Genomic DNA, 95,473 nt, shown 5'->3' with positions numbered 1-95,473 from the left:
GAACACAGTAGTTAAGCTCTCCAGCGCCCATGGTAGTTGGGGCTCACGCCCCTGCAAGAGTAGGACGCTGCCAGGCACTTATAAAATCCAGTTATAAAGTTTTTAAAACTTTATAACTGGATTTTTTTATATACCACAAGAACAAGGAAAATAACGTCTTTTACTAGCACTTTTAACATAAATCATATATTGTTATATTAACTGATTAAATATAGGTGGTGGCATATGAAATCATTATATGAACAAATATACGAATCAATAAAGCAGGATATAGTATCTGCAAAATATAAAGTTGGTGATCAGGTCCCGTCTGAAAAGGAGTTATCGGAATATTTTAATGTAAGCACAATCACAACTAAAAAGGCATTGGAAAAGTTAACAAATGAGGGCTATGTTTACCGTAAACGAGGAAAAGGAACATTCGTATCAAAAAATACGCTTGATATGGGTAATGTGAAAAATAATGTGAAAATGAAAAAACCTTTGTTTGGTTTGGTTCTCACTACTTTTGATGATAGCTTTGGAAATAAGCTAATTGCAAGCATTGAGGAAGCATCCCATGATAATTGTTGTATAATTTTAAGGCGTTCTTTAAGTATTCCAAATAGGGAAGACAAGGTCATCAAAGAATTACTAGAATACGGCATTGACGGACTTATCATATCTCCTGCAAAAGCCGAACATTACAGCCTTGAAATACTTAAAATGGTTGTTAATCAATTTCCGTTAGTTTTAATTGATAGATCCTTTAAAGGATTAGCCACAACCTCAGTTTCCACAGATAATAAACAAGCAGCTAAAAAGGGGATAAATCATTTATTAGATTTAGGGCATGAAAATATAGGGATTTTAATACCGAAGGATAATGGTACCACAACCATAGAAGATCGTATTAAAGGTATTGTGGAAGCCATTGCAGATAGAAAAATGATTGTAAATCATGATTTATGGTGTTCAGAGATAAAAAGTCCATACCCCACCCATGAGGATACGAAAAAGGATATAGAAGTGATCAAGAATCATATTAAAAACAACCCAGAAATTACAGCATTATTCGCACTGGAATATAATATTGCTGTATTAGCAAAACAAGCAGTGGAACAGTTGGGCTTAAAGATACCAGAGGATATATCGATTCTCTGTTTTGATAGTCCACCTAGGAATGCTTTAGAGTGGAATTTCACACATTTACAACAAAACGAAGAAGAGATTGGTCAACTAGCGTTAAGTAATTTGTTAGAAATGTATAATGGAAACTTCTCCATAGATGATATTCGTGTATCAGCACATTTGGTAGAAGGAAATACAACAGTAAAAAACAATGTGACTAGTGGTCATTTGAATGTTTAATAAAGGAAAAACTCATGCTGTTTTGTGGACACATTCCATCGAAACAGCTTTTTTATTAGCGTTTATATATTATATTATTATATTAATTGTCGAATAAAATATATTGACATATAATATATTATCAATTATATTAAATGCAAGCGCATACATATGATGTTGTGGAAAGAAGGCATGTTTATTCATTTAAAAGGGAAGGGAAGTGGGAGTAATGAATAATGCCGGGATTAGTACGACAAATCTAACTAAAAAAAAGAAGAAAAGTATATGGCGAAGAATATGGCAGCATCGTTTATATTATCTGTTCATGCTTCCAGGCATAATTTGGTTTATTATTTTTTCGTATATCCCTATGTACGGTTTAACGGTAGCCTTTAAAGATTTTAATTTTATAGGCGGAATTACAGGCAGTCCTTGGGCTGGGTTGAAATATTTTAAGGAATTTTTTAATTTTTATCAATCATGGGAAATTATTCGCAATACATTAACAATTAGTGTTATGAAGTTAGTGATAGGTTTCCCAATGCCAATTATCCTTGCGTTGTTATTAAATGAAGTAAAATTAATGAAATTTAAAAAGACTGTACAGACTATCTCCTATTTACCTCACTTTATATCTTGGGTCGTTGTCGTGACTATTTTACAACGAATGCTTACTCCATATGGTGGCCCAATAAATGAAATGATAGCTTCTTTAGGTTTCGACAAAATTCAATTCCTAGGCAATCTTGAATATTTTTATCAAGTCGTTATACTCTCGGACATTTGGAAAACAGTAGGTTTTGGAGCCATTATCTATTTAGCTGCAATTTCAGGAGTGGATCAACAATTATATGAATCAGCTAAAATGGATGGTGCTAATAGATTTAGACAAATGTGGCATATTACGATCCCTTCGATACGTCCAGTAATGGTCATTATGTTCTTGCTAGCATGTGGAAGTATCATGACCGTAGGATATGAACAATTATTACTATTAAATACTCCATCAACTGCTTCCATCGGAACGGTGTTAGATGTATATGTAATCCAATCAGGCTTAGAGCAAGGGAGGTTAAGTTATGCCACAGCAGTAGGTTTATTTCAAGGGATCATCGGTGTCATTCTAATTATAGTAGCCAATAGCATTAGCAAGAAAGTAAATGAAACATCATTATGGTAAAGGAGGTTCATATCGTAATGAAAAAAAAGTGGTCGATTTTTTCGGTATTTAATTATTTGTTTCTCGCCATCTTCGCTTTTACAACCTTATATCCGTTTATTTATATCCTTGCTTATTCTTTAAGTGACGGCGTTGAAGCAATGAATTACCCTATTTATTTTCTGCCGAGAGGATTCACATTTGAAAATTATATACAGATATTTAAAGATAGTACATTTTTAAATGCATATGTCATTACAATACTTCGGACCGTAATTGGTACGATCTTGCATGTCGTTTTATCAGCACTATTTGCCTATGCTTTAACAAGGAAGAATCTGCCTGGGAAAACCTTTTTCACCTTTTTTATTTTTATACCTTCTATATTTAGTGGTGGAATGATACCAAACTTTATACTTTATCGGGAATTAGGATTGATTAATAATTTTTGGGTCTTTGTTTTTCCCTTTTTGTTTAGTTTCTTCCATATCATTATTATGCGAACCTTTTTTCAACAGCTTCCGAGCTCCTTAGAAGAATCAGCACAAATAGATGGAGCTAGTAACTTTAGGGTATTTGTGAGCATTATTCTGCCGTTGTCTATGCCGGTGCTTGCTACTATTGCCTTGTTTCAAGGAGTTTTTCATTGGAATGATTGGTTTACAGGAACCTACTTTGTGACGGAAGAATCATTAAGACCCGTGCAAACACTTCTAAATGAATTATTAACGGAATCTGAGGCGTTAGCAAATGCAGCCCAAAGAGCTTCACAAACAGGCACAACCGTATCAACTGGGATGATTTCGGTAACACCTGAATCATTACGGATGGCGACATTGATCGTTGCCACATTACCTATTATTTGTGTGTATCCATTTTTACAAAAGTATTTTGTTAAAGGCGTTATGGTTGGTTCTATCAAGGGGTAATATTTGTTTGATTAAATAGAATTTTGGAGGGATTTCCATGAACCGAGCAATGATCAGATCGTTTATAGCTTTCCTTGTTTTTATCCTATTCACCTTGTTAGTAGCTTGTAGTGAAGAGAGTAGTAGTTCAGAAGATGGGGATACAGTGACATTAAAGGTTTTGCATAATTGGAATGGCTCAGGGGCAAATGCTCCAGAAGATCCAATGAATCCTGTTGCAGAAAAGATATTAGAAGAAACAGGAGTGAAGCTAGACTTTGAGTACACAAATGGTAGTGAAGTGGATAAGTTAACACAGGTCTTGGCAACTGGAGAGTTCCCGGATGTCTATATTGGTCCGGCATGGGGAAAGGAAGCGGAAATGTTACTAGAAGCGGCAAATGATGGACTTTTGCATGATTTAACACCATATATAGAAAAGTACCCAAACTTAGCGGAAGTTGTAAAAGAGGAAAATATGTCCACCTCTTTATATAACGATATTATTAGTCAGCAGGAAGGCGGTCAATTTATGCTTCACTCTATGTATCCTGCTACAGAAGCAGATATAGAGGATTGGCTGTATGGGCTGTATGTTCATAAAGACATTGCAAAGGAGGTTGGAATAGATCCAGGCTCTGTAAAAACACCAGAGGATTTATATAACTTTTTGAAAGCGGTAAAAGAGGGCGAGTTTCAAGCAAGTGGTAATCTTGTTTTCCCATTAGGTGCATATGACAATGGATGGCCATTGGATATTACCTCTGAAATGTTTGTACCTGTAGCAGGAGCTGGCAGTTGGTTTATCGATGAGGAGGGAAATGCAAGGTATAACTTTATGACGGAGGAATATGAAGAATGGATTCTGTATATGAGAAGGTTAATGAGTGAAGGATTACTTGATCCGGAAGTCTACTCACATACTGGAACCATTGCAAGAGAAAAGGTTTCTCAAGGGAGATATGCCGTCATACCAAACCAATTCCCGGGTCTTTGGAATGACACGAAGCAGGGAGGTATAGAAGAAAAATATGTGCCATTGGGACCACTAGAAGACTTTAGTGGAGATCGTTATCGGACAGAGTTTAATGTTCAAGGTAGTCAGTTAATCGCTATTTTTGCCGATGCATCTGAGGAAAAATTGGATGCTTTCGTTAAGTTATTTGATTATTTATCAAGTGATGAAGGTTTTCTTCTAACTAAGTTCGGCATTGAAGGGGTACATTACGATTTAGTGGATGGAAAAGTAGTTGCTAAGGAAGAGATGGTAGAGAAAATTAATGATGGAACATTTAAGAATGAAGGAATTAATCATTATATCGCATTCTCAGGATTAGATCGGGAGGACTCACTTGGTGGTGGACCATTTGGTCATCAATTTGATAAGCAGTATGAGGTAAAGCAAGAATTTATCAAAATTAGAAGGAAAGATGGTATACAGCCAATTACAGGAATTGATCCATATTCCGTATTACAGAACCACCCGAATTTTGAGCAGATAGAACCAGTAACGGTTGTAATGGGTGATGTGGTTCAACAGGCAATTCATGCAGGCTCTGATGAGGAGGCACTCAATATTATTAATGAAACTCGTGACGCATTAATAGAGGCTGGAATTGAAGAAGTGGCAGATGAAATCACCAAGCAAGCACAAAGTGGAACAGAATTTATGCGTTATCGAACTTCAAACTAAGTTTCTTATGAACTAGAGGTCCCCTTGTTGATAACTGAGGGGGCTTCCACCTAACAAACGATAATACGAGAATGGATGTGACATAATGACATTTACACTTAGACCTCCTGCTGTGCCTCTAGTAACTGTAGATCCTTATTTTAATGTATGGAGTAGTAATGATCATCTTTTCGATGATCACACACATCATTGGACATTTCAGCAAGGCGGAACTGCTGGTATCCATGGAATGATGGGAATGATCCGTATTGATGGAAAAGCATGGCGATTTATGGGGAAGCTTCCTCAAACTGAACATGGAGAAGAGCAAGACTATTTACAGCAAGTTGCTCTAACCGTCGATCCATTAAATACGATCTATACTTTTGAAGGTGCAGGGATAACACTTCAAGTAGAATTTATGACCCCGCTTTTACTAGATAATCTAGATATTCTATCGCGACCTGCGTCTTATATAACATTTGACGTCTGGTCGAATGATGGTAATCTACATGATGTTCAAATTTACTTTGATGTGACAGGAGAATGGTGTGTCCATGAACCCACCCAACAAGTGAACTGGTCACGAGTAAATCTAGGAGGACGTTTCGAAAGTATGAAAATGGGTTCCTTGGATCAGCCTATTTTAGGACGCAAAGGTGATGATACACGCATTGACTGGGGTTATCTTCATTTAGTAGTTTCTGACACTTACTATGGAGAAACAGTCATTCATTCGATGGATATCCGAAGAACATGGATGGAGCAAGGGTCACTACCTAAAAAGGATGATACACAAATGCCACGCAGTGTAGAGGGAGATTGCCCAGTAATGGCAGCCGTACTGGATTTTGGAATGGTGACATCAGAAAAGAAATCGGACTTCTTAGTTCTGGCATATGATGATATCGTTTCCATCGAATACTTCCATCAACAGCTTCCTGGATATTGGAAGAGAGATGGTCTAACGATGGGTCAAATGTTGCTATTGGCCATAAGGGAGTATCCAACTATCAAAAAAGCTTGTGCTAGATTTAACAAAAAATTAAAGGAAAAGGCAACGAAGCTTGGAGGCGATAAATATCGAGATATGGTGTCTCTAGCATACCGTCAGGCAATTGCTGCCCATAAGCTAGTTCTTGATGAAAAAGGTGATTTGTTATTTTTATCTAAGGAAAACAACAGTAACGGCTGTATAGGAACAGTCGATATCAGTTACCCATCCGCCCCATTATTTTTACTTTATAACCCAGCATTAGTCAAGGGGATGATGCGCCCGATTTTCTGTTATGCACGATCAGATGAATGGCCGTTTGATTTTGCTCCACATGATGTCGGGACATATCCGATTGCTAATGGTCAGGTATATGGGGAGAATGCCGTTGAGAACCAAATGCCGATTGAAGAATGTGGCAACATCCTCATTATGATGACAGCAGTTTGTCTAGCGGAAGGAAAAACGCAATTTGCGGAAGAAAATTGGGATTTACTAACACAATGGGCAAAATACCTCCGAAGAAACGGACTGGACCCAGGACATCAGCTTTGTACAGATGACTTTGCAGGCCATTTGGCCCATAATGCGAATCTTTCTATTAAAGCAATTATAGGGGTAGGTAGTTATGGAATTCTGTGTGGATTGCTAGGAAAGGCGGAAGAAAAGGAGGATTACCTACATCATGCACAGCTGATGGCAAGGGAATGGGAAGAGATGGCAGATGATAACGATCATTTTAAATTGACATTTGATCAGTCTGGAACTTGGAGCCTCAAATATAACCTCATTTGGGATAATCTGTTCTCTCTGAATTTATTCTCCGATGAAGTAAAGCAAAAAGAAGTAAATTATTATCTCGCAAGGAAGAATCGCTATGGAACCCCTTTGGATAGTCGCCAAACGTATACGAAAGCCGATTGGTTAGTTTGGGCAGCGGCATTAGCTGAACGGGAAGAGGATAGACTTTCCCTAATAGAACCGCTTTGGCACTTTTTAAATGAGACCGAGGATCGTGTTCCATTTACAGATTGGTATGATACAAAAACAGCGAAACGACTAAATTTTAAGAACCGCTCTGTTGTCGGAGGATTATTTATCTTACTGCTCACAAGGGATTGGATTAAAAATTAACGTTTTTTCGGGAGGAGAAGCATGAAAATAGATGATAGATGGGAAGAAAGAACAGGTTTTCAGGAAAGAGTAGCATATCACCCCTCCATAGATTTGCGAACCGATTTTGTGATGGTTTATGGCATCGATGATTCAATGCCGGAAAGAATCAAAGAATGGCAGGAATGTGGGTATGTAGTTCATCTCATGACAGGGGTGGCATGGGGAGAATATCAAGATTATTTATATGGTCAAGTGGATGGCAGGAATCATTGGGACGAAGCTCAGAAAAATCGATATGGTGAAACTATCAGTCATGGTAAAGATGTTCCATATATGGTGCCAACCATTGCCTTTACTAACTATTTAACGAGTCGTATCAAGAAGGCTGTAGATGCTGGGGTAGAAGCCATTCATCTCGAAGAACCAGAGTTTTGGGTGGAAGGAGGTTACTCCGAAGCTTTTAAGCGAGAGTGGCGGATTTTCTACAAGGAGGAATGGACACCACCACATGAATCTGTAGATGGGCAGTACCGTGCTTCCAAGTTAAAGGCATTTTTGTATAAGAGATGTTTAGATCGTCTATGTACAGAGCTTAAGGAATATGCACAAGTAAAATATCAGAGAACTTTACGGTTTTATGTCCCTACACATAGTCTAATTAACTATACACAATGGCGGATCGTCAGCCCACAGTCCCAATTGCTTAGTCTGCCAACAGTTGATGGCTATATCGCACAAGTATGGACAGGGACTTCTCGTACGCCTAATGTCTATGGTGGGATCGCAAAAGAAAGGACATTTGAAACGGCTTACTTAGAATATGGAGTTATGCAAGAATTGGCGCGAGGAACGGAAAGAAGAATGTGGTTTCTACATGATCCAATCGAGGATAATCCGAATTATGATTGGGAGGACTATAAGAATAATTATGTCAAAACATTAGTGGCATCCCTTTTTCATCCAGATGTGTTTCGGTATGAAATATCGCCTTGGCCCAACCGAATCTTCAACCGGTCGTATCCTAAGAAGGATGGAAAAGGAAAAGAGCCCATTCCACCTAGCTATGCAACGAGTTTGCTTATTATTATGAATGTACTCCGTGACTTAAACCAAGATGAAATAAAGTGGGAGAATGGTTTGGATCCGGTTGGTCTAATGCTCTCTGATACCGCCATGTTTCAAAGAAACCATCCTGAGATTTCAGGAGAAGATACTTCACAAAAATATGATGGAACAGAACGAGAGATGCTGAAGGGAAATAAAGCTAAAGAGCTACTTTATTGGTCAGAGTTTTACGGATTAGCTTTACCGTTGCTGAAATCCGGGATTCCAGTAAGACCGATCCAGTTAGACAATATCCGGCGATTCACGTCCTATTTAAACCATTACAAAACTTTAATCCTAAGCTATGAATTTATGAAGCCGGAAGCGCCAGATATTCACCTTGGCATAAGTCAATGGGTGCAAAACGGAGGCAATTTGATTTACGTAGGTGATGGGAGTGATGCTTTTCACCAAGTAAGAGAATGGTGGAACACACAAGAGGCTGATTATAATAACCCTGCAGAGCATCTTCTTGAGTCATTAGGAGTGGAATGGAGAGAAGGCATTCAACATGTTGGGAAAGGGCTCGTGACTATACTGCCAAATCATCCGAATGAATTTGCTCAGAATGAACAGAACGCAAAGCTTCTAAAGGATACTGTGAAAAAAGCGACAGAGAAAAGTGCACAAGATTCATTTCGGTGGGATGAAAAGAATTATTTGTTATTGAGAAGAGGCCCTTATGTCATCAGTTCTGTCATGGAGGAATCGGTTCATATGGAGCCACTTCGTTTAAGCGGCCTATATGTTGATTTATTGGATCCTAATTTATCGATAAAAGAAGAGGTTACGATCCTGCCGGGTAATCAATCACTTCTCTATGATTTAAATAGTCAGACAAACGAAACAGATATTCAAGTCATTGCCTCTTCATCCAGAATGGAAAGTGTTGAAAAGGCTCATAACGAATATTCGATTCTAATGAAAGGTCCATTACATGTACCAGGAGTGTGTAGGATAAGATATCCAGTCAAACCAGTAAAAATCCTAATTGTTGATGAACAGAATAAGGAAAAATCAATAAATTTTGAATGGGATCAAAGAAGTAATACCTTCTTCTTTTACTATAAAAATAATCCAGAGGGTACCAAAATCAAGATATTGCATTATGCTGTCGATATTTCATCAAGTTAATGATATCCATTCAAAATTAAAATGATAAAGCACAATTGCGGAGGGTCAGGAATGCCATACGAGAAGATAAACAATGAAAAACTACATCAAATGAAAGCATTTATTGAGGGGAAAATATATCAAAGCTTGTCCTCTCTAAAAGTAGAAGCTTGGGTGACGAAAGAACCAACGACGTTTAAGGAGCGAAAGACAGGAACGCATCTTACGTTGTCTGCTGGCGACAAATGGGGAGAGCTTTGGGATTGCGCTTGGTTTCACTTTTCTGGGAAAGTTCCGAGTCAAGCAAGAGGAGAGAAGCTTGTTCTTCTGATTGATGTCAATGGTGAATTGTGTCTAGTTGATCGTAATGGATCACCGATGCAAGGGCTAACCAATGTAAATTCCGAATTTGAATTATCTCTTGGTAAGCCCGGAAAAAGAGTGGTCGAAATTGCAGAGAAAGCTTCCGGTACAGAAGAGATTGATCTTTGGGCAGATGCAGGTTGCAATGATTTGTTCGGTCATTTCAGGTCTGGAACATTGAAAATAGCAGATATTGCAATATGTAAGGAAGAAATACGCCAGCTTTATTATGACGTAGAGGTGCTATTAGAGCTAGCTGAGCAATTAGAAGAAGACTCGGCGAGAAGAGCTAGAATCTACCAAGCACTGTATGATATTTCCTTATTACTTGTCGATTGGACAGATGAAAATGTAAGGAAGGCTAGAGAACTACTTGCCATACCACTCCAAAAACAAAATGGCGATGTGGACCTGACGATTAGTGCTGTTGGTCATGCTCATATTGACCTTGCGTGGCTCTGGCCAATAAGGGAAACGATTCGAAAAGGGGCACGGACATTCTCCACAGTACTTCGTAACATGGAAAAATATCCGGATTATATTTTCGGAGCTAGTCAGCCACAATTATACCAATGGATGAAAGAATACTACCCTGCTCTGTATGAACAAATAAAACAACGAATTGCGGAAGGGCGTTGGGAAGTCCAAGGCGGAATGTGGGTAGAACCTGATTCCAATATTCCTAGTGGAGAATCATTAATTCGCCAAATCCTTTACGGGAAAAGGTTTTATTTAGAGGAATTTGGCAAGGAAGTTAGGACTCTCTGGGTACCTGACATTTTTGGTTATTCTGCTAGTTTGCCACAACTTTTGAAGCAATCAGAAATTGATTATGTCATGACTCAAAAGCTGTCTTGGAGCGAATATAACGATCATCCACATCACACATTTTACTGGCAGGGGATTGATGGCAGTAAAGTACTGACCCATTTACCGCCAGAAGATACGTATAATGGTCCTGCTGCACCGAGATCGATTAAAAAGATAGAAAGAGAGTATTATGATAAGAACATTTCAGAACACAGTCTAATGTTATTTGGCATAGGAGATGGTGGTGGTGGACCTGGAGAAGAGCATCTGGAACGTCTTAAACGGGAAAGAAATCTCCTTGGTCTTTCTCCAGTAGTACAAGAGCCATCGATCAATTTTTTTAGAAAATTAGAGTCCTCTTCCAGTAAATATAAAACATGGTCTGGCGAGCTTTATTTAGAAAAGCATCAAGGTACCTTGACCTCCCAAGCACGTAATAAAAAATATAACCGGAAGATCGAGAAAGCGCTCCGTGAGTTAGAGTTTGTCGCAAGTCTCACGATGATGAAGGGAATCAAGCAATATCCTTCTGAGGAATTAGATTCGATATGGAAGGAGGTTATGCTATACCAATTTCATGATATATTACCTGGGTCCTCTATCAGCCGTGTATATGATGAATCACTCGAGCGTTATCAAAAGATAAATGAAAAAGTAGAGAGATTAATAGAGGAACACTACCAGGCTTTGTATCAACACCTTCATCTATCCGGAATAACCTTTTTTAATTCACTACCTTGGGCAAGGCGAGAGTGGGTGGAGGTCCACGGGAAGTGGAGAGAAATCACGATACCTCCAATGGGCTATCTCGAAATAAAGGATCAACCATCACAAGCTCTTACTGGACACACAGAATTGAAGGTTGAAAAGACAAGGATGGAGAATGAACTTCTCGTTGTCTCCTTTAATCGTGATGGAACGATACGCTCGATTTTTGATAAAGAAAATAACCGAGAAACGATAGCGAAGCACCGTCCAGCTAATCAACTGGCTATTTATCATGATCATGGAGATGCATGGGATTTCCCATCTGATTATAAATCTGTTCCAAAAATGAAACCGATTCTCGAGGATATTCATTGCGAAATTAATGGTCCCATTGCGGTAATGACCCATTTTTACACGTTTGGAAACTCAACAATTCAGCAATCTGTGAAGATGAAGTTAGGAAGCAGACAAGTTGACTTTCAGACAAAAGTAGACTGGAAGGAATCGAACAAAATGCTTCGGACCTCCTTTCCACTTCAAGTAAGAAGTGACCGTGTCCATTGTGAAATTCAATTTGGTTATATCAATCGCTCTACCCATCAAAATACACAGTGGGATTTTGCAAAGGATGAAATATGTGCACATCAATGGATTGATATTTCTGAGCCGGATTATGGTGTTGCCCTTTTAAATGATTGCAAATATGGTCATCGTGCCGAGGAAGATGAGCTTGACCTGAATTTATTACGAAGCCCCGACAGTCCAGATCCTAATGCAGATCGGGCAGATCACGAATTTGTCTATAGTTTTTACCCACATAAGGGTGAGTTTGTCTCGGGAGAAGTGTATAAAAAAGGCTATGAATTGAATATACCAGTGCGAAAAGTGGAGAAAACAGATGCGGCTACTGTAAAAAAGGACAGCTCCGCTTCATTTATTCAATTACAGGGTGGAAGTGTGATGATTGAGACGATCAAAAAAGCAGAACTGGATAATGAGATGATTATCCGCCTATATGAAATATCTGGTAATCATACAACGGCCAAATTAGACCTAAGCTTTGTTGTTGAGAAAATAGTAGAAACGAATTTGTTAGAAAATCCAAAACAATCAATATCTCTCGATAGTCCTATCTCCTTCACACCGTTTGAAATTAAAACACTAAAAATGAAAGTAAAGAGCTCAAGTTAATGTCATTATTGTGAACTTAAGGGAGGTGATTTCTCTCTGTAAATTATTTATTCGGATGTAGGTAGGTAAATGGTCTTTTGAACTGATTGGACAAAGGAGGAAAATCAATGATTCGCAAATTAGTGTTGATATGTTTCACCTTGTTTTTAATCCTATCCAGTATTAATAGTATCCAAGCAACAGAAACACAAGCAGAATCCATGAAAAATGGTAAAATCACATGGCCAAAAAGTCAGGCTTTACCTACTTTTGCGAAGGCAAAGCATCTAGATGTGTTGGATTTAAGAGAAAATACAGGCGATGAGAAGCTACTATTTACGACACTGCAAGGAAATGTGAATCGGGAAAAACCAAGGATATACATGATAGAAAATGACTATGAGGAAGGAAATTTCACATGGTTAAATGATTGGAACATCCCTTACAGCATTAGGGAGAACCCTTGGGAGCTATTGTTAAAGTATAAAGATGAACTATCTGGGATGATAGTCTATGACCCGGAAGTAAAAGACTCTATCAATGTTGCTACAACAATGGCTGGTTTGGAGCAAGGGGTAGTAGCAAGCCCTGAATTGGCAGAGAAACTGACGAAACCACCATATAATCTTAAGATAATAGAAGATTTACGTGGACAATTCGATGACGGGTTAGATGCGTATAAATGGCAATATGAAAATCTATGGCCAAGAACAACTAAACGAATGTTAGTTGGATTAAATCCTCATAGAAGTGTCGAATTGCCTGAAGATAATTGGGATGATTTCCAAGTGATTGTGGAAGAAGAGGAAGAAATTAGAGATAGCTCTAACCGAGATATCTATGACTTAGACCTCTCAGAATTTCTCGAAGGAGAATCTGTTTACCTTCGTTTTCAAGATGCTTTTACAAAGGATGGTTGGGGGCCGGCGGTCCATCAAGTAACCGTAAAAGCAGATGGACAGGTTATTGCACAGTTTATACCTGGACAAGCAGAGGAAGCGCCCTACCTATATGATGGTTATCATTCCAGTGCGGATGAGCGTTATGGCGGCCACCGCTGGGCAGATAATGGTAATTACTTTATCTATCGATTTACACCACCTGCGAATACCGAAGAATTGGTTGTTTCAGTAGATATGTGGAATCAATTTAAGGTCTCTGCATCGAATGTCCAACCAGTTGCAGCGGGTGAAACAGAACCATACGGATATTTAAGAGATTATGCAGTGGCAAATCGTGCAATGGTATTTTGGCTTGAATCAAATGTAGCAGAGGAAAAGGAATTATTTGAGCAAATCATGTCTGATGTCGAACCAAATACACCATACTTAGGGTGGTTCAGTAATGATGTTGCAGGGGAATTCAGTTCAACAGAGCTAGCTTCTGAACACAGTGTGTATGTGCTAGCCGCCGATTGGTTTAACAATATGACGGTCTTCTCTGGTGTTAAAGGGAAAATTAAAAAGCAAAAACCAATAGCTGCTCCAGAATTGGACAACAAGATTTATCTTACCTTCACATTCGGTGAAGGTGACAACCTTCAATATAATCAACATAAGCTAAGACAATTATGGGATGACAAAGCAAGAGGAAGTGTGCCAATTAATTGGACAACAAGTCCACTTCTTTATGATGTTGCACCATCCATATTAGGCTATTACCAGCAAACTGCTACAGATAACGACCTTTTAATTGCTGGTCCATCGGGGGCAGGTTATATCTATCCTACACCGTGGCCGGATGATACATTTGATTTATTCGCTAGACAAACAAAAAGGTACATGAAACGTACGGGAATGGATATTATTTATGCATTAAATCGTGTAGATGAACAAAATGTACCTTTAACAGAATCCAAAGTACAGGATTACTTGGACTATGTAGACCCACAAGGAATGTTCTTAAGCTGGGAGAGCAATACAGGAACATCTATCTTAAATAATGAGCTACCACAGTCGATTTTACGTGGTGTCAGCAGTGTCAGTGAAGCAAAAGAGGCGATAGCAGATGCCTCTCGTGATTGGGACGGAGATTCACCACTATTTATTTCATTGGGGATGTTATCGTGGTCTCTTACACCATCAGACGTTGTAGAAATTGCAGAATCACTGAGCTCAGAATATGAAATTGTCCGTGGAGACCAATACTTTGAATTAATCCGTGAAGCCAATGGATTACCAAAAAAATAATATTTTTTCCAATGATGACCCTGGAGGAATCTATTTTCTCTGGGGTTTTTTATTTCCTAATGCAAAACGGTTGGTGGATGGACAAAAAATTGAGATACTTATAGCATACATATACAAAGGAGGAGCATGGGAAAAAGGTTTCACAATGGGAAGTAAACATTTAAAAAGAGGTGAAAAATTGTGAATCAAATTAAGAAATTATCGCATGATCATTATCCGGAAATATTTAAATTATCCCAATTTGCCTTTCAATACACCTTAAATGAGGTAGAACTAGAAGAAAAGGAAAAAGAAGCGGAGCGTCATGAAATTTGGGGATGGCTAGAAGAAGAGCAATTATGCGCAAAGGTCCATATGATTCCACTCCAGGTAAATATTAATGGAAATAAGGTGAAGATGGGTGGCATCGCTTCTGTTGCGTCATGGCCAGAATATAGACGTGGTGGGATGATTAAAAAACTTTTGCTTACAGTTTTGCAGTCCATGAAGGAGAATGGTTATATTATTTCCTATTTACACCCATTTTCTGTTCCTTTTTACCGAAGATATGGGTATGAGCTTACCTTTCCGTACAAAAGGTATCAGATTCCAATCGAGACCCTTAAGAAAAAGTGGAGCCCGAATGGTTATGCAAGAAGAAGTAAAAATTATCAGGAGTTAGACAAGATTTATTCCACCTATATAAATAGATACAATGGTGGACTTATCCGAGACGAAAAATGGTGGCAGCAACGCGTTATCAAAAAAGACACGATCATCACGATTTGCTATAATGACCAGAATGAACCAGAAGGTTATCTCCTATACCATGTGAAGGATCGTATATTATATGTAGAAGATATGGCATATGTTAACTCAAATGGTTTAAAATTAATTCTTCAATTACTTTCTAATCATGATTCAATGGTAACGTCAGTAGAGATGAAGGTGCCAGCGGATGACTCCTTGCCTTTATTAGTAGATGAACCAAGATATGAGCAAAAGCTCGTGCCATATTTTATGAGTAGAATTGTGGATGTGTCTGCCTTTTTAAGGCAATATCGCTTCCGGATGACGGATCGATTTCATCCTATCGCTATCGAAGTAGAAGATGAATTTTTACCAGAGAATACAGGTACCTATTACTTAACCAAGGAAAATAGTGATATCGTCGTCAGTAGAGATAAACCCGACGGGAAATGTCAACATATTTATTGTTCCGTTCAGCAATTAACTTCTATCCTATTAAGTTATCAAAACGCAACAAATTTAGCTGGCCTCCAACTGATTCAAGGAGATGTGACGGCAATTCAAACATTAGATGCGATCATTCCTAATAAACAGACATATTTTCCAGACTTTTTTTAAAATCATCCATTGGGTGATTTTTTTCTATAGATAAACTTTAATAACATGAAATATTTTGATTAGAAATAGGGTATAAATGAATTATCAACTAAAATTACCGCACTTAGGAGTGAGATATTTGCTTGAAGATATCTTTGATGCACAATTCATAGAGTCGATCTCAAAATTAGCTATTGCTTTATTACTATCCGGATTAATAGGATTCGAACGAGAGCTAAATAAACATTCAGCAGGATTTCGTACACATATATTAGTTGGCATTAGCTCTTGTCTTATGATGCTATTATCGATAAATGGCTTTGATTATTTTATCGAAAATTATGATAACATCCGTTTCGATCCTGCGAGAATCCCGTCCTATGTTATCAGTGGGATTGGTTTTCTCGGGGCTGGAACAATTATTGTCAATGGTGGAACGATTCGAGGCCTAACCACAGCAGCATCTATATGGGCAGTTGCCGGATTAGGGTTAATTATCGGTATAGGCATGTATAAAGAGGCCATTGTCACGACGGTGATCATTCTTGTTAGCCTAGTTGTTTTGAATAAGTGGGAAAAACAGATTCATAGAAAAAGACATCAAATTTCATTTGAAATAAAAGTAGCAAAAGACAAAAATACGGCTAAAATTCTTGAAAAAATACAATCATTTCCAATTGAAGTCAAGCAGTTTGACATTACAAATGATGAAGAAGGAAACAGACGGATTAAAATGTATATTGATGTTACCCATCAGAAAAACCGCGATAACCTTCATGAATGGCTACTAGAGCAAGATGATGTCAAGAAAATAAAAATGAAGTTTCAATAAAAGAAGCATACCCACGGATGTAAGTCTTGCTTTTAGCATAAAATTCCAAAAACATGTTTCTAATAGTGGAAAAAAGGCAATAATAATTAGGAACATTATAGTTGCATCCGTCCTCACATGCAGTATAATAATAATATAGTCAAATATAGTCAAAGTCAGATAGGAGGAGGGAAAATGCGCAATATTTCAGATATTATTGAAGAATATTTGAAGGAAGTATTGCAAAGCAATCAAACGAAAATCATTGAGATTAAACGTAGCGAGATTGCGGATCGTTTTGAATGTGTACCCTCTCAAATTAATTATGTGATCAATACAAGATTCACTTTAGAAAAAGGGTATCTAGTCGAGAGTAAGCGTGGCGGTGGAGGTTATATTAGAATTAGTAAAATTACCAATGACGATAAAGCAAAGTTAATCGATGAAATTATTGAGATGATTTTACCGAAAATCTCCCAGCAGAAGGCCGCCAATATATTGGAGCGATTACTGGAGGAGGAGCTTATTACGACAAGAGAAGCGAAGTTAATGGTTGCTGCATTGAATCGTAATATCTTATCCTTCCAGCTACCCTTGAGAGATGAGTTGCGAGCTAGAATTATGGCAGCAATGCTACAATCCTTAAAATATGAATCTTAGGAGGTGTTCTTATGGAATGTCAAGAATGTCAACAGAATCCTGCAACACTTCACTTTGCTCAGGTGATTAATGGAGAGAAAAAGGAAATTCACGTCTGTCATCAGTGTGCGAAGGAAAAAGGCTATATACCTCCTGAAGACGAATCCTATTCCTTACACAATCTGTTATCAGGGCTTTTTCAATTTGATTCAGATGCCTTCCATACATCATCTCCACATCATTCAATGGAGCAAGATCTCCAATGTGAAAAATGTGGTATGACCTATCAAGAGTTCACACGAATTGGAAAATTTGGATGTGCCACTTGTTATGAGACGTTTTCTAGTCATTTAAATCCAATATTTCGTAGAGTTCATAGTGGAAATACAACCCATGACGGAAAGGTTCCGAAACGTGTAGGTGCGGATATTTATGAAAGGAAGCAGCTAAGAAACTTAAAATGGAAACTCCAACAACTAATTGCTGATGAGGCATTTGAGGAAGCTGCGAACATTCGTGATCAAATAAGACAGCTAGAAAAAAACCTAAACCAAAAAGGGGAGGGTGATGCTTAATGGGGCTTGAACAATTTATCAATGAAGCCATTAGTCCATGGTTAAAGGAAGATGGACCAGATAGTGATATTGTGATGAGCAGTCGCATTCGACTAGCTCGAAACTTTGAACAGTCACCATTTCCTTTAATTGCAAATGAAGAGCATCTTGAAGGTATCTTATATTTTTTAGAAAAAGAATTCAATCATCGTAGTTTTACACAATATGAACAGCTTGAATTTGTTAGAATGGCGGATTTAAAATCAATTGAAAAACAGGTATTGGTTGAAAAACATCTAATAAGTCCACATCTCGCTGAGAAATCCCAATATGGTGCCGCATTAATCTCCAAAAATGAGCAGGTTTCCATCATGGTCAATGAAGAGGATCATATTCGGATGCAATTATACTTTCCAGGCTTCCAATTAAAAAGGGCCTTAGAAGAAGCCTTTCACATCGATGATTGGTTAGAGCAAAAGATAGATTACGCCTTTGATGAAGAAAGAGGCTATTTAACAAGCTGTCCAACCAATGTGGGAACAGGATTACGAGCTTCTGTGATGATGCATCTCCCTGCATTAGCTATGACAAGGAAAATTTCCCGGATGATCCCGGCTATTAATCAGCTAGGTTTAGTAGTGCGAGGGATCTATGGTGAAGGCAGTGAAGCATTGGGGAATATCTTTCAAATTTCTAACCAAGTCACCTTAGGGAGATCAGAGCAGGATATCATCGAAGACCTAACAAGTGTTGTTCAAAAATTAATCGAACAGGAACGGCAAGCAAGAACAATATTAAAGCAACAGTCTGAGCTAGAGCTTGAAGATCGTGTGTTTCGCTCTTATGGCATCCTAGAACATAGTCGAATTATCGAATCCAAAGAAACGGCCAAATGTCTTTCGGATGTTCGGTTAGGGATTGACCTAGGATATATTAAGCATATTTCCAAATCTATTTTGAATGAATTAATGGTACTAACGCAACCGGCATTCCTACAGCAATATGCTAGAAGAATGCTTACACCTCATGAACGTGATGTTTTTCGGGCATCATTAATTCGTGAAAGGTTCACGTTAGAGCAAAGGGAGGAATTTTAATATGATGTTTGGACGTTTTACAGAAAGGGCTCAAAAAGTATTAGCCTTATCCCAAGAAGAAGCCGTTCGATTAGGACATAATAATATTGGTACAGAGCATATTCTGCTAGGACTAGTTAGTGAAGGGGATGGTATCGCTGCTAAAGCCTTACATGCCATCGGTCTCGGTGCAGAAAAAATTAGAGAAGAAGTGGAAGCACTAATTGGAAAGGGCAATCAAGTTTCCCAAACGATCCACTATACACCAAGAGCGAAAAAGGTCATTGAATTGTCGATGGATGAGGCAAGGAAGCTCGGCCATTCCTATGTAGGAACAGAACATATTCTCCTTGGATTAATTCGTGAAGGAGAAGGGGTCGCAGCACGTGTTTTAAATAACTTAGGAGTAAGTCTTAATAAAGCGCGCCAGCAGGTTCTACAATTACTCGGTAATAATGAAAATAGTGGCGCTTCGAATGGGAGAGGTAGTCAAAATAATAATGCAGCGACACCTACCTTAGATTCGCTTGCACGCGATTTAACAGCGATCGCGAAGGAAGGAAACATTGACCCTGTCATCGGGCGTAGTAAAGAAATTGAACGCGTCATCCAAGTATTAAGTAGACGAACCAAAAACAACCCTGTCTTAATCGGAGAACCAGGTGTTGGGAAAACGGCCGTAGCGGAAGGATTGGCACAGCAAATTGTACAAAATGAAGTACCTGAAATACTCCGTGATAAACGCGTCATGACATTGGACATGGGAACAGTGGTTGCAGGAACAAAATATCGTGGGGAGTTTGAAGATCGCTTAAAAAAGGTAATGGAGGAAATTCGCCAAGCGAACAATGTTATCTTATTTATTGATGAGCTGCACACATTAATTGGAGCAGGTGGCGCGGAAGGAGCAATTGATGCATCGAACATTTTAAAGCCATCCCTTGCTCGTGGAGAGCTTCAATGTATTGGAGCTACAACACTAGATGAGTATCGTAAATATATAGAAAAAGATGCGGCGCTAGAGAGAAGATTTCAACCGATTCAAGTGGATGAGCCGACGGTAGAAGAATCGATTCAAATTTTAGAAGGATTAAGAGATCGTTATGAGGCACATCATCGAGTAACGATCACGGATGAAGCAATGGAAGCAGCAGCTAAGCTATCCGATCGCTATATTACAGACCGATTTTTACCAGATAAGGCAATTGACTTAATTGATGAGGCGGCATCTAAGGTGCGTCTGCGTTCCTATACAACTCCTCCTAATTTAAAGGAATTAGAGCAAAAGCTGGAGGAAGTGAAGAAAGAAAAGGATGCTGCCGTGCAAAGTCAAGAATTCGAAAAGGCTGCTTCCTTACGTGATAGTGAACAGCGTCTTCGAAAGGATTTAGAAGAAACAGAATCCAAATGGAAGGAAAAGCAAGGGCAAGAGAACTCAGAGGTTACGGTGGAGGATATTGCGAGTGTCGTATCCATTTGGACAGGAGTTCCAGTATCGGCCCTAACGAAGGATGAAAGCGAACGTCTCCTAAACATGGAAGACATTCTGCATAGTCGTTTAATCGGTCAGGAAGAAGCGGTAAAGGCCGTCTCAAAAGCCATTCGCCGTGCTCGTGCTGGATTAAAAGACCCGAAGCGCCCAATTGGATCCTTTATCTTCCTTGGGCCAACAGGTGTAGGGAAGACAGAATTAGCCAGAGCTTTAGCTGAATCGATGTTCGGTGATGAGGATGCCATGATTCGTATTGATATGTCAGAATACATGGAAAAACATGCAACCTCACGTTTAGTAGGTTCACCTCCTGGTTATGTAGGTTATGAGGAAGGTGGCCAATTAACTGAAAAAGTGAGAAGGAAGCCATATTCGGTTGTTCTGTTAGATGAGGTGGAAAAAGCCCATCCAGAGGTTTTCAATATTCTCTTACAAGTATTAGAAGATGGCCGTCTGACAGACTCTAAAGGTCGGACTGTAGACTTCCGCAATACGGTCTTAATTATGACGTCGAATGTAGGGGCAAATGAGCTAAAGCGAAACAAATATGTTGGCTTCAGCCTAGGCGATGAAGAACAAAGCTATAAAGACATGCGTTCAAAAGTAACGGAAGAATTGAAAAAGGCTTTCCGTCCAGAGTTCTTAAACCGTATTGATGAAACGATTGTGTTCCACTCATTAGAGAAAAAGCATATGAAGCACATTGTGGAGCTCATGGTCAAGGAACTCCAAAAACGCTTGATCGACCAAGAGATTGACTTTTCATTGTCTGATAAAGCAGTCGAGAAAATTGCAAAGGAAGGCTTTGATCCGGAATACGGGGCAAGACCTTTACGTCGATCTATTCAAAAGAACGTAGAGGATTTATTGTCAGAAGAATTGTTGAAGGAAAAAATTCATAAAGGCCAAAAAGTCAAAATTGATCTTGATGATAAGGGCGAATTTGCGATTGTATCTTAATTATTGAAAATCGGAAGGCGATCCTTCCGATTTTCTCTTCTCTTTTTTTCTATTTTTAAGTACCCTAAATGTGAATACCTCGATTTTCTACTATTCCACACTTTTTACATATAACTTTAACTAAATTGATAGATCTTTGTAACTTATAGCACATGACTTTCGTTTATAATAAATAGGAGGGATTATCTTGGCTAAAAGAAAATCAAAATTTGTTTGCCAATCTTGTGGATATGAATCACCTAAATGGATGGGGAAATGTCCAGGCTGTCATGAATGGAATACATTAGTGGAAGAAGTAGTGGCAAGCTCCACCAAAAGAGGAAATTGGACTTCTAGTGCTGCAACCATCCATAAACCAGAAAAGATTAGCCAGATACAATCTCAAGAAGAACCAAGAATCAAAACACAAATGCAAGAATTAAATCGTGTATTAGGTGGCGGTGTTGTTCCAGGATCGCTTGTCTTAATTGGAGGGGATCCAGGTATCGGTAAGTCTACTTTATTACTGCAAGTATCTAGTCAGCTAGCAGAGAGTAATGTAGATGTGTTGTATATATCTGGTGAAGAATCTATCAAACAGACAAAGCTAAGGGCCGATCGTTTAAACATTAACTCCGATCAACTATATGTATTAGCAGAAACTAATTTAGTCGATATTGTCAATCAAATTGATGCCATTAACCCAGGCTTTGTTGTCATTGATTCGATCCAAACCGTTTATAAAGAGGAAGTGACAAGTGCACCTGGAAGTGTCTCCCAAGTAAGAGAATGTACAAGTGAGCTAATGCGCATTGCGAAGCAAAAGCATATCCCTATTTTTATTGTAGGACATGTAACGAAGGAAGGTTCCATTGCAGGACCAAGATTGCTGGAGCATATGGTAGATGCTGTATTGTATTTTGAAGGGGAACGACATCATACCTTTAGAATATTACGTGGGGTCAAGAACCGATTTGGTAGTACGAATGAAATGGGCATTTTTGAGATGAAGGAATTAGGTCTAGTAGAGGTCTTGAACCCTTCTGAAGTATTTCTAGAGGAAAGATCGCAAGGTGTAGCAGGCTCAGCCATTGTCGCCTCCATGGAAGGAACAAGGCCAGTGCTCGTCGAGATTCAATCATTGATTTCCCCTACTAGCTTTGGGAACCCTAGACGAATGGCAACAGGAATTGATCATAATCGTGTACCGTTATTGATGGCTGTTCTAGAGAAAAGAGTGGGACTAATGCTACAAAATCAAGATGCTTATGTAAAGGTAGCAGGCGGTGTGAAGCTAGATGAGCCGGCCATAGATTTAGCAGTTGCCATCAGCATTGCCTCAAGCTTTAGAGACCAGCCACCACAAGCAGATGATGTCTTAATCGGCGAAGTAGGCCTAACAGGTGAAATTCGCCGTGTATCCAGAATAGATCAAAGAGTACAAGAGGCGGCAAAGCTTGGATTCAAACGAGCGATCATTCCAGCGAAGAATATGGATGGTTGGACTCCTCCTTCATCGATCGAGGTTATTGGTGTGGAATCAGTCCAACATGCAATCAGAGAAACCTTGGGACAATCCTAATGACGCACGTTTAAAAATTTTTTAATAGGAGAGAATACTATATAGGAGGTGAATGTGGTGCTAAAAAGATTCGTGCAAATATTTTTTATTATTGCAGGTGGTACCGCGGGATATTTATATATTCCAAAATTATTGGAAGTAATGGGGTTTGCAGATAGCGCTTGGCTACAGTCAGATTTTGCCCCATATCTAGGGCTAGTATTAGGAGCAATTATTTTATTTCTTATTTCATTGTGGTGTGCAGATTATATAGTAAACTTCTTTAATTGGATTGAGGAAACCTTATTAAAAGCTCCGGTAGCAGATTTGTTATTTGGTAGTTTAGGTATTATCGTTGGTTTAATTATAGCTTATTTCTTAAATGCACCAATCCAAGCGATTGAAATCAGAGTAGTGTCACAGGTTATTCCCATCTTTTTAAGTATTCTTCTAGCATACTTAGGTTTTCAAGTTGGTTTTAAAAGAAGAGATGAATTTCTTAATCTACTGACAATCCCAAAAAAAGAAAAGAAAAAAGCCCCTCAAACAGAGGATGTAGGAAGCGAAATGCCGAAACCAAAAATCCTAGATACAAGTGTTATTATTGACGGAAGAATTGCAGATATTTGTCAAACTAGCTTTTTAGAAGGAACCATTATTATTCCGCAATTTGTGCTAGAGGAGTTACAGCATATTGCTGATTCATCTGATGCCTTGAAGCGTAACCGTGGGCGAAGAGGTCTGGATGTTTTAAATCGAATACAGAAGGAATTACCAATCAATGTTGAAATATATGAAGGTGATTTTGAAGAGATTCAAGAGGTTGATAGTAAGCTAGTCAAATTGGCAAAAGTCATGAATGGGATTGTGGTGACAAATGATTTTAACCTAAATAAAGTTTGTGAATTTCAAAAAGTACCCGTACTAAATATCAATGATTTAGCAAATGCGGTGAAGCCAATCGTCTTACCTGGAGAAGAATTAATGGTACAAGTCATTAAAGATGGTAAGGAACAGAACCAAGGTGTTGCTTATCTAGATGACGGTACGATGATTGTGGTAGAAGAAGGAAAAAGCTATATTGGCAAAACGATTGAAGTTGTCATCACTAGTGTTCTTCAAACATCAGCAGGGCGCATGATTTTCGCAAAACCAAAATTGCTTGAAAAAGCTCTATAAAAAAGGTATAACATATAAGGAATAGAAGAAAAGTGATAACATCTATGTTATCACTTTTCTTTGCTCGTCCTAATATTTCGATTAGCTATGACAATGTAAGCATTGTTGGAAGAATATGAGGTGCCAATATGGTAAAATATAATGTCATCGTGCTGGCTGCTGGCCAGGGCAAGCGAATGAAGGCAGGGAAGAATAAGCAATTTATCCATTTGCTTGATCAACCATTAATCATACATACAGTGCAAAACTTTATTCATGATGATTGGTGTAAGGCTGTTTATCTCGTCGTTAATCCACATGAGCGGACAGAAATGGAAGCCTTATTTAAGCCATTTCCATGGTTTCATCGACTACAATTCGTTTCAGGAGGCAGTGAGCGTCAGGATAGTGGGTTTAAGGGGCTTAAAGCAGTGCAAGTAGATAATCCAGATGAAATTGTGATGGTACATGATGGGGCAAGGCCGTTTATAGAACAAGAACACCTGCACTTATTAGCGGAGACAGCACAAAAACAGCAAGCAGCCCTTCTAGCGGTCCAAGTGACAGATACAATTAAGCAAAAAACGGCAACTGGTGTCCATTCATTGGATCGATCTACATTATGGGCTGCTCAAACACCACAAGCTTTTCATTATCAAGTAATCACAAAAGCACACAAGTTAGCTCAAGAGCATGGTTTTTTGGGAACAGATGATGCCTCATTAGTGGAAGAATACCTGCCAGACCAACCTGTTCAGATTGTAGAAGGAAGTTATCAAAACGTGAAGCTGACTACCCCTGAAGATATTTTTCGTGCGGAATGGATTTTACAAAAGAGAGGAGATTTGTAGATGTTTCGAATTGGACAAGGCTTTGACGTACACAAATTTGCGCAAAACCGTCCTTGTATAATTGGTGGGATTCACATACCTTATGAACAGGGCTTACTCGGGCACTCGGATGCAGACGTGTTACTCCATACCATTACCGATGCTTGCTTAGGAGCCATTGCTGAAGGAGACATTGGAAGGCATTTCCCTGATACAGACCCTGCCTATAAGGATGCAGATTCTGAAAAATTGTTAGAGCATGTATGGGAGCTCGTGTCGAAAAAAGGCTATATATTAGGTAATATAGATTGTACGATTATTGCGCAGGCACCTAAGATGGCGCCATATATTGACGAAATACGTCAAAATATTGCAAGATTGCTAAAGGCAGACATCGAACAAGTAAATGTCAAAGCAACCACTACAGAGCAATTAGGCTTTACTGGGAGAAAAGAAGGGATAGCTGCTCAGGCTGTTGTTCTTTTAGTACAGAAAGGCTAGAGAGATCATAAGCTCAAAACATAACATTTTCATTAAGATAATGATAAAATTAGGAAAGCATTTTATAAAAGTTACGTGAAAATTGGAAAGGAGTTTACTCATGACAAAAAAAGTAAGAGTTCGTTATGCGCCTAGCCCGACAGGACATCTCCATATCGGTAATGCGAGAACGGCTTTATTTAATTATTTATATGCCAAACACCTAGGTGGATCCTTTATTATTCGAACAGAGGACACCGATGCGAAAAGAAATGTAGAGGGTGGCGAGGAAAGCCAGCTTAATTATTTGAAATGGTTAGGAATCAAGTGGGATGAAGGTGCTGATATTGGCGGTGAATATGGTCCGTATCGCCAAATGGAAAGACTAGATATTTATCAAAAATATGTCGATGAGCTTTTAGAAAGAGGCCTTGCCTACAAGTGCTATATGACAGAGGAAGAATTAGAGCAAGAGCGTGAGGAACAACGAGCTAATGGTCAGGTTCCTAAATATTCTGGAGCACATCGTGATTTAACCGAAGAACAAATCGAACAATTTGAAGCGGAAGGAAGACAGCCTAGTATTCGCTTCCGTGTACCAGATCAAAAGACATATACATTCCAAGATATTGTACGTGAAAAGATTACTTTTGAATCCAGTGATTTTGGAGATTGGGTAATGGTGAAGAAGAATGGTATTCCAACCTATAACTTTGCTGTGGCGATTGATGATCACTTAATGGAGATCAGTCATGTTCTACGTGGAGAAGAGCATATTTCCAACACACCTAAGCAAATGATGATTTTTGATGCTTTTGGCTGGGAGCCTCCACAATATGGACATATGACCTTGATTTTAAACGAAAATCGTAAAAAGCTAAGTAAGCGTGATGAGCACATTTTACAATTCATTGAGCAATATAAGAATCTAGGCTATCTACCAGAAGCGTTATTTAATTTTATCGCATTGCTAGGTTGGTCTCCTGTTGGTGAAGAGGAAATCTTCACACAAGAGCAGTTTATCGAGATTTTCGATCCAGAGAGACTGTCCACCTCACCAGCAATCTTTGATCCAGCGAAATTAAAATGGATGAATAACCAATACATTAAACAAGCTTCATTGGAAGAGGTTGTCGAGCTTAGTCTTCCTCATTTAATAGCTGCAGGTAGACTTTCAGAAAATATGGATGAAGTAACCAAGCAATGGGCGATTGATGTCATTCGGTTGTATCATGACCAGTTATCCTATGGTGCGGAAATTGTTGAACTAACGGAGCTATTCTTCAAAGAGGATATCCAATATGATGAGGATGCGATGAATGTACTAAAAGAAGAACAAGTACCAGAGGTTATTACTGGCTTCCTTTCCCAATTTGAACAAATCGAACAGTTATCACCTGATAATATTAAGGCAGCAATAAAAGCGACCCAAAAAGAAACGAAACAAAAAGGGAAAAAGCTATTTATGCCTATTCGTGTAGCAACAACTGGACAAGTTCATGGACCAGAATTGCCAAATGCTATTCACTTATTAGGTCCTGAGATTGTTAAGGCAAGATTAAATAATGTGCTTTCCCTAATTAAATAAGTGACATTTTCCTAAGAACTATATATAATAAAACAAATGATATATTAGATCGTAGATGAGGAAAAGTAAACAATAGAAGCTTCTACAGAGAATACCACCAATTGGCTGCGAGTGGTTGAAGTAATCATTGTTGAAATGCACCTCAGGAGTTTCTTCTTGAAAGATAGTAGGGGAGAACGGGGATGCACGCCGTTATCTGTGCTAAGAGTGGAGGAATTTATTTAACCTAAAATTCCTAAACAGAGTGGAACCGCGCGGTAAGCGTCTCTGTGTTGTATAAACACAGGGGCGCTTTTTTATTGTGGAAGGGATCACGTGAGATTCAACCAATAGAGAGATGCTGTTACTAAATTTCCTTTAAGCTATTCAATCTGTTTTCATTAGAGAAGCTTTGAGAGAATGGTTCAAAATAGGAAGTTGCCTTAAGGGAGGGATAATCATTGGGATTGTTTAAATTGTTAAAGCAAGATATCGAAGTGGTATTTGACCAAGACCCTGCGGCAAGAACTTATATGGAGGTTTGCCTTACCTATTCAGGACTGCATGCTATTTGGTCACATCGGATTGCTCATGGCCTTTACCGAAAGAAGTTTTTCTTTATCGCAAGAGTCATTTCACAAATAAGTCGTTTTTTTACGGGGGTGGAAATCCATCCAGGGGCTAAGATCGGCAAACGCTTCTTCATCGATCATGGTATGGGGGTAGTGATTGGAGAGACCTGTGAAATAGGCGATAATGTTACGATTTACCAAGGTGTGACATTAGGCGGAACTGGGAAAGAGAAAGGGAAACGACATCCTACGATAAAGGATAATGCGCTTATAGCAACCGGAGCAAAAGTGTTAGGCTCAATTACGATTGGTGAAAACTCCAAAATCGGTGCGGGGTCTGTTGTGCTAAAGGATGTACCAGACCATTCTACCGTTGTCGGTATACCAGGACGTGTTGTTGTCCAAAATGGAGAAAAGCTAAGAAAAGATTTAGATCATCATAAGTTGCCTGATCCCATAAGTGAAGTATTAAAAGAGATGCGCGAAGAAATTAGTGCATTAAGAACAGAGTTAGAAATGATTAAAGGAGCGAAACGTGATGACGATTAAAATATATAACACACTGACTCGAAAAAAAGAAGCCTTTCATCCGATAGAGCCGGGAAAAGTGAAAATGTATGTATGTGGTCCAACTGTTTACAATTACATTCATATTGGAAACGCACGCCCTGCCATCGTATTTGATACGGTTAGAAGATACCTGGAATACAAAGACTATGATGTCGAGTATGTGCTCAATTTTACCGATGTGGATGATAAGTTGATTAAAGCAGCCAAAGAGTTAGGAGAAGAGGTTCCAACTATTGCGAATCGATTTATTGAAGCATATAAGGAAGATGTAGGGGCACTTGGGGTGAAGGAGGCAGATCATCATCCACGTGTAACCGAGACAATGGATGATATTATTGCTTTTATCCAAACATTAATCGATAAGGGGCATGCTTATTCTGTGGACGGAGATGTTTATTTTAAGACGAGATCCTTTCAGCATTATGGAAAGCTGTCCCATCAATCGATAGATGAGCTTAGATCTGGTGCCCGTATACAAATAGGAGAGAAAAAGGAAGATCCGCTTGATTTTGCGTTATGGAAGCAGGCAAAGGATGGAGAAATATCTTGGCAATCCCCATGGGGGGAAGGAAGACCAGGCTGGCACATTGAATGCTCGGCAATGGCGAAGCGATATTTAGGAGAGACCATTGATATCCATGCGGGTGGACAGGATCTTACTTTCCCACATCATGAGAATGAAATAGCGCAATCAGAGGCGGCGACAGGCAAGTCCTTCGCTAATTATTGGATGCATAATGGTTATATTAATATTGATAATGAAAAGATGTCTAAATCGTTAGGTAACTTCGTATTAGCCCATGATCTAATCGAACGTCATGACCCGAAAGTGCTTCGCTTTTTTATGTTAAGTGTCCATTACCGTAATCCGATTAACTTTAGTGATGCATTATTAGAAAGTGCTAAGAATAGCTTTGATCGAATTGAAAATGTGTTGGTAAATTTAAAGCACCGTAAAACATCTAGTTTAGATTTAGTGGCTGATAATCAAGTATGGTTGGATAAAATCACGAACATGCAGCACTCCTTTGAAATGGAAATGGAGGATGATTTCAACACAGCTAACGCCATTGCTGTCATCTTCGATTTAGTCAAAGAGGCGAACACGTATCTACAAGAAAGTCAAACACATACAGAGGTTATAGAAGCTTTTGAAAATACTTTAAATAGCTGGTTAAAGATCTTAGGCATTCAACGTGAGGAAGAAGCGTTACTTGATGAAGAAATCGAGCAATTAATTGAGCAACGGATAGAAGCGAGAAAAAATAAGGATTTTGCGCTCGCTGATAAGATTCGTGATGATTTAAAGGAACGTAATATTATTCTTGAGGATACACCACAAGGAACGCGCTGGAAACGAGGATTATAATGGAAAATGCAAAACAATTAAAAAGTCTAGCACTAGCCTATATGGGGGATGCCGTCTATGAAACCCAAATACGTCAATATTTATTGGAGAAGGGCAATGTAAGAGTGCATGAATTACACCAATTAGCGGTTCAATATGTGAAGGCATATGCTCAAGCAAAGGTTGTTCAAAGTTGGCTGGACGCTGGAGTACTAACGGAAGGCGAAGAAGCGATTGTTCGTAGGGGGCGGAATGCTAAGTCAGGTTCTGTTCCCAAGAATACAAGTGTCCAAGCCTACCGCCATAGTACGGCCTTTGAGGCACTACTAGGCTATTTATATTTAGACGGACAAACAGAACGGTTAGATGAGCTTATTCAACAGGCTATCACTATCATCGAGAAAGGAGAGGAATAGGATGGGGCAAGAATGGATGGTTGGCAAAAATACCGTGATGGAAATATTAGAATCAGGAAGATCGATTGAAAAAATATACTTATTAGAGAATTTGAATCCATCTCTAGCAAAGAAAATTCAAGCAATGGCAAAAAAAGCGAATGCTACAGTGCAACGGGTACCAAAAAAGAAATTAGATCAGCTTGTAGAGAATAGTAATCATCAAGGAATTGCTGCCCTTGTGTCTGCCTATGAGTATGCAAGTCTTGAACAATTATTTGCGATTGGAGAAGAAAGAAACGAGAATCCTTTTTTTATCTTATTAGATGAAATAGAGGATCCTCACAATCTTGGCTCCATTCTCCGAACAGCTGATGCAACAGGAGCCCATGGTGTTATCATACCAAAGCGTAGAGCGGTAGGCTTAACCGCTACAGTTGCGAAGACTTCTGTGGGAGCAATTGAGCATATCCCTGTGGTCCGAGTGACAAATATCGTGCAGACAATCGAAGAATTAAAAGCAAGAAATGTGTGGGTCGTTGGCACAGAGGCGGAAGCAACAGAGGATTATCGTCAATTGGATGGGAGCTTACCATTAGCCCTTGTCATCGGAAATGAAGGGAAGGGAATGAGTAGGCTCGTGAAGAAAAACTGTGACTGGACAGTTAGCCTCCCAATGAAAGGGCGTGTTTCCTCGCTGAATGCTTCGGTTGCAGCAAGTATTCTCATGTATGAAATTTATCGAAAAAGGTATTCAATTGGTGAATCGTAATGGACATTTTATTAGTCGATGGCTACAACATGATTGGTGCGTGGCAGGGGCTAAAGGCTTTACGAGAGGAGGATCTCGATAAGGCTAGATTGTTATTGATCGATAAAATGGCAGAATATCAAGCCTACAGAAGGAGAAGAGTCATTGTTGTATTTGATGCTTATGAGGTTAGAGGACTCGAAAACCGTCATGAACAATATAAGGTGGAGGTTATTTTTACGAAGGAAAATGAAACAGCTGATCAATGTATTGAACGGTTGATTAAGGAACTGAAAAATGTAAAAACAAAAGTATTTGTCGCAACCTCTGATTATACGGAGCAACGAATGATTTTTGCTCAAGGGGCATTTCGTATGTCGGCAAGAGAGCTAGAAATAGAGATTCAAAACATTCAAAAAGAAATCAAACAAGATATTAAAATACATCAACAAAAGAAAATAAGGAGTAAAATTCCTCTTAATGACCATGTCCTACAAGTTTTTGAAAGGTGGCGACGTGGTAATAAATAGAAAAACACTGGTTGACGGTTATAAAGCGCTTCCTGTATAATATTGCTATTATATTAGTCTGCTTTAACTATATTGGCATTAGCTAGGAGGAGTCCTGATTATAACCATGCGCAGAGAGAATAACGAGCTAAATTTTCAACTGTTGGACGATAATGAGTTAATTTTGCTAATTCAGGGTGGAAATACATATGCACTAGATTTTCTGATCCAAAAATATAAATCATTTGTTCGTGCTAAAGCTAAATCTTATTTTCTTGTTGGAGCAGATCATGAGGATATTACACAAGAAGGTATGATTGGGTTATTTAAGGCTATTCGGGACTTTCAACAGGATAAGCAATCTTCCTTTAGGGCGTTTGCTGAGCTTTGCATTACGAGACAGATTATTACAGCAGTGAAGACAGCAACAAGACAGAAGCATATGCCGTTAAATTCGTATATATCATTGGACAAGCCTATCTATGACGAGGAATCAGATCGCACCTTGTTAGATGTTCTTGAAGCAACGATTGCTTTAGACCCACAAGAACTAATTATTAGTCGAGAGAAGCATGGTGATATGGAGGGAAAACTAGCAGAGCTGTTAAGTAGATTAGAACGAGATGTCCTATTGTTATATTTAGAGGGCAAAACCTATCAGGAAATTTCAGCGGAATTAAATCGACATGCGAAATCAATTGATAATGCACTTCAGCGTGTAAAGAGGAAATTAGAAAAATACCTCGAAGAAAGCGATATTTATATCTCCTAATCTAAAAACCTGGGGATTATTTAGTAGGTCGTTGACAGGCTTATTCAACCATGCTACATTAAAAAGGGTGAAAAACATGGGAAAAAAGGTCGTCCTTGCATGCGAGGTTTGTCATAATAGAAATTATAGTACGGAGAAAAACACAACAGATTCGGTTCGATTAGAAGTGAAAAAGTTTTGTAAGCAGTGCAATAGACATACCATTCATAAGGAAACGAAATAGTTTTACTGGCATTGAAGACAGTTTGGAGGTACACATAGTGAATCCTGTAACTTTTTTGAAGAACGTATCCAGAGAAATGAAAAAAGTGTCCTGGCCGAGAGGGCGCGAATTAACCCGTTATACGATTACCGTAATTGTTACCGTCGCTTTTGTTACAATCTTTTTTGCATTAATAGATCTTGGAATTACGCAACTTTTAAATCTTTTATTTGAATAAATAGAATTTATATATGTTATACTATTTATAAATATGTCTAAAATATTTAAAGAGAACCCGCGTGACGGGTTTTTTAAATGGAATCAAATAACAAAATCACTAGAATTCGGCCGTAGAAGACAAGTTAATAAATAAGGGAGGGATGGGCGAAAAACGCCCTCTAGAAATGGAAAAAAGATGGTATGTCGTGCATACTTATTCTGGATATGAGAATAAAGTAAAAACGAATTTAGAAAAAAGACTAGAGTCCATGGGGATGGAAGACAAGATTTTCAGAGTGTTAGTTCCCGAAGATGAAGAAACAGAAATCAAGAATGGTAAGAAGAAAGTGGCAAAGAAAAAGGTATTCCCTGGCTATGTATTAGCTGAAATGGTGATGACAGACGATTCGTGGTATGTGGTCCGAAACACGCCAGGTGTAACGGGATTTGTTGGCTCGGCCGGTTCTGGATCTAAACCAACCCCATTATTAGAAGAAGAAGTGGAAACAATTCTGAAGCGAATGGGTTATCAAGAGCCTGTAACGGAAATAGACTTTGAGTTAAAAGAAACGGTAGAAGTAGTGGATGGTCCGTTCAATAATTTCTCCGGAACGATTGAAAAAATAGATTTAGATAAACAAAAGGTTCGAGTACATGTCAACATGTTCGGAAGGGAAACACCAGTAGAATTAGATTTCTCACAAGTGAAAAAAATGTCATAAGGAATTAGAATTTAAATTAATTGGTAGAGGTACTTGCATTTTAAGCTAATTAATGCTAAAATTCTTATGTTCTTTATGCCTCGAGTAGAAGGTTATTTAACATATGTATTAGAGTGGGAGGGTGAAACCCTATTACCACATCACGGACTTAAGGAGGTGTGTCTCGTGGCTAAAAAAGTAGAGAAAGTTGTTAAACTTCAAATTCCAGCAGGAAAAGCGAACCCAGCACCACCAGTTGGACCTGCATTAGGTCAAGCGGGTGTTAATATCATGGGATTTTGTAAAGAGTTTAATGCTCGTACACAGGATCAAGCTGGTTTGATCATTCCAGTAGAAATTTCGGTTTTTGAAGACCGTTCATTTACATTTATTACAAAAACTCCACCAGCAGCAGTATTGCTTAAAAAAGCAGCAGGTATTGAAACTGCTTCAGGGGAGCCAAATCGCAATAAAGTTGCAACACTTAAACGCGACAAAGTGAAGGAAATCGCTGAACTGAAAATGCCTGATTTAAATGCTGCTGATGTTGAAGCTGCAATGCGTATGGTCGAAGGTACTGCACGTAGTATGGGTATCGTAATCGAGGACTAATCTCACAGCGTTGTACAAAGGCTAATGGGTTGCGGTAGTAGAGGAATACCTCATGTCGCAACCTTTGTTATGTTTTAGCTTTTGATAGAAGTGGGAGGTATAACCGTTAAAACCACAAAGGAGGAAAATATAATGGCTAAAAAAACAAAGAAACAACAAGAAGCTTTAAAGCTTGTTGATAACACAAAAGCATATGAAGTAAAAGAAGCTTTAGAATTAGTAAAAAAGACAGCAACTGCGAAGTTTGATGAAACAGTGGAAGTAGCATTTCGTTTAGGGGTTGATCCGAAAAAAGCGGATCAACAAATCCGTGGAGCAATGGTATTACCACATGGTACTGGTAAAAGCCAAACTGTTTTAGTTTTTGCTAAAGGGGATAAAGCGAAGGAAGCGGAAGCTGCTGGAGCAGATTATGTAGGAGAACAAGACCTAATTAATAAAATTAACCAAGGTTGGTTTGATTTTGATGTAGTCGTTGCAACTCCTGACATGATGGCAGAGGTAGGTAAGCTAGGTCGTGTATTAGGACCAAAAGGCTTAATGCCAAACCCTAAGACAGGTACAGTAACCTTCGAAGTAGAAAAAGCTGTCCAAGAAATTAAAGCAGGTAAAGTAGAGTACCGCGTAGATAAACAATCAAATATCCACGTGCCAATTGGAAAGGTTTCTTTCGACTTAGATAAGCTCGTAGAGAACTTCCAAGCATTAGCTGAAACAATTGTTAAAGCTAAGCCTCAAGCTGCAAAAGGTACTTACCTACGAAACGTTGCTGTATCATCTACAATGGGCCCTGGTATCAAAGTAGATTCATCAGCATTTGCGAAATAATTTATTCTTGACTTTTAGAATTGTACACTGTATAATTCACAAAGGTTAAGTTAATCAAAATATATACATTATACCGTAGACAGTAGGTGCGTTATGCTTAATTTCCTACCGAGGTGTGTCTGGATAAATGTAAAGAGCTTGTGTGTTTTCATATGCTCTTTCAATAAATGACAGTCATAAAACCTCCATGTCTACATGGGGGTTTTTACTTTGGTAAAAGATATTTATCTTTTATAAGTGCGGTATAATGATCGCAAAACAGGAGGTGGAATCATGTCAAAAGTATTGGAGCAGAAAAAACAGGTGGTTGCTGAAATTGCTGACAAGTTTAAAGAAAGCCAATCAACTATTTTGGTAGACTACCGTGGATTAAATGTAGCAGAAGTAACAGAATTACGTTCACAATTACGTGAAGCTGGTGTAGAATTCAAGGTTTACAAAAACACAATGACCCGTCGTGCAGTAGAAGAGGCAGAGTTAAATGAATTAACAGATGTCCTTGCGGGACCAACTGCTATTGCTTTTAGCAAAGAGGATGTTGTAGCTCCTGCAAAAGTATTGAGTAACTTTGCAAAAGAGCATGAAGCACTTGAAATTAAAGGTGGCGTTGTAGAAGGATCTGTCGCTTCCCTTGAGCAAATCAAGGAGCTTGCGGACCTTCCAAACTACGAAGGTATGCTTTCTATGCTACTCAGCGTTCTACAAGCGCCAGTACGCAACTTCGCTTATGCAACAAAAGCTGTTGCGGAGCAAAAAGAAGAGCAAGGCGCTTAAGTTTTTGGTATATAAAAAACATTCGGATATGTTCATAAATAATAAAAAATTAGGAGGAATTAAACATGTCTAAAGAGCAAATTATTGAAGCAATCAAAGAAATGTCTGTTCTTGAGTTAAATGATTTAGTAAAAGCAATTGAAGAAGAATTTGGTGTAACTGCAGCAGCTCCTGTTGCTGTAGCAGGTGCAGCTGGTGGAGAAGCAGCTGAAGAAAAATCAGAATTTGATGTAGTTCTTGAAAATGCTGGAGCTTCTAAAATCAAAGTGGTTAAAGCTGTTCGTGAAATCACTGGTCTTGGACTTAAAGATGCAAAAGACTTAGTTGATAACGCTCCTGGAGCAATCAAAGAAGGCGTAGCAAAAGAAGAAGCAGAAGAAATGAAAGCTAAGCTTGAAGAAGCAGGCGCAACTGTAGAATTAAAATAATAGAGGAACACCGCAAAAGCTCGCTATATAATGGCGAGCTTTTGTGTTAGGATATGCTTAGAATATGTGCTGGATTTTTGATCGAATCCTTTTTTGCATGGAAAGGAGTTATGCCATGACTAATCAATATTTTTCTCAGAACCCTGATGTGGAGAGTGATCGGAGGACGTGGACTTTTCCAATAAGGGGGTATTCTCTTACCTTTACAACAGATAACGGTGTTTTTTCGAAAAATGAGGTCGATTTTGGCTCTAGACTTTTAATCGATACCTTTACCCTTCCTGCTGTTGATGGAGATATATTAGATTTAGGCTGTGGGTATGGTCCGGTCGGTATCGCACTCGCGAAGGATTTCCCTGATCGAAATATCATTGGGGTTGATATTAATCAAAGGGCTCTCGAACTGGCAAACGAAAATGCACGGCAAAATGATGTGAAAAATGTAAGCTTTCTAGAAAGTGATATATTTAGTGAAATAAAAGAAAAGAAATTTGCTGCGATCTTGACGAATCCGCCTATCCGCGCAGGTAAACAAGTGGTGCATCAAATGCTAGAAGATTCAAAGGAAGCATTGCTGTATGGTGGGGAATTATCTGTCGTTATTCAGAAAAAACAGGGGGCTCCATCTGCTCAGAAGAAACTAGAAGAACTTTTTTCGGAGGTTGAAGTTGTCGCAAAGAAAAAAGGATATTTTATATTTCGTGCTAAATAAGTTGACTCTGCCATCCACTTGTGTTAATATTGAAAAATGCCAATAGGACGAAACCCTTGTCAAGTATAAATTTTAATGTATATTTTTAAAAATGTTGGAAAAACTATCTAACATGCGCTGTTTTAGCATACTTGTAATCTTATTCGTAACTATAATGGCATTTTATTAGCTAATAGAGTTCTCTACTCAATCTTATTAGATTCCTTATTATTTTTCCACAGAAACATTTAGCAAATGAATAACATCTGCTCACTAGCAGGTGTCTATATATAACTTGTGAGCAAATTACCACAGGTTTGTTCGGTGTGTATGCCCGAACGGAAATGCAACACTTACTAAATTATACGATCTATAGAGAAATGTCAAATAACCTATAGTTAGTAAAGTATAAATGGTAAGTGTGGTTTCGTTTATACTATAGGTTGGTTATTTAAGCTCTTGGGACTATAGTATAAGTGAAACATAGACTTTCGTTTTCGTGTCACGAAAATGCTGAGTCAAGTTTTTCTAATGGCCATTTTAACATGGTGACTATCTTTTATTAATGATCGAGGGGTGAATCAGTTGACAGGTCAACTAGTTCAATACGGACGACACCGCCAACGTAGAAGTTATGCGCGTATTAGTGAGGTATTAGAGTTACCAAATTTAATCGAGATTCAAACAGCGTCCTATCAATGGTTCTTGGATGAAGGGTTAAAGGAAATGTTCCAGGACATTTCTCCAATTGAGGATTTTGCGGGCAACCTTTCCTTAGAGTTTGTGGATTATAGCCTCGGAGAACCGAAATATCCTGTTGATGAATCGAAGGAAAGAGATGTGACATATAACGCACCTCTTCGAGTGAAAGTTCGTTTATTAAATAACGAAACAGGTGAAGTGAAGGAACAAGAAGTGTTTATGGGTGATTTCCCACTGATGACAGATACAGGTACATTTGTGATTAATGGGGCAGAACGCGTTATCGTATCTCAACTGGTTCGTTCACCAAGTGTATATTACAATGCCAAAGTCGATAAAAACGGAAAGCGTGGCTATGCTGCTACTGTTATCCCGAACAGAGGGGCTTGGTTAGAATTTGAAACAGATGCTAAGGATGTCGTACATGTTCGAATTGATCGAACAAGAAAATTACCAATCACGGTACTCTTAAGAGCATTAGGTTTTGGAGATGATCAAGAGATTATCGATTTACTAGGAGAAAATGAATACTTAAGAAATACATTAGAAAAAGACAATACTGAAACAAGTGAAAAAGCGCTACTAGAAATTTATGAGCGTTTAAGACCAGGGGAGCCACCTACTGTCGACAATGCCAAAAGTCTCCTTGTTTCTAGATTCTTTGATCCAAAAAGATATGATCTAGCACATGTTGGTAGATATAAAATAAATAAGAAGCTTCACATTAAAAATCGTTTGTTCAATCAAATATTAGCAGAGCCGATTGTGGATACAGAAACTGGTGAGGTTATTGCTAATAAGGGTGATCAATTAGATAGACGCTTATTAGATAAGATATTACCAATCTTAGATTCTGATGATAACCGCTTTGGTGAGAAGGTTCTAGAACCACACGAAGGAGTCCTAGAAGACCCAATTCATGTACAATCTATTAAGATTGTCGATCCAACAGATCCTGAAGGTGAGAGAACACTAACCGTTATCGGTAATAACAATGTAGATAGCAATATTAAAAATATTACACCAGGTGATATTTTGTCTGCTATCAGTTATTTCTTCAACATTTTACATGAAGTAGGCGATACGGATGATATTGACCACTTAGGTAACCGTCGTCTAAGATCTGTAGGGGAATTATTGCAAAACCAATTTAGAATTGGTTTATCTAGAATGGAGCGTGTGGTACGTGAGAGAATGTCTATTCAGGACACCTCTTCTATTACTCCACAGCAATTAATTAATATTCGCCCAGTGATAGCCTCCATTAAGGAGTTCTTTGGTAGTTCACAGCTTTCACAATTTATGGACCAAACGAACCCATTAGCTGAATTAACACACAAGCGTCGTTTATCTGCATTAGGCCCTGGTGGTTTAACAAGAGAACGTGCCGGCTTTGAAGTGCGTGACGTTCACTATTCACACTATGGTCGTATGTGTCCAATTGAGACTCCTGAGGGACCGAACATTGGACTAATCAACTCCTTGTCTTCTTATGCAAAGGTGAACAAATTTGGTTTCATTGAAACACCATACCGTCGTGTTGATCCAGAAACCGGAAAAGTAACCGATCAAATGGACTATTTGACTGCAGATGAAGAAGATAATTATGTAGTTGCACAAGCTAATGCTGAGCTTGATGATGAAGGAAGATTCGTGGATGATGAAGTAATTGCTCGTTTCCGCGGGGAGAACACGATCGTCAAGCGTGAAAAGATCGATTACATGGACGTATCGCCGAAACAAGTAGTTTCAGCTGCGACAGCATGTATTCCGTTCTTAGAAAATGATGACTCTAACCGTGCGTTAATGGGTGCGAACATGCAGCGTCAAGCAGTACCTCTAATGCAACCAAAAGCTCCGATCGTTGGAACAGGTATGGAATATGTATCAGGTAAAGACTCTGGAGCTGCTGTGATTTGTAGGCATGAAGGTATTGTAGAAAGAGTAGAAGCAAAAGAAATTCTCATACGCCGCATTTCTGAAATAGATGGTAAAGAAGTAGAAGGTGACTTAGACCGTTATCGTCTACAAAAATTCATTCGTTCTAACCAAGGAACATGCTATAACCAACGACCAATTGTTCAAAAAGGTGATCGTATTACTAAAGGAGAAATTCTAGCGGACGGACCTTCTATGGAAGATGGTGAACTTGCATTAGGGCAAAATGTTTTAGTTGGGTTTATGACATGGGAAGGTTATAACTATGAAGATGCGATCATCATGAGCGAACGACTTGTAAAAGACGATGTGTATACTTCTATTCATATCGAAGAGTACGAGTCAGAAGCGCGTGATACGAAGTTAGGACCTGAAGAAATCACACGTGATATTCCAAATGTTGGGGAAGATGCCTTACGTGACCTTGACGAAAGAGGAATTATACGTGTAGGTGCAGAAGTAGAAGATGGTGATTTGCTTGTCGGTAAGGTAACACCTAAAGGGGTGACAGAATTATCTGCTGAGGAGCGTTTATTACATGCTATCTTTGGTGAAAAGGCGCGTGAAGTAAGAGATACATCATTAAGAGTTCCACACGGTGCAGGGGGAATTGTACTAGATGTAAAAATCTTTAATCGTGCGGATGGTGATGAATTACCACCAGGTGTAAACCAATTAGTTCGTGTTTATATCGTTCAAAAACGGAAAATCCATGAAGGGGATAAAATGGCTGGTCGTCACGGGAACAAAGGGGTTATCTCTAAAATCCTTCCAGAAGAAGATATGCCATTCCTTCCAGACGGAACACCGATTGACATCATGTTAAACCCATTAGGGGTACCGTCACGTATGAACATCGGGCAAGTACTCGAGCTTCATCTCGGTATGGCCGCTAGACAGCTAGGCATTCATGTTGCTTCACCAGTATTTGATGGGGCTCGTGAAGAAGATGTATGGGAAACGATTGAAGAAGCCGGACTCTCAAGAGATGCCAAAACGATTCTTTATGATGGCCGCACAGGAGAGCCTTTTGATAATCGTGTTTCTGTTGGTGTTATGTACATGATCAAGCTAGCACACATGGTTGACGATAAGCTACATGCGCGTTCAACAGGTCCATACTCCCTTGTTACACAGCAACCACTAGGTGGTAAAGCACAATTCGGTGGACAACGTTTTGGTGAGATGGAGGTATGGGCATTAGAAGCATATGGTGCTGCATATACCTTACAAGAAATTCTAACTGTCAAATCTGATGATACCGTTGGTCGTGTGAAAACATACGAATCAATTGTAAAAGGGGAAAATGTCCCTGAGCCAGGAATTCCTGAGTCATTTAAAGTATTAATTAAGGAATTACAAAGCTTAGGAATGGATGTCAAAATGCTTTCAGGTGATGAACAAGAAATCGAGTTAAAGGACGAGGATGAGGACGATACTCATTCTGCTGACAACTTTAACCTAGAAATAGAAGAAACAACTAGCTGATGAAATCAACGTGTTCCTAACCATTCTATGCAATGGTTAGGAACCTATCTGTCTTAACAAAAACCGAAAGATAAAAAAAGGGAGGTTGACCCCTTGTTAGATGTAAATAACTTTGAATACATGAAAATAGGCTTAGCTTCACCGAACAAAATTAGATCCTGGTCCTATGGTGAAGTCAAAAAGCCAGAAACCATTAATTATCGGACATTAAAACCGGAAAAAGATGGTTTGTTCTGTGAACGAATCTTCGGACCACAAAAGGACTGGGAATGTCATTGTGGAAAATATAAACGAGTTCGTTATAAAGGTGTTGTTTGTGATCGTTGTGGTGTGGAAGTAACGAAAGCAAAAGTACGTCGTGAACGAATGGGTCATATTGAATTGGCAGCACCAGTTTCTCATATCTGGTATTTCAAAGGCATTCCAAGTCGCATGGGGCTAGTATTAGATATGTCTCCTCGTGCTTTAGAGGAAGTGATCTATTTCGCAGCCTATATCGTTATTGATGCAGGCGATACAGCGTTAGAGAAAAAACAATTACTCTCTGAAAAAGAATATCGTGCTTATCGAGATAAATACGGTAATTCTTTTAAGGCGGAGATGGGTGCTGAAGCGATTAAGAAAATTCTACAAGATATCGACCTGGAAAAAGAAGTCGATCTCTTAAGAGAAGAATTAAAATCAGCACAAGGTCAAAGAAGAACACGTGCGATTAAACGCTTGGAAGTACTAGAAGCATTCCGTAATTCTGGTAATGATCCGAGCTGGATGATCATGGATGTATTACCAATCATCCCACCAGAATTAAGACCAATGGTACAGTTAGATGGTGGACGTTTTGCTACTTCAGACTTAAACGATTTATATCGTCGTGTTATTAACCGTAACAATCGTCTGAAAAGGTTGCTTGATTTAGGAGCACCAAGCATTATTGTTCAAAACGAAAAACGCATGCTACAAGAGGCCGTAGATGCTCTTATTGACAATGGTCGTCGTGGACGTCCGGTTACTGGACCTGGTAATAGACCATTAAAATCATTGTCTCACATGTTAAAAGGTAAGCAAGGTCGTTTTCGTCAAAACCTTCTTGGTAAACGTGTAGACTATTCTGGACGTTCGGTTATCGTAGTTGGACCACATTTAAAAATGTACCAATGTGGTTTGCCGAAGGAAATGGCGGTTGAGCTATTCAAGCCTTTTATTATGAAAGAGCTAGTTGAAAGAGGTTTGGCACATAATATTAAATCAGCTAAACGAAAAATTGAAAGATTACATGCAGAGGTTTGGGATGTATTAGAAGATGTCATTAAAGAACATCCAGTTCTCCTTAACCGTGCACCTACCTTGCACAGATTAGGTATTCAAGCATTTGAACCAACTCTAGTAGAAGGGCGCGCTATTCGTCTTCATCCATTGGTTTGTACAGCGTATAACGCCGATTTTGATGGTGACCAAATGGCTGTCCATGTACCTTTATCAGCAGAAGCACAAGCAGAAGCGCGTATTCTCATGCTTGCTGCTCAAAACATTCTAAACCCTAAGGATGGAAAACCGGTTGTAACCCCTTCTCAGGATATGGTATTAGGGAACTATTACTTAACAATGGAACGGGAAAATGCCGTTGGTGAAGGGATGGTCTTCAAGGATATCAATGAAGCATTAATCGCCTATCAAAATGGCTATGTTCATTTACACACACGAATTGCCGTACAACCAACATCCTTAAACAAAGAAGCTTTTACAGATGAGCAGAACCAAAAGTTAATGATTACAACAGTAGGGAAACTAATTTTCAATAATATGTTACCTGAATCATTCCCTTATATGAATGAACCAACTCAGAAGAACTTAGAAGAGGCAACTCCTGATAAGTACTTTGTTGAAAAAGGTGTAAACATTAAAGAGGAAATTGCTAATCGAGAGATTATTCCTCCATTCAAGAAAGGGATTTTAGGAGATATTATTGCGGAAGTATTTAAGAAGTTTAAAATTAGTGAAACCTCTAAAATGTTAGATAGAATGAAGGATTTAGGATTCGCTTATTCTACAAAAGCAGGTATTACGGTAGGGGTAGCCGATATCGTCGTATTAGCGGAAAAAGAAGAAATTCTAAAAGCTGCTCAAGCTAAAGTGGATAAAGTTTTACAACAATTCCGAAGAGGTTTAATTACAGATGAAGAGCGCTATGATCGTGTTATTTCTATCTGGTCTCAAGCAAAAGATGATATTCAGGATAAATTAATGAAATCCTTGAATCCTCGTAACCCGATCTTTATGATGAGTGATTCAGGAGCCCGTGGTAACGCATCTAACTTTACTCAATTAGCAGGTATGCGTGGTCTAATGGCCAACCCAGCAGGTCGAATTATTGAATTACCGATCAAGTCAAGCTTCCGTGAAGGTTTAACCGTACTAGAGTACTTTATTTCTACTCACGGTGCACGTAAAGGTCTTGCCGATACTGCCTTGAAGACAGCTGACTCTGGTTATTTAACAAGACGTCTAGTCGATGTAGCACAAGATGTTATTATCCGTGAAGAAGATTGTGGTACTGACAGAGGCCTAACAGTAACTGCTATAACAGAAGGTACTGAAATGATTGAGCCACTAATTGATCGCTTAATTGGAAGAACAGTATTCCAAAATGTTTATCATCCTGAAACAAAAGACTTAATTATTTCAAAAAATGAAGTGATTACAGAAGATATTGCCAAAGAGATTGTAGAATCAGGTATTGAGGAAGTAATGATCCGTACGGTATTCACATGTAATACGAAGCATGGTACTTGTAAGAAATGCTATGGTCGCAACCTAGCAACTGGTGAAGAGGTTGAAGTGGGAGAGGCAGTAGGTATTATTGCTGCTCAATCAATCGGTGAACCAGGTACACAGTTAACGATGCGTACCTTCCACACTGGTGGTGTTGCAGGAAGCGATATTACACAAGGTTTACCTCGTATTCAAGAGATCTTTGAAGCAAGAAATCCGAAGGGGCAAGCGGTCATTTCTGAAATCTTCGGAATTGTGAAAGATGTGACAGAGGTCAAAGACAAACAAGAGATCGTTGTCCAAGGTGCGATCGAAACGAAAACCTACACTGCGCCATATGGAGCTCGTTTAAAAGTATCCATAGGAGATGAAGTGGAAGCAGGCCAGGCTTTAACAGAAGGTTCTATCGATCCGAAAGAATTGCTTAAGATTCAAGGTATTGATGGAGTCCAATCATACTTGCTAAAAGAAGTACAAAAAGTATATCGTATGCAAGGGGTAGAAATCGGTGATAAACACGTAGAGGTTATGGTGCGACAAATGCTACGTAAAGTCCGTGTGGCAGATTCTGGAGATACAGATGTACTACCAGGCTCTCTACTTGAGGTTCACCAATTTAAAGATGCAAATAAACAATCCCTATTCAGTGGTGGTCGACCTGCAGTTGGAAGACCTGTCTTGTTAGGTATTACAAAAGCATCTCTAGAGACAGACTCCTTCTTATCCGCGGCTTCCTTCCAAGAGACAACGAGGGTGTTAACAGATGCCGCTATTAAAGGAAAACGAGATGAATTACTCGGTCTCAAAGAAAATGTTATCATTGGTAAGCTAGTTCCAGCAGGTACAGGTATGCAGAAGTACCGTCGTATCAAGGAAAAACTAGCAGAAGATCCAAGTCTTGCAGAAGAAGTAGCAACAGGTGAGATTACTTCTTAAGCAGTCTAACGAATGTGTTCGACATCTACCTAGTTCAGGTAGATGTCGAACATCAATCTTTCCATTTTTACTTGATAAACAACAAGGGATAAAAACGGAAGTAAGGAAAAATTACTAAATTTGCTCAATTTAAAGTTGACATTGAATTTAGGTGATGATAGTATATTTAAGGTGCTTCCGTTATCCTTGTTACTTTGGAGGATATAATAGATGTCTTATGATAAAGTGGCAAAGGTGAATATTGAGAAAATTATCGGAACAAAACAAGTAATAAAAGCCATTAAAAATGGTGAAGCAAAAGAAGTGATCATTGCTAGTGACGCAGATCAACATATTACTAGCAAAGTGTCACATGTCGCGAAAGATTACAATGTTCCCATAGCATATGTTGATTCTATGAAAAAATTAGGCAAAACATGTGGAATTGATGTAGGGGCAGCAACCGTGGCAATTAAGCAATAAAGTTTTGGCAAACCGTATAAGTTTGTGAAGGCTTTGTTTTTTGCTTTAAAATGAACCACCTGGATGTGTGGTATTACATTATGAAGAAGAGAGGAGGAACTAAACATGCCAACTATTAATCAATTGGTACGTAAAGGACGCGTTTCTAAATCTAAAAAATCTGATTCACCAGCACTTAACAGAGGCTACAATAGCCGTAAAAAACTGGCGACAAATCAAAACTCCCCACAAAAACGTGGAGTTTGTACTCGTGTTGGTACACTAACACCGAAAAAACCAAACTCTGCATTACGTAAATATGCTCGTGTTCGTTTGTCTAACCAAATCGAGGTAACTGCTTATATCCCTGGAATTGGTCATAACCTACAAGAACACAGTGTTGTGTTAATTCGTGGTGGACGTGTAAAAGACTTACCGGGTGTTCGTTACCACATCGTTCGTGGTGCACTTGATACTTCAGGTGTAGAAGGCCGTATGCAAGGTCGTTCTAAATATGGTGCGAAAAAACCTAAAAAATAAAAAGTTTAAAAGCTTGAAATAACAAAGGAAAGGAGGGGGAGATATGCCACGTAAAGGACCAGTACCAAAGCGTGATGTCTTACCAGATCCGTTATATAATTCAAAACTTGTAACACGTTTAATTAACCAAATTATGGTTGATGGAAAAAGAGGTAAAGCGCAAAAAATTCTTTATCGTGCTTTTGAATTAGTTCAAGAGCGTAGTGGTCAAAACGCTATGGAAGTTTTTGAACAAGCGATGAAAAATGTTATGCCAGTACTTGAAGTGCGTGCTCGTCGTGTTGGTGGATCTAACTACCAAGTACCAGTTGAGGTTAGACCTGAACGTCGTCAAGCGTTAGGTTTACGTTACATTGTAAACTATTCACGTCTTCGTGGAGAAAAGACAATGGAAGAACGTTTAGCTAATGAAATCCTTGATGCATCTAACAATACTGGAGCATCAGTTAAGAAGAGAGAAGATATGCACAAAATGGCTGAAGCAAACAAAGCTTTTGCACACTATCGTTGGTAATACGACGAAAATTTTTAATATAGCCTGCTCCAAAGACGCAGAAGCTACTATCCAAGTAATTAGATTAACTATATTCGAGATAGGAAGGAGAAAGATTCATGCCTAGAGAGTTCTCCTTGGAGAATACACGTAATATCGGTATTATGGCTCACATTGATGCTGGTAAAACAACAACTACAGAGCGTATTTTATTCTATACTGGTCGTATCCATAAGATTGGAGAAACACACGAAGGTGCTTCTCAAATGGACTGGATGGAGCAAGAACAAGAACGTGGAATCACGATTACTTCTGCAGCAACTACTGCTCAGTGGAAGGGTCATCGTATTAACATCATCGATACACCTGGACACGTAGACTTCACAGTAGAAGTAGAACGTTCCCTTCGTGTACTTGATGGTGCAGTAACTGTACTTGACGCCCAATCTGGTGTAGAACCACAAACAGAAACAGTATGGCGCCAAGCAACAACTTATGGCGTTCCTCGTATTGTTTTCGTAAACAAAATGGATAAAGTCGGTGCAGATTTCCTTTATTCAACAGGCACTTTAAAAGATCGCCTAGGAGCGAATGCTCATCCAGTACAGCTTCCAATTGGTGCTGAAGATCAATTTGAGGGTATTATTGATTTAATCACAATGGAAGCCTATTACTACGAGGATGATTTAGGAACGCGTACGGAAGCGAGAGAAATACCTGCTGAATTGCAAGATCAAGCAGAGGAATATCGTACAAACTTAATCGAAGCAGTTGCTGAATTAGATGAAGATCTAATGGAACGTTACTTAGAAGGTGAAGAAATTTCTAATGATGAATTAAAAGCTGCTGTTCGTAAAGCTACATTAAGTGTAGAATTCTATCCTGTATTCTGTGGATCTGCCTTCAAGAACAAAGGGGTACAATTAGTGATTGATGGGGTAGTTGATTACTTACCATCTCCATTAGATATCCCACCAATTGAAGGACATGTACCAGAGACAGAAGAGGAAGTTGTGCGTAAAGCGGACGATAAAGAGCCTTTCTCTGCCTTAGCATTTAAGGTTGCAACAGACCCATTTGTTGGGAAGTTAACCTTCTTCCGTGTATATTCAGGAACACTTAAATCAGGTTCTTATGTAAAGAACTCAACGAAGGATAAGCGTGAGCGTGTAGGTCGTATCTTACAGATGCATGCTAACTCTCGTGAAGAAATTTCTGAGGTATATGCTGGAGATATCGCTGGAGCCGTTGGATTGAAGGATACTAGTACTGGGGATACTCTATGTGAGGAGAAAAGCCTCGTTATTCTAGAATCAATGGAATTCCCTGAGCCAGTAATTTCCGTAGCTATTGAACCTAAGTCAAAAGCGGACCAAGACAAAATGTCCGTAGCACTAGGTAAACTAGCAGAAGAGGATCCTACCTTCAAAACGGAAACAAATACAGAAACGGGTCAAACGATCATTTCAGGTATGGGTGAGCTTCACCTTGATATTATCGTTGACCGTATGAAGCGTGAGTTCAAAGTAGAAGCAAACGTAGGTGCACCTCAGGTTTCTTACCGTGAAACATTCCGTTCAGCTGCAGAAGTCGAAGGGAAATTCGTTCGCCAATCTGGTGGTCGTGGTCAATATGGTCACGTTTGGATCAAGTTTGAGCCGAATGAAGAAGGTGCTGGCTTTGAATTTGTGAATAACATCGTTGGTGGTGTTGTACCACGTGAATACATTCCATCCGTTGAGGCTGGTGTGAAAGAAGCAATGGAAAACGGTGTGTTAGCTGGTTATCCATTAATCGATGTAAAAGCTACGTTATATGATGGAAGCTATCACGATGTCGATTCCAACGAAACAGCATTTAGAGTAGCAGCATCTATGGCACTTAAAGCTGCTAAAAACAAATGTAACCCTGTATTACTTGAACCAATGATGAGAGTAGAGGTAGTTATCCCTGAAGAGTATATGGGAGATATCATGGGTGATGTCACTTCTCGTCGTGGTAGAGTAGAAGGAATGGAAGCACGCGGACCTGCACAGGTTGTCAAAGCATTTGTGCCATTAGCAGAAATGTTTGGATATGCAACAGCTCTCCGTTCTAATACACAAGGTCGCGGTGTATATACTATGCACTTTGATCACTATGAAGAAGTACCGAAAAGCGTTTCAGAAGAAATTATTAAGAAAAACGCAGGTCAATAATTGATTTTTTTCACAATCTAAAGTATAACTTGTATTATAGGCTTAGCTTGGTGAGTGAACTCGCCTACTAAGCTGCGATACATGTAAATAAATTAAAAAACTTTTTACTTAATTAAAGGAGGAAATAGACATGGCAAAAGAAAAATTTGACCGTTCCAAAGACCACGTTAATATTGGTACTATTGGACACGTTGACCATGGTAAAACAACTTTAACTGCAGCAATTACAAATGTTCTTTTCAACAAATATGGTAGTGGTGAAGCTCGTGCGTATGATCAAATCGATGGTGCGCCAGAAGAAAAAGAGCGTGGAATCACTATTTCTACATCTCACGTAGAATACGAAACTGACAACCGTCACTATGCACACGTTGACTGCCCAGGTCACGCTGACTATGTTAAAAACATGATCACTGGTGCTGCACAAATGGACGGTGCGATCCTTGTAGTATCTGCTGCAGATGGTCCAATGCCACAAACTCGTGAGCACATCCTACTTTCTCGTAACGTAGGTGTACCAGCTATCGTTGTATTCTTAAACAAATGTGACATGGTAGATGACGAAGAACTTCTTGAATTAGTAGAAATGGAAGTTCGTGATCTATTAAGCGAATATGACTTCCCTGGTGATGATGTTCCAGTAATCAAAGGTTCTGCACTTCAAGCACTTGAAGGAGAAGAACAATATGTTAACGCAATTCTTGAATTAATGGATGCTGTTGATGAGTATATCCCACGTCCAGAACGTGATACTGATAAACCATTCATGATGCCAGTTGAGGATGTATTCTCTATCACTGGTCGTGGTACTGTTGCAACAGGACGTGTTGAGCGTGGTGTTGTAAAAGTTGGTGACGAAGTAGAAATCATCGGTCTTGCTGAAGAAGCTTCTAAAACAACTGTAACTGGTGTAGAAATGTTCCGTAAGCTTCTTGATTATGCAGAAGCTGGTGACAACATTGGTGCACTTCTTCGTGGGGTTGCGCGTGAAGATATTAACCGTGGTCAAGTATTAGCTAAGCCAGGTTCAATTACTCCACACACTAACTTCAAAGCAGAAGTTTATGTATTATCAAAAGACGAAGGTGGACGTCACACTCCATTCTTCTCAAATTATCGTCCACAATTCTATTTCCGTACTACTGATGTAACTGGCGTTGTTGGTTTACCAGAAGGCGTAGAAATGGTAATGCCTGGTGATAACACAGAAATGACTGTAGAATTGATTTCCCCAATCGCGATTGAAGATGGAACTCGCTTCTCTATCCGTGAAGGTGGACGTACAGTAGGTTCTGGTGTCGTAACTGAGATCATTAAATAATTGATGTAAGATAGAGGAAAACAGGTAGTGAGCACACTACCTGTTTTCTGTTTTGTTACACATAAATCAGGCTAGGAGAAGATGAAAAGTACAAGCAATACCACATTCAGAAAGCTATAATAGAAGTTTTCAAAAATAATTGATAAAATCGCAAAAAAATCCTTAAAAATGTTGCAATCACGTTGATTCTTCTATATAATATACAATGTTGGTCACAAAACAGGCGATGATGCGGAAGGTTGTTGGCACACCCGGCCCCTTTGCCATGGCGGGTGTCGAAGAAATTTTCGCGGAGAATGTCTATTTTAAAATGGGCGAAAAGGAGGGAAAATAATGGCAAAAGAAAAAATTAGAATTCGTTTAAAGGCGTATGATCACCGCATTTTAGATCAATCTGCAGATAAAATTGTAGATACGGCTAAAAGATCAGGTGCAGGGGTTTCTGGACCGATTCCATTACCGACTGAAAAATCGGTATACACGATTCTTCGTGCGGTACACAAATACAAAGATTCTCGTGAGCAATTTGAAATGCGTACACATAAACGTCTAATTGATATTGTTAGTCCAACACCAAAAACGGTTGATGCATTAATGCGTCTTGATTTACCGTCAGGTGTAGATATTGAAATTAAACTATAATATAAATTCATTTTAGGAGGTGTTACGGATGACGAAAGGAATCTTAGGTCGCAAAGTCGGCATGACTCAGCTTTTCTCAGAAGAAGGAGAATTAATTCCAGTAACAGTAATCGAAGCTGAACCAAACGTTGTGCTGCAAAAGCGTACAGAGGAAAATGATGGCTATGAAGCAATCCAAATCGGTTTTGCTGATCAAAAGAATAATCGTACAAACAAACCAGAAAAAGGACACGCGGAAAAAGCTAACACGAATCCTAAGCGCTTCATTCGTGAAGTCCGTGGCGTTAATCTTGACGAGTATGAACTAGGTCAAGAAATTAGCGTAGAAGTATTTGAAGCAGGAGATAAAATTGATGTAACAGGTACTTCTAAAGGTAAAGGATTCCAAGGTGCGATCAAGCGCCATAATCAACAACGTGGACCTATGTCTCATGGTTCTCACTATCATAGATCACCAGGTTCAATGGGTGCTGCTGCAGACCCAGCGCGTGTGTTTAAAGGTAAAAAATTACCAGGACAAACAGGTGGAGAGCAAATCACTATCCAAAACCTAGAGGTTGTAAAGGTTGATACAGATCGCAATCTTCTATTAATTAAAGGTAATGTCCCAGGTGCAAAAAAATCATTCGTTAAAATTACGAGTGCGTTAAAGGCTAACTAATCATAATTATCGAAGGGAGGATATGTCATGCCTAAAGTAGCACTATTTAATCAAAGTGGATCTCAAGTTGGTGATGTAGAAATCAATGATGCTGTATTTGGTATTGAGCCAAATAAACATGTACTTCATGATGCAGTACTTATGCAACGTGCATCACTTCGTCAAGGTACACATGCTGTAAAAAATCGCTCTGAAGTACGTGGTGGTGGTCGTAAACCATGGCGTCAAAAAGGAACAGGACGTGCGCGTCAAGGTTCTATTCGCTCCCCTCAATGGGTAGGCGGTGGAACAGTTTTCGGTCCTACTCCTAGAAGCTATAGCTATAAATTGCCGAAGAAGGTTCGTAGATTAGCGCTTAAGTCTGCTCTTTCTACAAAGGTACAAGAAGATAGCTTAGTTGTATTAGATGGAATTACGATTGAAGCTCCAAAAACAAAAGAAGTAGTAGCAATGCTTTCTTCCTTAAATGTTGATGCAAAAGCTTTAATTGTCACGGCAGAAAAAGATGCCGTATTAGCGAAATCAGCTAATAACCTACCAAATGTAAAAGTAGTAACTGTAAGTGAAGTAAATGTCCTAGACTTGCTTACGCATGACAAGCTGATCTTAACGAAAGAGGCAGCTGAAAAAGCAGGGGAGGTGCTTGCATAATGAAGGATTCTCGTGATATTATTAAGCGCCCTATCATTACTGAACACTCTGCAGATTTAATGGCAGAAAAGAAATATACTTTCGAAGTTACGAAAGAAGCAAACAAGACTCAAATCAAAGATGCAGTAGAAGATATCTTCGGTGTGAAAGTAGTCAATGTGAATACATTAAATCGTAAAGGTAAATTCAAGCGAATGGGACGATATGGTGGTTACCGTCCAAACCGCAAGAGAGCGATTGTTCAATTATCTGAAGATAGTAAAGAACTAGATTTCTTTGAATCTCTATAATTAAATCAAAAAGGAGGGAAAAAAGATGGCGATTAAAAAGTATAAACCAACCTCAAATGGTCGTAGAGGAATGTCAGTACTTGACTTTGCGGAAATCACTACAGATACTCCAGAGAAGTCTTTACTAGCACCTTTAAGCAAACGAGGTGGACGTAATAATCAAGGTAAGTTAACGGTTCGTCATCAAGGTGGAGGCCACAAGCGTAAATATCGTATTATCGATTTTAAACGTGACAAAGATGGAATACCAGGACGCGTTGCTACAATCGAGTACGATCCGAATCGTACGGCTAACATCGCATTAATCCATTATGCAGATGGAGAAAAACGTTATATTTTAGCACCAAAAGGACTTCAAGTAGGTCAAGAGGTTGTTTCTGGACCAGAAGCAGATATTAAATTAGGTAATGCCTTACCATTAATTAATATTCCTGTTGGTACAGTCGTACACAATATTGAATTAAAGCCAGGACGCGGTGGTCAGCTAGTAAGATCTGCTGGTTCACAAGCCCAAATCCTTGGTCGTGAAGGAAAATATGTATTAGTACGCTTGTCATCAGGTGAAGTTCGTCTAGTATTAGCAACTTGTCGTGCAACAGTAGGTCAAGTAGGTAATATTGAGCATGAACTAATCAATGTTGGTAAAGCTGGACGTTCACGCTGGAAAGGCGTTCGTCCTACAGTTCGCGGTTCTGTTATGAACCCTAACGATCACCCACACGGTGGTGGTGAAGGTCGTGCACCAATTGGTCGTAAATCACCTATGTCACCTTGGGGTAAACCAACACTTGGATACAAAACACGCAAACGCAACAAATCATCGGATAAATTTATTGTTCGTAAACGTAAAAAATAACGGGATTGAATGGCGGGAATTAATGCCCGTCTGCCAATCGCGAAGGGAGGCTTATTCATGGGTCGTAGCTTAAAAAAAGGACCTTTCGCAGATGATCACTTATTGAAAAAGATTGACAAATTAAACGAAGATGACAAAAAACAAGTAGTAAAGACATGGTCACGTCGTTCTACTATCTTCCCTAGCTTTGTCGGTCATACTATCGCGGTATATGATGGTCGCAAACACGTGCCTGTATATGTAACAGAAGACATGGTTGGACACAAATTAGGCGAGTTCGCTCCAACACGTACGTATAGAGGGCATGCTGGAGATGACAAGAAAACAAAACGTTAATTGAGAGGAGGTACTCCTAATGCAAGCAAAAGCTGTTGCAAAATCCATTCGTATTGCTCCTCGTAAAGTCCGCTTAGTGATTGATTTAATCCGCGGTAAAGAAGTAGGAGAAGCAATTGCGATTTTAAAGCATACACAACGCGGTGCATCACCAGTTGTTGAGAAATTAATCAACTCTGCTGTAGCAAATGCAGAGCATAACTATGAAATGAATCCAGAAGATTTATATGTATCTGAGGCGTTTGTAAACGAAGGTGTTACATTGAAACGTTTCCGCCCACGTGCACAAGGTCGTGCTACACAAATTAACAAACGCACAAGCCATATTACTGTGGTTCTATCTGAGAAAAAGGAGGGATAATCTGTGGGTCAAAAAGTAAATCCAACAGGTCTGCGTGTCGGTATCATTCGTGATTGGGAATCAAAATGGTATGCAGGGAAAGATTATGCAGATCTTTTACATGAAGATATTAGAATTCGTGAATATATTGAAGAGCGTTTGAAGGATGGAGCTGTATCAAAGGTCGAAATTGAAAGAGCAGCAAATCGCGTTAATATTTCAATTTCTACAGCTAAGCCTGGTATGGTAATTGGTAAAGGTGGTTCTGAAGTAGAAGCACTACGTAAAGCATTAAATGGCTTAACAGGTAAAAGAGTACACATTAATATCGTAGAAGTGAAAAAAGCAGACTTAGATGCGAAGCTTGTTGCTGAAAACATCGCTCGCCAATTAGAAAATCGTGTATCATTCCGTCGTGCACAAAAGCAAACTATTCAACGTGCAATGCGTGCAGGAGCAAAAGGGATCCGTACACAAGTTTCTGGTCGTTTAGGTGGAGCTGACATGGCAAGAGCAGAGCATTACAGTGAAGGAACTGTTCCACTTCATACTTTGCGTGCAGATATCGATTACGGAACTGCAGAAGCAGACACTACTTACGGTAAACTTGGTGTTAAAGTATGGATTTATCGTGGAGAAGTCCTTCCAACAAAAAACAATAAGTAAGGAAGGGGGCAACGCATTATGTTAATGCCAAAACGTGTAAAACATCGTAAACAACATCGTGGTAAGATGAGAGGTAAAGCGAAAGGCGGTACAGCTGTATCATTCGGTGAATACGGTCTTCAAGCAGTAGAATCCTCTTGGATTACTAGTCGTCAAATAGAAGCTGCTCGTATAGCGATGACTCGTTATATGAAGCGTGGTGGTAAAGTATGGATCAAAATTTTCCCAGATAAACCTTATACAGCTAAGCCTCTAGAGGTTCGTATGGGTTCTGGTAAAGGTGCGCCTGAAGGATGGGTTGCAGTAGTGAAACCAGGGAAGGTAATGTTCGAGATTGCAGGTGTATCGGAAGAAGTTGCTCGTGAAGCACTTCGTCTTGCTTCTCATAAGTTACCGGTTAAAACGAAATTCGTAAAACGAGAAGAAATTGGTGGTGAAATCAATGAAGGCTAATGAAATTAGAGAACTAACCACTGCCGAAATTGAACAAAAGATCAAATCTTTAAAAGAAGAGCTTTTCAACTTGCGATTCCAATTAGCAACAGGACAATTGGAAAACACTGCACGTCTTCGTGAAGTGCGCAAATCTATCGCACGTATGAAAACAGTAGTTCGCGAAAGAGAATTAAGCGTAAATTAACGGATAATTAAAGGAGGTTAGCCTCAGATGAGTGAGCATAATAATCGTAAGGTATACACAGGCCGTGTCGTATCTGACAAAATGGATAAAACCATTACGGTATTAGTAGAGACATATAAGTTTCACAAGCTATACGGCAAGCGTGTAAAATACTCTAAAAAATTCAAAGCTCATGACGAAAACAATCAAGCCAAAATTGGTGACATTGTACGAATCATGGAAACTCGTCCACTATCAGCTACCAAGCGTTTTCGTTTAGTAGAAGTTGTGGAAGAAGCTGTTATTATTTAATCTTAAAGTTCGCTCGGAAACGTTCCGAAGGGAGGGTAAACGAAGATGATTCAACAAGAATCTCGTTTAAAAGTAGCAGATAACTCTGGTGCGCGTGAAGTACTAACTATTAAAGTGTTAGGTGGATCAGGTCGTAAGACAGCAAACATTGGTGATGTGATTGTATGTTCGGTCAAACAAGCAACACCAGGTGGCGTTGTCAAAAAAGGTGAAGTAGTAAAAGCTGTAATCGTTCGTTCTAAAAGTGGTGTGAGACGTAAAGATGGTTCCTACATCCGTTTTGACGAAAATGCAGCAGTAATCATTCGTGATGACCAAAGTCCAAGGGGTACTCGTATTTTTGGGCCAGTAGCACGTGAACTACGTGATGCTAAGTTTATGAAAATCGTATCTCTAGCTCCAGAAGTAATATAAGGCACGTACGGAAAAAATCGTGTAGGGAGGTGCGCGTATATGCATGTAAAAAAAGGTGATAAAGTACAAGTTATTTCAGGCAAAGACAAAGGAAAGCAAGGTACCGTATTAACAGCATTTCCTAAAAAAGATCGTGTACTTGTTGAAGGTGTCAACATCGTGAAGAAACACGCTAAACCTTCACAGGATAATCCACAAGGTGGTATTTTGAATCAGGAGGCACCGATCCATGTGTCTAATGTAATGCCGGTGGATCCGAAATCTGGCGAACCAACACGCGTTGGGTATGAAGTTCGTGATGGAAAGAAAGTTCGTATCGCTAAAAAATCTGGTGAAGCTTTAGATAAATAGTATTAGCGATGAAAGGAGGTTTACTTGATGAACACATTAAAGGAAAAATACAGTAATGAAATTGTATCTTCATTAGTTGAGAAGTTTAATTATAAATCAGTAATGGAAGTACCTAAAGTTGAAAAAATTGTGATTAACATGGGTGTCGGTGATGCGGTACAAAACTCTAAAGCACTTGATTCTGCTGTAGAAGAGCTTGCTCAAATCTCTGGTCAAAAACCAGTAATCACAAGAGCGAAAAAATCAATTGCAGGTTTCCGTTTACGTGAAGGAATGCCGATTGGTGCAAAAGTAACTTTACGTGGTGAGCGTATGTTTGACTTCCTTCAAAAACTAATTGACGTATCCTTACCACGTGTACGTGACTTCCGTGGTATTTCTAAAAAGGCATTTGATGGTCGTGGAAATTACACATTAGGTGTTAAGGAACAATTGATTTTCCCTGAGATTAACTATGATAAAGTAAGCAAAGTTAGAGGGATGGATATTGTTATTGTTACAACAGCGAATTCTGACGAAGAAGCTGCTGAACTCTTAACTCAACTTGGCATGCCTTTCCAAAAATAAGTGCTAAAGCTAATATAAGGAGGGAAAAGAGTGGCTAAGAAATCGATGATCGCTAAACAAAAACGTCCAGCAAAATTTAAAGTGCAAGAATATACACGTTGTGAGCGATGTGGTCGTCCACATTCTGTAATTCGCAAATTTAAACTTTGCCGTATTTGTTTCCGTGAACTTGCATATAAAGGTCAAATTCCTGGTGTTAAAAAAGCAAGCTGGTAATCCCCGATAATTGGGAAGGAGGTAATGATAAATGGTTATGACAGATCCAATTGCAGATATGCTTACACGCATTCGTAATGCTAACATGGTTCGCCATGAGAAATTAGAATTTCCTGCATCAAATCTTAAAAAGGAAATTGCAGATATATTAAAACGTGAAGGTTTCATTCGCGATTATGAGTATGTAGAGGACAACAAGCAAGGTGTTCTACGTATTTTCTTGAAGTATGGTGCGAACGATGAGCGTGTAATTACTGGTTTGAAGCGTATTAGTAAACCAGGGCTTCGCGTTTACGCAAAAGCTGATGAGCTACCTAAAGTACTTAACGGTTTAGGTATCGCAATCGTGTCTACTTCTAAAGGTGTACTATCTGATAAAGAAGCACGTTCGCAAGCTATCGGTGGAGAAGTGCTTGCATACATTTGGTAAGATATTTTCTAAAGACAGGAGGTGCAGAGCATGTCTCGTATAGGTTTTAAACAAATTGAAATTCCACAAGGTGTGGAAATTAAAATTGACGGTGGTCATGTTACGGTTAAAGGACCTAAAGGTGAATTAAGTCGTAATTTTAATACAGATATGAAACTAAAAATCGAAGATAACATTCTAACAGTGGAGCGCCCGAGTGACAGCAAAGTTCATAAGGCACTTCATGGAACAACTCGTAGTTTAATTGCTAACATGGTTGAGGGAGTCCACAAAGGCTTCGAAAAAGCATTAGAGATTCAAGGTGTTGGTTACCGTGCACAAAAGCAAGGTAAGAAGCTAATCGTTAATGCTGGTTACTCTCATCCGGTGGAAATTGAACCAGATGCTGGAATTGAAATTGATGTTCCTTCTAATACACAAGTGGTAGTTAAAGGAATTGACAAAGAAGCTGTAGGAGCAATTGCTGCGAATATTCGTGCGATTCGTCCACCTGAGCCTTACAAAGGTAAAGGAATTCGCTACGCAGGTGAATATGTACGTCGTAAAGAAGGTAAAACTGCTAAGTAATTGCGCTTAAGTAAGATTGTTAGGTAGACAGAAAGGAGTGACCTAAGTGATCACAAAGCCTGATAAAAATGATGTTCGTAAAAAAAGACATTTACGTATCCGCAAAAACCTATTTGGTACTGCAGAGCGTCCGCGTCTAAATGTGTTTCGTTCAAACAAACACATCTACGCACAACTAATCGATGATGTAAACAATGTAACAGTAGCAAGTGCATCAACTGTTGATAAAGAATTAAGTCTAGAAGCTACAGGTAATGTAGAAGCAGCGCAAAAGGTTGGAGAGCTTCTTGCAAAGCGTGCCCTAGACAATGGATATAAAAATGTAGTATTTGATCGTGGTGGTTATTTATATCATGGTCGAGTTAAATCTCTAGCAGATGCTGCTCGTGAAGCAGGTCTTGAATTTTAATAAAAAAGGAGGGACATATGTTGCGTACTAACATCGACCCAAATAAATTAGATTTAGAAGAACGCGTTGTAACAATTAATCGTGTAGCGAAAGTTGTAAAAGGTGGTCGCCGTTTTCGCTTTGCTGCATTAGTAGTAGTCGGAGATAAAAATGGTCATGTAGGATTTGGTACAGGTAAGGCACAAGAGGTACCAGATGCGATTAAGAAGGCAATTGATGATGCCAAGAAAAACTTAATCAATGTACCGATCGTTGGTACAACAATTCCACACGAAAATGTCGGACAATTTGGTGCTGGAAGTATTTTAATGAAACCAGCTGCAGAAGGTACTGGAGTTATTGCTGGTGGACCAGTGCGTGCCGTATTAGAATTAGCTGGAATCGGAGATATCCTTTCTAAATCATTAGGATCAAACACTCCAATTAATATGGTTCGTGCAACAATTAATGGACTTAGCGAATTGAAACGTGCTGAGGAAGTAGCTAAACTTCGTGATAAGTCAGTAGAAGAATTGTTAGGATAAGGAGGGAAACTAAATGTCTAATAAATTAGAAATTACCCTCAAACGCAGTGTCATCGGTAGATCTGAAGTACAAAAAGCTACTGTTCAAACACTAGGTCTTAGAAAGATTCATCAATCAGTAGTCCGTGAAGATACTCCTGTCGTGCGAGGCATGATTAATAAAGTATCACATTTAGTAGAAGTTAAGGAAGTTTAATAAATTTCACTGTAAAGAGGAGGTGCTCGCATGAAACTTCATGAATTAAAACCATCACAAGCGAAAAAGAAACGTAATCGTGTAGGACGTGGTATGTCTTCTGGTAATGGTAAAACATCCGGTCGTGGTCATAAAGGACAAAAAGCACGTTCTGGCGGTGGAGTACGTTTAGGATTTGAAGGTGGGCAAATGCCACTATTTCAACGTTTGCCTAAACGTGGTTTTACCAATATTAACCGAAAAGAGTTTGCGATCGTTAATATCGAAACATTAAATAACTTTGATGAAGGTACTGAAGTAACACCTGAGCTTTTACTTGAGTCAGGTACTATTAGTAAAGTGAAATCTGGAGTTAAAATTCTTGGTAATGGAAATCTAGAAAAGAAACTAACAGTAAAAGCTCATAAGTTTTCTGCTTCCGCGAAAGAAGCGATTGAAGCAGCGGGCGGTCAAACTGAGGTGATTTAATGTTCCGTACAATCTCCAATTTTGTGCGTGTGGCTGATATCAGACAAAAGATTATATTCACACTTCTTATGTTAGTTGTATTTCGAATTGGTACGTTTATTCCCGTACCATTTACTGATCGAAGTGCAATTGACTTTATGAATGAACAAAATGTGTTCGGGTTAATCAATACCTTTGGTGGTGGGGCATTACAAAACTTCTCCATTTTTGCAATGGGTATCATGCCTTACATTACAGCTTCCATCATCATGCAACTACTTCAAATGGATGTAGTACAAAAGTTCTCTGAGTGGAAAAAGCAAGGAGAAATGGGACGTAAAAAAGCAGCACAGGTCACACGTTATGCTACAATTGTGCTTGCTTTTATCCAGGCATGTGCAATGGCCTTTGGCTTTAACCAAATGTCTGGAGGATTACTCATTAGTGATCCTAATATCGGAAAGTTTATTGTAATCGCCCTTGTGTTAACAAGTGGTACTGCATTTCTAATGTGGTTAGGAGAGCAAATAACAGCTCATGGTGTTGGTAATGGTATTTCGATCTTGATTTTTGCAGGTATCGTTGCTGCCATACCAAACGGTGTCAACCAAATCTATGCAAAATACTTTGGTTCTGACGCTGGAGATGATCTATTTATTAGTATCGTGATTGTAGCATTGATTGTTTTATTAGTCATTGCTATTGTTGTTGGAGTAATCTTTATTCAACAGGCGTTGCGTAAGATTCCAGTTCAATATGCTAAACGATTAGTCAACCGTTCGCCAGTAGGTGGGCATTCTACCCATTTACCGCTAAAAGTAAATGCAGCAGGGGTTATTCCAGTAATCTTTGCGATTGCCTTTATTATTGCGCCAAGAACGATTGCTGATTTCTTTCAAGACAATCAAATAGCAAACACCATCTCAGAAATCTTTGATTACACGAAACCAACTGGTATGATAATTTATGTCGCTTTAATTATTGCCTTCACTTATTTCTATACATTTGTTCAGGTCAATCCAGAGCAAATGGCAGATAACTTGAAGAAGCAAGGAGGCTATATTCCAGGTATTCGACCAGGTAAAAATACCGAAACTTATTTAACTCGTGTGATGTATCGATTAACGTTTGTTGGATCTATTTTCCTAGCTGCCGTTTCTGTATTACCACTGATTATAGGCGGTATAGCTGAATTACCACAAGCAGTTCAAATTGGTGGTACTAGTCTACTAATTGTTGTCGGTGTAGCATTACAAACGATGAAACAATTAGAAGGACAATTAGTAAAACGTAATTACAAGGGTTTTATTAAGTAAGTATGTTGTACTGGAATAGATAGAGAGCGAGGGGAAATTCGTTGAATCTTATCTTAATGGGATTGCCTGGTGCTGGTAAAGGGACACAGGCAGAAAAAATCGTAGAAAAGTATCCAATCCCTCATATTTCAACTGGAGATATGTTCAGATTAGCCATCAAGGAAGGAACAGAGCTTGGACAAAAAGCGAAAAGCTATATGGATGAAGGTGCTCTTGTTCCAGACGAAGTAACGATAGGTATAGTAGAGGAAAGATTAAGTAAGGATGATTGTCAAAAAGGATTTTTACTTGATGGTTTCCCACGAACCTTAGCACAAGCTGAGGCACTAGATGAGTTACTTGCTAAAATGAATAAATCCATTGATTATGTGTTACATGTTGATGTGGACACAGATGAATTAGTGGAACGTTTAACTGGACGTCGTATCTGTCCTTCTTGTGGAGCTACCTACCATATTAAGTTCAATCCTCCTAAGCAGGAAGGAATCTGTGACAAAGATGGAGAAAAGCTCATTCAGCGCAAGGATGACCAACCAGATACAGTTAAAAATAGATTAGAAGTCAATCTTGAGCAAACACAACCAATGTTAGACTTTTATTCAGACAAAGGAAGTCTAGTCAAAATAGATGGCTCACAACAAATTGATCAAGTTTTTCATGATATTGACGAAAAATTAAAGAATCTTATGTGATTTTTTCTTTAAATTGTTGGTATAATGATAAAGTGTACAATTTGCAAATGAGTTAACTAATAACCTAAAGTGTTGGTGATGATGGTTGAGTGAAACGGAGAGGTATCCGGAATTAGGTCAAGTTGTTCAAATCCTACAGGGACGCGAAGCAGGTCAGTTTGCAATTGTAATTAAAAAAATAGACAGTCGTTTTGTGTTGTTAGCTGATGGAGATAAACGTAAATATGACCGACCGAAGAAGAAGAATTTAAGTCATATAACGTGTACTGAATTTATATCTCCGGAGGTAAGAAGAAGCCTTCTCGAAACAGGGCGCGTAACGAATGGGAAACTACGTTATGCTATTAATAAATTTGCTAATGAAATATTGGCAGATTTGAAGAAGGGAGATCAACTCGATGGCGAAAGACGATGCAATTGAAGTCGAGGGTACTGTTATTGATACATTACCTAATGCAATGTTTAAAGTGGAATTAGAGAATGGTCATACCGTTTTAGCTCATGTTTCTGGTAAAATTAGAATGCACTTCATTCGTATATTGCCAGGAGATAAAGTAACGGTTGAACTTTCTCCATATGATTTGACAAGAGGTCGTATTACGTACCGTTATAAATAAAATGCTCCGATACAAGAGGAGGTATGAAAGATGAAGGTAAGACCATCTGTAAAACCGATTTGTGAAAAATGTAAGGTTATTCGCCGTAAAGGAAAAGTAATGGTAATTTGCGAAAACCCTAAGCATAAACAAAAACAAGGATAAAGAATAAGGAGGTGCACGTTATCTATGGCACGTATTGCTGGTGTAGATGTTCCGCGTGATAAACGCGTGGTTATTGCATTAACGTATATTTACGGAGTTGGTAAATCAACTGCAAAGAAAGTATTAGAGGATACTGGAATCGATGAGAACACTCGTGTTCGTGATCTAACAGAAGAAGAGTTAGGTCAAATTCGTCAAAAAATTGATAGCTATAACGTAGAAGGTGATCTTCGTCGTGAAGTTTCCTTAAACATTAAGCGTCTAATTGAAATTGGTTCATATCGTGGTGTACGTCATCGCCGTGGTTTACCTGTGAGAGGTCAAAAAACAAAAAACAACTCACGTACTAGAAAAGGCCCTAGAAAAACAATGGCTAATAAAAAGAAATAATATAAAGGAGGTATGTTAATCTATGGCACGTAAAACTAATACACGTAAACGCCGTGTGAAAAAGAATATTGATACAGGTATAGCTCATATTCGCTCTACTTTTAACAACACAATTGTAACGATTACTGATGTCGCAGGTAATGCCGTTAGTTGGAGTAGTGCTGGTGCGCTTGGATTCAAAGGTTCTCGTAAATCAACTCCTTTTGCTGCTCAAATGGCTGCAGAAGCAGCAGCTAAAGCAGCCCAGGATCATGGTTTAAAGTCCTTAGAGGTTACGGTAAAAGGACCTGGTGCTGGTCGTGAAGCAGCCATTCGCTCACTTCAGGCAGCTGGTTTAGAAGTAACTGCCATTCGTGATGTAACACCAGTTCCTCACAATGGTTGTCGCCCGCCAAAACGTCGTCGAGTATAATAACAGTATATTATTTGTTAATCTGTCTATAATGGTTTATGATAGCTGAATAGAGTATTCACAATTTTTTCTATTGACACCATTACAAAAGGCAGACATAGTATCACAATTGCAGAGTGCAGAAACGGGAACTGCCTACCTGGGGAATTTCGGTTAGACATGTGTCTAACCGGGGTTTCGACGTTTTAAAGGAGGGTTAATGAATGATCGAAATTGAAAAGCCAAAGATTGAAACAGTAGAAATCAGTGATGATGCTACTTATGGAAAGTTTGTTGTAGAACCACTCGAACGTGGATATGGTACTACACTCGGTAACTCCTTGCGTCGTATCCTATTATCTTCACTTCCTGGCGCTGCTGTGACATCTGTGCAGATAGATGGTGCACTTCATGAATTTTCAACGATAGAAGGTGTAGTTGAAGATGTAACTACCATCATTTTGAATCTTAAGAAGCTTGCCCTTAAGATTTATTCTGATGAAGAGAAAACGCTAGAGGTAGATGTACAGGGAGAAGGAAAAGTTACGGCTGCAGACATTATTTTTGATAGTGATGTCGAAATATTGAATCCTGATCTTCATATCGCTACATTAGGTGAAAATGGTCACTTGAAAATGCGTATTTCGGCAAAGAGTGGTAGAGGATATCGACCAGCAGATTCCAATAATCACGAAGATCGTCCTATTGGTGTAATTCCAGTTGATTCTATTTTCACACCAGTTTCAAAGGTAACCTATCAAGTAGAAAATACCCGTATCGGTCAAGACTCTAATTTTGATAAGCTTACTTTTGATGTGTTAACAGATGGAAGTATTCGTCCGGAAGAGGCGGTATCATTAGGAGCAAAAATCTTCACGGAGCATATTAATATTTTCGTTGGATTAACAGATGAAGCGAAAAATGCTGAAATTATGATCGAAAAAGAAGAAGACCAGAAAGAAAAAGTGCTAGAAATGACAATTGAAGAACTAGATTTATCTGTTCGTTCTTATAACTGTTTAAAAAGAGCTGGCATTAATACAGTTCAAGAACTAGCTCACAAATCAGAAGAAGATATGATGAAGGTTCGTAACCTTGGACGCAAATCTTTGGAAGAAGTGAAGCATAAATTAGAAGATTTAGGACTTGGTTTACGAAACGAAGATTAATATATACATCGTTAAGAGAAATAAGAGCGAAGGAGGGAATTCTCATGGCTAGAAAGTTAGGACGTACTACTGATCAACGTAAAGCATTGCTTCGTGGTTTAGCAACAGACCTTATTATCCATGAACGTCTGGAAACAACAGAAGCAAAGGCGAAGGAATTACGTTCTGTAGTAGATAAAATGATCACACTTGGAAAACGTGGTGACTTACACGCGCGTCGTCAAGCTGAGTCATTCTTATACAAAGCAGAAGCAAATGAAAATGAAGATGCTTTACAGAAGCTATTTAACGATATCGCAACACGCTATGAAGATCGTCAAGGTGGATATACTCGCGTATTGAAATTAGGACCTCGTCGTGGTGATGGAGCGGCAATGGCGATTATTGAGCTTGTTTAATTAATTATATAGCTTGGCAGGAAGGGGCAGGAGTCAATCTCTTTAAGAGGTGTATCCAAGCCCTTTTTTTGTACGTTAGAAAAGTATAAAATCGACGTAGCTGAAATTTTTAGGTGCCAAGTATAAGTAAAATTAGGCATTCGCCAGAGGACGAACGAATGCGAGTTTTTCTAATATGTTAGAAAAGCTAAGGATCTATGAATGGAGGATTTTTCTCAACTAGAAAGTTTCCAAACAACCAATTTACTATATTTACCAAATTACTCCGGTGTAACGCAACCATGTTACAATAGATAGTGTATTTCCTGGGAAATATCAATAAGGAGAATATATAATGACAAAAATCGAGTTTCGGAATGTTTATTTTCGTTATCATGAGGATCAGAACTGGATAATCGAAGCCCTTAATTTTACGATAGAACCTGGTGAGAATGTGGCCATTATTGGACATAACGGTTCAGGGAAATCTACTATCGCAAAACTAATGATGGGATTAGTTTACCCTCAAAAAGGGGCAATATTTGTCGACGGACAAAGAGTTACGGAGGATCATATTTGGGAGATTCGACAAAAAATAGGAATGGTATTTCAAAATCCTGAAACTCAATTTGTTGGCACTACTGTTAGAGATGATGTGGCATTCGGGTTGGAAAACAGAGGAGTACCTAGGGTTGAGATGGTCGACCGCATTAAAAAGAGCTTAATCGATGTAGGGATGGATGATTATACATTACATGAGCCACATCATTTATCAGGAGGACAGAAGCAACGGGTTGCGATAGCTGGTGTTATGGCAACAGAACCTGATATTGTGATTCTAGATGAGGCGACTTCTATGCTTGATCCGATAGGTAGACAAGAGATAGCAAAGGTAATTAGTAGGATTATAAAGCAGCGACGAATGACGACAGTATCGATCACGCATGACGTTAAGGAGGTCATGCAAGCAGATCGAGTGATCATACTAAAGGGAGGTGAATTATACCAATGTTTAACACCAAGGCAATTGTTGGCAGGAGAGTATGATTGGGATTACCTTGGATTAACGAAACCATTTGTACTATCCGTTAAAGAGGAATTTGAGAAATATGGATACCAATTCGAGCATACACCACTAAATCATGAGGAGTTAATCGATGCCTTATGGACATACTATTCAAAAACGTAAATTATACCTACCAAGCAAACACACCTTTTGCATTCAAGGCACTAAAAAATATTAGTTTTACTATCCCCTCTGGAAAATATATGGCGATCATTGGACATACAGGCTCAGGGAAATCTACTTTGCTTCAACATATTAATGGACTGCTATTGCCGACAGAGGGAACAGTTAAAGTTGGTGACTATTTACTGGAAAAGGGAAGAAAATCAGATCTAAAGGGCTTGAGACAAAAAGTAGGGATTGTCTTTCAGTATCCTGAGCATCAATTATTCGAAGAAACGGTAGAAAAGGACATTTCCTTTGGACCAAAAAATTTTGGTGTAGCTGAAACCGAAATAAAGGCTAGAGTACGAAAAGCTATTACAGACGTAGGGTTAACGGAAGAGATTCTTGCTAAATCCCCCTTTGAGCTTAGTGGCGGTCAAATGCGAAGAGTTGCGATTGCAGGTGTGCTCGCAGTAGAGCCCGAAATCCTTGTTCTAGATGAACCGACTGCTGGACTTGACCCTAAAGGGCAAAAGGAAATTATGGAATTATTTTATCATTTACATAAACAAAAAAATAGAACGACTATCCTAGTGACACATCATATGGATGATGCCTTTACTTATGCGGATCAAATCCTTATATTAAAAGAAGGCGCCAAATTGATGGAAGGGACACCAGATCAAATTTTTCAAAAACGTGATCTTCTGACAAGCGTCCAATTAGGTTTACCGGAAATATTAGCATTTGTAGAAACCGCTAATAAAAAATTCCCCTTTCCGATTGAATATAATGGACAATCACTTGACTTACTAGTAGAGGAAATAGAAAAGAAGTTAAAGAGGGCAAAACAATGAAATCGTTTATGGTTATTGGACAATATGTACCTAGTAGATCTCCTTTACACCTGTTAGACCCTCGCTTTAAGTTATTATTTATCTTTGGATTTGTTTTTATCGTTTTTTTAGCGAATAATGCTGCTAGTTATGCCTTATTAACCATTTATTCTTTCAGTTTTATCATCTTATCAAGACTCCATATCAGGTATGTACTAAAGGGAATTGCCCCAATATGGTTTTTTATTCTATTCTCCTTACTTTTTCATCTCTTTTTTACGAAAGAGGGAGAGTTGCTCTACCAGCTTGGTTTTATTTCCATTTATGATGGAGGATTGATAAAGGGAGTTACAATCTCCTTACGCTTTCTACTGCTCATTATGGTAACTTCTTTATTAACACTTACAACAACTCCAATGGAAATAACGGATGGTATAGAAGCATTGCTAAAGCCTCTTAAAAAATGGAAAGTACCTGTTCATGAGCTCGCTCTCATGATCTCGATCTCGTTACGGTTTATCCCGACATTAATGGACGAATTAGAGAAAATCTCAAAAGCACAAGCATCCAGAGGGGTAGATTTTAAGACAGGCTCATGGAAAAGTAGAATATATGCAGTTATCCCTTTACTTGTTCCGTTATTTATCAGTGCGTTTAAACGTGCGGAGAATTTAGCGATTGCAATGGAAGCAAGAGGTTACCGTGGGGATGTTGGAAGGACGAAACTAAGAAAATTACAAATGACAAAGCTAGACTACATGGCAATCTTCGTAGTTCTAGCTTTAGCGGGACTTTTCTTTTGGATAAGAGAATGACAGAGGTGGCAAATAGATGAGACTAAAAGCAATAATTAGCTATGATGGCACATACTTTTCTGGGTTTCAGATTCAGCCTAAAGGACGGACGGTTCAAGGAGTGTTGGAATCAAAGCTAGCAAAGATGCATAAAGGAAAGCCTATTCGAATCGTCGCTTCAGGGAGAACGGATCAAGGTGTCCATGCGGTCGGCCAGGTGATTCATTTTGACTCCCCCTTACAAATACCAGAAGGAAACTGGAAAAAAGCTTTAAATACGATGCTTCCAGATGATATTCTTGTAAAAGAAGTACAACAGGTATCTCCTGACTTTCATGCGCGTTTTGATGTAGAAACAAAAGAATATCGCTATTTTATATTGCAGGATGAAGAGATGAATTTATTTCAACGCCATTATGAGTATTTTGTAAGAGAAGCACTCGACCTTGAAGCGATGCAGCAGGCATGTCAATACTTAATGGGTACACATGATTTTACGTCTTTTTGTGCTGCGAATACGAATGTCAAGGGAGAGAAGGTACGTACGATTACAAATGCTAGCTTTGAGAAAACTGGGAACCGTCTGGTGTTTCGCATTAGAGGAAATGGGTTTTTATACAACATGGTACGTATCCTTGTTGGTACGCTTTTGGAGATCGGGAAAGGCAAGCGAACAGTGGAGGATTTAAGCACTATTTTAGAAGCTAAGGATCGTTCAAAAGCAGGTAAAACAGCCCCACCACACGGGTTGTATTTATGGGAAGTAAATTACGGAAATCGATAAAGATATGGTGACAGACAATTTCGAAAAACACCCTTGACCTTAACGCAACGTAAAGGTTTAAAATGAATATTGTCAGGAGGGTTGGTGATGGAATATACCGTAAGCCAATTAGCAAAATTGTCTGGTGTTAGCGGCCGCACACTACGATATTATGACCAAATTGGTTTGTTAAAGCCTGCTAGAATAAATGATTCAGGCTATCGAATTTATAGAGCAAGAGAAGTCGATATCCTGCAACAAATATTGATCTTCCGGGAATTAGATATCAGCCTGGAAGAAATAGATGCCATTCTCCATCAGCCAGGCTTTGACGAAACAGAAGCTTTAAAACATCACTACAGAAATTTGCAGGAAAAACGCAACCGTCTTGACAATATTATCGCAACCGTTGAAAAAATGATTGCGTCAAGAGAGGGTGGAGACCAAATGTCAGATCAAGAGAAATTTGCTGCGTTTAAAGAAAAAATGATCGAAGAAAATGAGCAAAAATATGGACAAGAAATTAGAGAAAAATATGGCGACAGAACGGTAAATGAAAGTAATGCCAAACTCAGAGAAATGTCTCAGGAAGACTACCGAGCTCTTAAGCAAGTAGAAGAGGAAGTGTTTGCATTACTCAAGCAGGCATATGAAACAGGTGACCCTGAGTCTGATTTAGCACAAGCATTAGTGTTAAAGCATAAAGAATGGTTAATGTATTCATGGTCATCGTATTCAAAGGAAGCGCATGCCGGCCTTGCTGAAATGTATGTGGCAGATCAACGATTTACAGCTTATTATGACAAGTATGTAGAAGGTGGAACGGCCTTTTTACGGGATGCGATCGTAAGTTATGTGAATAATTCGTAGGCTAACTGGAATTAGTAGAGATTTCGATTTCTGCTAATTCCATTATTTATGTAAGAAATGTAATTTTTTCTAATGGTATTCGGTTCTGGCTATTGACTTTGCGTTCAATTTGTTATATTATGATCTATGGCATTTTATTTTCTATACCACGAATAGCCCCGGAAAGTTACTCGTGTTAGAATATAAATCGGAATGAAATTAGAATTTAGATAATGGATTCACAGATATAGGAGGTTAACCAATCATGCGCACAACTTTCATGGCAAATGAAGCGAATATTGAACGCAAATGGTTTGTTGTAGACGCTGAAGGTCAAACGCTAGGTCGTTTAGCAAGTGAAGTTGCTTCTATCCTTCGCGGTAAGCATAAGCCAACATATACACCGCATGTTGATACTGGTGATCATGTAATTATTATCAATGCGGAAAAAATCGAACTTTCAGGTAAAAAACTTAGTGACAAGCTATATCGTCGTCATACGAACCACCCAGGTGGATTAAAAGAGCGTACTGCAGGCGTAATGCGTGAAAAATATCCTGAGCAAATGTTAGAAATAACAGTAAAAGGAATGTTACCTAAAGGAAGCCTAGGACGTAAAATGGGTAAAAAATTGCACGTATATAGAGGCGCTGAACATAAACATGAAGCACAAAAACCAGAAGTTTACGAACTTCGCGGATAATTAAAAGGAGGTAACTCATAGTGGCACAAGTACAATACTACGGTACCGGACGCCGTAAAAGTTCAACTGCACGTGTACGTTTAGTTCCAGGTACTGGACGTATCGTTGTAAACAGTCGTGATGCGGAAGATTACTTCCCATACGAAACACTTCGTACAATTATTAAACAACCTTTAGCAGCAACTGAAACTGAAGGAAGCTATGATGTATTAGTAAACGTTAATGGTGGAGGTTTCACTGGTCAAGCTGGTGCAATCCGTCATGGTGTTTCTCGTGCATTATTAGAAGCAGATCCAGAATACCGCTCTACATTGAAGCGTGCTGGATTCTTAACTCGTGACGCTCGTGCGAAAGAACGTAAGAAATACGGTCTTAAAGGCGCTCGTCGTGCACCACAGTTCTCAAAACGTTAAAAAACCTTATATACCAAGGGTTTGCCCTCTTTGCACTTATGGAGCAGAGAGGGCTTTTTCGTGTCCATATTTGGAATTGAATACCCTTTGAAAACTCCAAGCTAATTTCTGAAACAGCTCGGCAGTTTTCTCCTTCGTTTCCTCAGTCACATGGCTGTTCTATCGCTTTCTTCCACTTTTTATGGTAGTAGTTGTAATAACTCATTTTGGCGTTTCAAAGAGATATCCGAAAGATTTGCAAAAAAAGTTCCCCAAACCCGTTTATTTTCGTAATAGGGCTCTTCCCTTCTACAAAAAAATACATAATTTTAACATTTTCCCTACATTCATTTAACATACAGTCCCTAAAGTGAATTAGTGTGGTTAAGTGATTTAAAAATCTGCAGCAAAAAAGGAGAAATGAAAAGGTATGAAATTCATGAAAAAAGTCTCGATAATACTACTACTTGCAGTTCTAACTATGGCATCTTTTGAACTTCCTGTTCAGGTCGCTAGTCAATATTCTGAAAAGGAGCATTCAAAACCTGCAAAGCCACAAGGGACTACTGAAGAAATAAATACAGATCCTCCTGAAGTTGAGCAACCTTTACCGGCAGTAGATAATGGTGGAAATGCTAACGATCCTATCTTAAAGAATATAGCTAGAACTAATCCTTTTATCAATATTTTAGATGGTTTTGATCAAATATGGTCTCTGAATCAACCAGATTGGAGAGACGGAACTGCGTTAACTATACCAGGTGCAAATGGTGAGATTGCAAAATATGGTGACGGACCTACCGTTTATTTTGATGGATATAAAAATGATAAGACAAAGGTAATAGCAGATAAGAAGACATATGCTAACGAAGAAATCAGAAATCCGAGGACTTGGGAAGCTAATATAAAATATGTAGAAGAGGTTACTAAAAATAGAACGAATGAAGAGGCGTTAGCGGCCTACTATGATGATCAAAGAGATAAGGTATATAGTATGATGGAAGCTTATGGACCTTTAGCGAATGCCTACGTAGAGATTGTTAACCCGATCACAAGTGTTGTCAGATCATCAGAGGACATGGATAAAGTATTGGAAGAATCGACTGTTGAAGACCAAGCCCAAGGGATGGGACAATGGGAGGGATCTGCACTAGAAGATGCGATGGATTTAGTTCATTTAATTAGATTTAGCAATCCTTCTTCGTCTAATCCTTCTAAATACTTTTTTTCTTCTCCAAGACCTTACAGAATGAATTCAAATGGAGAAGTGAAAGAAGTTGTTGATGAGAACGGTTTACCTGTTTGGGACACAATCGGCAGTGGTGAGAGTACAATAGAAGAATTACCTTCAGGTGGTAAAAAAGAAACAGGAGAAAGACATTACCAGCAATATGAAACGAATGTGGAAGTAATTCCTGCATTAGAATATGTAAAGAGAAAAGCAGAAGACGGGAGAGGTAAAGACGGAGCCTTTCCAAGCGGGCATACAAGTGCATCTTATTTGTCAACATTCGGATTTGCATATGCAACACCAGAAAGATATGCTGAATTTCTAACAAGAGCAGCCCAAATGGGAGAAAATAGAATAGTGACCGGCATGCACTCTCCGCTTGATGTTATAGGAGCAAGAATACAAGCTACAGCAATGACTGCCTACGCATACAATCTTTCAGAAAACCAAGAGGTATTGGATAAGGCTTATCAAAATGCAGGAGAAGTATTCGGTGAATTAGCTGCATCAAAAGAAATGAGCTTGTACGAATATGCACATACAGTAACAGAGGATTATACGTTTGAAAGTGCGTACGATGAAGAAAAGTGGGAGGATCACGAAGCAAATAAAGCATTCTATCGGGAAAAACTTACATACGGATTACCTCAAACAGGCACAAAAGGTTTAGACCCTGTAGTACCTAAAGGGGCTGAAGTTTTATTGGAAACTCGTCAGCCCTATTTGACCGATAAACAACGTAGAGAAGTATTGTATACCACAGAAATTGAATCAGGCTACCCTGTAATAGACGAATCAAATGGTTGGGGCAGACTTGATTTGGTAACAGCATCTGATGGATATGGTGCGTTTTTAAGCAATGTAACAGTGAATATGGATGCTTCAAAAGGAAGGTTTAATGCCCATGATTGGTGGAGAAATGATATAACTGGCAGTGGTATGCTTACCAAGCAAGGGACAGGAACACTTACATTGACAGGAAATAATAGTTATTCAGGAGGCACATTGCTAGAAGGAGGAACGTTAGAAGCTACTTCTGAGACTGCTTTTGGTGAAGGCGATCTTTATGTGGAAGATGGTACAGTGTTAGTTAATGTAGATGAACCTTTGAATGTAAATGGTAACTTCACAATGGAAGCTGGAAACCTTGATATTGCAATGGATAATGACAAAACGCAACTAAATGTAGATGGACTGTTATACCTTGATGGTGGGGATCTGAATTTGGATCTTTCTAATTATGAAATAGACAAGGCAGCAAATATTACTTTAATGACCGCCGACAAGGTGGAAGGTAAATTCGATAATGTAACTGCAGATGATTACGAGGTAACTGTCACTTATAACCATAATAGTGTCGTTGCACATATCAAAGCAATCGATACTTCTGATCCAGTTTTACCAGATCCTGAAGACTCCGAAGATTCTGAAGATCCAAAAGACCCTGTCGATCCAGAAAATCCTGAGGATCCAAAAGACCCTGTCGATCCAGAAAATCCTGAGGATTCAAAAGACCCGGAGAAACAAACCAGTGTTACCTTAACACCTAACGTTACCAATGGCGAAGCAACGATCGTAACAGACTCGCTCTATCAGCTAGCTGATCAAGGTGAACTAAGGATAGATTTACGAGGTCATAATGATTCTGTTAACCTAGCATTTAATTCTGACCAAATAAAATGGCTGAAGGAGCATCGTATAACGATCATCATTCAGTTAAAAAATGTAAGCTTGCAACTAGCTGCCTCCAATTTCACTAATGGATCCGATGCAGCAACCATCCAGTTAGAGCGTTTAGCTGACATTGATCAAGCATTGAGTGTGGTCTATGACTTTGAAATCAAACAAGGCGAAAAACAATTGGATACCTTCGACGAAAAAGTGACACTGACTTTTTCTGTTGATAGCGACAAAGTAAAGGATAAAGATCAGGTGCAACTGTTCTATTGGAATCCAGAACTCGAAGAATGGGAAGCAATCGGGGGAGAATGGCATGATGGAAACGTGAAAGCACAAACCGATCACTTCAGCACCTATACCGTTTTTGAACAGGAAACAATGGAACAACAGCCTGTTACGGAAGACGGACAAAAACTACCGGAAACTGCCACTACGACCTTTCAGTACTTATTAGCAGGGTTTTTACTCTTCTTAAGTGGCGTGTTCTTCCTCATCATGAGAAGAAGAAAAGCTTAATCCTTTATGTAGAGAAATATGAAATTATCACACTAATTAGAAAGAGGCTAACTATTGACTTTAAATAGTTAGCCTCCTTCTTTTTTGTTTAGACAGCAAAGAAATTCACTGTCGTTGAATGGGGAGTTCAAAGCGTAAAAAGTAGGTCAATAAAAGATTGATAAAATTTCAGAACCCATTCTTGGAATTAGAAAGTATATTTCTCAAAATTATTCTTTAGGATTAAAAATTAAAGCAATATAACTAATCAAAGCAAATAGGATAAACATGGCTTCATAACCTAGAAGCCCAGCAACCGCTCCTCCAATGAATGAACCAAACACTTGACCTAAAGCTAATAGTAAAAATGGTAAGCCTAGACCAAGTGAGGAATTTGTTTTAAAGATATGGATGCCCCAAATGATCAAAACACCTGTCATAAATATATAGGAACTACCAAAAGAAATCGCTGATAGAGCAACAGGAAGAATATTTGTAAATAAACCTAATAATAAGGAAGAAGCTCCTAGCAAAATAACACTTATTCGGTAGGAGGATAATAATCCAATTTTCTCACTAAAATATCCAGCAAATCCTCCTAATACGCCTGCTATGCCAATAATGATCCAAAATACTTGAATCAGAGCTTGTGGGAGGTTCTCCATTTGAAACAACAAATCTCTTGAAAACGTCCAATAATGTGCACTCGATGCGCCTAAGAGCAAAGAAGATAAGATTAAGGGATAAGCATGAACAAGCTCCTTTTTTGTCACATGAAAGGCTTGTGTCTGATGAGTTTTGCTCGTATCCTTTGTCTGAGGAATGACCTTATAATTAAGTATCAATATAATAATCGATATTAGTGTAAACAGAAGGTATGTCATTCTCCAGTTGCTAGCCAAAAAGATAACCATACCCCCTGTTAATGCAGTTCCCAAACTAGTACCTGCATTAATCCACGTATTTGTTGTAGAACGCTTATCCTGATCTACCCATTTCTTTATCACATCTGCATAAGGTGGAGAAGATAGCCCCGTGCTTAGGCCAGCAATAAAGATACCAATACCAAGAGCTAGTGAGCTATTGGCTATGGATATGATACTCATTCCTATAGCTGCTGCGATCCCTGCTGTTAAAATCATCATACGGGAACCAACTTTTTGCATATATAACATTGCTAGGACAATCGCTATACAATATGCCAAATACGATAACGAAGAAAGCACTCCTGCCACAGATGGATTAATCTCTAAAGACTCACGTAGATAAGGGAGAACTAATCCATAACTAAACCTTGCAAAACCATAAGTTACCGCAATCATAGGTAAACCAACCATGATTAATTTTTTTGAATTCATTAACAACACCTCTTTTTATATAGAACGATCATTATATTTTTTGGTAAAAAGAGAAAAAGTCTTCGACGGACTTTTCCTGTTAGTTGGTATTACGTCCTACTACTCGACACTTAAATGAAGCCCCATAGACTTTATAGAATTTATGAATGCCATAGCCACTTCATCAACATTTAAGGTTTCCGATAAAGCTGTAGCTCCTTCGAATAATAACACTAATTGTGCAGCCTCACTATGGTCGAAGCCAAGCTCTTCAAAAAAATCCAGCAAGGATCTTTTATGCTCATTTACGTATTGGACAATCTCATAATTATCATTTGAAGAAAACTCTTCTTTCGCCCTTAAAAACATGCATCCATTCGTGTCATGTTTTCGAATCCAATCAATATGGGCTTCTGATAGGGACAATATAATGGAGCTTTTAGCATTCTTAACAGATGATTTCAAGATAGAAAAATATTGCTCTTCTCGTCTTTTTAGCACTTCAAGGATGAGGTCTTCTTTTGAATGAAAATGGTTATATAATGTCATAAGAGCTACATTTGATTCTTCAACAATTCTTTTTAAGCCAACACCGTGAAAGCCATGTTTATAAAATAACTGTTCCGCATGTTCCATTATATCTTGCTTTTTTTTGCTCATGAAGAAAACACCCCTTATATAGAACGATCATTCTATTTATAACATAAAAGTATCTTAATGACAACAATACTAAACTTTCAATCGAAACTTAATAATCCACTATAAACTGTGATTATTATGGATAGAATTATTCTTTTAAAAATATCTTAAATATTCCTTGACTAGAATATTCCTTTGGTGGTATATTATAAATGTAACACGGAGTAGATAGTTACTCCATCAATCGGAAAGGACAGATGAAATGAAGACGACCACGTTACATGCACTTGCCGAGCCTAACCGATTACAGATTGTCGAACTCTTAAAGAATGGTCCGCTGACAGTAGGGGAAATTGCTGATCAACTAATGCTTCGGCAACCACAGGCTTCGAAGCACCTTAAAAAACTCAGTGACGCGGGGATTGTCGAAGTCCAAGCGGTTGCGAATCGAAGAATTTACAAGCTTCGTCATGAACCATTTCAGGAAATGGAGGCTTGGCTTACGACATTCCAACAAATTTGGGAACAACGACTTGATCGCTTGGATGAATACTTAGGAGAGCTTCAAAGAAAAGAAGCGTCGCGTGATAAGGAATAAATCTTTTTGTAATTATAGCATTTATCTAAAAGATGAATAGCTATGAACTAATATAATCCAAGGAGGGCAATAGCATGCCGAATAATGTAAATACTAAAATTACCTCGAAAGTGGAAGGGAAGGATTTGGTTCTAGAACGCACTTTTGATGCACCAAGAGAGCTTGTTTTCCAGGCGTTTTCAAAGGCAGAACACTTGGAGAAATGGTGGTCGACGGAAGGATGGTCCACTCCAGTATGTAATGTAGACTTTCGACCTGGAGGAGTATGGCAGTACTGCATGAAGTGTACGGATGAAAATCAAGAAGAGTATGGAATGGAGTCATGGGGAAAGGCTGTCTATCAAGATATTCAAGAACCAGAAAAAATTGTACTCATTGATTCATTCTCTGATGCAGAAGGTAACATTCTAGAGGATATGCCTTCTACTAAAATGACATTAACCTTCATCGAACAAGACGGAAAAACAAAACTAGTAAGCAGATCTGAGTACCCAACAGCTGAAGAACTTCAAGCCGTTTTGGATATGGGTGTACTTGAAGGAGTCACTCAAACTTGGGATAAGCTGGCTAGCTTGTTAGAAGAATTACAAAAATAATTATTTAGTAATGTTTAGGAAATACTTCTCTGTGGAAAAGTAAGAATGTAGCAAACAATAATACTTTAAGAGGAGTGTTTCTACAAATGGCAAAAATAGCAACCGTTATTACCGATTATTTTGAAGATGTGGAATATACAGATCCTGCAAAAGCATATAAGGATGCAGGACATGATGTGGTAACAATTGGTGACGAAACTGGCAAAAAAGTGAAAGGAAAGCAAGGGGATGCTACCGTAAAGATCGATAAAGGGATTGATGAAGTATCACCAGCTGATTTTGACGCACTATTTATCCCTGGAGGGTTTTCCCCTGATATACTAAGGGCAGATGATCGCTTTGTTTCATTTGCCAAGCATTTTATGGATGAAAAAAAGCCCGTATTTGCAATCTGTCATGGGCCACAGCTGTTAATTACCGCGAAATCGTTAGAAGGACGTGGAGTGACCGGCTATAAGTCGATTATGGTCGATTTAGAATATGCTGGAGCTAAGGTACAAGATAAAGAGGTTTTCGTTTGTCAAGACCAATTAGTCACAAGTCGCCAACCGGATGATATTCCAGCGTTTATCAAAGAGTCAACTAAATTATTGGCATAATGATACTACTCATAGGCTTTAGCCTATGAGTAGTTTTTTCTACTAATGACCTGCGTCAACGGCTTATTGCTTTTTTGCTACGTAATGGCTTGTGTTCTTCGTTCTGTTGTTCATATTCTATATTTTGGAAGGCACGATACCCAAACCACATCAAATTTAGGCAAAATAAACTCACACAAAGTAATGGTATTAATCCAGAGAAGAACCAATACATACAGAAAACTACCACACTGCCCAGAATCATCATGATGGTAATCGGCAGCTGGGTAATACCGATAATCAAGGCATATTTAAAATAATGCCATAACGGAACCTCGAAATGCACGTATACCGGAAAGAAATACAGCAATATAATCGCATACAATACTCCTAAAGAGAGTGTGATACCTAAGAGCAGCTGAAACGGAAATGATGGAAATGCTTTTAATAGTATGATATCCATTCGCAAAATAATGGCTGCCACTAGAAAGATCAATCCACATAGATTTGCTCTCAAGAACTCCTTTTGAAAATACTGCCGAAAAGTGGGAAATACCGCAACAATTTCCTTACCTTGAATCCACTGACGTAAAATAGCAAATAAGCTCACGGTCGCTGGCATGATCCCAAATACTACTAAACCTATAATCGTAAAGCATATCCATAATAGGTTGAGATAGACAAGTCGGATTACCCATACACCAGCGTTGTAAAACACATTTAATAAACCATTTAACTGCATGCTGATCAGACCCTTTTCTCATAGAGTAGGTTTTGTTCATTGATGGTTAACCTTTGACTGCACCGATCGCAACACTGCCGATAATCCGCTTCGAAAAAATCGCAAATACAATGATAATTGGCAGGACAGATAAGGCAACCCCTAAGTACTGCACGCCATAGTTAGAGCCATAATAGCCTTGCAGCATTTGTACAAGGACTGGTAATGGATACTTTTCATTAGAGAACAGTAGTACCAATGGACTGATGAAATTATTCCAAGAACCTATAAAGGCAAAGATACCTAGTGCAGCTAGAGCTGGTGCCAGCATAGGAAGTATAATCCGATTAAACGTTTTGAATTCACTAGCCCCATCCATCCGCGCAGACTCAATGACCTCATCAGGAATGGTTCCATCAATAAATTGTTTGACAAAAAATACGGCAAATGCATTAGCAGCAGCTGGTAGGATAAGAGCGGCATACGTATCGAGTAAATTCAGGATATACATAATCCGAAATGTCCCGACTAGACCTAATTGCTGAGGAACCATCATCGTAGCTAACACAAACCAAAACAATACTTTGTTACCTTTAAATTTGTATTTCGCAAATCCGTATGCATTGAGTGCCCCGAAATAAAGGGTAAGTGCCGTTGAACAGCCTGCTATAATAAAGCTATTTAAGAACCCTCGCCAAATATTAATGTTTTCTGTCATATTTTGATAATTGTCAATCAGTGCTTCCCCTGGGAAAAAGATAAATTGGGAAGCAATATCTGCATTTGTATGGGTACCATAAACGATCATAATATAGAACGGAACAATACAAACAATGGCAAGTAGTATGAGAAGTATATGAATGATAATGTGGCTAGGCTTGATTCTTTTCGATTTTCTTTTGTCATGAATGGCTTCCACTTTTGTTTCTGAGATCATTCTATTTCCTCCTTATTTTTGTTCACTCTTTGTTCTGGCGTTCATCGTGGCAAAGGATATAATCGAGAAGACGACAATAACAAGGAACAACCCGAAGGCAATTGCGGAACCATATCCATATTGATAACGAGTAAATGCCGTCTCATACAAATACATGACACTAGTAAGGGTGGAATTATCTGGCTGTCCCGATCCATCCGTTAAGGCGTAGGGTTGATCAAAGATTTGCATACCCCCAATAATCGAGGTTACTACTTGGAATAAAATGATTGGCTTTAGTAGGGGGAGAGTTATACTAAAGAACACCCTTACCTTGGAAGCGCCATCAATTTCTGCAGCCTCTAATAAGTCCCTTGAGATACCTTGGAGACCTGCTATATAGATAATCATTGAGTACCCAAAATATTGCCAGAACAGAATGGACGATACTAAGCCCCTCATAAAATTTGGCATATCTGTCCATTGAATTGGATCGTCAATCATTCCTATAGCTATTAGGAACTGATTAAAGCTGCCTGTTTGCCAGCTGAAAATTAAGGCAACTAATAAACCTAGCGATGCGGCAGTAACAATATTAGGAAAGAAAAACACCGCCCTGAAAATACTTTTACCTTTCACAAATTTTTCATGTAGTACAACAGCTAGTACTAAACTGACAGTTAACTGGGGAATGACCGAAACAATCCAAATAACCAATGTATTGAATAAGGATTTGTAGAAAAAGAAGTCACCAAACAATCTTAGATAGTTCTCCACTCCTACGATGGTTGGATTCGTAAAACCGTCCCAGTCTGTAAAGCTTAAGTAGAAGGAATACATGATAGGATATAGCCCGAACACAAGAAATATAATAAAGAATGGGGCGATAAATAGATAACCATAAGTATTTTTTCGTAATGTCTTTGAAAACATTATTTCTCCTCCTCAGAAAATCTATTAAGTCAGAATGATGTTAATCTACTTGAATTTCTGGAAAATGATGACCGACATCTTTCTTAAATGAGGCAATCATATCGTCTATCGTTTCTAATCTACCATTTAAAAAATCATTCACTTTTTCATCCCACAAGCCATTAATATCATTATCATATGTTGATTGCGGGGCAGAAGGCGCTTCTTCGCCTGCTTCATTAAAGAATGCAAAGTATTTCTGACCGTTTAAAAAGTCTGAGGTTAATTCAGGTGCTAATTCGATATTAATTTCTTTGTTGCTTAGAAAGTACTGCTCGTTCTTGGCCAATTCCGTTAGAAAATCTCTATCTGTGGTGTAAAACTTCATAAATTCCCAAGCGACCTCTTTATTTTCACTTCCGTTATACATGGCTAGGAAAGTCCCGCCACCAGTAAAGGCTTTTGGTCCATGGGTTACCCCCCATTTCCCAGCTGTTTCAGGAGCATTATTCTCAAAAACATGAGGCAGTGCCCAAGTAGGCATGGCATAAAACATAACGGTTCCTTGCTGCATTGATGCAGTCCAAGCAGGGCCCCAGGATTCATAATTTGCCAATACCTTTCGCTCTCTAGCCTCCTTGGCAAGTTCTGCTGCTTCCACTCTAACTGGATCGATCACTAATTTCTCATCAACCACCCAAGGCTCTTTTATATTAGAGCTTTCTACTGAACCGATATCACTCCAATTCGCCAATGCATGAACCTCGCCATTACTTTCTTCTACTACTCGCTCTCCGATATCCATTATTTTATCCCAGCTTGAAATCAACTTACTTACTTCCTCTGGATCATCTGTGCCCAAATATTCCTTGGCTAGATCACGTCGATAGTAGAAAGCCCCTGGTGTACCTTGATATCCCAGACCTCTTATGATGCCTTCTTCGTCTTTTTCATCATCCTGAATATATTGGTATTGCTGATCTAGTATTTCTTCTGCGTTATAAGGAGCTTGCGATAAATCCTCTAATCGAGGAATCTCCCTAATCTGTGGCCAATAGGCTTTTTCTACAAAAAACACGTCAGGGACATTTTTTTCAACCTGTAACACAGACATTAGCTTTTTTACATAATTATCGTTATTGATAAATAGGACATCTACCTTAATATCTGGGTTTGCTTCTTGAAACTTTTCCACAGCATATTTGGCCTCATCTGTGAAAGTCCAAATCCTAAGCTCTTTTTTATCCTCAGCTGAAGATGACGAACAACCAACAAGTACAACGATTAACATGAGCCACACTAAAAAAACAAATAATGAATTACTTTTTGTCATTTCTACTCCACCTTTTTACGTTTGGATTACACTGCTAATCTCTAGAAGAGGGTTTGTCAGTATACGTAATGATGTCTTGCCTCATGCCAAAAACTTGTTTCCACTCCCTTCAATAAAATTAAGGGTTTTTACAAGTAACCGCTTACAAATTCGTGTTGTGTCATTGATTTACTTGAGAAAATGATTCAATTATTCAGACTTACTTTGTTCGAACGATAAACTTACTATGAAATTTTAAATGATTTTCCAAACCTTGTCAAGGAGGTATAATTAACCAATTATACTCGTTTTATTGACAATTTTTCCATACACCATAGCACTACTCCCAAGACTATAGCTATAGTCTTGGGAGTAGTGCTAAAAGTAAGGTCCTTTGAAATTCTATATTAACCTATCTCTCGTTCCATTAAGCAATCGGTAATTTCTCAGGGTTCATCGTTATATAAATTTCGTTTATCTGTTCCTTATCAATATAAAAACTGAGGACACTATGAATGTCACCATGGATATAGATCACGATAGCAGGTTGATAATTAATGCTTTTAACTTCAAAGTAAAAGTCCTCTGGGGTTTTTTTCATGATGCCATATAATAGAGCCAAGACATTCGTAGTCGATACAATTGGCCGTGTTGCTGCACTAACCTTACCACCTCCATCAGAATAAAGGGTAACATTATTAGAGATAAGTTCCATTAATGCAGCTGTGTTTTCTTTTTGGAAGGCCTCTACAAAAAGATCAATGATTGACCTGTTTTTTTCATAGTTTAGACTTTCACCTTCCACTACTAAAATCTTTTGTTTTGCTCTACTAAAAATTTTTCTACAATTGTCTTCTTTCTTTTTAATGATATGAGCAATCTCAGAGTATGAAAAACTGAATACCTCTCTTAAAAGCAGGATTGCTCGCTCATCTGCTGTTAGATGTTCCATCATTCGTAGATAAGCAATACTTAACCCTTCTTTTTGGATGACTGTTTCGCTTGGGTCTAATTCGTGTATTTTCTCGAGGAGTAAGGGCTCGGGATTCCATGGTCCTGTATATTGCTCTCGTTTATACCGTGCAGACTTTAATAGATCGAGACAAAGGTTTGTCATTATTTTACAGAGATATGCTTTCTTGTTCTTTATATCATTTTTGTTCAATTGGTATGCTTTTAGAAAGGTTTCCTGCACCATGTCCTCCGTGTCTATTACGGAGCCTAACATTCGATAACCTAATGAAAATAACAACGGTTTAAATAGCTGATAATCTGCTTTTGTAATCTCCATCGTTATGCCTCTTTTCATTTAAAATAACTTTTTCAGCTGCTTGTTTGCCACTAGTTATGGCTGCTTCTGCCAAAATAGAATGGGGAGATGCCCAATCTCCGGCTATATATAATCCTGGTATTTCTGTTTGACAATCTAGTATTTTCTGTTCATCTCCTATTTGAGGTAAACGCTGATTCACCGTAATGTGGGGAAGAAATCGTTTGAATATCACATACTCTTGCCAACCTGGCTGCAACACATCTAGGAATTGCTCCAGCTCTTTTTTAATTATGGCTCCATCCATGTGTTGATCTGGATGATGGTATTTAAAAACATGAAGAATAGCATTCCTTGGATGATTAGAGAGGCGAGCAAAAGCGGAATGCACGGAATAATAGAGAGGAGCTTTGATGTCCATGGCGAATAATTGGTTTTGGTTAGGAAGTTGTGTCAAAGCAATATCTAAAGTTGCTCCTCTAATAGGTGTAATCTGAGATAAAAATTCTCTTTGAGGGAACACCATCTTTTTACTTAGTATATCATTTAATTCATGAGGTCCTGTTGTACAAATTACATGCTCTCCTAGAATTTTCTTACCATTTGAAAGTACTAATTGGAATTGCTTCTGTTGTGCAGGTTCGATTTGTTTAACATGAGTATGCTGCCAGACCTCCATACCTGAATGAGTGGCCCTATTATGAAGCTGGTTTATCATTGTTTGCCAGCCACCATCTAAATACAGTACACCTCCCATAGCCGATTTCACACATGATAATATTGCTTTTGCGCTCACTTTTTCAGGAGCATGACAATAGCTTGCCAGTCTTCCAAGGGTATATAGTAACGATTCTACCATTTTGGATTGGGTCACTTGTCTAACCCATTGTTGAAAAGTAAGATTTGCTAATTTTTCAGGAGTTATAGTCATTAATTTTAACAGAACCTTTATCCACTCCATCCGTTCCTTTGTGTTCAATAGCTGGGTACTAAAGAGTGTAGATGGAGAAAATGGAGCAGCATATTCGATATGATTATCCATTAGTATGCCAGATAATCTAGGTGAGCTGCCATTCAACTTAATATCTAATTCTTCAAGAATAGCCGTGGCTTTCCCTTTTTTATAAAGGGCATGTGGGCCAAGATTGAAACACTGGTCGTTCATCTTAGTTGTCCTAGCCCTTCCTCCAACAATTTTCCCTTTCTCAATAAGTAATATGGACCTATTGGTTTTAATTAAATAATTTGCTGCAACATATCCTGCTAATCCACCACCAACAATGATAACATCCCATTTTCTAGTCATAAGTTAACCTCCTCTTATTATTTCATTATTCAAGACGACAAAGGGCTAAGATTTGTGACATGTTTTCAAATATATTTTTTGGTTGGGTTAAGACCACGTAACAATGGCAGATTGGTGTAATTTACGAATATTGTTGAAATAAAAGAAGAAAATAGTTACATAATACAGTTGAACTGTCAAAGAAGAGACTAATACAGATGGGAGTTTACGACGAAATATGAAAAAAGGTTCATTTGTTTTTATTACCTCCTTAGCCATTATGGCTGTACTTGTTATCTTGGGAATCTTAATGCCGGAGTTTATCGAGCATCTTACAAACAAAACCCAAAATTTTATCATTCAATCACTTGGCTGGTATTATTTAATCATCGTATCTGGATTTGTATTGATATGTATTTATCTTTTAGTTAGCCCAATAGGGAGAATTAAACTGGGAAAGCAGGATGAAAAGCCTGAATTTTCACGTCCTTCATGGATTGCCATGCTGTTTAGTGCAGGTATTGGCATTGGGCTAATCTTCTATGGTGCTTATGAACCGATCAGTCACTATGCCATTCAGTCACCAACAGGGGAGTTAGGGACAGATCAGGGGATTAAGGATGCTATACGATTTACTTTCTTTCATTATGGCATACATCCTTGGGCTGTTTATAGTATTGTCGGTTTAGCGATTGCTTACTTTGCTTTTAGAAAAGGTGAAATAAGCTTAATAAGTAAAACATTGCGTCCGCTCATTGGTGACCAGGCTGACGGAATAACTGGGAAAATAATTGATGTTGTCGCTGTTATTGCCACAATTATGGGGGTTGCTACATCGTTAGGATTTGGAGCAATACAAATCAATGGCGGCCTATCCTATTTATTTGATATTCCTCGAGGTTTGACTACGCAAACCATTATTGTTTTTGTTGTAACAGTATTGTTCATGATCTCTGCCATAACTGGTATAGGAAAAGGCATTAAGATTCTAAGTAATGTCAATATGGGCTTTTCTACGCTGCTTTTTTTAGCTGTATTTATTTTTGGTTCTACACTTTTTACTCTAAATTTATTGGTGGATTCAGTGGGAAGTTATTTGCAAAATTTTATTAAAATGAGTTTAAGAATCGCTCCATTAAATGAAAATATTCGTAGTTGGATTAATGATTGGACTATTTTTTACTGGGCTTGGTGGATTGCTTGGTCACCTTTCGTTGGGGTTTTCATTGCACGGGTATCAAAAGGACGTACAATTCGTGAGTTTGTCATTTATGTATTATTAGCCCCTACTATTATTAGTTTTATCTGGTTTACGACATTTGGTAGTGCGGCGATCACTACGGAATTGTCAGGTATTAGCATTTCCTCGCTCTTACCTGAGGAATCCCTTTTTGGTATATTAGAGACCTATCCAGCTGGTATGGCATGGTCTATTTTAACGATTATCATTATTATTACATTCTTTGTTACTTCGGCTGATTCAGGAACGTTCGTATTAGGAATGATGACTTCAAATGGATCTCAAAATCCGAGTAAAAGAATTAAAATGGTTTGGGGAATTTTCCTTTCCCTTACGGCACTTGCACTGATTTACTCTGGTGGCCTGCAAGCACTACAAAATACTATGATTGTAGCAGCATTACCATTTTCCTTAGTGATGATATTAATGGCGGTTAGTTTACTTAAATCATTACAACAAGAAGCAAAGCAATTGGGGATTGGCCGAATTAGATCACTTGAAAAAAAGAAAAAAACCAAAAAATAGGAATGTGATTCGAATTAATTTTCACGTTAAATATTTTCATTCTTGTTTGTCTCATGTAATTGCCTCCTTGGTATGAATGTCATGATAGATATTTAAAAGTCAAGGGGGATTGTTTCAATGCATAGCTATTTCTCCTCTTTCTATCGCTAGATTCCTCATAGAAGTTCCTTTCTAATGAACGAATTCAGCAAACCTGTCTATCGTTTTTGTATATAAAATGTAAGAATTGTTTATTGTTAGCGGTTACATACAGATTTAATCTGATTATAGAGTGATTATGTTAACAACGAAAGGGGGGGAGCCTAATACGCTAATCGTCATCAGGTAGCAGGGATTTTCCTAATGACCGAAATCTTACTATTTCAAAATGGAGGTTTGCTATGAAATCCTTTTTTCCGTTTTTATTATGTTTTGTTGTCTGTCTTACCTTTTTTCCGGTGTTTCAGTCTAATGTCTTTGCTGCGGAGGAAGAAGAGCTCTTGGCTTTTCCGGGTGCAGAAGGATTTGGTCAATATGCAAAAGGAGGCAGAGGGGGAGAAGTATATCATGTTACGAGCTATGATCTTAAAGGTCCTGGAACGTTCCATGATGCACTAACAACCGCTGGTGATACCCCTAGAACGATTGTGTTTGATATAGGTGGCAATATTACGATTCCTCAAATAATTGTTAGGAATAAAGCGAATATTACGATAGCTGGTCAAACCGCACCAGGAGATGGTGTGACAATAAAGGGAAATAACGTTCGTTTTATAGATAGTAATAATATTATTATCCGTTATATGCGTTTTCGCTTAGGTAAAAGTATCTCGGATGATGCTTTATATTTCGAAGATTCTCAAAATGTCATTATTGATCATTCCTCCTTTTCTTGGGGGACAGACGAAAACCTCTCTATTTTAAGTAAAAACTACGAAAACCCTGAGTCGAAAAATATAACCGTGCAATGGTCGATCATTTCAGAAGGTCTTTTAACCCATTCAATGGGGGGGCTTATTGAAATGAATACGATCACGATGCATCATAATCTGTATGCCCATAATAATGATCGAAATCCTAAGACGAAAGGGCAAATTGATTTTGTTAATAATGTTGTATACAACTGGGGTGGTTATCCTTATGTGGCTGGAGGAGAATCCGGTACAAAAGGATATGGGAATGTAGAAGGGAATTACTTTATTGCAGGTATAAACTCGGCTAATCCGGAATATGCGGTCGTACGTGGGAACGAAAATTATAGCTTATATCTTCATAATAATCGAATTGATAGTAATAAAAATGGTGTTTTAGATGGTACCGATACTGGAACAGATATGATGGAGGCGGAAAGGCCAAGTGTTATTGTGGAGGATCGATTCGCTTACCCGCTTACAAATGTAGAGGAGCCAGAAGCCGCTTATGAGCATGTTTTAGATTACGCTGGTTCTTCCTTAATAAGAGACAGGGTCGATCAAAAAGTAATCCATGATGTGCGAAACCAAACAGGAGCGATTATAGGACATGAGCAAGATGTTGGTGGTTTTCCTGATTTGGATAAAGGAAAGGCTCTGAAAGATACGGATCAGGACGGGATGCCTGATGAATGGGAGCTAGCGAAAGGGCTTGATCCGAATAATCCAGCGGATCGCAATGGAGACAAAAATGGGAATGGTTATACGAATTTAGAGGTTTATTTAAATGAATTAGCAAGCTCTGCTTTTCCAGAGGGCTATCCAATGGAACCGCCTGTTTGGGATGAAGATCCTTTCGTTCCACCAGTGGAAGAGCCTGATCCAGAACCGGAGCCAGATGATGAACCACTGCCACTATTAGAAGGGACACTCGCAAAGAATGTAATTGTCCATGATAATAGTGGGAATGGTAAGGAAAATGCAAGTAAATGGTCTGTGGAGAAAAACCTTCAAATAGGAGACCTTGTAGCAGGGGACAGGGATGGTTATCATTTTACCTCTATACCTGATACCTTGCTTGGTGTCGAATGGATTCGGTCTGCTGTTAATTCCAGAAGTGCCTCGAGTGACGATTTGGTTTCCTTTTACTTAGCGGCAGATACGGATGTCTATGTTGCACATGACTCCAGAGTTAGTCCAAAACCAAAGTGGTTATCTGAACATTATGAAAATACTGGGCAAACAATAGTGGATGATCAACCTGTTACTTTTGAGCTTTATAAAAAGAACTACACTGCAGGATCTCATGTTGTGATGGGGCCAAATAATAACACCAAACGGATGAACTATTTTGTTTTATTAAAGCCGACTGCTCCAGATACCGAACCACCTGCTGATATCCCTGCCGATCTGAAAGCAGAGATGAATGGGGAGGACGTTTCACTGAATTGGTCTGCTGTTTCTCAAGCGGAGCAGTACCTCATCTACCGCGCTTCATCTAAGGACCCTTCCTTCCGGGCGATTGCAACTACAGAGCAACCTGCTTATCAGGATGATACGGTGGAATTAGGTGTTACCTATCAATATAAGATTTCTGCAATCAATGCGGGAGGAGAGTCTGAGCACTCAGATCAAGCGGAGATTTTCTTCTATGATCCGAACCAACCAAAACCTGCTACGCCTAGTGGCGTTACGATAACAGAAACTAAAAGTATTACCGTAATGCTGGAGTGGCAACAGGTGGAAAATGCTATAAGCTATAGTATTTATAGGTCGACTGATCCTAATGGAGAATTCACGAAGGTAGCAAATTCGACGACACCATCCTATATGGATAAGCCAGTAGAAGCCTCGACAACTTATTATTATAAGATTTCTACAGCAAGTACTGGAGGAGAATCGGCATTATCAGAAGTGGTATCAACGACCACAGAAGAGGCGATTGAGATTCCGAAGGTGCCAACAGGGTTAACTGCTGGAGAGATTACCACCTCAGCATTTGAGATCAATTGGGAGGACGTTGCAGAAGCAGAAAGCTATAATGTTTATCGTAAAACAAATGAAGACGGAGATTATCGTCAAATTTCGAGTACCGATGAATCTGCTTATATCGACGAAAGTGTGAGTATCAGCGATACAGGTTATAGTTACAAAATAACTGCCGTTAATGAAATGGGTGAATCGAATCTGTCAGAGGCGATAGCCATCAAGATGCCTGTTCCTGGCACGCCAACTGAGTTAAGGGTAACAATGATCGGAAATAATTTTGTTGGGCTTGCCTGGAAGTCAAATGGTGGTGCGAATCAATATAATGTCTATAGAGAAGCAGATGGTGAGGTAGAGTATTTGGGTTATGCAAAAGTAGATACTTTCTATGATCGAACCGCAGAACCAAATGTTACTTATACCTATTACATTAAAGCAGCCAATGCAAGTGGAGAATCGGAAACATCGAATGTGGTAGAAGTAACAACCGGATATCTTACCGTTTTGACTAACCATATGGAAGAATATGTACGAACAGAGGACATTACAGGGACCGCCGTTTCTCAACTAACGAATACATTAAAACAAGTGAAACACCATGTAGAAAGAGGCTCAACAAATCAAGCGCAAAAATTTCTCGCAAAGTTTAGCAAGCAACTAGACAAGGCAGAAGGAAGAGAAAATGTTTCCCCATTAGCCTATGCTTATTTAACACATTATTCAGAAGCGTTGAAAAAACAGCTAAAAAATCTATAGTTTTAGCAAGGAAAGTCCTGTTCAATCGGAAACAGGACTTTTCTTTTGCTTTATTCATCCATTCTCCGTTTTTTCCAGTTTTCTTAAGGTATGCTTTGTTCCCCATTCATGCATGGCCTCTAGAATAGGTTGAAGGCTTTTTCCATAATCTGTTATCGAGTATTCCACTTTAGGTGGAACCTGAGGATAGACGACGCGCTCAATAATATCTTCTTCCTCTAACTCGCGCAATTGCTTTGTCAGCATTTTTTGGGTAATGCCGGGTATACTACGTTTTAACTCATTGAATCGTTGTGTTCCTTCATTTAATAAATGTAATAAAATGAGAGGTTTCCACTTTCCAACTAGTATACTCAAGGCATCCTCTACCCGACATGCTTTTGGATTATATTTCATCTTACATCTCTCCTATTAGTATCTTTTTGTATACTATATATCTTATAAGTGCGTACTTCACGTAAATGGTCATATGCTTCATAATAACATATATAGGAATAAGAGAAGAAAGGTAGTGTATGGCTTTGATGGAAAAATATCGTATAGACCCGAGAAAAGGTTTAGAATTTGGCTTATATACATTAGGTGATCATCTCCCTAATCCTGCAACTGGTGAAAGGATTTCGGCAGCACAACGAATCGAGGAAATCATCGAATTAGCTAAGCTTGCTGAGGATGTAGGCATTGACTTCTTTAGTGTAGGGGAGAGTCATCAGGAATATTTTACGACACAAGCTCACTCCGTTGTTTTGGCGGCAATCGCCCAAGCGACTAAGAAGATCAAGATAGCTAGCTCCTCCACTATTATTAGCACATTAGATCCTGTTCGTGTTTATGAGGATTTTGCGACGATTGATCTTATTTCGAAAGGTCGTGCAGAGATCATCGCAGGAAGAGCATCGCGAGTCGGTAATTTTGAGTTGCTTGGTTATGATTTAAAGGATTATGAAGGTTTATTTGAAGAGAAGCTAGCCCTACTATTACAAATAAATGAAGAAGAAGTAGTGAACTGGAGTGGAGAATTTCGTGCACCGCTTCAAAATGCGAAGGTCCTACCACGACCGGTTAATGGTTCTCTTCCAATTTGGCGAGCGGTTGGAGGGCATCCATCCAGTGCAGTTAAGGCTGGTTATGCAGGAGTACCGATATTCCTAGCAACGCTAGGTGGCCCTGTTTCTATTTTTAAACGGACCATCGATGATTACCGTCATGCTTTACAGGAAGCGGGATTTGACCCGAAGGAATTCCCTGTGGCAACAGCTGGATTTTTCTATTTAGCGGAAACCACGCAACAAGCGCAACGAGAGACTTATCCTTCCATTAATGAAGGAATGCAACATACAAATGGTAGAGGTTATCCGAAGCAGCATTTTGCTCAAGGTGCAGACAAGCGTAATGTGATGAATATTGGTAGTCCACAGGAAGTCATCGAAAAAATTCTGTATCAGCATGAGGTCTATGGTCACCAACGCTATATTGCTCAAATGGATTTTGGTGGCATTCCCTTTGATAAGCTCCGTAAAAATATAGAGCTAGTCGGGAAGGAAGTTTTACCAGCTATTCGAAAGTATACAGTAAAATAAGGGGGGATCATCATGAAAGTAGTAGCATTGTCTGGATCGACAGTAGGTTCAAAGACAAGAACGGCGATAGATTATACGACCAAAAAGATAATAGAATCCTATCCAGAAGTGGAAATAACTTTATTAGATTTAACCGATTATCAGCTGGAATTTAGTGATGGTCGACATTATTTGGACTATACAGGGGATACGAAATATGTAACAGAGAAGGTAATGGAAGCAGATGCACTAATCATTGGAACACCGATTTTTCAAGCGTCGATACCTGGAACATTGAAGAACATTTTTGACTTGTTACCAATCAATGCTTTTCGAGATAAGGTAGTAAGCATGATCGTGACAGCAGGCTCAAGCCGTCACTTTTTGATACCAGAGCAACAAATAAAGCCAATTTTATCCTATATGAAGGCGCAAATTGTGCAAACTTACGTCTATATAGAAGAAGTGGACTTTTACCAAAAGGAAATTATTAATGAGGATATATTATTTCGAATCGATCGCTTGGTGGAAGATACGATTATGTTAACAAAAACGTATCAACAGCTATTACAAGAAAAAGAAGAGCAATACGATTTTTAACGGCATAACCCGCTCGCTTGTCCCATATAGTTAAATGAAGGCGTGAATATGGGAGGAGAAGCGGGTATGTCACGTATCTTAAAAATCGTATTATGGTTAATTGGACTATTTGTATTAATTATATTGATTCAATACCCTATGCAAGATTCAATGGATTCTTGGGAAAGCTGGTCCCTGCCACTTGCAGGAAAAACTATTGTACTTGACCCGGGACATGGTGGTGCTGATGGAGGTGCAGAGGGCTCAGATGAGACACAGGAAAAAGAGATCACGCTGAAGGTATCGAACTTACTGAAGGATTATCTCCAGCAGGCTGGTGCTTCCGTATACTTAACTAGAGAAGGGGACTATGATCTTGCAGATGAAGGGACCAAAGGTTTATCGAGAAGGAAAGCAGAGGATATTCAGCGCCGTGTTCAATTTATTAGTGATAAAAATGCCGATTTTTTCTTAAGCATTCATTTAAATGCACTTGGTGACAGACAGTGGAAGGGTGCCCAGACCTTTTATTACCCGGGAAAAGATCAAAATGAAAAGCTGGCAAAGGCTATTCAAGCAGAAATTATTCGCAACCTAGAAAATACAAATCGTGTAGCTCTTCCTATTCATCAAATTTTTGTTTTGAAATATGCAAAAGCACCTGGTGCGCTTGTTGAGATTGGTTTTTTGTCCAATGAAGAGGAGCTTGGATTACTGAAATCAGATGATTATCAACGTAAGATGGCGGCAAGTATTTATAAAGGGATTTTAAATTACATTACAGGGAAGGAAGAAGAAAATCCATAATGCGTCCTGCTTAGAATTGAAGAAATTTGTGTTATACTAGCAGATAGGAGTACACAAGAATACAATCGAGGTGACCTATTTTGCTTTCGGAACAAAAGGTAAGAGAATTACTGCACAATATGAAGGATCCGTTTTTACATAAAACGTTCAAAGAGACAGATGGTATAGAAGAAATCACGATTAAGCCTGATAAGAATCATGTCAGTGTTAAATTAGCGATTGCGAAAACGAATACAGCAGAGCAGATGCAATTACAGCAAGAGCTTGTAGGGGCATTGAAGAATCTAGGTGCTGCGACAGTTGGATTAAGATTTTCTTCCTTACCAGAGGAAGTGATTAAGAAATATCAACCGACATCTGAGGATAAGCCTGGACTATTAAGTGAAAGCTCTACGACAAAATTTTTAGCGATCGCGAGTGGTAAAGGCGGAGTTGGTAAATCAACCGTAACTGTAAATACAGCTGTTGCTTTGGCGCGATTAGGAAACAAAGTCGGGATTATTGATGCTGATATTTATGGCTTTAGTGTTCCTGATATGATGGGTGTGGAAGAACGTCCGAAATTAAAAGGGAATAAAATTATTCCAGTAGAACGTTTTGGTGTCAAGGTAATGTCGATGGGATTTTTTGTGGAAGATAATTCCCCTGTTATCTGGCGTGGTCCTAGACTAGGGAAAATGCTAGCAAGCTTTTTTAAAGAGGTGGAGTGGGGAGAATTAGATTATTTATTATTAGATCTGCCTCCTGGAACTGGTGATGTGGCACTTGATGTTCACAATATGATACCAAGCTCGAAGGAGATTATTGTAACCACTCCTCATCCAACGGCAGCATTTGTAGCAGCGAGAGCAGGACAAATGGCGATTAATACGGATCATGAGCTGCTTGGTGTTGTGGAAAACATGTCCTTTTACGTGAGTAAGAAAACAGGCGAAAAGGAATATGTCTTTGGAAAAGGTGGAGGAGACAAGCTAGCGGAAGTTTTAGACACAAATGTAATAGGGCGCCTATCACTTCAACAGCCTTATGAAGAAGAAGGAATATTTGCCCCTTCTGTTTATCAGGAGGATCACCCTAATGGTCAAGAATATTTGTCCATTGCTAAGCAAATTATTGAACGTCTATAAATATTTACAAAAGGAGCATGCTCGGGCTGAGGGCATGCTCCCTTTGTTCCTACGCTCCTCCTCCTCCGCCACCTTGGTTGCCTTGTTCTCCCTGTCCGCCTTGCTGTTGCTGTCCACCTCCGGACTCTCCTTGTCCTCCAGATTGGGATTGTCCTCCTTCGCTAGGCTTCATTTCCTTCGCTGCATTTAATAACAATTCAGAGATTTTGGCTTGGAACATAGGGGAGCTGAACATTTCCTCCATAACCTTTTCCAGATGAGAGCGAAACTTTTGTCCTGTCAGAACGGTTAATGTTTGATCTTCCATTTCGGGATTGCTCAGTATTTCGATAAATTTTTTCTGGAATTCTGGATCACTCATTAAGGTCTTCATCACTTTCTCTTGTTGATCTTGTAGAGCGAGTGAAAAGGACTCAACAAATTTTGGATCCTGGAACATCTTTGTCCAGAACTCCTTCCCTTTGTCTGAAGTTAAGGCTTCTTGTACTGTTTGCTGTACTACCTTTGCATCAATGACATAGGTTTTTTGCATATCGTCACTAGATAATACCTCTGTTATGGCTTTTTTTCCTTCATCTGTTTTCAAAATATCAGCCACCATTTTCTTAGTGCCCTCATAATCACCCTCTTCCTTGCCCTGGGTATTGCCACCACCACCGCAGGCGCTAAGGAATAGCAGTGAAAGTATCGTTAGGATAAAAAACTTTGATAAATTCATTAGACCGCTACCTTTCTTTCCATATATCTCAAGTCGTTTTTTGAAATTTCTATGTACTCCTAATATGGGGTCTTTTTAAAATTAATATGTATTATAAAGCGAAAAAAAATAGGGTTCATGGTAAAATATCTAAAGAATAGGAAGTAAAGAATTAGGGGGATTTATTTTGAAAAGTCGTAATGTCGTACGATTGTTTTTTTCTACCTTGCTTTTAGGAGGAATTTCGACATTAATCACAAGTTTCTTTGTAAAAAGTGATGCTTATATTAAGTTCTTAAGCCCTTTCGATTGGTTTGAATTATTGGGTTTGTTGATCTTCTTCTTAGCTTTGGGTTTTGTTTTTAGTTTAGTTAGTCAAATGGGTTTTTTTGCCTATTTAACCGTAAATCAGTTTGCTTTAGGTATCTTTCGTGGATTTTGGCCAACTATACAAATAGGCCTGATTTTGTTTGCATTATTTGATTTAGTCTACTTCCGTTATAAATCGGTGGAGGATGGCACGATTACACCATTCTTGTTAACTGCAATTGCGTTGTTGGTTTATAGTATTATCATCGCTCGAATCAAAGCAAAGGAAACGAACCAAAGGGCTTTTATTCCAGCTTTGTTTTTCATGGTTGTCATTACATCAATAGAGTGGGTTCCGGGACTGAGAACCAATGGAGGAGACTATGCTTGGTTAATGATCGTTCCATTAATTATCTGTAATACATATCAATTATTAATCCTTCACCGACTAACCGAAAAAACAAAAGCTACAAAGGGACGTTAAAAAAACGCATTCGCTTACAATACGAGCGAATGCGTTATTAATTTCATGAGTTTACTTATTACTTTTCAATTCACTTTGAGAACCATCTGCATTGGTAATCAATTGAGAGATCGTCACTATATCAAGATTTTTATTTTTTAACTCTGGTATGATAGCCTCTAAAGCCTTATCTGTTTGTTTGACGGAATCTGATGCATGCAATAAAACAATATCCCCTTTTTCTGTGTTTTTCAGTACATGATCCGTAATGGCTTTTGTACCAGGATTTTTCCAGTCGTTTGGATTCACGCTCCAATGGATGACTTTCATCCCTTGATTTTCTGCGATCGATAGGATTGCTTTATTAATATGTCCATTAGGTGGACGTAATAAGTAGACATCCTCATAACCGAGCTTTGTAAAAGTTTCCTTTGCTTTAGCTATATCACTTCTTACTTGTTCTTCCTCTTGCTCGAGATACGACTTGTACTGATATCCCAGCATCCCTATTTCATGCTTGTCCTCTGCAATTTTCTCCAGTAGGTCTGGATGACGCTCAGCCCATTCCCCACTAACGAAAAAGGTGGCTAATGCTTCTTTTGCTTTTAATTGCTCCAAGATTGGCTCCACTTGCTCTGTTCCATAGCTAATATTAAACGTTAAAGCAACAGATGCGTGCTTTTTATTCCCAGCACTTAGAGCTTTTGGCTCGTCTTGATTAGAGAAAACGGTAAAGGAATAATTAGATTCTAAAAATAAAAAAAGGGCAACAAAAAAAGCAATTGGCACAATGAAAAGAAGCTTTTTACTTTTTTTCATGTCTACTACATATAATTTTCTCATTTATATCCCCCGATTTTATTAGGCTTGTTCTATATGTATGAGCTTGTTCTTAAAATATGCTGTCTAATAATGTTTATTTTTGAAAAAAAGTAGGAATATATATAGTAATAGAAGGTAGGAGTGAACAATTATGTTGGGATTATTGATAAATGAAAAAGAACAAACGGAATTACAATATGTAATAAAGAGAGAATTAGAAGAATTGTTACTAGACCTAGAAGATCACCGTATCGATCAAATGGTGAAACAAAACATGCATGAAAGGTACAAGGTGCTATTTCAATTATATAGAAGAGTTGCATCTCAAGAAGAGATTCAAAAATATATTCCGAAAAGAATTAAGATAGAATGAGTGAGTGTGGTATGGGAAGTGGCCTTGAAATTTAAATGTTAAGATGAAGATCTTGTTTCTATTACGGAGATACGAGGTCTTTATCTGTTTTTAAAGAGAAATTTCTAAATTAAAAATAATACTTGTTTAGCAGGTCAATATGTGATATATTAAATCTTGTCGTCAAAATGATGGAACACTTCTTTATCGTAGTTTCGCACTTTTTACATGTCTTATAAAAAGAATAAAAAAAGTTGTTGACAACCATATTGAAGCGTGATATATTATATTTCGTCGCAAAAAACGACATAAGATATTGATCATTGAAAACTGAACAAAACAACCAGTACAAAAAGTAAGAACATGCTAGCTTTAAGCGAGCTTGATCAACACAAGCACTTCGGTGCATCTATTTTATGGAGAGTTT

Annotated in this window: 100 protein-coding genes and 2 other annotated features; of the genes, 89 read left to right on the top strand and 11 right to left on the bottom strand. The window is 38.7% G+C overall.

The window, feature by feature from the left end; all coding sequences use genetic code 11:
* The first annotated feature begins 225 nt into the window (after positions 1-225).
* From DLJ74_RS15660 to DLJ74_RS20930, 78 genes are all read left to right on the top strand, one after another.
* Positions 226-1,350: a GntR family transcriptional regulator gene (locus DLJ74_RS15660; RefSeq protein ID WP_109985155.1), complete on the top strand. Its 1,125-nt coding sequence runs from the start codon at positions 226-228 to the stop codon at positions 1,348-1,350.
* 208 nt (positions 1,351-1,558) lie between these two features.
* Positions 1,559-2,509, top strand: a complete 951-nt coding sequence (locus DLJ74_RS15655) for an ABC transporter permease (protein WP_054861140.1) — start codon at positions 1,559-1,561, stop codon at positions 2,507-2,509.
* Between the two features lie 17 nt (positions 2,510-2,526).
* Positions 2,527-3,417 carry a carbohydrate ABC transporter permease gene (locus DLJ74_RS15650; RefSeq protein WP_109985154.1) on the top strand — a complete coding sequence of 297 codons (891 nt, stop codon included), beginning with the start codon at positions 2,527-2,529 and terminating at the stop codon, positions 3,415-3,417.
* A gap of 37 nt (positions 3,418-3,454) precedes the next feature.
* Positions 3,455-5,089, top strand: a complete 1,635-nt coding sequence (locus DLJ74_RS15645; protein WP_109985153.1) for an extracellular solute-binding protein — start codon at positions 3,455-3,457, stop codon at positions 5,087-5,089.
* Between the two features lie 85 nt (positions 5,090-5,174).
* Positions 5,175-7,196, top strand: a complete 2,022-nt coding sequence (locus DLJ74_RS15640) for a glutaminase family protein (protein ID WP_109985152.1) — start codon at positions 5,175-5,177, stop codon at positions 7,194-7,196.
* Positions 7,197-7,217: 21 nt separating this feature from the next.
* On the top strand, positions 7,218-9,416 hold the full coding sequence (locus tag DLJ74_RS15635; protein ID WP_109985151.1) for a hypothetical protein: 2,199 nt from the start codon (positions 7,218-7,220) through the stop codon (positions 9,414-9,416).
* 51 nt (positions 9,417-9,467) lie between these two features.
* The gene (locus DLJ74_RS15630) at positions 9,468-12,467 is read left to right on the top strand and encodes an alpha-mannosidase (RefSeq protein ID WP_109985150.1); all 3,000 of its coding nucleotides are present in this window, start codon (positions 9,468-9,470) and stop codon (positions 12,465-12,467) included.
* A 107-nt stretch (positions 12,468-12,574) separates the two neighbouring features.
* Complete coding sequence (locus DLJ74_RS15625; RefSeq protein ID WP_245902360.1) at positions 12,575-14,635, top strand: GxGYxYP domain-containing protein; 2,061 nt, start codon at positions 12,575-12,577, stop codon at positions 14,633-14,635.
* Between the two features lie 180 nt (positions 14,636-14,815).
* Positions 14,816-15,982: a GNAT family N-acetyltransferase gene (locus DLJ74_RS15615; RefSeq protein WP_109985148.1), complete on the top strand. Its 1,167-nt coding sequence runs from the start codon at positions 14,816-14,818 to the stop codon at positions 15,980-15,982.
* Between the two features lie 118 nt (positions 15,983-16,100).
* A complete protein-coding gene (locus tag DLJ74_RS15610; protein ID WP_245902359.1) occupies positions 16,101-16,793 on the top strand; it encodes an MgtC/SapB family protein in 693 nt (230 codons plus the stop codon).
* A 174-nt stretch (positions 16,794-16,967) separates the two neighbouring features.
* Positions 16,968-17,432, top strand: a complete 465-nt coding sequence (locus tag DLJ74_RS15605; RefSeq protein WP_054787938.1) for a CtsR family transcriptional regulator — start codon at positions 16,968-16,970, stop codon at positions 17,430-17,432.
* An 11-nt stretch (positions 17,433-17,443) separates the two neighbouring features.
* Complete coding sequence (gene mcsA, locus DLJ74_RS15600; protein WP_109985147.1) at positions 17,444-17,986, top strand: protein-arginine kinase activator protein McsA; 543 nt, start codon at positions 17,444-17,446, stop codon at positions 17,984-17,986.
* Positions 17,986-19,062: a protein-arginine kinase McsB gene (mcsB, locus tag DLJ74_RS15595; RefSeq protein WP_054787937.1), complete on the top strand. Its 1,077-nt coding sequence runs from the start codon at positions 17,986-17,988 to the stop codon at positions 19,060-19,062. Before mcsA ends, mcsB begins: the two co-directional genes overlap by 1 nt.
* A 1-nt stretch (position 19,063) precedes the next feature.
* Positions 19,064-21,493 (top strand): ATP-dependent protease ATP-binding subunit ClpC, encoded by a 2,430-nt coding sequence (clpC, locus tag DLJ74_RS15590; RefSeq protein WP_109985146.1) that lies wholly within the window; start codon positions 19,064-19,066, stop codon positions 21,491-21,493.
* Between the two features lie 187 nt (positions 21,494-21,680).
* Positions 21,681-23,054: a DNA repair protein RadA gene (radA, locus tag DLJ74_RS15585; protein ID WP_054787936.1), complete on the top strand. Its 1,374-nt coding sequence runs from the start codon at positions 21,681-21,683 to the stop codon at positions 23,052-23,054.
* A gap of 57 nt (positions 23,055-23,111) precedes the next feature.
* Positions 23,112-24,212: a PIN/TRAM domain-containing protein gene (locus DLJ74_RS15580; protein ID WP_109985145.1), complete on the top strand. Its 1,101-nt coding sequence runs from the start codon at positions 23,112-23,114 to the stop codon at positions 24,210-24,212.
* A gap of 128 nt (positions 24,213-24,340) precedes the next feature.
* Positions 24,341-25,042 (top strand): 2-C-methyl-D-erythritol 4-phosphate cytidylyltransferase, encoded by a 702-nt coding sequence (gene ispD / locus DLJ74_RS20785; RefSeq protein ID WP_245902358.1) that lies wholly within the window; start codon positions 24,341-24,343, stop codon positions 25,040-25,042.
* Complete coding sequence (gene ispF / locus DLJ74_RS20780; protein ID WP_245902357.1) at positions 25,043-25,522, top strand: 2-C-methyl-D-erythritol 2,4-cyclodiphosphate synthase; 480 nt, start codon at positions 25,043-25,045, stop codon at positions 25,520-25,522. It begins immediately after the preceding gene.
* 100 nt (positions 25,523-25,622) lie between these two features.
* Complete coding sequence (gene gltX / locus DLJ74_RS15570; RefSeq protein WP_109985144.1) at positions 25,623-27,089, top strand: glutamate--tRNA ligase; 1,467 nt, start codon at positions 25,623-25,625, stop codon at positions 27,087-27,089.
* A 43-nt stretch (positions 27,090-27,132) separates the two neighbouring features.
* Positions 27,133-27,361 (top strand) — a binding site (T-box leader).
* A gap of 174 nt (positions 27,362-27,535) precedes the next feature.
* Positions 27,536-28,189: a serine O-acetyltransferase gene (cysE, locus tag DLJ74_RS15565; RefSeq protein WP_109985159.1), complete on the top strand. Its 654-nt coding sequence runs from the start codon at positions 27,536-27,538 to the stop codon at positions 28,187-28,189.
* Positions 28,179-29,579, top strand: coding sequence for a cysteine--tRNA ligase (gene cysS / locus DLJ74_RS15560; RefSeq protein ID WP_109985143.1), 1,401 nt, complete (start codon positions 28,179-28,181; stop codon positions 29,577-29,579). The genes cysE and cysS overlap by 11 nt, the downstream gene beginning before the upstream one ends.
* Positions 29,579-29,974, top strand: coding sequence for a Mini-ribonuclease 3 (locus DLJ74_RS15555; RefSeq protein ID WP_054787935.1), 396 nt, complete (start codon positions 29,579-29,581; stop codon positions 29,972-29,974). Before cysS ends, DLJ74_RS15555 begins: the two co-directional genes overlap by 1 nt.
* 1 nt (position 29,975) lies before the next feature.
* Positions 29,976-30,725, top strand: coding sequence for a 23S rRNA (guanosine(2251)-2'-O)-methyltransferase RlmB (gene rlmB / locus DLJ74_RS15550; protein WP_109985142.1), 750 nt, complete (start codon positions 29,976-29,978; stop codon positions 30,723-30,725).
* Positions 30,725-31,234, top strand: a complete 510-nt coding sequence (locus DLJ74_RS15545; protein ID WP_109985141.1) for an NYN domain-containing protein — start codon at positions 30,725-30,727, stop codon at positions 31,232-31,234. Before rlmB ends, DLJ74_RS15545 begins: the two co-directional genes overlap by 1 nt.
* A gap of 106 nt (positions 31,235-31,340) precedes the next feature.
* A complete protein-coding gene (gene sigH / locus DLJ74_RS15540; RefSeq protein ID WP_054787933.1) occupies positions 31,341-31,985 on the top strand; it encodes an RNA polymerase sporulation sigma factor SigH in 645 nt (214 codons plus the stop codon).
* A 76-nt stretch (positions 31,986-32,061) separates the two neighbouring features.
* Positions 32,062-32,208, top strand: a complete 147-nt coding sequence (rpmG, locus tag DLJ74_RS15535; RefSeq protein ID WP_109985140.1) for a 50S ribosomal protein L33 — start codon at positions 32,062-32,064, stop codon at positions 32,206-32,208.
* Between the two features lie 37 nt (positions 32,209-32,245).
* Positions 32,246-32,425 (top strand): preprotein translocase subunit SecE, encoded by a 180-nt coding sequence (gene secE, locus DLJ74_RS15530; RefSeq protein WP_109985139.1) that lies wholly within the window; start codon positions 32,246-32,248, stop codon positions 32,423-32,425.
* Between the two features lie 166 nt (positions 32,426-32,591).
* Positions 32,592-33,128: a transcription termination/antitermination protein NusG gene (gene nusG, locus DLJ74_RS15525; protein WP_109985158.1), complete on the top strand. Its 537-nt coding sequence runs from the start codon at positions 32,592-32,594 to the stop codon at positions 33,126-33,128.
* A 165-nt stretch (positions 33,129-33,293) separates the two neighbouring features.
* The gene (rplK, locus tag DLJ74_RS15520) at positions 33,294-33,719 is read left to right on the top strand and encodes a 50S ribosomal protein L11 (protein ID WP_139180338.1); all 426 of its coding nucleotides are present in this window, start codon (positions 33,294-33,296) and stop codon (positions 33,717-33,719) included.
* 132 nt (positions 33,720-33,851) lie between these two features.
* On the top strand, positions 33,852-34,547 hold the full coding sequence (gene rplA, locus DLJ74_RS15515) for a 50S ribosomal protein L1 (protein ID WP_109985138.1): 696 nt from the start codon (positions 33,852-33,854) through the stop codon (positions 34,545-34,547).
* Positions 34,548-34,602: 55 nt separating this feature from the next.
* Positions 34,603-34,765, top strand: a sequence feature (ribosomal protein L10 leader region).
* 55 nt (positions 34,766-34,820) lie between these two features.
* Positions 34,821-35,321: a 50S ribosomal protein L10 gene (rplJ, locus tag DLJ74_RS15510; protein WP_054787932.1), complete on the top strand. Its 501-nt coding sequence runs from the start codon at positions 34,821-34,823 to the stop codon at positions 35,319-35,321.
* 65 nt (positions 35,322-35,386) lie between these two features.
* Positions 35,387-35,749, top strand: coding sequence for a 50S ribosomal protein L7/L12 (gene rplL, locus DLJ74_RS15505; RefSeq protein ID WP_054787931.1), 363 nt, complete (start codon positions 35,387-35,389; stop codon positions 35,747-35,749).
* Positions 35,750-35,864: 115 nt separating this feature from the next.
* The gene (locus tag DLJ74_RS15500; RefSeq protein ID WP_109985137.1) at positions 35,865-36,461 is read left to right on the top strand and encodes a class I SAM-dependent methyltransferase; all 597 of its coding nucleotides are present in this window, start codon (positions 35,865-35,867) and stop codon (positions 36,459-36,461) included.
* A gap of 564 nt (positions 36,462-37,025) precedes the next feature.
* Entirely contained in the window at positions 37,026-40,568 is a 3,543-nt protein-coding gene (gene rpoB, locus DLJ74_RS15495; RefSeq protein ID WP_109985136.1) for a DNA-directed RNA polymerase subunit beta, read from the top strand.
* A gap of 93 nt (positions 40,569-40,661) precedes the next feature.
* Positions 40,662-44,273: a DNA-directed RNA polymerase subunit beta' gene (rpoC, locus tag DLJ74_RS15490; protein WP_109985135.1), complete on the top strand. Its 3,612-nt coding sequence runs from the start codon at positions 40,662-40,664 to the stop codon at positions 44,271-44,273.
* A 210-nt stretch (positions 44,274-44,483) separates the two neighbouring features.
* Positions 44,484-44,735, top strand: a complete 252-nt coding sequence (locus DLJ74_RS15485; protein ID WP_054861128.1) for a 50S ribosomal protein L7ae-like protein — start codon at positions 44,484-44,486, stop codon at positions 44,733-44,735.
* A gap of 105 nt (positions 44,736-44,840) precedes the next feature.
* Positions 44,841-45,254 carry a 30S ribosomal protein S12 gene (gene rpsL, locus DLJ74_RS15480; protein WP_109985134.1) on the top strand — a complete coding sequence of 138 codons (414 nt, stop codon included), beginning with the start codon at positions 44,841-44,843 and terminating at the stop codon, positions 45,252-45,254.
* A gap of 43 nt (positions 45,255-45,297) precedes the next feature.
* Entirely contained in the window at positions 45,298-45,768 is a 471-nt protein-coding gene (gene rpsG / locus DLJ74_RS15475) for a 30S ribosomal protein S7 (protein ID WP_054787928.1), read from the top strand.
* Positions 45,769-45,866: 98 nt separating this feature from the next.
* Entirely contained in the window at positions 45,867-47,945 is a 2,079-nt protein-coding gene (fusA, locus tag DLJ74_RS15470; RefSeq protein WP_109985133.1) for an elongation factor G, read from the top strand.
* Between the two features lie 130 nt (positions 47,946-48,075).
* Complete coding sequence (gene tuf, locus DLJ74_RS15465) at positions 48,076-49,266, top strand: elongation factor Tu (protein ID WP_054787927.1); 1,191 nt, start codon at positions 48,076-48,078, stop codon at positions 49,264-49,266.
* A gap of 333 nt (positions 49,267-49,599) precedes the next feature.
* On the top strand, positions 49,600-49,908 hold the full coding sequence (rpsJ, locus tag DLJ74_RS15460; RefSeq protein WP_109985132.1) for a 30S ribosomal protein S10: 309 nt from the start codon (positions 49,600-49,602) through the stop codon (positions 49,906-49,908).
* Positions 49,909-49,936: 28 nt separating this feature from the next.
* On the top strand, positions 49,937-50,569 hold the full coding sequence (rplC, locus tag DLJ74_RS15455) for a 50S ribosomal protein L3 (RefSeq protein WP_054861123.1): 633 nt from the start codon (positions 49,937-49,939) through the stop codon (positions 50,567-50,569).
* Between the two features lie 27 nt (positions 50,570-50,596).
* Positions 50,597-51,220 carry a 50S ribosomal protein L4 gene (gene rplD, locus DLJ74_RS15450; protein WP_054787925.1) on the top strand — a complete coding sequence of 208 codons (624 nt, stop codon included), beginning with the start codon at positions 50,597-50,599 and terminating at the stop codon, positions 51,218-51,220.
* Positions 51,220-51,510 carry a 50S ribosomal protein L23 gene (gene rplW, locus DLJ74_RS15445; RefSeq protein ID WP_054787924.1) on the top strand — a complete coding sequence of 97 codons (291 nt, stop codon included), beginning with the start codon at positions 51,220-51,222 and terminating at the stop codon, positions 51,508-51,510. Before rplD ends, rplW begins: the two co-directional genes overlap by 1 nt.
* A 25-nt stretch (positions 51,511-51,535) precedes the next feature.
* Complete coding sequence (gene rplB, locus DLJ74_RS15440) at positions 51,536-52,366, top strand: 50S ribosomal protein L2 (RefSeq protein ID WP_054787923.1); 831 nt, start codon at positions 51,536-51,538, stop codon at positions 52,364-52,366.
* A gap of 57 nt (positions 52,367-52,423) precedes the next feature.
* Positions 52,424-52,702: a 30S ribosomal protein S19 gene (gene rpsS / locus DLJ74_RS15435; RefSeq protein ID WP_109985131.1), complete on the top strand. Its 279-nt coding sequence runs from the start codon at positions 52,424-52,426 to the stop codon at positions 52,700-52,702.
* A 19-nt stretch (positions 52,703-52,721) separates the two neighbouring features.
* Positions 52,722-53,063, top strand: a complete 342-nt coding sequence (rplV, locus tag DLJ74_RS15430) for a 50S ribosomal protein L22 (protein WP_054787922.1) — start codon at positions 52,722-52,724, stop codon at positions 53,061-53,063.
* Positions 53,064-53,066: 3 nt separating this feature from the next.
* The gene (gene rpsC / locus DLJ74_RS15425; protein ID WP_054787921.1) at positions 53,067-53,708 is read left to right on the top strand and encodes a 30S ribosomal protein S3; all 642 of its coding nucleotides are present in this window, start codon (positions 53,067-53,069) and stop codon (positions 53,706-53,708) included.
* 18 nt (positions 53,709-53,726) lie between these two features.
* Positions 53,727-54,161: a 50S ribosomal protein L16 gene (gene rplP / locus DLJ74_RS15420; RefSeq protein ID WP_054861120.1), complete on the top strand. Its 435-nt coding sequence runs from the start codon at positions 53,727-53,729 to the stop codon at positions 54,159-54,161.
* Positions 54,151-54,348 (top strand): 50S ribosomal protein L29, encoded by a 198-nt coding sequence (rpmC, locus tag DLJ74_RS15415; RefSeq protein ID WP_054861119.1) that lies wholly within the window; start codon positions 54,151-54,153, stop codon positions 54,346-54,348. The genes rplP and rpmC overlap by 11 nt, the downstream gene beginning before the upstream one ends.
* A gap of 27 nt (positions 54,349-54,375) precedes the next feature.
* A complete protein-coding gene (gene rpsQ, locus DLJ74_RS15410; protein WP_054787920.1) occupies positions 54,376-54,639 on the top strand; it encodes a 30S ribosomal protein S17 in 264 nt (87 codons plus the stop codon).
* A gap of 45 nt (positions 54,640-54,684) precedes the next feature.
* Complete coding sequence (gene rplN / locus DLJ74_RS15405; RefSeq protein ID WP_054787919.1) at positions 54,685-55,053, top strand: 50S ribosomal protein L14; 369 nt, start codon at positions 54,685-54,687, stop codon at positions 55,051-55,053.
* A gap of 39 nt (positions 55,054-55,092) precedes the next feature.
* Entirely contained in the window at positions 55,093-55,404 is a 312-nt protein-coding gene (gene rplX, locus DLJ74_RS15400; protein ID WP_054861117.1) for a 50S ribosomal protein L24, read from the top strand.
* A 27-nt stretch (positions 55,405-55,431) separates the two neighbouring features.
* On the top strand, positions 55,432-55,971 hold the full coding sequence (rplE, locus tag DLJ74_RS15395) for a 50S ribosomal protein L5 (RefSeq protein ID WP_054787918.1): 540 nt from the start codon (positions 55,432-55,434) through the stop codon (positions 55,969-55,971).
* A 30-nt stretch (positions 55,972-56,001) separates the two neighbouring features.
* The gene (gene rpsN / locus DLJ74_RS15390) at positions 56,002-56,187 is read left to right on the top strand and encodes a 30S ribosomal protein S14 (protein ID WP_054787917.1); all 186 of its coding nucleotides are present in this window, start codon (positions 56,002-56,004) and stop codon (positions 56,185-56,187) included.
* A gap of 31 nt (positions 56,188-56,218) precedes the next feature.
* Complete coding sequence (gene rpsH, locus DLJ74_RS15385) at positions 56,219-56,617, top strand: 30S ribosomal protein S8 (RefSeq protein WP_054787916.1); 399 nt, start codon at positions 56,219-56,221, stop codon at positions 56,615-56,617.
* 30 nt (positions 56,618-56,647) lie between these two features.
* A complete protein-coding gene (gene rplF / locus DLJ74_RS15380) occupies positions 56,648-57,184 on the top strand; it encodes a 50S ribosomal protein L6 (RefSeq protein WP_054787915.1) in 537 nt (178 codons plus the stop codon).
* Positions 57,185-57,230: 46 nt separating this feature from the next.
* Positions 57,231-57,593, top strand: coding sequence for a 50S ribosomal protein L18 (rplR, locus tag DLJ74_RS15375; RefSeq protein ID WP_054787914.1), 363 nt, complete (start codon positions 57,231-57,233; stop codon positions 57,591-57,593).
* Positions 57,594-57,610: 17 nt separating this feature from the next.
* Entirely contained in the window at positions 57,611-58,117 is a 507-nt protein-coding gene (rpsE, locus tag DLJ74_RS15370) for a 30S ribosomal protein S5 (RefSeq protein WP_054787913.1), read from the top strand.
* 13 nt (positions 58,118-58,130) lie between these two features.
* Positions 58,131-58,313 carry a 50S ribosomal protein L30 gene (gene rpmD / locus DLJ74_RS15365; RefSeq protein ID WP_054787912.1) on the top strand — a complete coding sequence of 61 codons (183 nt, stop codon included), beginning with the start codon at positions 58,131-58,133 and terminating at the stop codon, positions 58,311-58,313.
* A gap of 30 nt (positions 58,314-58,343) precedes the next feature.
* Complete coding sequence (gene rplO / locus DLJ74_RS15360) at positions 58,344-58,781, top strand: 50S ribosomal protein L15 (RefSeq protein ID WP_054787911.1); 438 nt, start codon at positions 58,344-58,346, stop codon at positions 58,779-58,781.
* The gene (gene secY / locus DLJ74_RS15355; protein WP_109985130.1) at positions 58,781-60,076 is read left to right on the top strand and encodes a preprotein translocase subunit SecY; all 1,296 of its coding nucleotides are present in this window, start codon (positions 58,781-58,783) and stop codon (positions 60,074-60,076) included. Before rplO ends, secY begins: the two co-directional genes overlap by 1 nt.
* A 41-nt stretch (positions 60,077-60,117) precedes the next feature.
* On the top strand, positions 60,118-60,768 hold the full coding sequence (locus DLJ74_RS15350; protein ID WP_054861115.1) for an adenylate kinase: 651 nt from the start codon (positions 60,118-60,120) through the stop codon (positions 60,766-60,768).
* Positions 60,769-60,853: 85 nt separating this feature from the next.
* Positions 60,854-61,189 carry a KOW domain-containing RNA-binding protein gene (locus tag DLJ74_RS15345; RefSeq protein ID WP_054861114.1) on the top strand — a complete coding sequence of 112 codons (336 nt, stop codon included), beginning with the start codon at positions 60,854-60,856 and terminating at the stop codon, positions 61,187-61,189.
* The gene (infA, locus tag DLJ74_RS15340) at positions 61,167-61,385 is read left to right on the top strand and encodes a translation initiation factor IF-1 (RefSeq protein WP_018934234.1); all 219 of its coding nucleotides are present in this window, start codon (positions 61,167-61,169) and stop codon (positions 61,383-61,385) included. The genes DLJ74_RS15345 and infA overlap by 23 nt, the downstream gene beginning before the upstream one ends.
* A 30-nt stretch (positions 61,386-61,415) precedes the next feature.
* Positions 61,416-61,529, top strand: coding sequence for a 50S ribosomal protein L36 (gene rpmJ / locus DLJ74_RS15335; protein ID WP_003156543.1), 114 nt, complete (start codon positions 61,416-61,418; stop codon positions 61,527-61,529).
* Positions 61,530-61,553: 24 nt separating this feature from the next.
* Positions 61,554-61,919 (top strand): 30S ribosomal protein S13, encoded by a 366-nt coding sequence (rpsM, locus tag DLJ74_RS15330; protein ID WP_054861113.1) that lies wholly within the window; start codon positions 61,554-61,556, stop codon positions 61,917-61,919.
* Positions 61,920-61,941: 22 nt separating this feature from the next.
* Positions 61,942-62,331 (top strand): 30S ribosomal protein S11, encoded by a 390-nt coding sequence (rpsK, locus tag DLJ74_RS15325; RefSeq protein ID WP_054787909.1) that lies wholly within the window; start codon positions 61,942-61,944, stop codon positions 62,329-62,331.
* Positions 62,332-62,534: 203 nt separating this feature from the next.
* The gene (locus tag DLJ74_RS15320) at positions 62,535-63,479 is read left to right on the top strand and encodes a DNA-directed RNA polymerase subunit alpha (protein WP_054787908.1); all 945 of its coding nucleotides are present in this window, start codon (positions 62,535-62,537) and stop codon (positions 63,477-63,479) included.
* 44 nt (positions 63,480-63,523) lie between these two features.
* Positions 63,524-63,877: a 50S ribosomal protein L17 gene (gene rplQ, locus DLJ74_RS15315; protein WP_054787907.1), complete on the top strand. Its 354-nt coding sequence runs from the start codon at positions 63,524-63,526 to the stop codon at positions 63,875-63,877.
* A 334-nt stretch (positions 63,878-64,211) separates the two neighbouring features.
* Positions 64,212-65,045 (top strand): energy-coupling factor transporter ATPase, encoded by an 834-nt coding sequence (locus tag DLJ74_RS15310; RefSeq protein ID WP_109985129.1) that lies wholly within the window; start codon positions 64,212-64,214, stop codon positions 65,043-65,045.
* Entirely contained in the window at positions 65,021-65,884 is an 864-nt protein-coding gene (locus tag DLJ74_RS15305; RefSeq protein ID WP_109985128.1) for an energy-coupling factor ABC transporter ATP-binding protein, read from the top strand. Before DLJ74_RS15310 ends, DLJ74_RS15305 begins: the two co-directional genes overlap by 25 nt.
* Positions 65,881-66,678 carry an energy-coupling factor transporter transmembrane component T family protein gene (locus tag DLJ74_RS15300; protein WP_109985127.1) on the top strand — a complete coding sequence of 266 codons (798 nt, stop codon included), beginning with the start codon at positions 65,881-65,883 and terminating at the stop codon, positions 66,676-66,678. Before DLJ74_RS15305 ends, DLJ74_RS15300 begins: the two co-directional genes overlap by 4 nt.
* A gap of 16 nt (positions 66,679-66,694) precedes the next feature.
* The gene (truA, locus tag DLJ74_RS15295) at positions 66,695-67,441 is read left to right on the top strand and encodes a tRNA pseudouridine(38-40) synthase TruA (RefSeq protein ID WP_109985126.1); all 747 of its coding nucleotides are present in this window, start codon (positions 66,695-66,697) and stop codon (positions 67,439-67,441) included.
* A gap of 87 nt (positions 67,442-67,528) precedes the next feature.
* The gene (locus DLJ74_RS15290; RefSeq protein WP_109985125.1) at positions 67,529-68,290 is read left to right on the top strand and encodes a MerR family transcriptional regulator; all 762 of its coding nucleotides are present in this window, start codon (positions 67,529-67,531) and stop codon (positions 68,288-68,290) included.
* Between the two features lie 244 nt (positions 68,291-68,534).
* Entirely contained in the window at positions 68,535-68,972 is a 438-nt protein-coding gene (gene rplM / locus DLJ74_RS15285) for a 50S ribosomal protein L13 (protein ID WP_054861108.1), read from the top strand.
* 20 nt (positions 68,973-68,992) lie between these two features.
* The gene (gene rpsI, locus DLJ74_RS15280; protein WP_054787905.1) at positions 68,993-69,385 is read left to right on the top strand and encodes a 30S ribosomal protein S9; all 393 of its coding nucleotides are present in this window, start codon (positions 68,993-68,995) and stop codon (positions 69,383-69,385) included.
* Positions 69,386-69,794: 409 nt separating this feature from the next.
* On the top strand, positions 69,795-72,791 hold the full coding sequence (locus tag DLJ74_RS20930; RefSeq protein WP_109985124.1) for a phosphatase PAP2 family protein: 2,997 nt from the start codon (positions 69,795-69,797) through the stop codon (positions 72,789-72,791).
* A gap of 209 nt (positions 72,792-73,000) precedes the next feature.
* Here the strand turns inward: DLJ74_RS20930 and DLJ74_RS15270 are convergent, their stop codons facing one another.
* Positions 73,001-74,128, bottom strand: a complete 1,128-nt coding sequence (locus DLJ74_RS15270; protein WP_109985123.1) for an MFS transporter — start codon at positions 74,126-74,128, stop codon at positions 73,001-73,003.
* 99 nt (positions 74,129-74,227) lie between these two features.
* Entirely contained in the window at positions 74,228-74,767 is a 540-nt protein-coding gene (locus DLJ74_RS15265) for a TetR/AcrR family transcriptional regulator (RefSeq protein ID WP_109985122.1), read from the bottom strand.
* 241 nt (positions 74,768-75,008) lie between these two features.
* On the opposite strand from DLJ74_RS15265, the gene DLJ74_RS15260 reads away from it, so the two are divergent.
* From DLJ74_RS15260 to DLJ74_RS15250, 3 genes are all read left to right on the top strand, one after another.
* The gene (locus DLJ74_RS15260; protein ID WP_054861104.1) at positions 75,009-75,344 is read left to right on the top strand and encodes an ArsR/SmtB family transcription factor; all 336 of its coding nucleotides are present in this window, start codon (positions 75,009-75,011) and stop codon (positions 75,342-75,344) included.
* A 74-nt stretch (positions 75,345-75,418) separates the two neighbouring features.
* The gene (locus tag DLJ74_RS15255; protein WP_109985121.1) at positions 75,419-75,940 is read left to right on the top strand and encodes an SRPBCC domain-containing protein; all 522 of its coding nucleotides are present in this window, start codon (positions 75,419-75,421) and stop codon (positions 75,938-75,940) included.
* An 86-nt stretch (positions 75,941-76,026) separates the two neighbouring features.
* On the top strand, positions 76,027-76,539 hold the full coding sequence (locus DLJ74_RS15250) for a type 1 glutamine amidotransferase domain-containing protein (protein ID WP_109985120.1): 513 nt from the start codon (positions 76,027-76,029) through the stop codon (positions 76,537-76,539).
* A gap of 55 nt (positions 76,540-76,594) precedes the next feature.
* Here the strand turns inward: DLJ74_RS15250 and DLJ74_RS15245 are convergent, their stop codons facing one another.
* From DLJ74_RS15245 to DLJ74_RS15220, 6 genes are all read right to left on the bottom strand, one after another.
* Positions 76,595-77,260, bottom strand: a complete 666-nt coding sequence (locus tag DLJ74_RS15245) for a YesL family protein (RefSeq protein WP_054861102.1) — start codon at positions 77,258-77,260, stop codon at positions 76,595-76,597.
* Between the two features lie 46 nt (positions 77,261-77,306).
* Entirely contained in the window at positions 77,307-78,176 is an 870-nt protein-coding gene (locus tag DLJ74_RS15240) for a carbohydrate ABC transporter permease (protein WP_109985119.1), read from the bottom strand.
* Positions 78,177-78,188: 12 nt separating this feature from the next.
* On the bottom strand, positions 78,189-79,088 hold the full coding sequence (locus tag DLJ74_RS15235; RefSeq protein ID WP_109985118.1) for a carbohydrate ABC transporter permease: 900 nt from the start codon (positions 79,086-79,088) through the stop codon (positions 78,189-78,191).
* Positions 79,089-79,128: 40 nt separating this feature from the next.
* Positions 79,129-80,400, bottom strand: coding sequence for an ABC transporter substrate-binding protein (locus DLJ74_RS15230; protein ID WP_109985117.1), 1,272 nt, complete (start codon positions 80,398-80,400; stop codon positions 79,129-79,131).
* Between the two features lie 406 nt (positions 80,401-80,806).
* Positions 80,807-81,670 (bottom strand): RNA polymerase sigma-70 factor, encoded by an 864-nt coding sequence (locus DLJ74_RS15225; RefSeq protein WP_054861663.1) that lies wholly within the window; start codon positions 81,668-81,670, stop codon positions 80,807-80,809.
* On the bottom strand, positions 81,636-82,955 hold the full coding sequence (locus DLJ74_RS15220; protein WP_109985116.1) for a phytoene desaturase family protein: 1,320 nt from the start codon (positions 82,953-82,955) through the stop codon (positions 81,636-81,638). Before DLJ74_RS15220 ends, DLJ74_RS15225 begins: the two co-directional genes overlap by 35 nt.
* A 217-nt stretch (positions 82,956-83,172) precedes the next feature.
* Here DLJ74_RS15220 and DLJ74_RS15215 point away from each other — a divergent pair, with 217 nt between their 5' ends.
* Both DLJ74_RS15215 and DLJ74_RS20500 read left to right on the top strand, forming a co-directional pair.
* On the top strand, positions 83,173-84,699 hold the full coding sequence (locus tag DLJ74_RS15215; protein WP_109985115.1) for a BCCT family transporter: 1,527 nt from the start codon (positions 83,173-83,175) through the stop codon (positions 84,697-84,699).
* 380 nt (positions 84,700-85,079) lie between these two features.
* Positions 85,080-88,331: an FIMAH domain-containing protein gene (locus DLJ74_RS20500; protein ID WP_109985114.1), complete on the top strand. Its 3,252-nt coding sequence runs from the start codon at positions 85,080-85,082 to the stop codon at positions 88,329-88,331.
* 54 nt (positions 88,332-88,385) lie between these two features.
* Here the strand turns inward: DLJ74_RS20500 and DLJ74_RS15205 are convergent, their stop codons facing one another.
* Positions 88,386-88,727: a winged helix-turn-helix transcriptional regulator gene (locus tag DLJ74_RS15205; protein WP_109985113.1), complete on the bottom strand. Its 342-nt coding sequence runs from the start codon at positions 88,725-88,727 to the stop codon at positions 88,386-88,388.
* Positions 88,728-88,855: 128 nt separating this feature from the next.
* On the opposite strand from DLJ74_RS15205, the gene DLJ74_RS15200 reads away from it, so the two are divergent.
* The 4 genes from DLJ74_RS15200 (at position 88,856) to DLJ74_RS15185 (ending at position 92,403) form a co-directional block, all read left to right on the top strand.
* On the top strand, positions 88,856-89,911 hold the full coding sequence (locus DLJ74_RS15200) for an LLM class flavin-dependent oxidoreductase (RefSeq protein WP_109985156.1): 1,056 nt from the start codon (positions 88,856-88,858) through the stop codon (positions 89,909-89,911).
* A gap of 12 nt (positions 89,912-89,923) precedes the next feature.
* Positions 89,924-90,490 carry an NADPH-dependent FMN reductase gene (locus DLJ74_RS15195; protein WP_054787886.1) on the top strand — a complete coding sequence of 189 codons (567 nt, stop codon included), beginning with the start codon at positions 89,924-89,926 and terminating at the stop codon, positions 90,488-90,490.
* 66 nt (positions 90,491-90,556) lie between these two features.
* Positions 90,557-91,276, top strand: a complete 720-nt coding sequence (gene cwlD, locus DLJ74_RS15190) for an N-acetylmuramoyl-L-alanine amidase CwlD (RefSeq protein ID WP_054861666.1) — start codon at positions 90,557-90,559, stop codon at positions 91,274-91,276.
* 80 nt (positions 91,277-91,356) lie between these two features.
* The gene (locus DLJ74_RS15185; RefSeq protein ID WP_054787885.1) at positions 91,357-92,403 is read left to right on the top strand and encodes an Mrp/NBP35 family ATP-binding protein; all 1,047 of its coding nucleotides are present in this window, start codon (positions 91,357-91,359) and stop codon (positions 92,401-92,403) included.
* Between the two features lie 49 nt (positions 92,404-92,452).
* On the opposite strand, the gene gerD is transcribed toward DLJ74_RS15185, so the two are convergent.
* Entirely contained in the window at positions 92,453-93,121 is a 669-nt protein-coding gene (gene gerD / locus DLJ74_RS15180) for a spore germination lipoprotein GerD (protein ID WP_109985112.1), read from the bottom strand.
* Between the two features lie 166 nt (positions 93,122-93,287).
* Here gerD and DLJ74_RS15175 point away from each other — a divergent pair, with 166 nt between their 5' ends.
* Positions 93,288-93,893 carry a KinB-signaling pathway activation protein gene (locus tag DLJ74_RS15175; RefSeq protein WP_109985111.1) on the top strand — a complete coding sequence of 202 codons (606 nt, stop codon included), beginning with the start codon at positions 93,288-93,290 and terminating at the stop codon, positions 93,891-93,893.
* 51 nt (positions 93,894-93,944) lie between these two features.
* Here DLJ74_RS15175 and pdaB read toward each other — a convergent pair whose 3' ends face one another.
* Positions 93,945-94,715 (bottom strand): polysaccharide deacetylase family sporulation protein PdaB, encoded by a 771-nt coding sequence (pdaB, locus tag DLJ74_RS15170; RefSeq protein ID WP_109985110.1) that lies wholly within the window; start codon positions 94,713-94,715, stop codon positions 93,945-93,947.
* Between the two features lie 130 nt (positions 94,716-94,845).
* Here pdaB and DLJ74_RS15165 point away from each other — a divergent pair, with 130 nt between their 5' ends.
* On the top strand, positions 94,846-95,067 hold the full coding sequence (locus tag DLJ74_RS15165) for a hypothetical protein (RefSeq protein WP_054787884.1): 222 nt from the start codon (positions 94,846-94,848) through the stop codon (positions 95,065-95,067).
* The last annotated feature ends 406 nt before the right edge of the window (positions 95,068-95,473 follow it).

The organism is Gracilibacillus dipsosauri, from assembly GCF_003176895.1.
GTDB lineage: Bacteria > Bacillota > Bacilli > Bacillales > Amphibacillaceae > Gracilibacillus > Gracilibacillus dipsosauri.
This window is presented reverse-complemented; position numbering and strand designations above follow the sequence as displayed.

Excerpts from the sequence above, each read along its gene's own strand:
- DLJ74_RS15645 (WP_109985153.1), top strand. The coding sequence starts at position 3,455 with ATGAACCGAGCAATGATCAGATCGTTTATAGCTTTCCTTGTTTTTATC.
- rpmD (WP_054787912.1), top strand. The coding sequence starts at position 58,131 with ATGTCTAATAAATTAGAAATTACCCTCAAACGCAGTGTCATCGGTAGA.
- ispF (WP_245902357.1), top strand. The coding sequence starts at position 25,043 with ATGTTTCGAATTGGACAAGGCTTTGACGTACACAAATTTGCGCAAAAC.
- rplC (WP_054861123.1), top strand. The coding sequence starts at position 49,937 with ATGACGAAAGGAATCTTAGGTCGCAAAGTCGGCATGACTCAGCTTTTC.
- DLJ74_RS15635 (WP_109985151.1), top strand. The coding sequence starts at position 7,218 with ATGAAAATAGATGATAGATGGGAAGAAAGAACAGGTTTTCAGGAAAGA.
- rpsL (WP_109985134.1), top strand. The coding sequence starts at position 44,841 with ATGCCAACTATTAATCAATTGGTACGTAAAGGACGCGTTTCTAAATCT.
- pdaB (WP_109985110.1), bottom strand. The coding sequence starts at position 94,715 with ATGAGAAAATTATATGTAGTAGACATGAAAAAAAGTAAAAAGCTTCTT.
- DLJ74_RS15250 (WP_109985120.1), top strand. The coding sequence starts at position 76,027 with ATGGCAAAAATAGCAACCGTTATTACCGATTATTTTGAAGATGTGGAA.
- DLJ74_RS20930 (WP_109985124.1), top strand. The coding sequence starts at position 69,795 with ATGAAATTCATGAAAAAAGTCTCGATAATACTACTACTTGCAGTTCTA.
- rplV (WP_054787922.1), top strand. The coding sequence starts at position 52,722 with ATGCAAGCAAAAGCTGTTGCAAAATCCATTCGTATTGCTCCTCGTAAA.
- DLJ74_RS15270 (WP_109985123.1), bottom strand. The coding sequence starts at position 74,128 with ATGAATTCAAAAAAATTAATCATGGTTGGTTTACCTATGATTGCGGTA.
- rpmC (WP_054861119.1), top strand. The coding sequence starts at position 54,151 with ATGAAGGCTAATGAAATTAGAGAACTAACCACTGCCGAAATTGAACAA.
- rplN (WP_054787919.1), top strand. The coding sequence starts at position 54,685 with ATGATTCAACAAGAATCTCGTTTAAAAGTAGCAGATAACTCTGGTGCG.
- DLJ74_RS15260 (WP_054861104.1), top strand. The coding sequence starts at position 75,009 with ATGAAGACGACCACGTTACATGCACTTGCCGAGCCTAACCGATTACAG.
- rlmB (WP_109985142.1), top strand. The coding sequence starts at position 29,976 with ATGGGGCAAGAATGGATGGTTGGCAAAAATACCGTGATGGAAATATTA.
- rpsM (WP_054861113.1), top strand. The coding sequence starts at position 61,554 with ATGGCACGTATTGCTGGTGTAGATGTTCCGCGTGATAAACGCGTGGTT.
- rpsJ (WP_109985132.1), top strand. The coding sequence starts at position 49,600 with ATGGCAAAAGAAAAAATTAGAATTCGTTTAAAGGCGTATGATCACCGC.
- DLJ74_RS15320 (WP_054787908.1), top strand. The coding sequence starts at position 62,535 with ATGATCGAAATTGAAAAGCCAAAGATTGAAACAGTAGAAATCAGTGAT.
- DLJ74_RS15310 (WP_109985129.1), top strand. The coding sequence starts at position 64,212 with ATGACAAAAATCGAGTTTCGGAATGTTTATTTTCGTTATCATGAGGAT.
- rplE (WP_054787918.1), top strand. The coding sequence starts at position 55,432 with ATGAACACATTAAAGGAAAAATACAGTAATGAAATTGTATCTTCATTA.
- cwlD (WP_054861666.1), top strand. The coding sequence starts at position 90,557 with ATGTCACGTATCTTAAAAATCGTATTATGGTTAATTGGACTATTTGTA.
- infA (WP_018934234.1), top strand. The coding sequence starts at position 61,167 with ATGGCGAAAGACGATGCAATTGAAGTCGAGGGTACTGTTATTGATACA.
- DLJ74_RS15555 (WP_054787935.1), top strand. The coding sequence starts at position 29,579 with ATGGAAAATGCAAAACAATTAAAAAGTCTAGCACTAGCCTATATGGGG.
- mcsA (WP_109985147.1), top strand. The coding sequence starts at position 17,444 with ATGGAATGTCAAGAATGTCAACAGAATCCTGCAACACTTCACTTTGCT.
- ispD (WP_245902358.1), top strand. The coding sequence starts at position 24,341 with ATGGTAAAATATAATGTCATCGTGCTGGCTGCTGGCCAGGGCAAGCGA.
- rplW (WP_054787924.1), top strand. The coding sequence starts at position 51,220 with ATGAAGGATTCTCGTGATATTATTAAGCGCCCTATCATTACTGAACAC.
- DLJ74_RS15485 (WP_054861128.1), top strand. The coding sequence starts at position 44,484 with ATGTCTTATGATAAAGTGGCAAAGGTGAATATTGAGAAAATTATCGGA.
- clpC (WP_109985146.1), top strand. The coding sequence starts at position 19,064 with ATGATGTTTGGACGTTTTACAGAAAGGGCTCAAAAAGTATTAGCCTTA.
- rpsS (WP_109985131.1), top strand. The coding sequence starts at position 52,424 with ATGGGTCGTAGCTTAAAAAAAGGACCTTTCGCAGATGATCACTTATTG.
- rplA (WP_109985138.1), top strand. The coding sequence starts at position 33,852 with ATGGCTAAAAAAACAAAGAAACAACAAGAAGCTTTAAAGCTTGTTGAT.
- DLJ74_RS15230 (WP_109985117.1), bottom strand. The coding sequence starts at position 80,400 with ATGACAAAAAGTAATTCATTATTTGTTTTTTTAGTGTGGCTCATGTTA.
- rpsK (WP_054787909.1), top strand. The coding sequence starts at position 61,942 with ATGGCACGTAAAACTAATACACGTAAACGCCGTGTGAAAAAGAATATT.
- DLJ74_RS15630 (WP_109985150.1), top strand. The coding sequence starts at position 9,468 with ATGCCATACGAGAAGATAAACAATGAAAAACTACATCAAATGAAAGCA.
- rplQ (WP_054787907.1), top strand. The coding sequence starts at position 63,524 with ATGGCTAGAAAGTTAGGACGTACTACTGATCAACGTAAAGCATTGCTT.
- tuf (WP_054787927.1), top strand. The coding sequence starts at position 48,076 with ATGGCAAAAGAAAAATTTGACCGTTCCAAAGACCACGTTAATATTGGT.
- rplX (WP_054861117.1), top strand. The coding sequence starts at position 55,093 with ATGCATGTAAAAAAAGGTGATAAAGTACAAGTTATTTCAGGCAAAGAC.
- rpmJ (WP_003156543.1), top strand. The coding sequence starts at position 61,416 with ATGAAGGTAAGACCATCTGTAAAACCGATTTGTGAAAAATGTAAGGTT.
- rpsH (WP_054787916.1), top strand. The coding sequence starts at position 56,219 with ATGGTTATGACAGATCCAATTGCAGATATGCTTACACGCATTCGTAAT.
- rpmG (WP_109985140.1), top strand. The coding sequence starts at position 32,062 with ATGGGAAAAAAGGTCGTCCTTGCATGCGAGGTTTGTCATAATAGAAAT.
- DLJ74_RS15650 (WP_109985154.1), top strand. The coding sequence starts at position 2,527 with ATGAAAAAAAAGTGGTCGATTTTTTCGGTATTTAATTATTTGTTTCTC.
- rplF (WP_054787915.1), top strand. The coding sequence starts at position 56,648 with ATGTCTCGTATAGGTTTTAAACAAATTGAAATTCCACAAGGTGTGGAA.
- gerD (WP_109985112.1), bottom strand. The coding sequence starts at position 93,121 with ATGAATTTATCAAAGTTTTTTATCCTAACGATACTTTCACTGCTATTC.
- DLJ74_RS15240 (WP_109985119.1), bottom strand. The coding sequence starts at position 78,176 with ATGATCTCAGAAACAAAAGTGGAAGCCATTCATGACAAAAGAAAATCG.
- rplM (WP_054861108.1), top strand. The coding sequence starts at position 68,535 with ATGCGCACAACTTTCATGGCAAATGAAGCGAATATTGAACGCAAATGG.
- DLJ74_RS15305 (WP_109985128.1), top strand. The coding sequence starts at position 65,021 with ATGGACATACTATTCAAAAACGTAAATTATACCTACCAAGCAAACACA.
- truA (WP_109985126.1), top strand. The coding sequence starts at position 66,695 with ATGAGACTAAAAGCAATAATTAGCTATGATGGCACATACTTTTCTGGG.
- DLJ74_RS15215 (WP_109985115.1), top strand. The coding sequence starts at position 83,173 with ATGAAAAAAGGTTCATTTGTTTTTATTACCTCCTTAGCCATTATGGCT.
- cysS (WP_109985143.1), top strand. The coding sequence starts at position 28,179 with ATGACGATTAAAATATATAACACACTGACTCGAAAAAAAGAAGCCTTT.
- DLJ74_RS15225 (WP_054861663.1), bottom strand. The coding sequence starts at position 81,670 with ATGGAGATTACAAAAGCAGATTATCAGCTATTTAAACCGTTGTTATTT.
- DLJ74_RS15625 (WP_245902360.1), top strand. The coding sequence starts at position 12,575 with ATGATTCGCAAATTAGTGTTGATATGTTTCACCTTGTTTTTAATCCTA.
- DLJ74_RS15655 (WP_054861140.1), top strand. The coding sequence starts at position 1,559 with ATGAATAATGCCGGGATTAGTACGACAAATCTAACTAAAAAAAAGAAG.
- fusA (WP_109985133.1), top strand. The coding sequence starts at position 45,867 with ATGCCTAGAGAGTTCTCCTTGGAGAATACACGTAATATCGGTATTATG.
- rplJ (WP_054787932.1), top strand. The coding sequence starts at position 34,821 with ATGTCAAAAGTATTGGAGCAGAAAAAACAGGTGGTTGCTGAAATTGCT.
- rplB (WP_054787923.1), top strand. The coding sequence starts at position 51,536 with ATGGCGATTAAAAAGTATAAACCAACCTCAAATGGTCGTAGAGGAATG.
- DLJ74_RS15300 (WP_109985127.1), top strand. The coding sequence starts at position 65,881 with ATGAAATCGTTTATGGTTATTGGACAATATGTACCTAGTAGATCTCCT.
- DLJ74_RS15205 (WP_109985113.1), bottom strand. The coding sequence starts at position 88,727 with ATGAAATATAATCCAAAAGCATGTCGGGTAGAGGATGCCTTGAGTATA.
- DLJ74_RS15195 (WP_054787886.1), top strand. The coding sequence starts at position 89,924 with ATGAAAGTAGTAGCATTGTCTGGATCGACAGTAGGTTCAAAGACAAGA.
- DLJ74_RS15605 (WP_054787938.1), top strand. The coding sequence starts at position 16,968 with ATGCGCAATATTTCAGATATTATTGAAGAATATTTGAAGGAAGTATTG.
- secY (WP_109985130.1), top strand. The coding sequence starts at position 58,781 with ATGTTCCGTACAATCTCCAATTTTGTGCGTGTGGCTGATATCAGACAA.
- mcsB (WP_054787937.1), top strand. The coding sequence starts at position 17,986 with ATGGGGCTTGAACAATTTATCAATGAAGCCATTAGTCCATGGTTAAAG.
- rplD (WP_054787925.1), top strand. The coding sequence starts at position 50,597 with ATGCCTAAAGTAGCACTATTTAATCAAAGTGGATCTCAAGTTGGTGAT.
- DLJ74_RS15245 (WP_054861102.1), bottom strand. The coding sequence starts at position 77,260 with ATGCAGTTAAATGGTTTATTAAATGTGTTTTACAACGCTGGTGTATGG.
- DLJ74_RS15220 (WP_109985116.1), bottom strand. The coding sequence starts at position 82,955 with ATGACTAGAAAATGGGATGTTATCATTGTTGGTGGTGGATTAGCAGGA.
- DLJ74_RS15200 (WP_109985156.1), top strand. The coding sequence starts at position 88,856 with ATGGAAAAATATCGTATAGACCCGAGAAAAGGTTTAGAATTTGGCTTA.
- nusG (WP_109985158.1), top strand. The coding sequence starts at position 32,592 with ATGGAAAAAAGATGGTATGTCGTGCATACTTATTCTGGATATGAGAAT.
- DLJ74_RS15255 (WP_109985121.1), top strand. The coding sequence starts at position 75,419 with ATGCCGAATAATGTAAATACTAAAATTACCTCGAAAGTGGAAGGGAAG.
- rpsG (WP_054787928.1), top strand. The coding sequence starts at position 45,298 with ATGCCACGTAAAGGACCAGTACCAAAGCGTGATGTCTTACCAGATCCG.
- DLJ74_RS15545 (WP_109985141.1), top strand. The coding sequence starts at position 30,725 with ATGGACATTTTATTAGTCGATGGCTACAACATGATTGGTGCGTGGCAG.
- DLJ74_RS15235 (WP_109985118.1), bottom strand. The coding sequence starts at position 79,088 with ATGTTTTCAAAGACATTACGAAAAAATACTTATGGTTATCTATTTATC.
- rplO (WP_054787911.1), top strand. The coding sequence starts at position 58,344 with ATGAAACTTCATGAATTAAAACCATCACAAGCGAAAAAGAAACGTAAT.
- DLJ74_RS15290 (WP_109985125.1), top strand. The coding sequence starts at position 67,529 with ATGGAATATACCGTAAGCCAATTAGCAAAATTGTCTGGTGTTAGCGGC.
- rpsQ (WP_054787920.1), top strand. The coding sequence starts at position 54,376 with ATGAGTGAGCATAATAATCGTAAGGTATACACAGGCCGTGTCGTATCT.
- DLJ74_RS15660 (WP_109985155.1), top strand. The coding sequence starts at position 226 with ATGAAATCATTATATGAACAAATATACGAATCAATAAAGCAGGATATA.
- DLJ74_RS15165 (WP_054787884.1), top strand. The coding sequence starts at position 94,846 with ATGTTGGGATTATTGATAAATGAAAAAGAACAAACGGAATTACAATAT.
- DLJ74_RS15265 (WP_109985122.1), bottom strand. The coding sequence starts at position 74,767 with ATGAGCAAAAAAAAGCAAGATATAATGGAACATGCGGAACAGTTATTT.
- rplL (WP_054787931.1), top strand. The coding sequence starts at position 35,387 with ATGTCTAAAGAGCAAATTATTGAAGCAATCAAAGAAATGTCTGTTCTT.
- gltX (WP_109985144.1), top strand. The coding sequence starts at position 25,623 with ATGACAAAAAAAGTAAGAGTTCGTTATGCGCCTAGCCCGACAGGACAT.
- rplP (WP_054861120.1), top strand. The coding sequence starts at position 53,727 with ATGTTAATGCCAAAACGTGTAAAACATCGTAAACAACATCGTGGTAAG.
- sigH (WP_054787933.1), top strand. The coding sequence starts at position 31,341 with ATGCGCAGAGAGAATAACGAGCTAAATTTTCAACTGTTGGACGATAAT.
- DLJ74_RS15500 (WP_109985137.1), top strand. The coding sequence starts at position 35,865 with ATGACTAATCAATATTTTTCTCAGAACCCTGATGTGGAGAGTGATCGG.
- DLJ74_RS15640 (WP_109985152.1), top strand. The coding sequence starts at position 5,175 with ATGACATTTACACTTAGACCTCCTGCTGTGCCTCTAGTAACTGTAGAT.
- rpsE (WP_054787913.1), top strand. The coding sequence starts at position 57,611 with ATGTTGCGTACTAACATCGACCCAAATAAATTAGATTTAGAAGAACGC.
- DLJ74_RS20500 (WP_109985114.1), top strand. The coding sequence starts at position 85,080 with ATGAAATCCTTTTTTCCGTTTTTATTATGTTTTGTTGTCTGTCTTACC.